General features: G+C 36.3%; 122 protein-coding genes, 5 tRNA genes, 2 rRNA genes and 1 pseudogene (2 of these 130 running past the window's edge). 80 read left to right on the top strand and 50 right to left on the bottom strand.

Annotation, left to right across the window (positions count from 1 at the left end; genetic code table 11):
• Positions 1–831, bottom strand: partial view of an ATP-dependent helicase gene (locus SUSAZ_06300; GenBank protein AHC51587.1) — the start only. The gene continues 1,974 nt to the left of window position 1, outside the view; the window shows 831 of its 2,805 coding nt (coding positions 1–831); it begins with the start codon at positions 829–831; the stop codon falls past the left edge of the window.
• A 70-nt stretch (positions 832–901) separates the two neighbouring features.
• Between SUSAZ_06300 and SUSAZ_06295 the strand changes: the two genes are divergently transcribed.
• The 14 genes from SUSAZ_06295 to SUSAZ_06230 all read left to right on the top strand — a co-directional run bounded on the left by SUSAZ_06295 (position 902) and on the right by SUSAZ_06230 (position 13,055).
• On the top strand, positions 902–1,141 hold the full coding sequence (locus SUSAZ_06295; GenBank protein AHC51586.1) for a hypothetical protein: 240 nt from the start codon (positions 902–904) through the stop codon (positions 1,139–1,141).
• A 107-nt stretch (positions 1,142–1,248) separates the two neighbouring features.
• A complete protein-coding gene (locus SUSAZ_06290) occupies positions 1,249–2,697 on the top strand; it encodes a tRNA-splicing ligase RtcB (GenBank protein AHC51585.1) in 1,449 nt (482 codons plus the stop codon).
• Positions 2,694–3,629 carry a deoxyhypusine synthase gene (locus SUSAZ_06285; GenBank protein AHC51584.1) on the top strand — a complete coding sequence of 312 codons (936 nt, stop codon included), beginning with the start codon at positions 2,694–2,696 and terminating at the stop codon, positions 3,627–3,629. Before SUSAZ_06290 ends, SUSAZ_06285 begins: the two co-directional genes overlap by 4 nt.
• Positions 3,630–3,664: 35 nt before the next feature.
• Positions 3,665–5,263: a DNA topoisomerase VI subunit B gene (locus SUSAZ_06280; GenBank protein AHC51583.1), complete on the top strand. Its 1,599-nt coding sequence runs from the start codon at positions 3,665–3,667 to the stop codon at positions 5,261–5,263.
• Positions 5,260–6,420 (top strand): DNA topoisomerase VI subunit A, encoded by a 1,161-nt coding sequence (locus SUSAZ_06275; GenBank protein AHC51582.1) that lies wholly within the window; start codon positions 5,260–5,262, stop codon positions 6,418–6,420. The genes SUSAZ_06280 and SUSAZ_06275 overlap by 4 nt, the downstream gene beginning before the upstream one ends.
• 213 nt (positions 6,421–6,633) lie before the next feature.
• Positions 6,634–6,738: a hypothetical protein gene (locus SUSAZ_06270; protein ID AHC52525.1), complete on the top strand. Its 105-nt coding sequence runs from the start codon at positions 6,634–6,636 to the stop codon at positions 6,736–6,738.
• Between the two features lie 11 nt (positions 6,739–6,749).
• Complete coding sequence (locus tag SUSAZ_06265; GenBank protein AHC51581.1) at positions 6,750–7,145, top strand: translation initiation factor IF-5A; 396 nt, start codon at positions 6,750–6,752, stop codon at positions 7,143–7,145.
• A gap of 1 nt (position 7,146) precedes the next feature.
• Positions 7,147–8,481 carry a signal recognition particle gene (locus tag SUSAZ_06260; GenBank protein AHC51580.1) on the top strand — a complete coding sequence of 445 codons (1,335 nt, stop codon included), beginning with the start codon at positions 7,147–7,149 and terminating at the stop codon, positions 8,479–8,481.
• Positions 8,462–9,526: a pseudouridylate synthase gene (locus SUSAZ_06255; protein ID AHC51579.1), complete on the top strand. Its 1,065-nt coding sequence runs from the start codon at positions 8,462–8,464 to the stop codon at positions 9,524–9,526. The genes SUSAZ_06260 and SUSAZ_06255 overlap by 20 nt, the downstream gene beginning before the upstream one ends.
• Positions 9,523–10,320 carry a 3-oxoacyl-ACP reductase gene (locus SUSAZ_06250; GenBank protein AHC51578.1) on the top strand — a complete coding sequence of 266 codons (798 nt, stop codon included), beginning with the start codon at positions 9,523–9,525 and terminating at the stop codon, positions 10,318–10,320. Before SUSAZ_06255 ends, SUSAZ_06250 begins: the two co-directional genes overlap by 4 nt.
• A gap of 108 nt (positions 10,321–10,428) precedes the next feature.
• Entirely contained in the window at positions 10,429–10,608 is a 180-nt protein-coding gene (locus tag SUSAZ_06245) for a chorismate-binding protein (GenBank protein ID AHC51577.1), read from the top strand.
• A 35-nt stretch (positions 10,609–10,643) separates the two neighbouring features.
• On the top strand, positions 10,644–11,327 hold the full coding sequence (locus tag SUSAZ_06240; GenBank protein ID AHC51576.1) for a uridylate kinase: 684 nt from the start codon (positions 10,644–10,646) through the stop codon (positions 11,325–11,327).
• 5 nt (positions 11,328–11,332) lie between these two features.
• Positions 11,333–11,608 (top strand): hypothetical protein, encoded by a 276-nt coding sequence (locus tag SUSAZ_06235; GenBank protein ID AHC51575.1) that lies wholly within the window; start codon positions 11,333–11,335, stop codon positions 11,606–11,608.
• 64 nt (positions 11,609–11,672) lie between these two features.
• On the top strand, positions 11,673–13,055 hold the full coding sequence (locus SUSAZ_06230) for a 2-isopropylmalate synthase (protein AHC51574.1): 1,383 nt from the start codon (positions 11,673–11,675) through the stop codon (positions 13,053–13,055).
• Between the two features lie 9 nt (positions 13,056–13,064).
• On the opposite strand, the gene SUSAZ_06225 is transcribed toward SUSAZ_06230, so the two are convergent.
• A tRNA-Leu gene (locus SUSAZ_06225) sits at positions 13,065–13,148 on the bottom strand.
• An 82-nt stretch (positions 13,149–13,230) separates the two neighbouring features.
• Between SUSAZ_06225 and SUSAZ_06220 the strand changes: the two genes are divergently transcribed.
• The 5 genes from SUSAZ_06220 (at position 13,231) to SUSAZ_06200 (ending at position 20,860) form a co-directional block, all read left to right on the top strand.
• Positions 13,231–14,532: a hypothetical protein gene (locus SUSAZ_06220; GenBank protein AHC52524.1), complete on the top strand. Its 1,302-nt coding sequence runs from the start codon at positions 13,231–13,233 to the stop codon at positions 14,530–14,532.
• 36 nt (positions 14,533–14,568) lie between these two features.
• The gene (locus SUSAZ_06215) at positions 14,569–15,231 is read left to right on the top strand and encodes a ribose 5-phosphate isomerase (protein AHC51573.1); all 663 of its coding nucleotides are present in this window, start codon (positions 14,569–14,571) and stop codon (positions 15,229–15,231) included.
• Positions 15,232–15,517: 286 nt separating this feature from the next.
• A 16S ribosomal RNA gene (locus SUSAZ_06210) occupies positions 15,518–17,020 on the top strand.
• A 202-nt stretch (positions 17,021–17,222) separates the two neighbouring features.
• Positions 17,223–20,196, top strand: a 23S ribosomal RNA gene (locus SUSAZ_06205).
• Together the 16S and 23S rRNA genes form the textbook arrangement of a ribosomal RNA operon.
• Before the next feature lie 121 nt (positions 20,197–20,317).
• The gene (locus SUSAZ_06200; protein ID AHC51572.1) at positions 20,318–20,860 is read left to right on the top strand and encodes a hypothetical protein; all 543 of its coding nucleotides are present in this window, start codon (positions 20,318–20,320) and stop codon (positions 20,858–20,860) included.
• Here SUSAZ_06200 and SUSAZ_06195 read toward each other — a convergent pair.
• Together SUSAZ_06195 and SUSAZ_06190 are read right to left on the bottom strand one after the other, a co-directional pair.
• A complete protein-coding gene (locus SUSAZ_06195) occupies positions 20,857–22,158 on the bottom strand; it encodes a hypothetical protein (protein AHC52523.1) in 1,302 nt (433 codons plus the stop codon). The genes SUSAZ_06200 and SUSAZ_06195 overlap by 4 nt on opposite strands.
• 114 nt (positions 22,159–22,272) lie before the next feature.
• Positions 22,273–22,980, bottom strand: coding sequence for a multidrug ABC transporter ATP-binding protein (locus SUSAZ_06190; protein ID AHC51571.1), 708 nt, complete (start codon positions 22,978–22,980; stop codon positions 22,273–22,275).
• Positions 22,981–23,232: 252 nt separating this feature from the next.
• Between SUSAZ_06190 and SUSAZ_06185 the strand changes: the two genes are divergently transcribed.
• The 4 genes and pseudogenes from SUSAZ_06185 to SUSAZ_06170 all read left to right on the top strand — a co-directional run bounded on the left by SUSAZ_06185 (position 23,233) and on the right by SUSAZ_06170 (position 27,452).
• Positions 23,233–23,634: a hypothetical protein gene (locus SUSAZ_06185; protein AHC52522.1), complete on the top strand. Its 402-nt coding sequence runs from the start codon at positions 23,233–23,235 to the stop codon at positions 23,632–23,634.
• A gap of 33 nt (positions 23,635–23,667) precedes the next feature.
• Positions 23,668–24,357: a TatD family hydrolase gene (locus SUSAZ_06180; protein ID AHC51570.1), complete on the top strand. Its 690-nt coding sequence runs from the start codon at positions 23,668–23,670 to the stop codon at positions 24,355–24,357.
• A 56-nt stretch (positions 24,358–24,413) separates the two neighbouring features.
• The gene (locus SUSAZ_06175; GenBank protein AHC51569.1) at positions 24,414–25,106 is read left to right on the top strand and encodes a 3-oxoacyl-ACP reductase; all 693 of its coding nucleotides are present in this window, start codon (positions 24,414–24,416) and stop codon (positions 25,104–25,106) included.
• 165 nt (positions 25,107–25,271) lie between these two features.
• Positions 25,272–27,452: pseudogene (locus SUSAZ_06170) on the top strand (galactose oxidase).
• Here SUSAZ_06170 and SUSAZ_06165 read toward each other — a convergent pair.
• Positions 27,404–27,500: transfer RNA gene (locus SUSAZ_06165), tRNA-Pro, on the bottom strand. The pseudogene SUSAZ_06170 and the gene SUSAZ_06165 overlap by 49 nt on opposite strands.
• 185 nt (positions 27,501–27,685) lie before the next feature.
• Here SUSAZ_06165 and SUSAZ_06160 point away from each other — a divergent pair.
• A complete protein-coding gene (locus SUSAZ_06160; protein ID AHC51568.1) occupies positions 27,686–27,895 on the top strand; it encodes a hypothetical protein in 210 nt (69 codons plus the stop codon).
• On the opposite strand, the gene SUSAZ_06155 is transcribed toward SUSAZ_06160, so the two are convergent.
• Genes SUSAZ_06155 through SUSAZ_06145 form a run of 3 tightly spaced genes read right to left on the bottom strand, consistent with a single transcriptional unit; the run spans position 27,879 to position 30,269 of the window.
• Complete coding sequence (locus SUSAZ_06155) at positions 27,879–28,487, bottom strand: serine/threonine protein kinase (GenBank protein AHC51567.1); 609 nt, start codon at positions 28,485–28,487, stop codon at positions 27,879–27,881. The two genes, SUSAZ_06160 and SUSAZ_06155, sit on opposite strands and share 17 nt — an antisense overlap.
• Positions 28,472–29,722 carry a tRNA CCA-pyrophosphorylase gene (locus tag SUSAZ_06150; GenBank protein ID AHC51566.1) on the bottom strand — a complete coding sequence of 417 codons (1,251 nt, stop codon included), beginning with the start codon at positions 29,720–29,722 and terminating at the stop codon, positions 28,472–28,474. Before SUSAZ_06150 ends, SUSAZ_06155 begins: the two co-directional genes overlap by 16 nt.
• Positions 29,682–30,269, bottom strand: coding sequence for a 2'-5' RNA ligase (locus SUSAZ_06145; protein AHC51565.1), 588 nt, complete (start codon positions 30,267–30,269; stop codon positions 29,682–29,684). The genes SUSAZ_06150 and SUSAZ_06145 overlap by 41 nt, the downstream gene beginning before the upstream one ends.
• 63 nt (positions 30,270–30,332) lie before the next feature.
• Here SUSAZ_06145 and SUSAZ_06140 point away from each other — a divergent pair, with 63 nt between their 5' ends.
• Entirely contained in the window at positions 30,333–30,836 is a 504-nt protein-coding gene (locus SUSAZ_06140; GenBank protein AHC51564.1) for a hypothetical protein, read from the top strand.
• On the top strand, positions 30,833–31,270 hold the full coding sequence (locus SUSAZ_06135; protein AHC51563.1) for a hypothetical protein: 438 nt from the start codon (positions 30,833–30,835) through the stop codon (positions 31,268–31,270). The genes SUSAZ_06140 and SUSAZ_06135 overlap by 4 nt, the downstream gene beginning before the upstream one ends.
• Here SUSAZ_06135 and SUSAZ_06130 read toward each other — a convergent pair.
• Genes SUSAZ_06130 through SUSAZ_06120 form a run of 3 tightly spaced genes read right to left on the bottom strand, consistent with a single transcriptional unit; the run spans position 31,251 to position 33,906 of the window.
• The gene (locus tag SUSAZ_06130; protein ID AHC51562.1) at positions 31,251–32,129 is read right to left on the bottom strand and encodes a ribonuclease Z; all 879 of its coding nucleotides are present in this window, start codon (positions 32,127–32,129) and stop codon (positions 31,251–31,253) included. The genes SUSAZ_06135 and SUSAZ_06130 overlap by 20 nt on opposite strands.
• Positions 32,129–33,034, bottom strand: coding sequence for an RNA methyltransferase (locus SUSAZ_06125; protein ID AHC51561.1), 906 nt, complete (start codon positions 33,032–33,034; stop codon positions 32,129–32,131). The genes SUSAZ_06130 and SUSAZ_06125 overlap by 1 nt, the downstream gene beginning before the upstream one ends.
• The gene (locus SUSAZ_06120; protein AHC51560.1) at positions 33,031–33,906 is read right to left on the bottom strand and encodes a ribose-phosphate pyrophosphokinase; all 876 of its coding nucleotides are present in this window, start codon (positions 33,904–33,906) and stop codon (positions 33,031–33,033) included. Before SUSAZ_06120 ends, SUSAZ_06125 begins: the two co-directional genes overlap by 4 nt.
• Positions 33,907–33,946: 40 nt before the next feature.
• On the opposite strand from SUSAZ_06120, the gene SUSAZ_06115 reads away from it, so the two are divergent.
• From SUSAZ_06115 to SUSAZ_06080, 8 genes are read left to right on the top strand one after another with little or no spacing between them, the layout of a single operon-like run.
• The gene (locus SUSAZ_06115) at positions 33,947–34,711 is read left to right on the top strand and encodes a GTPase (GenBank protein AHC51559.1); all 765 of its coding nucleotides are present in this window, start codon (positions 33,947–33,949) and stop codon (positions 34,709–34,711) included.
• 30 nt (positions 34,712–34,741) lie between these two features.
• Complete coding sequence (locus tag SUSAZ_06110; protein ID AHC51558.1) at positions 34,742–35,479, top strand: DNA polymerase; 738 nt, start codon at positions 34,742–34,744, stop codon at positions 35,477–35,479.
• Positions 35,445–36,413, top strand: a complete 969-nt coding sequence (locus tag SUSAZ_06105) for a DNA primase (protein ID AHC51557.1) — start codon at positions 35,445–35,447, stop codon at positions 36,411–36,413. Before SUSAZ_06110 ends, SUSAZ_06105 begins: the two co-directional genes overlap by 35 nt.
• The gene (locus tag SUSAZ_06100; protein AHC51556.1) at positions 36,403–36,864 is read left to right on the top strand and encodes a hypothetical protein; all 462 of its coding nucleotides are present in this window, start codon (positions 36,403–36,405) and stop codon (positions 36,862–36,864) included. Before SUSAZ_06105 ends, SUSAZ_06100 begins: the two co-directional genes overlap by 11 nt.
• Complete coding sequence (locus SUSAZ_06095) at positions 36,851–37,138, top strand: 50S ribosomal protein L44 (GenBank protein ID AHC51555.1); 288 nt, start codon at positions 36,851–36,853, stop codon at positions 37,136–37,138. Before SUSAZ_06100 ends, SUSAZ_06095 begins: the two co-directional genes overlap by 14 nt.
• Positions 37,135–37,335 carry a 30S ribosomal protein S27 gene (locus SUSAZ_06090; GenBank protein AHC51554.1) on the top strand — a complete coding sequence of 67 codons (201 nt, stop codon included), beginning with the start codon at positions 37,135–37,137 and terminating at the stop codon, positions 37,333–37,335. Before SUSAZ_06095 ends, SUSAZ_06090 begins: the two co-directional genes overlap by 4 nt.
• 1 nt (position 37,336) lies before the next feature.
• Positions 37,337–38,128: a translation initiation factor IF-2 subunit alpha gene (locus tag SUSAZ_06085; protein ID AHC51553.1), complete on the top strand. Its 792-nt coding sequence runs from the start codon at positions 37,337–37,339 to the stop codon at positions 38,126–38,128.
• Positions 38,125–38,295: a ribosome biogenesis protein Nop10 gene (locus tag SUSAZ_06080; GenBank protein ID AHC51552.1), complete on the top strand. Its 171-nt coding sequence runs from the start codon at positions 38,125–38,127 to the stop codon at positions 38,293–38,295. The genes SUSAZ_06085 and SUSAZ_06080 overlap by 4 nt, the downstream gene beginning before the upstream one ends.
• Here the strand turns inward: SUSAZ_06080 and SUSAZ_06075 are convergent.
• Positions 38,284–40,548 carry a peptide transporter gene (locus SUSAZ_06075; protein ID AHC51551.1) on the bottom strand — a complete coding sequence of 755 codons (2,265 nt, stop codon included), beginning with the start codon at positions 40,546–40,548 and terminating at the stop codon, positions 38,284–38,286. The genes SUSAZ_06080 and SUSAZ_06075 overlap by 12 nt on opposite strands.
• Before the next feature lie 83 nt (positions 40,549–40,631).
• Between SUSAZ_06075 and SUSAZ_06070 the strand changes: the two genes are divergently transcribed.
• Positions 40,632–40,705, top strand: a tRNA-Ala gene (locus SUSAZ_06070).
• Between the two features lie 574 nt (positions 40,706–41,279).
• Here SUSAZ_06070 and SUSAZ_06065 read toward each other — a convergent pair.
• On the bottom strand, positions 41,280–42,347 hold the full coding sequence (locus tag SUSAZ_06065; GenBank protein ID AHC51550.1) for a transporter: 1,068 nt from the start codon (positions 42,345–42,347) through the stop codon (positions 41,280–41,282).
• A gap of 240 nt (positions 42,348–42,587) precedes the next feature.
• On the opposite strand from SUSAZ_06065, the gene SUSAZ_06060 reads away from it, so the two are divergent.
• The 3 genes from SUSAZ_06060 (at position 42,588) to SUSAZ_06050 (ending at position 44,558) form a co-directional block, all read left to right on the top strand.
• Positions 42,588–43,211 carry a carbonic anhydrase gene (locus SUSAZ_06060; protein ID AHC51549.1) on the top strand — a complete coding sequence of 208 codons (624 nt, stop codon included), beginning with the start codon at positions 42,588–42,590 and terminating at the stop codon, positions 43,209–43,211.
• A gap of 217 nt (positions 43,212–43,428) precedes the next feature.
• Positions 43,429–43,502, top strand: a tRNA-Ile gene (locus SUSAZ_06055).
• Positions 43,503–43,517: 15 nt separating this feature from the next.
• Positions 43,518–44,558, top strand: a complete 1,041-nt coding sequence (locus tag SUSAZ_06050) for a hypothetical protein (protein AHC52521.1) — start codon at positions 43,518–43,520, stop codon at positions 44,556–44,558.
• Here the strand turns inward: SUSAZ_06050 and SUSAZ_06045 are convergent.
• The 4 genes from SUSAZ_06045 to SUSAZ_06030 all read right to left on the bottom strand — a co-directional run bounded on the left by SUSAZ_06045 (position 44,524) and on the right by SUSAZ_06030 (position 48,059).
• A complete protein-coding gene (locus SUSAZ_06045) occupies positions 44,524–45,294 on the bottom strand; it encodes a succinyl-CoA synthetase subunit alpha (GenBank protein ID AHC51548.1) in 771 nt (256 codons plus the stop codon). The genes SUSAZ_06050 and SUSAZ_06045 overlap by 35 nt on opposite strands.
• A 65-nt stretch (positions 45,295–45,359) precedes the next feature.
• On the bottom strand, positions 45,360–46,373 hold the full coding sequence (locus SUSAZ_06040; protein AHC51547.1) for a succinate--CoA ligase: 1,014 nt from the start codon (positions 46,371–46,373) through the stop codon (positions 45,360–45,362).
• Entirely contained in the window at positions 46,360–47,076 is a 717-nt protein-coding gene (locus SUSAZ_06035; protein ID AHC51546.1) for a DNA endonuclease III, read from the bottom strand. The genes SUSAZ_06040 and SUSAZ_06035 overlap by 14 nt, the downstream gene beginning before the upstream one ends.
• Positions 47,076–48,059: a polysaccharide biosynthesis protein gene (locus tag SUSAZ_06030; GenBank protein AHC51545.1), complete on the bottom strand. Its 984-nt coding sequence runs from the start codon at positions 48,057–48,059 to the stop codon at positions 47,076–47,078. Before SUSAZ_06030 ends, SUSAZ_06035 begins: the two co-directional genes overlap by 1 nt.
• Before the next feature lie 37 nt (positions 48,060–48,096).
• On the opposite strand from SUSAZ_06030, the gene thrS reads away from it, so the two are divergent.
• The 3 genes from thrS (at position 48,097) to SUSAZ_06015 (ending at position 51,161) form a co-directional block, all read left to right on the top strand.
• Positions 48,097–49,746, top strand: coding sequence for a threonyl-tRNA synthetase (thrS, locus tag SUSAZ_06025; protein AHC51544.1), 1,650 nt, complete (start codon positions 48,097–48,099; stop codon positions 49,744–49,746).
• Complete coding sequence (locus SUSAZ_06020; GenBank protein ID AHC51543.1) at positions 49,743–50,210, top strand: methylated-DNA--protein-cysteine methyltransferase; 468 nt, start codon at positions 49,743–49,745, stop codon at positions 50,208–50,210. Before thrS ends, SUSAZ_06020 begins: the two co-directional genes overlap by 4 nt.
• Positions 50,211–50,465: 255 nt before the next feature.
• Positions 50,466–51,161: a nucleotidyltransferase gene (locus SUSAZ_06015; protein ID AHC51542.1), complete on the top strand. Its 696-nt coding sequence runs from the start codon at positions 50,466–50,468 to the stop codon at positions 51,159–51,161.
• On the opposite strand, the gene SUSAZ_06010 is transcribed toward SUSAZ_06015, so the two are convergent.
• Positions 51,148–51,351 carry a hypothetical protein gene (locus tag SUSAZ_06010; GenBank protein AHC52520.1) on the bottom strand — a complete coding sequence of 68 codons (204 nt, stop codon included), beginning with the start codon at positions 51,349–51,351 and terminating at the stop codon, positions 51,148–51,150. The two genes, SUSAZ_06015 and SUSAZ_06010, sit on opposite strands and share 14 nt — an antisense overlap.
• A gap of 86 nt (positions 51,352–51,437) precedes the next feature.
• On the opposite strand from SUSAZ_06010, the gene SUSAZ_06005 reads away from it, so the two are divergent.
• Positions 51,438–51,512 (top strand) — tRNA-Thr (locus SUSAZ_06005).
• A gap of 260 nt (positions 51,513–51,772) precedes the next feature.
• Here the strand turns inward: SUSAZ_06005 and SUSAZ_06000 are convergent.
• Positions 51,773–52,171, bottom strand: a complete 399-nt coding sequence (locus tag SUSAZ_06000; GenBank protein ID AHC51541.1) for a thioesterase — start codon at positions 52,169–52,171, stop codon at positions 51,773–51,775.
• A gap of 223 nt (positions 52,172–52,394) precedes the next feature.
• Between SUSAZ_06000 and SUSAZ_05995 the strand changes: the two genes are divergently transcribed.
• Positions 52,395–53,582, top strand: a complete 1,188-nt coding sequence (locus tag SUSAZ_05995; GenBank protein AHC51540.1) for an MFS transporter — start codon at positions 52,395–52,397, stop codon at positions 53,580–53,582.
• 52 nt (positions 53,583–53,634) lie between these two features.
• On the opposite strand, the gene SUSAZ_05990 is transcribed toward SUSAZ_05995, so the two are convergent.
• The 4 genes from SUSAZ_05990 to SUSAZ_05975 form a co-directional block, all read right to left on the bottom strand.
• Positions 53,635–54,210: an NADPH-dependent FMN reductase gene (locus SUSAZ_05990; protein ID AHC51539.1), complete on the bottom strand. Its 576-nt coding sequence runs from the start codon at positions 54,208–54,210 to the stop codon at positions 53,635–53,637.
• A gap of 206 nt (positions 54,211–54,416) precedes the next feature.
• Positions 54,417–54,986, bottom strand: a complete 570-nt coding sequence (locus SUSAZ_05985) for a hypothetical protein (GenBank protein ID AHC52519.1) — start codon at positions 54,984–54,986, stop codon at positions 54,417–54,419.
• A 44-nt stretch (positions 54,987–55,030) separates the two neighbouring features.
• Positions 55,031–55,825, bottom strand: a complete 795-nt coding sequence (locus SUSAZ_05980) for a beta-lactamase (GenBank protein ID AHC51538.1) — start codon at positions 55,823–55,825, stop codon at positions 55,031–55,033.
• A 16-nt stretch (positions 55,826–55,841) separates the two neighbouring features.
• Positions 55,842–56,387, bottom strand: coding sequence for a hypothetical protein (locus tag SUSAZ_05975; protein AHC51537.1), 546 nt, complete (start codon positions 56,385–56,387; stop codon positions 55,842–55,844).
• 92 nt (positions 56,388–56,479) lie between these two features.
• Between SUSAZ_05975 and SUSAZ_05970 the strand changes: the two genes are divergently transcribed.
• On the top strand, positions 56,480–56,872 hold the full coding sequence (locus SUSAZ_05970) for a hypothetical protein (GenBank protein ID AHC51536.1): 393 nt from the start codon (positions 56,480–56,482) through the stop codon (positions 56,870–56,872).
• A gap of 21 nt (positions 56,873–56,893) precedes the next feature.
• Here the strand turns inward: SUSAZ_05970 and SUSAZ_05965 are convergent, their stop codons facing one another.
• Positions 56,894–58,624 carry a glycoside hydrolase gene (locus tag SUSAZ_05965; protein AHC51535.1) on the bottom strand — a complete coding sequence of 577 codons (1,731 nt, stop codon included), beginning with the start codon at positions 58,622–58,624 and terminating at the stop codon, positions 56,894–56,896.
• A 36-nt stretch (positions 58,625–58,660) separates the two neighbouring features.
• Between SUSAZ_05965 and SUSAZ_05960 the strand changes: the two genes are divergently transcribed.
• On the top strand, positions 58,661–59,995 hold the full coding sequence (locus tag SUSAZ_05960; protein AHC51534.1) for a glycosyl transferase: 1,335 nt from the start codon (positions 58,661–58,663) through the stop codon (positions 59,993–59,995).
• Here the strand turns inward: SUSAZ_05960 and SUSAZ_05955 are convergent.
• Positions 59,985–60,182: a hypothetical protein gene (locus SUSAZ_05955; GenBank protein ID AHC51533.1), complete on the bottom strand. Its 198-nt coding sequence runs from the start codon at positions 60,180–60,182 to the stop codon at positions 59,985–59,987. The genes SUSAZ_05960 and SUSAZ_05955 overlap by 11 nt on opposite strands.
• Positions 60,183–60,327: 145 nt before the next feature.
• On the opposite strand from SUSAZ_05955, the gene SUSAZ_05950 reads away from it, so the two are divergent.
• Both SUSAZ_05950 and SUSAZ_05945 read left to right on the top strand, forming a co-directional pair.
• Complete coding sequence (locus SUSAZ_05950) at positions 60,328–61,038, top strand: 5'-methylthioadenosine phosphorylase (protein AHC51532.1); 711 nt, start codon at positions 60,328–60,330, stop codon at positions 61,036–61,038.
• A gap of 14 nt (positions 61,039–61,052) precedes the next feature.
• A complete protein-coding gene (locus tag SUSAZ_05945; protein AHC51531.1) occupies positions 61,053–62,249 on the top strand; it encodes a phosphohydrolase in 1,197 nt (398 codons plus the stop codon).
• Here SUSAZ_05945 and SUSAZ_05940 read toward each other — a convergent pair.
• Both SUSAZ_05940 and SUSAZ_05935 read right to left on the bottom strand, forming a co-directional pair.
• Complete coding sequence (locus tag SUSAZ_05940; protein ID AHC51530.1) at positions 62,236–63,213, bottom strand: diphosphomevalonate decarboxylase; 978 nt, start codon at positions 63,211–63,213, stop codon at positions 62,236–62,238. The genes SUSAZ_05945 and SUSAZ_05940 overlap by 14 nt on opposite strands.
• Positions 63,203–63,901, bottom strand: coding sequence for a GHMP kinase (locus tag SUSAZ_05935; protein AHC51529.1), 699 nt, complete (start codon positions 63,899–63,901; stop codon positions 63,203–63,205). Before SUSAZ_05935 ends, SUSAZ_05940 begins: the two co-directional genes overlap by 11 nt.
• Before the next feature lie 283 nt (positions 63,902–64,184).
• On the opposite strand from SUSAZ_05935, the gene SUSAZ_05930 reads away from it, so the two are divergent.
• Positions 64,185–64,787: a hypothetical protein gene (locus SUSAZ_05930; protein ID AHC51528.1), complete on the top strand. Its 603-nt coding sequence runs from the start codon at positions 64,185–64,187 to the stop codon at positions 64,785–64,787.
• A gap of 3 nt (positions 64,788–64,790) precedes the next feature.
• Here the strand turns inward: SUSAZ_05930 and SUSAZ_05925 are convergent, their stop codons facing one another.
• Positions 64,791–65,138, bottom strand: a complete 348-nt coding sequence (locus tag SUSAZ_05925) for a TrmB family transcriptional regulator (GenBank protein ID AHC51527.1) — start codon at positions 65,136–65,138, stop codon at positions 64,791–64,793.
• 358 nt (positions 65,139–65,496) lie between these two features.
• Between SUSAZ_05925 and SUSAZ_05920 the strand changes: the two genes are divergently transcribed.
• Complete coding sequence (locus SUSAZ_05920; GenBank protein ID AHC51526.1) at positions 65,497–65,919, top strand: esterase; 423 nt, start codon at positions 65,497–65,499, stop codon at positions 65,917–65,919.
• Positions 65,920–65,923: 4 nt separating this feature from the next.
• Positions 65,924–67,207: a hypothetical protein gene (locus SUSAZ_05915; protein AHC51525.1), complete on the top strand. Its 1,284-nt coding sequence runs from the start codon at positions 65,924–65,926 to the stop codon at positions 67,205–67,207.
• On the opposite strand, the gene SUSAZ_05910 is transcribed toward SUSAZ_05915, so the two are convergent.
• Entirely contained in the window at positions 67,187–67,939 is a 753-nt protein-coding gene (locus SUSAZ_05910; GenBank protein ID AHC51524.1) for a hypothetical protein, read from the bottom strand. The genes SUSAZ_05915 and SUSAZ_05910 overlap by 21 nt on opposite strands.
• A gap of 165 nt (positions 67,940–68,104) precedes the next feature.
• Here SUSAZ_05910 and SUSAZ_05905 point away from each other — a divergent pair, with 165 nt between their 5' ends.
• Positions 68,105–68,728, top strand: a complete 624-nt coding sequence (locus tag SUSAZ_05905) for a membrane protein (protein ID AHC51523.1) — start codon at positions 68,105–68,107, stop codon at positions 68,726–68,728.
• A gap of 45 nt (positions 68,729–68,773) precedes the next feature.
• On the opposite strand, the gene SUSAZ_05900 is transcribed toward SUSAZ_05905, so the two are convergent.
• The 3 genes from SUSAZ_05900 to SUSAZ_05890 all read right to left on the bottom strand — a co-directional run bounded on the left by SUSAZ_05900 (position 68,774) and on the right by SUSAZ_05890 (position 70,558).
• Complete coding sequence (locus SUSAZ_05900) at positions 68,774–69,118, bottom strand: hypothetical protein (GenBank protein AHC51522.1); 345 nt, start codon at positions 69,116–69,118, stop codon at positions 68,774–68,776.
• A gap of 818 nt (positions 69,119–69,936) precedes the next feature.
• Positions 69,937–70,329, bottom strand: a complete 393-nt coding sequence (locus SUSAZ_05895; protein AHC51521.1) for a twitching motility protein PilT — start codon at positions 70,327–70,329, stop codon at positions 69,937–69,939.
• Positions 70,313–70,558: a VapB-type antitoxin gene (locus SUSAZ_05890; protein ID AHC51520.1), complete on the bottom strand. Its 246-nt coding sequence runs from the start codon at positions 70,556–70,558 to the stop codon at positions 70,313–70,315. Before SUSAZ_05890 ends, SUSAZ_05895 begins: the two co-directional genes overlap by 17 nt.
• Positions 70,559–71,520: 962 nt before the next feature.
• Here SUSAZ_05890 and SUSAZ_05885 point away from each other — a divergent pair.
• The 7 genes from SUSAZ_05885 (at position 71,521) to SUSAZ_05850 (ending at position 78,090) form a co-directional block, all read left to right on the top strand.
• Positions 71,521–71,931: a cupin gene (locus SUSAZ_05885; GenBank protein AHC51519.1), complete on the top strand. Its 411-nt coding sequence runs from the start codon at positions 71,521–71,523 to the stop codon at positions 71,929–71,931.
• A gap of 279 nt (positions 71,932–72,210) precedes the next feature.
• Entirely contained in the window at positions 72,211–72,375 is a 165-nt protein-coding gene (locus SUSAZ_05880; protein AHC52518.1) for a hypothetical protein, read from the top strand.
• A 334-nt stretch (positions 72,376–72,709) separates the two neighbouring features.
• Complete coding sequence (locus SUSAZ_05875; protein AHC51518.1) at positions 72,710–73,462, top strand: 3-ketoacyl-ACP reductase; 753 nt, start codon at positions 72,710–72,712, stop codon at positions 73,460–73,462.
• Between the two features lie 120 nt (positions 73,463–73,582).
• Entirely contained in the window at positions 73,583–75,247 is a 1,665-nt protein-coding gene (locus tag SUSAZ_05870) for a hypothetical protein (GenBank protein AHC52517.1), read from the top strand.
• 32 nt (positions 75,248–75,279) lie between these two features.
• On the top strand, positions 75,280–75,936 hold the full coding sequence (locus tag SUSAZ_05865; protein AHC51517.1) for a TenA family transcriptional regulator: 657 nt from the start codon (positions 75,280–75,282) through the stop codon (positions 75,934–75,936).
• A 291-nt stretch (positions 75,937–76,227) separates the two neighbouring features.
• Positions 76,228–76,731 (top strand): hypothetical protein, encoded by a 504-nt coding sequence (locus SUSAZ_05855; GenBank protein ID AHC51516.1) that lies wholly within the window; start codon positions 76,228–76,230, stop codon positions 76,729–76,731.
• Between the two features lie 6 nt (positions 76,732–76,737).
• On the top strand, positions 76,738–78,090 hold the full coding sequence (locus tag SUSAZ_05850) for an ATPase AAA (protein AHC51515.1): 1,353 nt from the start codon (positions 76,738–76,740) through the stop codon (positions 78,088–78,090).
• 31 nt (positions 78,091–78,121) lie between these two features.
• Here SUSAZ_05850 and SUSAZ_05845 read toward each other — a convergent pair whose 3' ends face one another.
• Positions 78,122–79,414 carry a deoxyribodipyrimidine photo-lyase gene (locus SUSAZ_05845; GenBank protein ID AHC51514.1) on the bottom strand — a complete coding sequence of 431 codons (1,293 nt, stop codon included), beginning with the start codon at positions 79,412–79,414 and terminating at the stop codon, positions 78,122–78,124.
• A 220-nt stretch (positions 79,415–79,634) separates the two neighbouring features.
• On the opposite strand from SUSAZ_05845, the gene SUSAZ_05840 reads away from it, so the two are divergent.
• Positions 79,635–80,165: a hypothetical protein gene (locus SUSAZ_05840; GenBank protein ID AHC52516.1), complete on the top strand. Its 531-nt coding sequence runs from the start codon at positions 79,635–79,637 to the stop codon at positions 80,163–80,165.
• Here the strand turns inward: SUSAZ_05840 and SUSAZ_05835 are convergent.
• Positions 80,146–80,475, bottom strand: coding sequence for a hypothetical protein (locus tag SUSAZ_05835; protein AHC51513.1), 330 nt, complete (start codon positions 80,473–80,475; stop codon positions 80,146–80,148). The two genes, SUSAZ_05840 and SUSAZ_05835, sit on opposite strands and share 20 nt — an antisense overlap.
• Before the next feature lie 127 nt (positions 80,476–80,602).
• Here SUSAZ_05835 and SUSAZ_05830 point away from each other — a divergent pair, with 127 nt between their 5' ends.
• A complete protein-coding gene (locus SUSAZ_05830) occupies positions 80,603–80,824 on the top strand; it encodes an snRNP Sm (protein AHC51512.1) in 222 nt (73 codons plus the stop codon).
• On the opposite strand, the gene SUSAZ_05825 is transcribed toward SUSAZ_05830, so the two are convergent.
• The 4 genes from SUSAZ_05825 to SUSAZ_05810 all read right to left on the bottom strand — a co-directional run bounded on the left by SUSAZ_05825 (position 80,821) and on the right by SUSAZ_05810 (position 84,343).
• Positions 80,821–81,192, bottom strand: a complete 372-nt coding sequence (locus SUSAZ_05825) for a TrmB family transcriptional regulator (protein AHC51511.1) — start codon at positions 81,190–81,192, stop codon at positions 80,821–80,823. The two genes, SUSAZ_05830 and SUSAZ_05825, sit on opposite strands and share 4 nt — an antisense overlap.
• A 286-nt stretch (positions 81,193–81,478) precedes the next feature.
• Entirely contained in the window at positions 81,479–82,138 is a 660-nt protein-coding gene (locus SUSAZ_05820) for an iron ABC transporter ATP-binding protein (GenBank protein ID AHC51510.1), read from the bottom strand.
• Positions 82,119–83,117: an ABC transporter permease gene (locus SUSAZ_05815; GenBank protein AHC51509.1), complete on the bottom strand. Its 999-nt coding sequence runs from the start codon at positions 83,115–83,117 to the stop codon at positions 82,119–82,121. The genes SUSAZ_05820 and SUSAZ_05815 overlap by 20 nt, the downstream gene beginning before the upstream one ends.
• A gap of 230 nt (positions 83,118–83,347) precedes the next feature.
• The gene (locus SUSAZ_05810) at positions 83,348–84,343 is read right to left on the bottom strand and encodes an XRE family transcriptional regulator (protein ID AHC51508.1); all 996 of its coding nucleotides are present in this window, start codon (positions 84,341–84,343) and stop codon (positions 83,348–83,350) included.
• A gap of 152 nt (positions 84,344–84,495) precedes the next feature.
• On the opposite strand from SUSAZ_05810, the gene SUSAZ_05805 reads away from it, so the two are divergent.
• Positions 84,496–84,879 carry a TrmB family transcriptional regulator gene (locus SUSAZ_05805; protein ID AHC51507.1) on the top strand — a complete coding sequence of 128 codons (384 nt, stop codon included), beginning with the start codon at positions 84,496–84,498 and terminating at the stop codon, positions 84,877–84,879.
• Between the two features lie 10 nt (positions 84,880–84,889).
• Here the strand turns inward: SUSAZ_05805 and SUSAZ_05800 are convergent, their stop codons facing one another.
• On the bottom strand, positions 84,890–85,267 hold the full coding sequence (locus tag SUSAZ_05800) for a hypothetical protein (protein AHC51506.1): 378 nt from the start codon (positions 85,265–85,267) through the stop codon (positions 84,890–84,892).
• 270 nt (positions 85,268–85,537) lie between these two features.
• On the opposite strand from SUSAZ_05800, the gene SUSAZ_05795 reads away from it, so the two are divergent.
• Positions 85,538–85,837, top strand: coding sequence for a hypothetical protein (locus SUSAZ_05795; GenBank protein AHC51505.1), 300 nt, complete (start codon positions 85,538–85,540; stop codon positions 85,835–85,837).
• A 23-nt stretch (positions 85,838–85,860) separates the two neighbouring features.
• Here the strand turns inward: SUSAZ_05795 and SUSAZ_05790 are convergent, their stop codons facing one another.
• Positions 85,861–86,334, bottom strand: coding sequence for a hypothetical protein (locus tag SUSAZ_05790; GenBank protein AHC51504.1), 474 nt, complete (start codon positions 86,332–86,334; stop codon positions 85,861–85,863).
• A gap of 137 nt (positions 86,335–86,471) precedes the next feature.
• On the opposite strand from SUSAZ_05790, the gene SUSAZ_05785 reads away from it, so the two are divergent.
• Genes SUSAZ_05785 through SUSAZ_05770 form a run of 4 tightly spaced genes read left to right on the top strand, consistent with a single transcriptional unit; the run spans position 86,472 to position 91,815 of the window.
• Positions 86,472–87,761 (top strand): hypothetical protein, encoded by a 1,290-nt coding sequence (locus tag SUSAZ_05785; GenBank protein AHC52515.1) that lies wholly within the window; start codon positions 86,472–86,474, stop codon positions 87,759–87,761.
• A gap of 51 nt (positions 87,762–87,812) precedes the next feature.
• Positions 87,813–90,359, top strand: a complete 2,547-nt coding sequence (locus SUSAZ_05780; GenBank protein ID AHC51503.1) for an aconitate hydratase — start codon at positions 87,813–87,815, stop codon at positions 90,357–90,359.
• Positions 90,343–91,599, top strand: coding sequence for an RNA-binding protein (locus SUSAZ_05775; protein AHC51502.1), 1,257 nt, complete (start codon positions 90,343–90,345; stop codon positions 91,597–91,599). The genes SUSAZ_05780 and SUSAZ_05775 overlap by 17 nt, the downstream gene beginning before the upstream one ends.
• Before the next feature lie 48 nt (positions 91,600–91,647).
• The gene (locus SUSAZ_05770; protein AHC51501.1) at positions 91,648–91,815 is read left to right on the top strand and encodes an AbrB family transcriptional regulator; all 168 of its coding nucleotides are present in this window, start codon (positions 91,648–91,650) and stop codon (positions 91,813–91,815) included.
• A gap of 13 nt (positions 91,816–91,828) precedes the next feature.
• Here the strand turns inward: SUSAZ_05770 and SUSAZ_05765 are convergent, their stop codons facing one another.
• Positions 91,829–92,971, bottom strand: coding sequence for a von Willebrand factor A (locus tag SUSAZ_05765; GenBank protein AHC51500.1), 1,143 nt, complete (start codon positions 92,969–92,971; stop codon positions 91,829–91,831).
• Between the two features lie 4 nt (positions 92,972–92,975).
• Positions 92,976–93,596 carry a signal peptide protein gene (locus SUSAZ_05760; GenBank protein AHC51499.1) on the bottom strand — a complete coding sequence of 207 codons (621 nt, stop codon included), beginning with the start codon at positions 93,594–93,596 and terminating at the stop codon, positions 92,976–92,978.
• Between the two features lie 59 nt (positions 93,597–93,655).
• On the opposite strand from SUSAZ_05760, the gene SUSAZ_05755 reads away from it, so the two are divergent.
• The 6 genes from SUSAZ_05755 (at position 93,656) to SUSAZ_05730 (ending at position 98,611) form a co-directional block, all read left to right on the top strand.
• Complete coding sequence (locus SUSAZ_05755; protein ID AHC51498.1) at positions 93,656–94,738, top strand: hypothetical protein; 1,083 nt, start codon at positions 93,656–93,658, stop codon at positions 94,736–94,738.
• Positions 94,739–94,776: 38 nt separating this feature from the next.
• Positions 94,777–95,448 (top strand): DSBA oxidoreductase, encoded by a 672-nt coding sequence (locus SUSAZ_05750; GenBank protein ID AHC51497.1) that lies wholly within the window; start codon positions 94,777–94,779, stop codon positions 95,446–95,448.
• Positions 95,449–95,458: 10 nt separating this feature from the next.
• A complete protein-coding gene (locus SUSAZ_05745) occupies positions 95,459–95,839 on the top strand; it encodes a histidine kinase (protein ID AHC51496.1) in 381 nt (126 codons plus the stop codon).
• Between the two features lie 438 nt (positions 95,840–96,277).
• Entirely contained in the window at positions 96,278–96,523 is a 246-nt protein-coding gene (locus tag SUSAZ_05740) for a methylase (GenBank protein ID AHC51495.1), read from the top strand.
• 58 nt (positions 96,524–96,581) lie between these two features.
• Complete coding sequence (locus tag SUSAZ_05735) at positions 96,582–96,899, top strand: hypothetical protein (GenBank protein AHC51494.1); 318 nt, start codon at positions 96,582–96,584, stop codon at positions 96,897–96,899.
• A gap of 92 nt (positions 96,900–96,991) precedes the next feature.
• On the top strand, positions 96,992–98,611 hold the full coding sequence (locus SUSAZ_05730) for a thermosome subunit (protein ID AHC51493.1): 1,620 nt from the start codon (positions 96,992–96,994) through the stop codon (positions 98,609–98,611).
• A gap of 4 nt (positions 98,612–98,615) precedes the next feature.
• On the opposite strand, the gene SUSAZ_05725 is transcribed toward SUSAZ_05730, so the two are convergent.
• From SUSAZ_05725 to SUSAZ_05715, 3 genes are read right to left on the bottom strand one after another with little or no spacing between them, the layout of a single operon-like run.
• On the bottom strand, positions 98,616–99,218 hold the full coding sequence (locus SUSAZ_05725) for an oxidoreductase (GenBank protein AHC51492.1): 603 nt from the start codon (positions 99,216–99,218) through the stop codon (positions 98,616–98,618).
• A gap of 36 nt (positions 99,219–99,254) precedes the next feature.
• Positions 99,255–100,955, bottom strand: coding sequence for a glycogen synthase (locus SUSAZ_05720; GenBank protein ID AHC51491.1), 1,701 nt, complete (start codon positions 100,953–100,955; stop codon positions 99,255–99,257).
• On the bottom strand, positions 100,952–102,286 hold the full coding sequence (locus SUSAZ_05715; protein ID AHC51490.1) for an alpha-amylase: 1,335 nt from the start codon (positions 102,284–102,286) through the stop codon (positions 100,952–100,954). Before SUSAZ_05715 ends, SUSAZ_05720 begins: the two co-directional genes overlap by 4 nt.
• 40 nt (positions 102,287–102,326) lie before the next feature.
• Between SUSAZ_05715 and SUSAZ_05710 the strand changes: the two genes are divergently transcribed.
• The 5 genes from SUSAZ_05710 to SUSAZ_05690 all read left to right on the top strand — a co-directional run bounded on the left by SUSAZ_05710 (position 102,327) and on the right by SUSAZ_05690 (position 108,696).
• A complete protein-coding gene (locus SUSAZ_05710) occupies positions 102,327–103,580 on the top strand; it encodes a nucleotidyltransferase (protein ID AHC51489.1) in 1,254 nt (417 codons plus the stop codon).
• Positions 103,577–105,430 carry a glucan 1,3-alpha-glucosidase gene (locus SUSAZ_05705; GenBank protein AHC51488.1) on the top strand — a complete coding sequence of 618 codons (1,854 nt, stop codon included), beginning with the start codon at positions 103,577–103,579 and terminating at the stop codon, positions 105,428–105,430. Before SUSAZ_05710 ends, SUSAZ_05705 begins: the two co-directional genes overlap by 4 nt.
• A gap of 173 nt (positions 105,431–105,603) precedes the next feature.
• Positions 105,604–107,436, top strand: a complete 1,833-nt coding sequence (locus SUSAZ_05700; GenBank protein ID AHC51487.1) for a glycogen debranching protein — start codon at positions 105,604–105,606, stop codon at positions 107,434–107,436.
• Positions 107,437–107,459: 23 nt separating this feature from the next.
• Positions 107,460–108,278 (top strand): histidine kinase, encoded by an 819-nt coding sequence (locus tag SUSAZ_05695; GenBank protein ID AHC51486.1) that lies wholly within the window; start codon positions 107,460–107,462, stop codon positions 108,276–108,278.
• A 37-nt stretch (positions 108,279–108,315) separates the two neighbouring features.
• Entirely contained in the window at positions 108,316–108,696 is a 381-nt protein-coding gene (locus SUSAZ_05690; protein ID AHC51485.1) for an endoribonuclease, read from the top strand.
• A gap of 1 nt (position 108,697) precedes the next feature.
• Here the strand turns inward: SUSAZ_05690 and SUSAZ_05685 are convergent, their stop codons facing one another.
• The gene (locus tag SUSAZ_05685) at positions 108,698–108,874 is read right to left on the bottom strand and encodes a hypothetical protein (protein ID AHC51484.1); all 177 of its coding nucleotides are present in this window, start codon (positions 108,872–108,874) and stop codon (positions 108,698–108,700) included.
• A gap of 183 nt (positions 108,875–109,057) precedes the next feature.
• On the opposite strand from SUSAZ_05685, the gene SUSAZ_05680 reads away from it, so the two are divergent.
• A complete protein-coding gene (locus SUSAZ_05680; protein ID AHC51483.1) occupies positions 109,058–111,049 on the top strand; it encodes a serine/threonine protein kinase in 1,992 nt (663 codons plus the stop codon).
• Here SUSAZ_05680 and SUSAZ_05675 read toward each other — a convergent pair.
• Genes SUSAZ_05675 through SUSAZ_05665 form a run of 3 tightly spaced genes read right to left on the bottom strand, consistent with a single transcriptional unit; the run spans position 111,046 to position 112,926 of the window.
• Positions 111,046–111,390: a molybdenum transporter gene (locus SUSAZ_05675; GenBank protein AHC51482.1), complete on the bottom strand. Its 345-nt coding sequence runs from the start codon at positions 111,388–111,390 to the stop codon at positions 111,046–111,048. The two genes, SUSAZ_05680 and SUSAZ_05675, sit on opposite strands and share 4 nt — an antisense overlap.
• Positions 111,387–112,481 (bottom strand): phosphoribosylaminoimidazole carboxylase, encoded by a 1,095-nt coding sequence (locus SUSAZ_05670; protein ID AHC51481.1) that lies wholly within the window; start codon positions 112,479–112,481, stop codon positions 111,387–111,389. Before SUSAZ_05670 ends, SUSAZ_05675 begins: the two co-directional genes overlap by 4 nt.
• Positions 112,453–112,926, bottom strand: coding sequence for a N5-carboxyaminoimidazole ribonucleotide mutase (locus SUSAZ_05665; GenBank protein ID AHC51480.1), 474 nt, complete (start codon positions 112,924–112,926; stop codon positions 112,453–112,455). The genes SUSAZ_05670 and SUSAZ_05665 overlap by 29 nt, the downstream gene beginning before the upstream one ends.
• A 91-nt stretch (positions 112,927–113,017) precedes the next feature.
• Between SUSAZ_05665 and SUSAZ_05660 the strand changes: the two genes are divergently transcribed.
• Positions 113,018–113,878 (top strand): hypothetical protein, encoded by an 861-nt coding sequence (locus SUSAZ_05660; protein AHC51479.1) that lies wholly within the window; start codon positions 113,018–113,020, stop codon positions 113,876–113,878.
• Here the strand turns inward: SUSAZ_05660 and SUSAZ_05655 are convergent.
• Positions 113,875–115,236, bottom strand: a complete 1,362-nt coding sequence (locus SUSAZ_05655) for an alkyldihydroxyacetonephosphate synthase (GenBank protein ID AHC51478.1) — start codon at positions 115,234–115,236, stop codon at positions 113,875–113,877. The two genes, SUSAZ_05660 and SUSAZ_05655, sit on opposite strands and share 4 nt — an antisense overlap.
• Before the next feature lie 101 nt (positions 115,237–115,337).
• Between SUSAZ_05655 and SUSAZ_05650 the strand changes: the two genes are divergently transcribed.
• A protein-coding gene (locus SUSAZ_05650; protein ID AHC51477.1) for a nucleoside hydrolase crosses the window boundary here: on the top strand, positions 115,338–115,343 show its start. It continues 930 nt past the right edge of the window; the window shows 6 of its 936 coding nt (coding positions 1–6); its start codon is at positions 115,338–115,340; its stop codon lies beyond the right edge, outside the window.

Here is a 115,343-nt window from a genome sequence, read left to right as displayed (position 1 = left end):
ATGGACAAAAACAGAAGGTATGTTATATTTTTCTAATTCTTCAAATAGTCGCTCTGTGCTAAAACGTGAATTTGTAAATAATAAGGTAGGTTTTTCTATCTTATTAATAACCGTTTTTGCTATTGTGGTCCAAGTTTCTCCTTGATGTTCTAATTTATGTATTTTTAACTCAAAATTTTTGTTTGAAGATACTTTTATTATGTTGAAGTCTCTCTGAGAAGATCCAAAAAGTAATTGAGCAACTTTCTTCTCATTACTTATAGTAGCTGATAAGCCTATTCTTTGAAAATCATTACCAGAATACTCCTTTAGTCTTTCCAATAGAACTGATAACTGTGCTCCTCTTTTAGAGTGGATGAGCTCATGTACTTCATCGATTACTACCCATTTAATATTTTTATAATTCTCCCTAAACTTAGTTGCCCAATCTAAATCTACTTCCAACCCCTCTGGGGTTGTGACAAGAATGTGGGGAACCCTTTTTAACCTTATACTCTTCTCTTTTTGGGGAACTTCCCCGTGTTTTCTACTAACTATAAAACCTAACTTGGAAGCCCACCAATCAATTCTGTGAGTTAAATCATTAATAAGTGCCTTTAATGGGGTTATGTAAAGTAAAGCTACGGGAGAGAGTGTTGTATCATTTAACATTGAGTTAAATATAGGTAATAATGCTGCTTCGGTTTTACCATAGCCCGTGGGGGCTATGATTAAAACATTTTTACCCAATAGAATGGGTGAGAGTGTTTTCTTTTGTATTGATGTTAGGTCATCCCATCCTTTTTCACGTATTAGTGATAGTAGCTTGTAGCTAAGATCATTTTTATCCACATATACCACCGGATATGTTCAATGCACATTAAACGGATATTTTTTAAAATTTAAATTCTACTATCGTCGTATGAAAAGAAGAAACGAGTGCATCGTGTGTGGTAGAATATTTTATGAAGGTCAAGGAATCAAAATAACAGTAAAAGGCAGAGATTATTTATTTCATAGTAAAGCGTGTGCGTATAAGTTCCTTAAAGAAGCTATATATGATATGGATGCAGACCAAGTCGTTGAAGCTTTTAAGACAACTGAGAAAAAATACAGTGAAATACTAGAAAAATTCAGAGAGAAAAAGAAGAAAGTAATATGAAGAGTTATCAGTACGCTCAGCGTCATCATGTTCAGTGTCCGCTATAATCATCATTAATGTAAAGTAATTTTATTAGAATATAAAGTATGATGTAAGTAGGAAACCTTATGCAGACTCAGATTAAGAGAATTGGCAATTATGAGTGGCGTATTGAAAAGGGAGCCCAGGAATGTATGAAAGTGCCAGTTACAGTTTTCGCGGATGATGTGCTTATCGATAAAATGAAACAGGACTTAACATTAAGGCAAGCTACTAATGTAGCCTGCTTACAGGGAGTGCAAGAGGCAGTATATGTACTCCCTGATGGTCATCAGGGGTATGGTTTTCCAATAGGAGGAATAGCAGCTAGTGCAATTGACGAAGAAGGTGTAGTGAGCCCAGGAGGAATAGGATATGATATAAACTGTGGTGTAAGACTACTGAGAACTAATCTGGATTATAAGGATGTTAAAGATAAGCTTAAGGATTTAGTCGAGGAAATATACAGAAACGTACCAAGTGGAGTGGGAAGTGAAGGAAGAGTAAAATTATCGTATCAACAACTTGACAATGTATTAAGCGAGGGGGTAAAATGGGCTGTTGATAATGGATATGGATGGAATAGAGACATGGGGCATATAGAGCAGAGTGGCAGTTGGAATTTAGCAGATCCATCTAAGGTAAGTCCTATAGCAAAACAGAGGGGTCATACACAATTAGGTACATTAGGAGCGGGTAATCATTTCCTTGAAATTCAGGTTGTTGATAAGATATATGATGAAAAGGTAGCTAAAGCTATAGGCATAACCCATGAAGGACAGGTAACAGTAATGGTTCATACGGGCTCCAGAGGATTAGGTCATCAAGTAGCCAGTGATTATTTACAAGTTATGGAAAGAGCAATGAAGAAATACAACATAAAGGTTCCTGATAGGGAACTTGCGGCTATACCATTTAACACTAGAGAGGCTCAAGATTATATACACGCAATGTCGTCTGCAGCAAACTTCGCATGGACTAATAGGCAAATGATAACACATTGGGCTAGAGAAAGTTTTGGTAGAGTGTATAGAATGGATCCTGAAAAATTAGATCTTAATATAGTATATGATGTAGCCCATAATATAGCAAAAATAGAGGAATACGATATAGATGGTAAGAGAAAGAAAGTTTTAGTACACAGAAAGGGAGCGACGAGAGCTTTTCCACCAGGAAGTACTGAGATTCCTGCAGATCATAGGAACGTAGGTCAAATAGTCCTCATACCAGGAAGCATGGGGACAGCAAGTTATATAATGGCAGGAATTCCGGAGGGTAGAAGAACATGGTTTACTGCACCACATGGTGCAGGAAGATGGATGTCGAGAGAAGCTGCGGTCAGAAGTTATCCAGTTAATTCAGTAGTTCAAAACCTAGAGGAGAAGGGTATTATTGTGAGGGCGGCTACTAAAAGAGTGGTAGCGGAGGAGGCACCAGGTGCATATAAAGATGTTGATAGAGTAGCGAAAGTTGCTCATGAAGTTAAGATAGCTAAATTGGTTGCAAGATTAAAACCCATAGGTGTGACTAAGGGTTGAAGAGAGAGGATTTATTAACAAACGTAGTAGACGATTTAAGCTTGGAGGATTTAAGAGATTTAAAAAATTTAGAGATAATTTTTGATAAAGTTCATGGATTTTCTGCTGAGAACGTTGTAAAGGCTGTAGAAATTTTAAGGGATTTAGTTAAGGAGGCTGATTTAAGGTTTCTTTCATTTACAGCAAATTTAGTTTCCACAGGGCTTAGAGGTCTTTTAGCAGATCTTATTAGAAGGGAATACTTTAATGTTGTGATAACTACAGGTGGTACGATAGATCATGATATTGCAAGAAGCTTTGGTGGTAGATATTACAAAGGTTCCTTTGAATTTGATGATACTATGCTCAAAGAACTAGAAATACATAGACTGGGGAACATTTTCATACCATTTGAAAATTATGGAAAAGTAATAGAAGAAGTTGTAAGGAAATATATACCTGAAATAGTCTCAGTGAGAAAAGAATGGAGCGTATACGAGTTATTATGGGAATTTGGAAAAAGGATAAATGATCAGCATTCAATTCTTAAGGCTTGCTATGAGAAAAAAGTTCCATTAATAGTTCCAGGTGTAGTAGATGGTTCGTTTGGCACGAACCTATTCATAGTTTCGCAATTTAATGGACTGAAAATTGATCTTTTCCAAGATATGCAACTCATAAAAGATCTAATATTTTCATCCAAGAAATCAGGCGCATTAATTATAGGAGGTGGAATAAGTAAGCACCATACAATATGGTGGAATCAATTCAAGGATGGCTTAGATTATGCTATATACATTACCACAGCCCAGGAATATGATGGTAGCTTAAGTGGTGCGAGACCTAGAGAAGCGATATCATGGAATAAGGTTAGACCTTCAGCACGGAGTGTAACGATTTATGCTGATGCTACCATAATACTACCTATTTTGTCAGCATCCTTATTAAGATAAAATGGTGTAAATAATAGAATCAGGAGTGATTTGCTATGCCACAAGAAGAGAAATATAGTAGCATTTCTCCCGCAGAATTCTTTAAAAGAAATCCAGAGTTAGCTGGTTTTAGTAATCCTGCTAGAGCTCTTTATCAAACTGTGAGAGAATTAATAGAAAATGCTTTGGACGCAACAGATGTTCACAATCTATTACCTTCACTTAAAATTAGCATTGAGCTCGTGGACCAACAAAAACAAATATATAAGGTAAACGTCGAAGACGATGGCATCGGTATACCGCCGCATGTTGTTCCAAACGCATTCGGAAAAGTTCTATATAGTTCCAAATATGTATTACGACAAACTAGAGGAATGTATGGACTAGGCGTTAAGGCAGCCGTATTGTACAGCCAGATGTATCAAGATAAACCACTTGAAATTTACACTTCTCCACTCAATTCTAAACGCATTTACTTCTTTAGATTAAAAATAGACGTTACTAAGAATGAGCCCGTAATAATGGAGAGGTATTCAATAAGTAACGATAAAGGGTGGCATGGAACGTCAGTAAGTATTTACCTTTTAGCTGATTGGCAACGTTCAAAGGCTAAGGTGTATGAATATGTTAAAAGAACATATATAATAGCACCATATTCTGAGATCGTTTTTAAAGACCCTGAAGGTAACGTGCTATATTTTCAGAGGCTTACCACAAAATTGCCAAAACCACCTGAGGAGGTTAAGCCTCATCCATATGGTGTAGATATTGAGCTGATAAAGTTTATGATAGCTAAAATCGATAAACCATTAGATATTAGAGACTTTTTAGTAAAAGAGTTTCAAAGTGTAGGCGATGTTACAGCTGATAAGATATTAGAACTATCTAAAATCTCTAAAAATAAAAAGATAACAAATCTGTCTGATGAAGAAATATCTAGACTAGTAGAAGTTATGAAGACTTTTGACGATTTTAGACCTCCATCTGCTGAAGCATTATCTGTGATAGGTTCTGATTTGGTAGAATTAAGCTTACAAAAGGTCTTCAACCCAGAATTTGTATCAGCTATTACCAGAAGACCAAAGGCATACCAAGGACACCCCTTCATAGTAGAAGCCGGTGTTGCTTATGGGGGAGGTATACCAGCTGCAACAGAACCTTTAGTTTTACGTTATGCAAATAAGATTCCTTTAATATATGATGAAAAATCTGATGTCATTTGGAAGGTGATAAGTGAAGAAATAGACTGGAAAAGATATGGAGTTGAAACTGACCAATATCAATTAGTTGTTATGGTTCATCTTTGTAGTACAAAAGTCCCATATAAGAGTGCAGGTAAGGAAAGTATAGCAGATGTTGAGGAAATAGAGAAGGAGATAAAGTTAGCAATAATGGATGTGGCAAGAAATCTAAAGAAATATTTGACAGAAAAGAGAAAAGAGCAAGAAGCTAAGAAAAAGCTGATAACATATTTAAAATACATACCTGAGGTTAGTAGAAGTTTAAGTATGTTCGTTGCAGGGAGTAAGGAAAAAATACCTGACACAGATAAGGTTCTCCGATCAAGATTACTTGACCTGATCATAAGAAGGTTAGAAATTGAAGATAAGAATTTAGAGGAAGAGATAAAGAAGTATAAGGTGGAAGAAGTATGACAGAGCTAGAATCTAAAGTAGATAAGGAGATAAGAAAGAAGGCTGGGAATGTTTTGAGAGAGACATTCCTAAAATTAGTTGAAATGGTTAATAATAATGAACCACCAATAATGGAAATACCAAAAAGGACCCTATCTAACACAGTCTATGATGAAAAGAGAGGATTATTAATTTTGGGGAAAGAAAAGTTAAAGAGAAACTTTCTGGACCTAAATGAGGCTAAAAGATTTATGCAGACCACGTTGATGGCAAGTATTATATACGACGCGTTGGTTAATGATGAATATCCAACTATACGCGATCTATATTATAGGGGAAAGCACTCAATAATTTTGAAAGATCCTAATGGTAGGGCTTATGAAGAAAATACATGGGATGAACAGAAAGAATCTGACAGTGTGATAGTGGATATAGAGGTATTTACGTCTCTGCTTAGGGAGGATATGTTAATACTCAGCAAGGAGAAAGGTAAGGTAGTAGGGGACATGAGGATCAGAAGCGGAAATGATGTTATAGATCTAAGCAAAATGGGTCATGGTGCGTACTCAATTGAGCCAACACCTGACTTAATAGACTTCATGGATATTAATGCAGAGTTTGTACTAGTTGTGGAGAAGGACGCAGTGTTTCAGCAGCTTCATAGGGCTGGTTTTTGGAAACAGTATAAAGCAATTTTAGTTACAAGTGCGGGTCAACCTGATAGGGCTACAAGGCGTTTCGTGAGAAGACTAAATGAAGAACTTAAACTGCCGGTTTACATATTAACAGATGCAGATCCTTATGGATGGTACATATATAGTGTGTTTAAAATAGGTTCAATTTCTCTTTCCTACGAAAGTGAGAGACTTGCAACACCTAATGCTAGATTTTTAGGTGTATCAATGACTGATATATTTGGAGACAAGGGTAAGAAGCCTTATCTTTCAGATCAAGAAAGGAGGAATTATATAATTAAAGCCAAAGATGCAGATGTAAAGAGAGCTATGGAAATAAAGAATTATGAATGGTTCAAAACTAAAGGTTGGCAGCACGAGATTTCAGTATTCTTGGACAAAAAGTCTAAGCTTGAAATAGAGGCTATGGCAAGTAAGGGTTTAAGATTTCTCGCATTTCAATACATTCCTGAAAAGATCAAGAATAGTGATTTCATAAACTGATCAGCCGAGACAGGTTATATCATCGTTCAATATTTTGGGTCTCGTCATCCTTTTCAAAATATTCCAAAATATCATTAAAAGTGTTTCTCTTACACGTTTTACAATATTGGTAAATAGCTGGCTGTTTGCTTATGTCGAAACTTATATTTATCACCCATTCAGTACCGCAACTTCTACATCTTACTCTCCAAGGCATAGTTTATAAGTCAACTTATGAATAAAATATATTGCTGTGAAGACGCTAGACTTAGACTGACTCATGATGAAGGGCCAAAGCTCAGAGCAAAAGAGTTTAAAACTCATATTAAAAGGAATTAATGGGAATTCAAATGAGCATACAGTACACTACGGTTGGAGATCTTAAAGTAGGTAGTTACGTGATGATAGATGGAGAACCATGTAGAGTAGTTGAAATAACCAAGGCGAAAACAGGAAAACACGGAAGTGCAAAAGCTAATGTTGTCGCAATTGGTTTATTCACAGGTCAAAAAAGATCTCTTATGGCACCTGTTGATCAGCAAGTTGAAGTTCCTATCATAGAGAAGCACGTAGGTCAGATATTGGCTGATAAGGGAGATAATCTGACAATTATGGATTTGGAAAGTTACGAAACATTTGATTTAGAAAAGCCTACTGAAAACGAGATTGTTTCAAAAATTAGACCTGGAGCAGAAATAGAGTACTGGAGTGTGATGGGGAGAAGAAAAATTGTAAGGGTAAAGTAAATTGTTAGATGGTCTAAGGGATGCAGTAAGAAAATTTTTAGGTTCCTCAGATTATGAAAAAGCAGTTAATGAATTTATAAAAGAACTTCAAATAATTCTCATTAAAGCAGATGTAAATGTCAGATTAGTAAAGGATTTGACAGACAGGATAAAGAAAAGAATAACAGAAGAAAAACCCCCATCTGCAATAGAAAAAAGAGAATGGTTTATATCAATAGTTTATGATGAATTATCTAGGCTCTTTGGTGGAGACAAGGAGCCCGAAGTCATGCCAAAGAAACTACCTTACATTATAATGCTTGTGGGCGTACAGGGAAGTGGTAAGACTACTACTTCTGGCAAACTTGCGCTTTTCTACAAGAAAAAGGGATATAAAGTAGGTTTAGTTGCTGCTGACATATATCGTCCTGCTGCATATGAGCAATTAATCCAAATAGGACAGCAGATAAATATTCCGGTTTATGGTGAACCGGGAAACAAAAATCCCATAGATATAGCAACAAATGGCGTAGAGAAATTTCTCAAAGAGAAAATGAATATTGTAATAATTGACACAGCTGGAAGGCATGGCTACGGGGAAGAAGCTAGTCTTTTAGAAGAAATGAAATCGATGTATGATAAAATACATCCAGACGATGTAATTTTAGTTATAGACGCATCAATTGGTCAAAAAGCATATGACTTAGCCTCTAGATTTCATCAAGCAAGTCCAATTGGTTCATTAATAGTGTCAAAGATGGACGGAACAGCTAAAGGAGGAGGAGCTCTATCAGCGGTAATAGCTACTGGGGCTCAGATAAAGTTTATAGGTACAGGAGAAAAATTGGACGAATTAGAAGTATTTAATCCTAGAAGATTCGTATCACGCTTATTAGGTTTAGGAGATATTGAGAGCATAATAGAGAAAATAAAGAGCGTAGAGGACTACGAGAATTTAGAAAAAAGAATGGAAGACGTAATGTCAGGTAAAACAAAATTAACTCTTAGGGACATATATAAGCAACTTATAGCTTTAAGGAAAATGGGTCCGTTAGGTAAAATATTTCAAATGTTGCCTGGTGCTGGAATATTATCACAAGTTCCAGAAGAACAATTAAAATTAGGTGAAGAGAAAATAAGGACATTTATGGCAATAATGAATTCAATGACATACAAAGAATTAGATAACCCATCCATAATAGATAAAGCCAGGATGAGGAGAATAGCAAAAGGAGCCGGTGTTACAGTCGAAGAGGTAAAGGAACTTCTTAAGCAGTATCAAATGACTAATAACTTACTTAAAATGGTGAAGAGGAGAAAAGGTCTTGCAAAACTATTTGGCGGAAGTAATCAATAAGGCTTTTGAATTATTATCAAAGTACCCTCTTTGTGACAGTTGTTTAGGAAGATGTTTTGCTAGACTTAGTTATGGACATACAAATGAGGAAAGAGGAAAGGCAATAAAACTTACTTTACTCCTCAGTTTGGATTATTCCCTTAAAGAACATAAAATTCAGGATTCCAGTCAAGTGAAGGAGATAATGTTTAATATGGGACAAATATCTTATGGTATTTTCTCTCTTTACTTCGGAGACGATTTTCAGAGTAGGTCATGTTACATTTGCAACAACAGGATAGAAGAAATTAAGAGAAAATTTTACCAAAAAGCTCTCAGTGTTTTAAGAGAGAAGGGATATAAGACTTTTGTACTTGGAGTTAGTTTGCCCAGACATATGAGGGATATTGAACAGAACTTCATAGTAGAGAACGGTTTGATATATTATGAAAGTATAAAAAACGAGATAAAGAGAGAGGTTGGAAAACTACTCACTGGGGAGGAATCAAAGCCAGATATTGATAATCCTGAAGTAGAGATAATATATGATGTAGAGTATGATACAGTTTTAGAAAGGAAGAGAACGAAGTATTATCTATTCTTTTATAACAGGTTAGTTAGAGGTATACCTTTATCAAGTTGGTATGCCAAAGGGGGACTGTCTCTAGAGAAGTTATTGAACACTCAAATTAATTCGCCATATTCAGAACCTTCTGATGTAAGAATTATAGACGACTATCCACTAATTACTGAAGTGGATCTTAACTTAAATCAAATTAATGGATTTTACTTAAAGAAATCAGAAAGGATATCTGGTACAGAACTAGACGTTATATATAATGTAAAACCTTCCATCAGAGTTTATAGAGTTACTGTGAATGCAAAAGAGGAACTGAGGGATTGTGTGAAGGTCTTTGATACTATTTGTGATATTTTTATTGAGGCTAGGGACTTCAATGAACTAAAACAGAAACTGGCTGAATTAAGAGGGGAGATTTTAGGCATAGATCTAATTTCTACCACAGGAAAAAGTAATCTACTTGCAAACAATTATATTAGACCATGAACTTGAACGTTTCAGGTAAGAGGGTTCTCATAACAGCATCCACAGAAGGGATAGGTTTAGGAATAGCGAGAACACTATCTCGTGAAGGTTGCAAAATTCTGATTACTTCAAGAAACGAATCTAAAGTGAAAAATGCGGTGAACCAATTATCCAGGTACAATCCTGAAGTATATGGTCTTCCCTCAGACTTGACTAATTTAGACGAATTAGATAAACTAATCTCTTTTGCTCTAGATAAATTAGGAGGTATAGATGCTCTAATTTTTAACACCGGAAATCCACCAAATGAGCCTTCTACCTTTGAAGTAACAAATATGTCAGACTGGGACTATTCAGTAAAACTATATCTATTAAGTGCAGTAAAGCTTACTAAGTTAGTTCTTCCAGAAATGATAAAGAATAAATGGGGTAGAATTATTTACTTATCATCATGGACAATTAAAGAACCACAAAGTATTTTTGTTTTAGCTGACGTTTCAAGGTCTTCTTTAGTTCAACTCTCAAAAATTATTTCAAAAGATTATGCCAGATATAACATAACATCAAACGTTATTCTTATGGGTAGCTTTGAAACGGAGGGTGCAAAGAAGAGCTTAAGGAAACTAGCTGAGATAAAGAGGATTCCTTTTGAAGAGCTATGGTATAGAGAAGTTCTTCAAAGATCTCCTCTAGGTAGGACTGGGGATATAGATAAGGAGTTAGGTCCGCTGATAGTATATCTTATCTCCGAATATTCGTCATATATTACAGGCTCTGTTGTTCAAATTGATGGAGGAACAACAAACGCAATCTAAATTAAAGGAGTCCTTCAACATTATCTTTACAATACTATTGGTATTATCCATTAACTAAACTATGAAAAGGTTTTTAAAGTTGTCTAATAGACTATATTAATGATAGCTATGTCAGAGAAAAAAAGAGTAAGAGTGAGAACTCCTGGAGGAAAAGAGTTAGAATTAACGCCAGAGAAAACTTGGGTGTTAGCACCTAAAGGAAGAAAAGGTGTAAAAATAGGTTTATTCAAAGATCCAGAAAGTGGCAAATATTTCAGGCATAAATTACCTGATGACTATCCAGTGTAAACTTATTATAAAATCCACCATATATTTTTTGTGAGATGAAACTAACGTTAAAAGTAAGTGGCAAGTTTTTTGATGAAGAAAACTCCGAAAATCTAAGTCTTTTGAGAGATGTGATTATTGACCTTGTGAATAACGGTCATAGGGTTGCTGTTGTCACAGGAGGCGGAGGTACTGCAAGGCGCTATATCAGTATGGGTAGGAAACTTAACCTAAATGAATCTCACCTTGATATTTTAGGAATTTTGGTATCCAGACTGAATGCCCAATTATTACTTTTCTCACTTGATAACATTGCCTATCCTAAAGTTCCGGAGAGTATTGAGGATTTTAATGAAAGATGGGCTAGTGGAAAAGTAGTAATAACAGGTGGATTTCAGCCTGGTCAATCTACAGCAGGTGTAGCTGCACTGGTAAGTGAGATAATTAATGCCGATTACTTAGTTTTAGCTACAAATGTAAATGGTGTGTATACTAAGGATCCACAAAAATTTGTGGATGCGAAACTGTTGCCTAAATTAACAGTTTCTGAACTAAAGAATATATTAGAGGGTTCTCAATCTGTAAACGCGGGAAAATATGAATTATTAGATCCATTAGCTATAAAAATTGTAGAAAGATCTAAAATAAAAGTTTTAGTAATTAATTTTAAGGACTTGAATAAGTTGTCAAACATCCTTAAAGGAAATGAGATTATAGGGAGTGTTGTAGTACCGGAGTGATAAATATGTCAATTTTGGATCAGGAGGAATTTCAGGAACTAAATAAGTATAAGGGTAAATTAGATGTGGATGTTGTAAGGAATATATTGGAAATGATAGAAGATGATTACAGAAAAAGCAACAATATTCTTTCCTCTACTATCTATGCTTATTCTGAGAACATACAATTTGTTAAGCAGAATAAAGCATTTTTTGATTTGTTGTTAAAAATATTGCAAAAATATGCGAATAAAATAGGTCTTGAGAACGTTTCAACATTAATAATAACTGTTCTATCTTAGTTTGTTTTTCGAACTTCTCTTTACAGTTTTATTTATAAATATGTTACCTAAAAAGAAACTACACATGAAAGTTGGTATATTAGATTCAACACTAAGAGAAGGAGAACAAACACCCGGAGTTGTATTTACTACCGATCAAAGAGTAGAGATAGCCAAAGCTCTTTCTGACATAGGAGTACAAATGATTGAAGCTGGACATCCTGCAGTATCGCCAGATATCTATGAAGGAATTAGAAGAATAATAAAACTGAAAAGGGAAGGGGTAATAAAATCTGAGATAGTCGCACATAGCAGAGCAGTAAAAAGAGATATAGAAGTAGGTGCCGAAATAGAAGCAGATAGAATAGCCATCTTTTACGGTATAAGTGATACTCATTTAAAAGCAAAACATCACACAACCAGAGATGAGGCATTAAGATCTATTGCAGAAACAGTAAGTTATGCGAAGAGCCATGGTGTAAAAGTGAGATTTACAGCAGAGGACGCTACCAGAGCAGATTATCAATATTTATTAGAGGTTATAAAAACAGTTAGGGATGCTGGGGCCGATAGGGTAAGCATAGCAGACACTGTAGGCGTCTTGTATCCTTCAAGAACGAGAGAACTATTCAAGGATTTAACATCTAGATTTCCTGATATCGAATTTGATATTCATGCTCATAATGACCTGGGAATGGCTGTAGCTAATGTATTGGCAGCAGCAGAAGGAGGAGCTACCATAATTCATACTACCTTGAACGGTTTAGGGGAAAGAGTTGGTATAGCTCCCTTACAAGTCGTAGCTGCTGCATTGAAGTATCACTTCGGAATTGAAGTTGTAGATCTAAAGAAACTTTCTGAGGTGGCAAGCTTAGTAGAGAAATATAGTGGAATCGCCTTACCTCCTAACTTCCCTATAACTGGAGATTATGCCTTTGTTCATAAGGCTGGAGTTCACGTAGCAGGTGTGTTAAATGATCCGAGAACTTATGAATTTTTACCACCTGAGACTTTCGGAAGAAGTAGAGATTATGTAATTGACAAATATACAGGGAAACACGCTGTTAAAGATAGGTTTGACAGACTAGGAGTAAAATTAACAGACAGCGAAATAGATCAAGTATTGGCAAAGATTAAATCTAATCCGAATGTGAGGTTCTACAGGGACGTTGATTTACTTGAATTGGCTGAGTCAGTTACTGGAAGGATTTTGAAGCCTAGACCACCAGAAAATATAATGGCATTAATTTCTGTGAAGTGTGACTCAAACGTTTATACCACATCAGTGACTAGAAGAATCGTATTAATTGAAGGTGTTAGGGAGGTGATGGAGATTTCAGGAGACTATGATATATTAGTTAAAGTAGAAGCCAAGGACTCCACAGAGTTAAATCAGATAATAGAGAGTATAAGGGCAGTAAAGGGAGTAAAATCTACTCTCACTTCGTTAATTTTGAAGAAAATGTGAACAAGGGGATGCGGGGGACGGGATTTGAACCCGCGTAGGCCTTCGCCAGCGGATCTTGAGTCCGCCCCCTTTGACCAGCTCGGGCACCCCCGCAACTAAAAAATAATAGTTGTTTAGTCTTAAAAAGCGTTACTTTCGCTCATCACCATCTACTTATTAAAACAAAGATTCAAACATGAAAAGAAGGAAGAAAGGAATATCAACAATACTTGGAGCTTTAATATTCTTACAAATTTTAGTTATATCAATTTCCATCCTCATAATAGCTCAGAATAAGATGGCTAATGCTACTCAACTGATTTCAAACAAACTCGACTTTTACGCCCAAAGTTCTCCTTTAACAATAGTTCAAAACAACGGAGGATATTTCTTGTTTAGCACAACGCCAGGTGAGAAGATCACATACGTTATTTATCCTAATGGTAACATAAAAGAAGTCAATATCCAATTACCCGTAGAACTATCTAGAATTTTAAACGGAAGTGAATGGGCAGTGGTAATTACAAATATGGGAACATGGTTTAACGTAACTAATATAAATTCTCTAGATGGAGGAAATTCATCTTCATCTTCTTTGATTTCTCCTTTTTACAGTGATTTGGGATTAGTAGTTGGTTACAATCCGTTACCAGAAACATATTTCACCCCATCAGTGATTAAATCAATAAACATAACAACTCCTTGGAATCAAAGATATGAATACGGTCTTACTGGAACTATTAACACCTTTTATGCATGGGGTATATATGGATTTTATTCACCATACTCTGGTTACACTCTAGATAGAAACGCGACCTTAATATTCCCTATAAAGGGTAATTGGTTAAATATAACATTGTATCACAATCCATTAGCTTATGATAAGTATCATTACCCAGGATATACAGCCTGGTATAACTTATATACCAATTATTCAGACCCAATAACCCTATATCTGCCCTTTTATGTTAACGGAACTCCTGAATATGTTAAGATTCCATGGAAGACTTACACAGTTGTTACCACACAATATGATACCAATCCCCTGTTCATAGTTCCATACTTCTACTCACCAGGTGCAGATATTAGGATAAGCGTATACCCATCTCCACTAGTATCACTTTCCAACAGCTCTATCAAAAACATCTCAATAATGTGGGGAAACTCACCATTAGCAAGTTGGTATTACTCATACTGGTGGTGGTATGGTCAATCATCAAATACACAAACAATTCAACTATTTCCAAATATCCCATGGAATTTCACTAAAATTGCAATAAACCCATCACGTGATATAATGCTCCAGTATATTTGGTGGAACAATAGCTGGTTACTAGTATCTAACTGGACTTTAGCTACAGGTAATTGGATTTTGCATAGCAATGGTTACACACTACCATCAATAACCTCATTATATAACATGAATTGGGTCCCCGGTTATCCAGGTTATATCGTGGTAACTGGTGCAGACTATATTATTGACGTCTCAACAGGTTAAGACATTATTTTTATTCTTATTTTTCACTTACCCGTTATGGATCCAAAAGAAATATTATCTCAATACGTCTCCAAAAGACTAAAAGGTTATAGTGTAATAGGTTTAGGTACAGGTAGAACAGTAAGGAAATTAATAGAACACTTAGATCGAGAAGGCATTCTTAACCAGTTTAAGTACATAGCCAGTTCAATAGATACTGAATTGGAGATAGCCCAGAGGGGAGGTCTAATTTTATCATTATACTCAGGTATTCAACCGGATATATACATAGATAGTTTTGACGTAGTTACGAAGGATAAAGTCATGGTTAAAGGCGGAGGTGCAGCATTATTGAGAGAGAAACTTTTATCTACTTTTTCTAAATCATCACTCTTTATTGGCGAATATAAAAAACTATTGAAGACAGAACAACACACAGTGAAGGTGCCTATAGAAATAGTTCCAGTATCTGTTATGTATATTTTGAAGAAAATTAGTCAAATAGGCTTTAAAACCAATATCAGAGAGGGAACAGGAAAAATAGGAGGAATAATAAGTGATAATGGAAATATGATAATAGATGTAGAGGTGGTAACAAATCAGCTTTGTGAATTTGACAGAACCATAAAAAGCATACCTGGAATAATAGAAACAGGCGTTTTTTGTAATAAATATGATGTGGTACTTGCAGACGAAGATGGAAGGATAGAAATACTCTAAGGTATTTACATGATTAAGTAAATGTAGCGTAAGTTAAATTTAGGCTTTTTTTAAATGGACGGTAAATTCACGATATATATAGTATCGGAAAACACACCATAATATATTGACGTAAGTTTTATATATTGTAGTTGTACAAGATATATTTCGCGGACAACCCCCCGCGGGGCACAAAAACCGCGCGGGGGGATGAAGCTTATTCATGGAGGGATGAGAAAGCTGAGGGGTCTAACCTCAGAAGTCTCATTCCTGACAGGGGAAGATTACGGGTGGTGAAAAGCCCTCCCGCCCCGATTCCGGTTGATCCTGCCGGACCCGACCGCTATCGGGATAGGGATAAGCCATGGGAGTCTTACACTCCCGGGTAAGGGAGTGTGGCGGACGGCTGAGTAACACGTGGCTAACCTACCCTCGGGACGGGGATAACCCCGGGAAACTGGGGATAATCCCCGATAGGGAAGGAGTCCTGGAACGGTTCCTTCCCTAAAGGGCTATAGGCTATTTCCCGTTTGTAGCCGCCCGAGGATGGGGCTGCGGCCCATCAGGCTGTCGGTGGGGTAAAGGCCCACCGAACCTATAACGGGTAGGGGCCGTGGAAGCGGGAGCCTCCAGTTGGGCACTGAGACAAGGGCCCAGGCCCTACGGGGCGCACCAGGCGCGAAACGTCCCCAATGCGCGAAAGCGTGAGGGCGCTACCCCGAGTGCCTCCGCAAGGAGGCTTTTCCCCGCTCTAAAAAGGCGGGGGAATAAGCGGGGGGCAAGTCTGGTGTCAGCCGCCGCGGTAATACCAGCTCCGCGAGTGGTCGGGGTGATTACTGGGCCTAAAGCGCCTGTAGCCGGCCCACCAAGTCGCCCCTTAAAGTCCCCGGCTCAACCGGGGAACTGGGGGCGATACTGGTGGGCTAGGGGGCGGGAGAGGCGGGGGGTACTCCCGGAGTAGGGGCGAAATCCTTAGATACCGGGAGGACCACCAGTGGCGGAAGCGCCCCGCTAGAACGCGCCCGACGGTGAGAGGCGAAAGCCGGGGCAGCAAACGGGATTAGATACCCCGGTAGTCCCGGCTGTAAACGATGCGGGCTAGGTGTCGAGTAGGCTTAGAGCCTACTCGGTGCCGCAGGGAAGCCGTTAAGCCCGCCGCCTGGGGAGTACGGTCGCAAGACTGAAACTTAAAGGAATTGGCGGGGGAGCACCACAAGGGGTGGAACCTGCGGCTCAATTGGAGTCAACGCCTGGAATCTTACCGGGGGAGACCGCAGTATGACGGCCAGGCTAACGACCTTGCCTGACTCGCGGAGAGGAGGTGCATGGCCGTCGCCAGCTCGTGTTGTGAAATGTCCGGTTAAGTCCGGCAACGAGCGAGACCCCCACCCCTAGTTGGTATTCTGGACTCCGGTTCAGAACCACACTAGGGGGACTGCCGGCGTAAGCCGGAGGAAGGAGGGGGCCACGGCAGGTCAGCATGCCCCGAAACTCCCGGGCCGCACGCGGGTTACAATGGTAGGGACAACGGGATGCTACCTCGAAAGGGGGAGCCAATCCTTAAACCCTGCCGCAGTTGGGATCGAGGGCTGAAACCCGCCCTCGTGAACGAGGAATCCCTAGTAACCGCGGGTCAACAACCCGCGGTGAATACGTCCCTGCTCCTTGCACACACCGCCCGTCGCTCCACCCGAGCGAGAAAGGGGTGAGGTCCCTTGCGATGAGTGGGGGATCGAACTCCTTTCCCGCGAGGGGGGAGAAGTCGTAACAAGGTAGCCGTAGGGGAACCTGCGGCTGGATCACCTCATATATTTACTCCCCCGCTAATTGGGCGGGAGGGCTTCACTAAAACTCGTAATCTTCCCTTTTACAGATGCAGTTCTCCTCTGGGGCCAGAGGGGAATGAAGTGCCTAGGGCCCATTTGGCAGGGGCATATTTGTATGTCTCTGCTAAATTAGGGCTCAATGAGGCTAGTACTAGGTAGCCACATTATAGCCGTCTAGGAGTTCTACCCAGGGGCTGAAGCCTCCCGGTGGATGGCTCGGCTCGGGCACCGAAGAAGGGCGCGGCAAGCAGCGAAATGCTCGGGTGAGGCGCAAGCAGCCGTTGACCCCGAGGTCCCCTAATGGGATATCCTGCCGGGTTTCCGGCGCTCCCGGTTTATAACTGGGAGTGGGAACCCCCCGAACGGAAACATCTTAGTAGGGGGAGGAAAAGAAATCGATTGAGATCCCCTGAGTAGGGGCGACCGAAAGGGGGACAGCCCAAACCAAACCTGCCGATGATAAGTCGGTGGGGATGTGGTGTTATGACCTCTAGCCTGAGGTTCGACCTCGGCTTTCCTAGCCTATCTAGCCGAACTCCCCTGGAATGGGGGGCCATAGAGGGTGAAAGCCCCGTAGGCTAAGGATAGGTGGAAAGTGGCTGGAGGTAGAGTACCATCCCCTGGTTTGGGGGTGGGAAGTTAGGGGACACGTGCCTCTAAGGCTAAATATGTCCCGAGACCGATAGCAAACTAAGTACCGTGAGGGAAAGCTGAAAAGAACCCCGGAAGGGGGAGTGCAAAGAGCCTGAAACCGGGTGGTTATACAGGGTGTGGCTCGAAAGAAGTGAATCCTTCCGAAGGAAAGGGGCGCAAGCTCTTAGTACGAGGAAGGGTGATCGGGGTCACGCCTTTCGTCTTGAAACACGGGCCGGGGAGTTCACATCAGTGGCGAGCTTAAGGAGATTATCTCCGAAGGCGTAGGGAAACCAAGTGCTCGCAGCCTAGTTTCTAGGCGAGGGGCAGGGTCTGTCAGGGCCTGTAGCCACTGATGTGAGGCTAGAAACCGGGCGATCTAGTCCGGGGCAGGCTGAAGGTGGGGGAAACCCCACTGGAGGGCCGAATAGGGGTTCTGACGTGCAATTCGTTCCCTTGACCTCGGACTAGGGGCAAAAGACCAATCTAGCCCGGTGATAGCTAGTTCCCCCCGAAATGCGTCCTAGCGCAGCCTCCCTAAAGGTAGCTCGCGGGGTAGAGTGACAGATCGGGGGTTCCAGGCGAAAGCCTGGGGCTTTCGGTCTAACTCCGAACCCACGAGCGCCGAAGAAGGGGGGAGTGGGTCACTCGGCGTAAGGTTGGGTGGCAAAAGGGGAACAACCCAGACCTGGGTTAAGGCCCCAAAGTCCCGGCTAAGTGCCAATGAAAAGGCGTCTCCAGCCTTAGACAGCGGGAAGGTGGGCCCAGCAGCAGCCAGCCTCTAAGGAGTGCGTAACAGCTCACCCGCCGAGGCTGGAGGCCCTAAAGATTGGTCGGGGCTCAAGCCGGGCGCCGAGACCCAGGAGGGGGTCTCTACTGGAGACCCTCTGGTAGGGGGGCGCTGTGATGGGGTAGAAGGTGGGTCGTGAGATCCACTGGACCCGTCACAGGTGCAGATCCCGGCGGTAGTAACAGCGAAGGGGGGTGAGGATCCCCCTCGCCGGAAGGGCAAGGGTTTCCCGGCAATGTTTGTCAGCCGGGAGTTAGCCGGTCCTAAGGTAGGGCCTAATAGGTACCTACCGAAAGGGAAAGGGGTTAATATTCCCCTGCCTCCCGGGTAGGTGTGGTAACGCAAGCCAGACTCCTGACGGATTGGGGTAGGGAGAGTAGGATCACCGTCCTACCCAAGCACTCAAGCCCTTGGAGAGCCGTAACGGTGAGAAGAGGGCGAAGGTGTGATGGGCCTTCCGTTAGGAGGGTTCTCCTGATCCCTAGTCCCCATGAAAAGGGAGTCTGGAGCGATCCCGGGAGACCGTACCTAGAACCGACACTGGTGCCCCTGGGTGAGAAGCCCAAGGCGTCTGAGGGGTAACCCAGGCTAGGGAACTCGGCAAATTAGCCCCGTAACTTCGGGAGAAGGGGTGCCTATCGTGGTTTAACAAAGCCACGATAGGTCGCAGTGACCAGAGGGACCTGACTGTTTAATAAAAACATAGGTCCCCGCTAGCCCGAAAGGGTGTGTACGGGGGCTAAATCCTGGCCACTGGTGGTTGGTTAAATCCGGGTTCAACCGGGCGAAGCCCCACCGAAGGCCGGGGGTAACTCTGACCCTCTTAAGGTAGCCAAATGCCTTGCCGGGTAAGTTCCGGCGCGCATGAATGGATCAACGCGGTCCCTACTGTCCCAGCCTGGGGCCTCGTGAACGCCCTGAGCCGGTGCACAGTCCGGCATCTCCCTACACCGAGAGAAGACCCCGTGGAGCTTCACCGCAGCCTGGCGTTGTCCCTCGGGCGTTTATGCGTAGAGTAGGTGGGAGGGGTCGAACCTGTCCTTTCGGGGGCAGGGGACCTGAAAGTGAAACACCACCCATGAACGCTCGAGGGACTAACCTCTCGAAAGAGAGGAACAACGTCAGGTGGGCGGTTCGGCTGGGGCGGCACTCCCGCGAAAAGATAACACGGGAGCCCAAAGGTCGGCTCAGGCGGTACAGAACGCCGCCGTAGAGCGCAAGGGCAAAAGCCGGCCTGACGTGACCCTTCCAAGTACGGGGTCACGACGCGAAAGCGGGGCCTAGCGAACGCTCGTGCCCCCACACGTGGGGGCCGGGCATGACAGAAAAGTTACCCCGGGGATAACAGGGTCGTCGCGGGCGAGAGCTCACATCGACCCCGCGGTTTGCTACATCGATGTCGGCTCTTCCCACCCTGGAGGTGCAGCTGCCTCCAAGGGTAGGGCTGCCCGCCCGTTAAAGGGGAGCGTGAGCTGGGTTTAGACCGTCGCGAGACAGGTCGGACTCTAAGGGTAGGGAGTGCGGACCGCTTGAGGGGAAGGAACCCCTAGTACGAGAGGAACAGGGTTCCGGGGCCTCCAGTTTACCGGTTGTCCGGTAGGGCAATGCCGGGCAGCCGCGCCCTGAGGGGTAACCGCTGAAAGCATCTAAGCGGGAACCCCTCCCCTAAAAGAGGCGGTCAGGCGTTAGCCGGGGCCTTCCCCTAGAAGAGGGGGTTGATGGGGTGGGGATGTAAGCTCCAAGGTCGTAAGACCGAGGAGTTTAGTCCGCCACTCCCAATCAGGCTCCTCCCTGGTGGGATTCCTAGGCGGCTATGTGAAAGTTACCTAGTACTAGCTGAGGGCTCGTGTTTCTAGTTATGTTTCAAATAGGTTTCGCAGCACATAGTGGTGAATATCCCGTAGAGCTTAAGGAGAAAGTAGATAGGTTAATAAACCTACTCAGGAAGTACTGTTTTCAGAGGAGCTTGTCTATTCTTGTAGGAGGATATTGGGGACTGATGAAGGATATTGTGGATGTTGCTATTAACAAATCTTTTAACGTTGTTGTATTTCTACCTGTAGAAAGGGAGTTGGAAGAGTTGCCAGATAAGGTTGTTAAGATATATACTGGTGCAGAATTTAGGGTTAGGTCGGTAATGCTGGTTCGTTCATCAGATGTTCTAGTTGCACTTGGAGGAGGGGTAGGAACTGAGATTGAAATTTTGATTGCATATGCAATTGGAAAGCCTATATATGTTTTAACTGGGACAGGTCTCTATACCGATAAGCTCAAACACACATTTCCGGACTTTTTTGATGAAAGGAAAATTGTGAGAGTGGTCTATTCGGATTCGGTTGAGGAAATTGCAAAGGGTGTATGTGAATCAGTAGGTGTCTCATCTAGAACGAATTATGGTTAAGAGGAATAGATTATATTTTTCTCAATAGTCTTTTTCCAATAACCTTGGGATATAATTATGGGCAATGCAAGAATGGTTGAGTAGATTACTGAGGCTACTATGAAGGTGCTCAGTGAAGATGGTATTATGTATATGGTCATTAAAAACACAATTGGTAGGAGCATTACTATAGATACTAAAAGTGAACCTAAGTTCAATGTTGGTATTTGTTGCTGTCTTTGTGGGTAAAATCTTGCATTTATAGCCATCGAGAAAATTGTGAAAGACGGTATGTTTAATAAGACCATAAGGATAGTTCTAGGGTCTGGAAACACAGAGATAAAGGGGATTAAAAGTATAATCACAGTAAGTGCTTTGGAAAATAGGAGATATCGAGCTAATCTTAATGGCGAAAATATTGTTGCATAAAGCCATATTGGTTCCATAATAAATATTGAGCTAGTTAAAAGCGAGGCTATTGATAACACTGATAAAACCAAGAAGATACGAGTTAAAAACAGGTCTGGTATTATATGGTATTTTGAGAGTATAGCTAATGTTAAAGCAATTAGTATTGTGAGTGGTAGTATTTTCCAAATTTCAATCCTTTTTGTAAGGAATGTAGGTACGCCAAATGCAGTGTATGCTCTTCCACCCAACTCCAGTATTATTAAATTCTTTTTTAGGAAGGCTAAGAACGGGTGCAGGTTTTTGAATGAAATGCTATTTTTGATTATTGTACTTTCCTTAGGTCCCTCATACATATTTATGAATTGGGATAGGTTAAACCTATATATAGATAAGATGGCTACTGCTACTGTAAAGACAGCTAGTATAATAAGTGATTCTTGCTGTCTACTGTAAAGTGCTAGTAACGGGCTAATCGGTAGCCCAAATATCCCAGAGTTAAACCACAGCAAGAGGATTACTATAAGTAGTGCTCTCTCTATCCTCGTAAATTTATACACTAGGATAGGTAAAGATCTTGTCAGAAGAGATAGTAGTACGATAATTTCTATTGATGCTAATAAGTCCCCGTAGTTTGCGTATATGGGTAGAAGGATGTAAAATAGTAATAGGTTAATTAAGGTGGAGCTTATTGTTAGTGATATGGTTATTTGTTTCTGTGATACAGGAAGCTGAAGCAAGAAGTCTATGTCACTCTTGGTTAATAGTCCAAATCGTGGGTTGAGTAATGGTAATACAAGTATTATGGACGTGTAGATTATTGTAAAGGAATTGTAGAATGCTTGAGAAGGATCATAGACAAAAGATGTGTGAAAATTTTCCTGGACGTAAAAGCTGGGTGTTGATAACATTGAGGAATATATGCTGGTTAAGGTCGAAAATAATCCTAGTAATATATACAGTGTTAGCACTGTCTTCGGTATTCTTGTGAACAGGAAGAATTTTACAAGTTTTGGAATCAATTACTACACTCCCATTAGTTTTGCTACCACACTTTCTATTGGTTCATCTTCTCTACCTAGGGATTTTAACTGTTGAATTGACCCTACCCACACTACCGAACCATGGGAGATAACTATCACATGATCTGTTAGCCTTGTGGCAATTGACATTATATGAGTGGAGATTAGGAACGTAGCATTAACTAATGTTTTGAGGTATTTTATCACTCTTTCTTGTGTTGGTATATCAAGGTAGTTTAAAGGTTCGTCAAGTAGTATTATCTCGGGATTATGCAGTAAAATTAAAGCTAACGCTAATTTTTGTTGATTACCCCTTGATAATTTTCCAGCTTGCATCCTTTCATAAGGTCTTAAATCTAGTATATCTATTAAATTTTCAATTCTATTTTGCCCATCTCTTAAGCCTCTCAATGAGGCTATATATTCTAGGTTTTCTCTGACAGAAAGTATTCTATAGGGTGTAGGATCTTCAGGTAAATATCCTAGGATCCTTTTTACTTCTATTGATGTTGGTTTCATACCCTTGATATATACTTCTCCACTATCGGGAGAAAGTAATCCAGCTATAATTTTCATGGATGTCGATTTTCCCGCTCCGTTGGGACCTAATAACGCATATTTACCGCCACATGGTACAGAGAAGGAGATGTTATTTAATGCAAGAAGAGTGTCAAAACGTTTTATTACGTTATTTACTGTTATGCATTCCATATAATTTGATACTATAGAGCGATACTATTTTGTTTTTTGGTTAGTCAATAATTAGTTCTAAAACACACAACTAAATAGTACCAGATGTAACCAGTGTAGCTAGTGTCTGTAGATCAAGGTCCTTTCACATAACTTATTCGTTCTGAAGGCTGACTTCCTCTCAGCCTTAGAGGGCGAGGCTTTCCTCTGTAATAAGGATATTACTTGATATTTCGTTTTATAAATTGTTTGTAATCAAGCTTTCCAAGAGATATGATAGGTAAACTGTTATTGTTTATGATAATAGTGATAGTCGGGATCCTAGCATTTGAGTATCTACCAAGGGCTATACAGATTAATAATGTGTTAGTTACAACAAATGTTACTACATACACTTCTGTTAGTGAGATTAATAACTTCACAGTTACAATTGAATCTAATACTACAGTATCTATGTATACAAAGTCATTTTCATTAAGCAAACCAGTGAATTTGACGGTAATCTTATCTTCAAACAAGCCACTAAACATAACTATACTGAATGACGGTAAAGTAGTTCTTTCTGAATATTTAATGAAATTGAATAAATCTTTCTCCAATATTAGTGGTGTTCTCACCCTTAACTTATATAATTTTAATTCCACTGTGAGATTAAGCGTGATTTTATCAAGCTAAGTTTTTTACCTGAAAACTTTGATTCTTTTTTATATGTACTACGATGCTCATTGTCATTACATCTCTTTACGAGATAAGAAGTATGATGAATTTGTTATAGCAGCTGTTTCTATGGATTACGACTCATCGTTAAGTACAATAAGCCTAAAAAACGAGAAGATTTTGGTTGGAGTTGGTATACATCCGTGGAATGTTCACAACGAGAATTTGGATAGAGTTTTGAAATTAACTGAGAAAGCTGACTTTATAGGAGAGGTGGGTCTTGATTACAGGTTTGCAAAGGCTGATAAGCAGTCGCAAATAAAGTATTTTCAGGCATTTGTGGATAGAGCAGTAAATCAAGATAAGTTAATCAATGTTCATGCTCTCGATGCATGGAGGGATTCCTTTAATATATTAACCAGGAGTGGAGTTAAAAGAGCTATATTCCATTGGTATACCGGACCAGACGATTTATTGAAAGATATTGAAGGTGCTGGTTATTATATAACGATAAACCCCTCTGTATCTTTTCAACAAAAACATTTAAGGGTATTAGAGAAGGCTCCTTTGGAGATTATTCTAACTGAAAGTGATGGAGGGTATGAGTATAGAGGTAAAATGCTAGAACCTACAGATATCCCCGTAGCTCTAAAGGTAATCTCTAAGGTCAAAGTTGTTGACGAGGAGGAATTAAAACGTATAATAGAAAGGAATTTTAAAAATGCATTTGGTGGTGATTAGAAATATCAAGTGGTGTAGCAGTTGTTACTGGGGCTTCAAAAGGAATAGGTAAGTCTGTGTCAAAAGCACTTAAGGGTGAGGGTTATATAGTTGTGTCGTTATCTAGGTCGAGGTCTGAAATAGGAGACTTAATTTATGAAGTAGATGTAACTAATAAGGAGGAAGATTTTAGAATAATAAATGAGGTAGTGAGTAAGTTCGGTAAGATAGACGTCTTAGTTAATAATGCAGGTTTTGGAATCTATGGGTCCTTTCTCGAAACGCCTTTAGATGAGGAGGAGTATATGGTGAAAACGTTGTTCTTGGCTCCAATTTACTTTACTAAAGCTGTATTACCGCATATGGTTAAGAGAAGGAGCGGAAGTATTGTAAATATAGTTTCTGAAGCTGCATATGTTACTACTCCTAAGTTATTAGTTTATTCTGCTGCTAAGTCTGCTTTAGCTAGCTTTACTAATGGATTATGGGCTGAAATGAGAAAGTATAATGTTAAAGTGAGTGGAATTTACCCAGGACCTGTCAAAACTAACTTTACCTCGCATCCATCGTTTAGCAAAAATACAGCATCAATCTTTGATAAATATGCTGTAGAACCGGAGGAGGTAGCTAATGCAGTTATTAAGGGGATAAAAACCGGCAAAAGGGAGATATACGTTCCATCTAAGCTAAAGATTGACCCTTATATTCTTAAACTTTCTATGGCTTCCCAGAGTTTCACATATGGAATAGTTTCGAGATATTTTGATTAAAATATGAGCAAGATATTTCTATATGTTCAAAAGTTATAGTATATTTTAAGATTATATAATATCTGTTATAAAATCTTCATTTTATTACAATTATTCATTAGAGAATAATGAAGATTAAAGTAAAGACCCTTCAGTTTTATTAATTTTGTTATAAAGGAATTAAGTATGCGTGTATTATGCTCTATTAGGACTCTACTATTGCTAGTATTGATTGGATTAAGTTTTGTAACTTTAACATCAGGAGGTCTAATATTTCCAACTTCTACCCTACCAAATTTGCCAATATCATTAAGCCAATCAACTGCAGTATATTATAATGGGAGTATTTATGTTATAGGTGGCTTGACTTCAGGTGCACTCTTTGTCAGTTCAGTATATATTTTTCAAAATGGGAAATGGATTGTTGGTCCTCCTTTACCTTTCGATTTAGCTGAAGCTGGTGGTGTAGTTTTAAATAATAACATCTATGTTGTAGGTGGGCTAAACGAGAGCGGAATTTTTAGCGGTATACTTGTGTTTAATGGAAATAATTGGCATACTATTTCTACCTCAATGCCAGTTCCTGTTTATGGTGCAGTTGTTTTTGCGTATAATAACCAAATATATGTGATCGGTGGTATGAACACAACAGGTTTTACTTTAAGCCCACCATTACGTTTGATTCAGGTATACTCATTAAATACTAACTCGTGGAGGATAATAGGTTATGCACCAGAACCGATGGGATATTCTGGCTACTATTTTAATGGTAATGCGCTATATGTTGTAGGAGGTTATGTCGGTTATGCTAGTGGATCAAATCAGGTGTATATGTATTTTCCTTCCAATAACACTTGGGTTTCATTACCCCCACTGAGAACTAATGTGTATGCTAATGCTGTAGGATATTACGGTGGAATTCTCTATAGTGTAGGTGGTTATTATTACAATAGTTTAGGTCAATTCATACCAGGTGCTATATACTATATGAACACTTCATGGAAGCTATCTGACTTTAACGAGAATATACCTACTGTATATAGTGCATATGTTCAAGTAGGAAATAAGTTATATATTATTGGAGGTCTAGATGCAAGTAAGGGTTTTGTAGCTACTTCAGCTTTTCAGGAAGTATCACTAATTCTTCCACCACCAAAGCCTGTAATTAAATTCGCTCAGGCTGGTAATAGTAGTATAAGTTTATCTTGGTATGATACCAACACAAGTGGTTACTATATACAGTGGTGGAGTTCTGTAAATTATAATAAGTCTACCATAAATGTAGGCAATGTTTCTTCTTATCTTTTCATCAATTTGACTAATGGCGTGACGTATTATTTTAGAATTATACCGTACAATCAAGCCGGTAATGGTACAAGTTCAGATATTGTTTCTTTAATACCTGGAGCTGTGCCTGATTCGCCGTCAGTGAAGGTGATTGTTGGGGATAGGAACGCTACAGTAATATGGTCTAAACCATATAATGGAGGTTTTCCAATTCTAGGTTATTATCTTACAGTAAAAACAGAAAACTCTTCACGTACAATAAATGTTGGCAATGTGAGCAATTATACTCTTATAAATCTCATGCCTGAAGTTCTATATGAGGTTATGGTTACAGCCTACAATAAGCTTGGTAATAGTAGTCCTGGTATAGCTAATTTTGTCGCATTAACTACAGCATCTATATCAGTGAGTATCTACAAAAATGCCAATGGTGTTTTGATTTCATGGAACAGAACCAAAAATACAACTTACAATTTACTTATATTTAATAAGAGTGGAAAGATTGTAGTAAACATTACCACTACAAATACTTCGTACTTTGCGCGCATTCCGTATGGAATATATAACGTCACCATAAGGGCAACTAATCAAGTAGGAACTAATTCCACATCATTTCGTATAATATTTTATGTACCACCATTGATTCCTTTAGTAAAATTCTCTATAATTAATGATTCCACTGTGGATTTAAAATGGAATAATGTTACTGGTGCTACTTTTTACTTAGTTTATGTTAATTCGACCTTAATAGCTAATGTTACTTCGGATTCATATTCTCTAAATCTAACTCCGGGCTTCCATATAATAAGAGTAGTAGCAGCCAATCCAATTTATAATTCTTCTCCCGCTAGTTTGGGTATATTAGTTCAACAGCATAGTATAATTTCTAGCATCACCACGATTGATACGGTCATAGATACTGTAACTACTGTGATGTCAGGAATTAACATTAAGACTGCTATTATTATAATCGCTATTGTTATAGTGGTTTTAGCCATTATAGCTTTCCTTCTAAGAAGAGGAGGTGGTTATGGGGCCGCCGGGATTTGAACCCGGGACCACCAGCGTACTGGTGGTTAGGGAAATATCCCCAGGCTGGCATCCTAGTCCAAGCTAGACTACGGCCCCACTCTAAGTTAAAAGTCATTTAAGGTTTAAAAATTAATGCTTTTATAATACTATTACTTTCAGCATACTCTCTAACATCCTTTCATTTTCCTTAAATTCTTGTCTTATACATAAGGTTAAAGTGGTAATACATGGTGTTCAGAATATATAAATAAACTGAGAAGATTTACAAAGGGATTGAGCTGATGCCGGTAAAATATGTTTGCAGAAACTGTGGATATACACTCTATAACTTTGATAAAGTGGGGCAAGACTTTTATGGCGTTAGAACACCCTCAGAGATACGATCAATATTTGGTGGTAAATGCCCGAGATGTGGTAAGCCTTTAAACGCTCCTGCGATTGAGGATGTCAGGATCATTATGAAAAAGAAGATAACTATAACAATAGAATAATTTTTTCTAAAGGATAACCAAGTGAATACATTTTTGCAAGATCATATCTTTTAAACCAGGATAAGATAGAAGTTACATTTTTAGGATTTGGTTTAATAGTTGCTGAATCATAATCAATTATATACACATCTTTTTCATTCGCTAATACATTCTTGTAGGGTCTCGATAATTCTTTATGTTCTATTCCTTTTAGCTCTAACATTCTCGCCTTGATAAGTATTTTTCTAATAGTTTCTACATTCTCTTGCCTAGTTAAATGTCTTCCCATAATGTATTCCATTAATATAAAGTTTTCTCCATAGAGATAGACTTTTGGTGAAACTGGGTAGGCAAGTTGCTGAATTTTTGCCTCAATCTCTAATGTTTCTTTTGGCGAATCAGTCCTCCGAATTTTAATTACCTTATTCTCGTCAAATAAGGCTACTATTCCAGTTTTTCCCTTTCCTATCACATTTATATCTGGTCTCAGCTTAACACATCCAAAGGAATAGAGTGAGTTTATACCATTTGCCCGTAGTTCTTCTTCAATTTCTGCAGAATATGAAGGGTAAATAAAATATTTAATGTCAATACTTTTCATGTCTGCATCCATGTAGGTCTCTTCCTTAGAAATTTATGTAATTCTTTGTCATCCTGATTTATGTCAGAAAGCCACGTCATCTGTACAGAGAAATTCTCCTTAAAACTTAAGCTATTCAGTACAATTTTCTCTAGGTTTGTTTCTCTCCTTTCCTTAAGCGAGTATAATCTTCCGTCTTCTCCTACCCAAACATAATTATTCTTTTTCATGAAATTATCTACACCATTCACGTAAAAGTAAGGTCCTTGATTTAAATAATATCTGGAGATATTCTTGTCTTCGATTTGGACAGCGATTTTAACTGTTTGAGAGTTTCCCCATGCTCCTATATCAATGAGCGAAAAACCTGCTGTCTTTATGGCATTCTTTAACTTTTCTACGTTCTTCCATACTTGTCCCCAAATTATATCCTCTACACTTTTTTCCTTAAATTCGATCTTAATTAATAATACATCTCCTATAATTTCCTCCGCCTTGATCTCAGTGGGAAAGAAAAACTCTATCGATGGTTTTTCAATGAAAATTTTTGATGCTAATGAAAAGACAGCAATGTTTCTTAATGATACAGCTGAGGCAGTGTTTCTTTTAGGATCTACAGGATCTGGTATTTGTAATGGTTCATCAAAGTCTCTTTTTGGTTCAACTAGATTTAGTTTTATGGGTGGCTTCCAGGTCTTTGCACTTTCTAACACTTTTCTGAAATTGCCATAATAAATAGTTAGTAATTCTGCCACATATCCAGAAAAGCCTTTTACCTTTATTTCAGCTCCATAAACTCCTATTCCCTTCATAAATTGTTTTAATAGTCTCACTTCATCTTTTCCCTTTTCATCTAAATGAGTAGTTACAAACTTAGTATGAAATGGAGTTCTATCTGCTGCAGTTATTGCATCCTCTCCGCTATCTATCTTTAATGCAGGTACAACGTCTACTTCTACGTTGTTTATTTTCAGGATAAGGTATGGATGTTCTGCAAATGCAATTTCATAATTTAGATCTTTAAATACCTGAATAAGTTCTTTAAGAGATTTTTTCTTTAGATATTCTTTTCCTACTTCTTTTGGATAAAAGACAAAAATATCAATATCAGTGTCTCCCTTAAGCCAAGTACCCTTTCTAAAGGAGCCTTGTATTTGTGCATCAAATCCCTTTAACCTAGATAAGACTTCCTCAGCCACTTTCTCTAATCGTTCTCTATCTCTATCGTCAGGTCTTATTAGTTCTAAAACTTTCTCCTCCACCGACATTTGACTCCACTTCCAGTAACGGTTCGTATATGGGACCTTTTTGTGTTAATGTACTCTTATATAAAGTAAATTTCTCCACTGTAAATTCTCCGAAGTCTGTGCCTTGGTACTCATTTATGACTTGGATTAGATTTTGCATATTTCTAGGTCCTCTAACTCTTCCTATTGTTAAGTGGGGCGAAAATTCTTTCTCTTCATCTGGTCTAATTCCTCTATTAACTAACTCTTTATAAATCGAGCCACGTATCATTCTTAACTCAATTGCACCTTCATCTATTCCTACCCAAACTACTCTAGGTTTTCCAAGACTCGGAAAAGCTCCTGTACCATGAAGCCTGACCTTAAATTTGTTGAAGGAAATTCTCTTTAATCCGTCTTTTATTAATTCCAATTTATTTTCATGTACCTCTCCAATAAATACAAGTGTAATATGGATATTCCAAGGTTCTACTAATTTAATATCAGCCCCAGTTCTATTTATAGCCTGCATTAACTCATTTATTTTTTCATAGTTTGGCACATTAACACCTGTGAAAAGTCTTAGCAATTTTAAATTCCCCTATTCTGACATTTTTTGTGGTCACTAATTAAAATAATTGCAATTACCGGTATGCCTGGTTCTGGTAAGGGGCAGTTAAGTGACTTATTTCGGAAAAGAGGAATAAAAGTCATTGTAATGAGTGATGCACTCAAAGAGAAATATTATAGAGATGCTAAACCAGGTGAAAAACTAATGGATTTCGCAAAGAGGATGAGAGAAATATTTGGCAAAGGCGTTGTAGCAAAGCTCTGCATAGAGAAATTAAATGGGACAGAAGATGTAGTTGTGATAGACGGAGTAAGAAACTGGGAGGAAATTGAGGAATTCGAAAAAGTTGGAAAAGTTATAATCATAGCTGTTCATGCATCACGTTCTATCAGATATAGTAGATTGATGAATAGGGGAAGAGAGGATGATTCTACGAGTCTACATGATTTAATGAAGAGAGATTTTGATGAGTTACAGATGGGTATAGGTACTGTTATCGCTCTGGCAGATTATGTTATTACTAATGACTCGAGCATAGAGGAATTTAATAAGAGAGCGGAAGATTTAATCAATAGATTACTATGACTAGGGTAATAGTGGAGGCTGTAGTTAAACCCTCAGAAGATAAGGACAAAGTTATTAATGCGATACGAAATTTCTTTGATTTTGATAAGATCAGAGAAGAAGAACATGGCATGGAAAAGCTACTTATAGCTGAGTCAAACAGTCTTACATCGTTACTAAAACTTCATAGATTATTGAGAGAACAGAGGATACTTGATGCCGCAAGAAAGTACTTAATGAAGAGTATTGTTGGGTCTAGAATAACTTTCATGTTGAATAAACAAGTTGCAGCTATAGGCAAATTATCATTTATAGATAAAGAACATGAATCGCCTTTAGGTCCCATAAAAGTCACTATCGATTATAAGGATCCAGTGATAGTTGTAGATTGGTTGACGCCCAAAACCGCAAAGGGTGTTCCGTTATGGGAAAACACTATTCCTCCTGAAGAATAAAATATGATAACGGTTCAGGTAAAAATGTTCTTTCAAATATCTTCTTTGCTTCTTTAAGCAAAGGTTCAGTGGTTTCATATCTTCCACTTATATGGTATAGCGCTAACCTCTTTACATCAGCCTTCGAAGCTATTTCAGCTGCATCAGTGCAATTTGAATGCCCGAAATCATGGGCTTCCGGTTCATTAAGGAATGTGGAATCGTGAATCAGTAAGTCAACTCCCTTTATTGCGCTCAATACGCTATTGCATGGTGCAGTGTCCCCAGTATATACTATGCTTAATCCTTTCTTCACATACAAATAGTCTTCAGGAAGAAAGACTTTTGTATCTATTTCTACTCTTTTCCCCTCTTTCAATTTTCTTATAATTCTCCAGTCTGTTACTCCCTCTTTCTTTAATCTTTCCGCATCTACTTTTATTTTATCCTTCTCCTTTATTAAGAAGCCATAAGACTCTATTGTATGACATGTCCTAAATGTTGTTATAGTTAAATTTTGATCCTCATAACTTTGTATAAATTCAGTCTCAAATCCTGGTTTAAAGTAAGTATGTTTGTAGCTTGATTTTAAGTAATCCTGTAAAGTTGTAGGTCCCATCATAAGAAGCTTTTGTTGTCTAGAATACATAGCCATAGTTTGGATGATTCCTGGTAATCCTAATACATGGTCACCATGAAGATGAGAGATGCCTATTAACTTAAGTTTCATGAAGCTTATCGAGTGTTCAATCATTTTATTTTGTGTTCCTTCACCACAATCTAATAGTATTTCAAAGCCCTCTCTCCTTATTAATATTCCTGGAAGCCCACGTTTGTTGGGTGCTCCTCCACCAACACCTACGAATATTATCTCAAACATTACTTTCTTACAACATATATAGCCCTGCTTAAACTTTTATGCTCAAATACAGTGTGAATTTTTATCTGTTTAAATCCGTAACTCTTTAGAGTATCTCTCCAATCAAACCTAGAATCTGTGGTAAAAATTAAATTCTTTGTAATATTTGATGCCTCTGCAAAGAAATTCTGATAAAGTTCTGATAATCCTTTGGGAGTAAAAGATCTACCGTAAGGTGGATCTGTAACTATAGCTTCACTTCTTGTTATGGGTAAGGTATTAGTATCTGCATGTATTAATTCACATTCATAATGGAAATAATCCAGATTGATTTTAGTATTTTTAATCATTTGTTCATCTATATCTATGCCAATACATTTAAGTCCTAACCAATTAGCTTCAATCAGTATAGTACCAGTTCCTACAAAGGGATCTAGCACATTAGATCTAGATCTAGAAAGATTTAACATAAGCCTTGCCAGTTCAACATTAAGTGATCCAGATCTGGTGTAGGGGCGTTTTGAATGTCTAGCAATACTCTCTGTGTCTTTTTCAGCATATCTTTCACCAACAACTATTTGTCCTTCAGAAACTATTACATCTAATTTATTACATCTTTTTGAGAGACTTATAGACTTAATTAATTCCTCATAGACATTTTTTGCATATTCTTTATCTTCTCTAGAAGGAACGTGAAGATCAACGGAGTAACAGTTACCCTTTATATCGCCCTTTATCTTTTCAATATCATTACTTACACTAATCAATTTACCTGACACTTTAATAAGAGCGGATCTTCTTGCTATATACGGATCTCCTTCATATAATGATATCCCATAAAAATATGAAATGTCTTTACCGTTTAATGCTCTTAATTCGTCTAACGCTAAAAATATATTACTTAGATTTAAGATAGCGTAGTTCATATTTTTCTCGCTATCGATTCTGATACGTCTACTATCGTTACCTTACTCGTATCTTGAGGTATAGTATTGGTTGTTATAATTTCCTTTATTCCTGCGTTAATCAATCTATCATAAGCATTCTCGACAAATAGGGAGTGGACTGCAGTGGCTATTACTTTTTTTGCTCCTTTTGAGTAAGCTATTTGCGAGGCTTGAACCATGGTACCTCCTGTACTTATTATGTCGTCAACAAGAATGACCTCCTTCCCATCTAGTCTTAAATCTGGCAAGTTTGTGACTCTAACTTCTCCTGTGGTTAAGTCTCGCTGTTTTTCTAGGTAACTATAGTCACACCCAAGTTCTTGAGAAAGTCTTTTTGCTCTGTTTAATGCCCCCTTATCTGGGGCAAGAACAAAAGGATTAGTCACTTTCCCATTTATTACCCTTGCAATATCCGGTATAGGATCTGCGATTTTTACCTCCCCATCAAAGTACTGTAATTCTTCATAACGATGAGGCTCTACTACCATTAATGAGGTTGCGCCTGTCTTTTTGATTAGATTAAGGACAGTTTTTATGCTAACGGCTTCTCCTTCCTTAAATCTTCTATTTTGCCTGGAGTAAGCTAGATAAGGTATAATTACTGTTATCTTATTAGCTTTCATATCGTTTAACGTTTCCAGAATAAAGAATAGCTCTATTAGATGTTTATCCTGGGGCGGGTATAATGACTGTACTACTAGAACGTCCTCTCCCAGTAACCTCTCAGGAATTCTAATGTAAGATTCTCCATCAGGAAAGACTTTATGTTCTATTTTTACTAGTCTTGATACTAGCAATTTAGATAATCTTTCATCTATCCAGTTTGTTGCGGTTCCACCTATGATAATCATTAAAGTATTTAATTCTAACTAGCTTTTAAGATTAAAAGAAATGTACTTTATATTTGTACTAGGAACTGCAGGTTCAGGTAAGACCACTTTAGTTAAGGCTTTACAAGATTACCTGTTAAACAACGAGTTAGACACAGCAATAATTAACCTAGATCCAGCAGTGGAAGTATTGCCTTACAAACCAGATATTGATGCCAGAGAGTACGTTGATGTATATGATGTGATGAATAAGTATGAATTAGGTCCTAATTCCTCATTAGTGATTTCCGTAGATTTACTCTTAACTAAAGCTAAAGAGCTCAAAGAAGATCTAAATCAGCTTCAAGCCAATTACGTTTTAGTTGATACTCCTGGTCAAATAGAACTTTTTGCATATAGGGACACAGGTAAAATATTATCATCGTTTATAAGCGAAGGAAGTAAATCAGTATCAGTTTTCCTATTCGACTCATATTTAAGCAAAGACCCTAAGAGCTTTCTATCTTTGTTTCTATTATCTAGTTCCATAAAGTTCAGAATTGATATGCCGCAGATATCAGTATTATCTAAGGTAGACCTCCTTAGTAGTGATGAATTAGAAAGGATGAGGAGTTGGATTGAAGATGGCTCTATAATAGATGAATTAGGTTCCATTGACGAGTATTCTTTTGAGCTTGTGAAGACTATCGTGGAGAACTTAGAGAGTTTTCCTATTCCTGTATCTTCAACTAATTTCAGTGGCTTAGACCAATTATATGCTGAAGTTCAAAAGATCTTAGCAGGGGGAGAGGATTTTGAAACAGAGGAACCGAACCCTAGGCTTTAAAATTTTAACATAAATTATATTTTACTTGACATGAAAGTTAAAGTAGTAGACGCCTTAGGGTTTTCTTACATTTTTAAGACCTTATCGCAGTATGTGAGTGAGGCAACTCTTTTGTTTGGAAGTGACGGGTTCAAAGTTAAGGGAATGGATCCTTCTAAGGTTGTTTATATCGACATATTCGTGCCTAAAGATTACTTTGAGGAATATAATCTGGAAAACGAGATGAAAATTGGTGTGAGCTTGAAGGATGTTAATGAAGTAATAAAAAACGTATCTAAGGAGGACATATTATATTTAGAACTTGAAAAAGATAAGATTATGTTTACATTAGATGGTGAGTACCTAAGAACGTTTTCTTTACCTGTCTTATCTCCCGATGAGGTTGAAACTCCAAGTATAAATCTTGAATTTCCATTTAGAGCTAATATACTGACTTCCACCTTCGGTGATCTGTTGGACGAATTTGATCAAATAGGGGGTGACTCAATTAAGTTTAAAGCACAGAACGGAGAACTTTATCTTTCTGTGATGGGCGATATGGGAGAATCTATCGTGGAGCTTAGTTTAGAAAATGGTGGCTTGTTGGAAAGTACAGGAACTGATGCAGAGAGTTTGTATGGTCTTGAGCATGTTTCAAACACTACTAAGATGAGAAGACCTTCAGATACGTTAGAAATTGCATTTGGTTCACAATTACCATTAAAATTAAGATACAATCTTCCAAAAGGGGGTTATGCAGATTTCTATATCGCTCCAAGGTCAGAGTAAGATTATTTATCAGATTTTTAGAAGTTATTACGAGAATGCTGTATTGGAGTTACCACAAGATATAGAGCTTAGGGAATTCGCATATCAACCCTTCAATTCTGACACATATGTCAGGCATTTAACCTTTTCAAGTGTGGACGAGTTAAAAAGTTTCATTTTATCTAATGTTCCACTTCATTTGTATTTTTCAGCGGCAAGATACCAGATTCCGTCTGCCAAAGAAATGGAGCAGAAAGGCTGGTTAGGATCCGATCTACTATTTGATCTTGATGCTGATGATATATGCGAGATTAATGTAAGAAGATTTTGTGACGGAATGGAAATTTTATCTGAAACCTGTGATGGTGAGATTAGGGAGATAAGTGAAATTACAGTTGATTGTATCAATAGAGTTTTTGAAAACGCTCTAGTTTTAAAGGACATTTTGGTACAAGACTTTGGGCTTAAACCTAGGATCTTCTTCTCTGGAAACAGGGGGTTCCACGTTAGAGTAGATTGTTATAATGAATGGGCGAATCTGGAGTCAGAGGATAGAAGGGAGATAGCTGAATATATAATGTCTCCTTCTCCGCCTTATGAGTCAAATTCTGAATCAAGCCCTGGATGGTTAGGCAGATTTGCTAGAGGTATAAATGGAGTTAAGATAGACGAACAAGTCACTATAGATCCTAAAAGATTAGTGAGAATACCTGGCTCCCTGAACGGTAAAGCAGGTCTTAAAGTTGTTGAAATTATAAATGATAAGTTTGAATATGGCGAGTATCTATCTCCTTTTGATGGAATTGTGGCGTTTCAATCTAACCTTTCGGGAAAATTTAATGTATTAGGACATCAAATTGAATTGAGGAGAGGAGAAGTAATCAAACTATCAGCAAAAACTGGAGTGTATTTAGCACTTAAGGGCTATGGGGTGATAAAAGCATATGTTAGATGAGATGGTAATGAATGAACTTAGGAAAGAGGAGGAGATCTCTGAAATACGCACAGAGGACTTAGAAAAATACATTCATAACCTGAGAAAACTCAGAGTAAAATTTACCGATGATATTCATAAAGCTGAAGTCTCTGTTTATGAAGAATTAGCAGAATCACTTTTTGAATTAAGAATTTCTAAGGCTATTGAGTCTATTCAGCCTAAGGGGTTTGATAAAGAATTATTAAGTTTAATATTCATAATGAAGAATATTTACAAGAATTATCTGTCTGGTAATTACTATACTAAAGACGGAAAAATATTATGTAAAGTTGCTAATCAACTTAGTTATAACAATATCATACTGAATTCTGGTGATTTTATTCTTCTACCTCTACATCTTGTCCTATTACTATCGACCGCTGGATTTATTACTCCTTTAGAAGTAGTGAATAGAGATGAAAGTTCCTAAAGTTATTAAGACCTATTGCCCTAAGTGTAAGACCCATACTGAGCACTCAGTCTCACTATACAAAGGTGGTAAAAGAAGGAGTTTAGCTGAAGGTCAGAGAAGATATGAGAGAAAGAATGTAGGTTACGGTAGCAAGAGAAAACCAGAGCAAAAAAGATTTGCAAAGACGACTAAGAAACAAACATTAGTCCTAAAATGCCAGAAATGTAGTTATACTATTGTAAAGGAAGGTATGAGGTTAAAGAAGTTAGAGCTAGTAGAGGTGGTCAAATGAAGGCAAAGTTTAAAATTCTTATACCGGAGCCAAAGAGCAAATTTATCAGAGTTAAATGTAGGCAATGCAACAATGAACAGGTGATATTCTCTAACGCCACATTTCCAGTAAGATGTTTATCATGTGGAGCTCAAATTGTAATTCCCAAGGGTGGTAAAGCAAAAATAGAGGGAGATACAGTAAGAATACTAGGTTAAAATGATATACAACAGAAACAAGTTCCCATCAGACGGAGAAGTTTTAGTTGCAACGGTAAAACAGATTTTTGATTATGGAAGTTATGTTTATTTAGATGAGTATTCTAATCTTCAAGCTTTTCTACCTTGGAGTGAGATAAGCAGTAGATGGGTAAAAAATATACGAGATGTATTAAAAGAAGATAGGAAAATAGTTGTAAAAGTAATAAGAATAGATAGGAAAAAAGGAACAGTGGACGTTTCTCTTAAAAAAGTTACAGAAGATGAAAAGAAGAAAAAGATGATGTTATGGAAGAAGACACAAAGGGTTGACAAGATATTGGAAATAGTTTCACAAAAATTAGGTAAAAAAGAAGACGAAGCATGGAGAGACATAGCCTTTAAATTAGAGGAGAAATACGGAAACGCTTTTGACAGTCTCCTGAAAGCGTATAAGGAAGGAGATAAGATACTTAAAGATGCAGGAGTTCCAGACATATGGATAAAACCACTGATGGAAGAGATAGGTAAACATATTGAAGAGAAAAAAGTGAAAGCCAGTGATGTAATATCGTTAAGGACTATTGATCCTGGTGGTGTTGAAAAAATTAAAAAAGTAATTGACACCGCAGTTGAAAAAATAGATGACCTTGATGTAGAAGTTAAAATATATACAATAGGTGCTCCCAGGTATAGGATTGATGTAATAGGTACAGATCAGAAGTTAGTATCAAATGCTTTACAGGAACTAATCAACTTGATTAAGGAGATAAGCCAGCATGAAAATGTAACGTTCTCGGTGGTTAAGAAGTGAAATCCAAAATAAGAAGATGTAATAAAGACTATACTTATACAATGAGAGAAAGATGTCCTACTTGCGGTGAAAAGACTCTTATACCAATACCTCCTCGTTTTTCTCCAGTAGATAAATATGTAAAATATAGAATCGAATTAAAAAAGGGTGTAAAGTTAAGCTGTTGAAATTGTAGATGGAATTATAACGTTTGGCATAACGAATTGATATATATAGACCATAATGTATACTACAGCCTCTCCTCCTAACGCGTTAGTTGCAGATAAGGGGAATAATGCTATATACACTGGTTTGAAGTACATTAGATTCACTCTAGGTAAGAGAGCATTAGGATTGTATAACGATGTAGAAGAAGATTGAAGTAATTGAGATAAACTAATGGAGAATGGTGCTTGTACAGGTCCTTGATTTAAGGACTGGATAGCCTCAATGAACATACTACCTATCAAGGAATTATAAGTCTTTGGTGTCCATGCCATGGGTAATGAGTTGGCTATGATTGAAGCCAATTGAGAATTGTACTGTGCTGCATAACTTGCTGTCTCATTTATGTACGTGGTATTTACATAACTGTTCGTATTATATCCTGCTATTGTAGTCATTGCCCCAATAGCTTTTGCTATATCACCTAGGCTAGTTGTATATCCGATAAAAGTACCTGGAAAGTTAGTGGGGTACCCTATAAACCATACAGGGTATTGATTGTTAACTATATACTCTGTAACAGCATCATACGCTACTATGTAAACTGGTCTAGTGTAATTTGGATTTCCATAAGGATATAAATGAAAATCATTCTCTAGCACGTTAACTGCAAAGCTCTCGTTGTTAAGGAACATCTGTGCCATTAATTTTATCTGGGTATCGTTCAGCGTGTTATTTTCGTCTATAACTGTTCTATTTCCTATAACGTGTATCCAATACCCATAGTCCCACCAACTTAATATAAATGCGTTATTTGGAGTGTTTTGATTTATCCAATCAAGGGCAGAAATCCAAGCATAGTTAGTTGTCAAGTACGATGTTGAGGAATTAATTAATTCTTGAGGTGCATATGATGCCTCTACAGCTATACCTGCATCAGCTAATAGGGCAACTCCAATTAAGGTCAGCATTAGTATTGGCGCTATCCTTATTTTTCTTTCCATAAATCTGGAAAAAAGTTCAGCAACGGCTACACCTGCCAATCCTGCTACTATGTATATCGTATAATTAAATAGATATGGCTGCTCTGAAGTTCCATATATGCTTGCAGCTCCAAGAACCACTAACCATATTCCAGCTATATCTTGTTTTCTTGTAAGTAAAAAGTAAATTCCAATAATTGAAAGGAAAAGACCTATACCAAAATCTTGAATCATAGCTGCGATAGATTGTGGAATGTATTCCGCTACTGTCTTATCTATTGGAACTGTAAATTGGAAGAATGGATTTATTATAGCGTAATATCTACCTGGTATAAGTGATACTTTAAATGCAACTGATCCTAAGACTACAAGGGATACTAAAAGTATTATAGCTGCTCCTATTACTATGTTTTTAGAATCTACGATATCCTTGGGAAGCACCCTTCTTAAATATAGATCCAGATACAAGAATAGCGGAATTATAAGTAACGCCAGACCGTGAGCTACTTCAGACATGAATCCTATAGAGTTAGGAGAGAAAGATGTTAGAAAAGCGGCTGTTATTCCTGAGACAGTTAATGTTTTTGCAGATATTTCATCATTTTTATTAAATAGTACTAGTAGAAATGCAGCTATAGCTAAGCTTATATCTATATATGTATATCCTCCCCAAGTTATGTTTGCTAAGAAAATCATTATACCTGAAGGTATTCCGTACAATGGTTTCTTCTTTTTGATTGCTAAACTAAGGAAATATATTGTGAAAAGCACAAAGACGCCTCCCCATGACGTCTTAGGTAGGCTTCCGAGAATATTCTTATAGGTTAATGATGGAGTGAATGCTATAATTGCAGCAGCTATATATCCACCTACTCTACTATTCGTAATAGATTCTACTGCTAAAAACGCTGCTACTACACCTATTCCGTCAAGTACTATTGGAGATACAAGAGTTAGCGTATAAACAATGTTTTGACCAAATATTGAATAGAAAGGTACTGAAAATAAAGCAACTAAGAATGGTAGCCCTATAGTATTTCCGAGCTCGACAAAGTAACCCCAAGGGAACCATGCATGTACATCTGGAGGCACAGCATACCAATTACCTCCTGCTTTAACAATCAATAATGCGTTATAAAAGAGATACCATGAGTCGAATCCATTTACGGTTTGAGGGAATGCAGTAATACTAATAATTCGTATAAGTATGGAGAATACTGCTAAAGATCCAATTATTATAGCATCAAGAAATTTAAACTTATCAATCCTAGCCAGTATACTAGTACTTTGCATCAAATAAGTAGTTTATTTAATATTTATAAGCTTAATCCAGTGGACAAAATTTTTATTTTAGACAACTTAACATAGATAACAATGGGCCGGTAGCTCAGCCTGGAAGAGTGTTCGGCTTGCAACCGAGAGGTCCCGGGTTCAAATCCCGGCCGGTCCACTATGGGGGACACCCCCACTCCCCCGATGCTAACATAAGTTTTAACTATCTTATCTAAGGGACCAATGTAAGTTTCCCTTATCTTATTTCCTTTAACCTTCTCTATCGAATAGACATAATACCGCCTATGTCTTTCACGTATTTTTATATTGCTGAGCTGAGAAAACTCTATAACCCATATTTAAGGTGTGCCCTTTTCAAATAATTAAAACTTAAAAGAAAGGGCAATTGGCTTAATTAAATCTAAAGTTGAAAGAAAGAGGCAAAAATTCCTCGTTAGTAATACTATTTCTAGGCTATTGCTAATATGGGTGAATAAGTGGCAATAAGTCCCAAGCTAGTAGGAAAAATTGGAATTGGTCTACTTTTTAACATGGGAGTAAAATTACGTACGATATTTCAGAAGGGCTCGAATAGTCTACGCGGTATAATGCAGTATTCCATCTTAGCAATCCTTTCTAACTTATTTAGCCTTACTAACCCTTTCTTATACAAGTTCATGACCTCTGACTTCCTCCTCACCCTGAATGGTGAGGCTTTCCTCGTTTTGTAAGGTGCTGATGATCCTAAAATTCTATATTAAAATTGCTATTAAAGAGCATATTGATAAGAAGTACTCTGGTGTCTCTGGATTAAATGCAAAGAGCACTGGGATTACCATACCACTAGCTGAGCCCATGTTCTGTGCTACACCAAGGTTCTCAGCCTTTTCGCCTTTACTGACAAGATATCGTGGTATTACAGCTGTTAGGCTTAGTGAAAGTGGGGCAAATATTGAAACTGTGTAAGGAAATATTGTAAATGTAAGTACTCCAGTTATCAGTGTTGAGACCGATATTAGTACAGTTGTTAATTTATAACCAATGCTAGCTCCTACCAAAGGTAACAGTAGGTAGGCAAATATGGAAAGGACATATGATGGGAGTAGGAGGTCTACTAACCCTTCTTTTTCCAGTAGGGAAGGAATAACTTGTAATAGGAAACCGGGGGTCATTGCTGAAAAGTAGAGTAGTACTGTGGTTAAGCTTGTTGGGTTCCTCTTCTTTCTACTACTCTCTTCCTTTCCTTTGTCTCTATCTCTATGTCTAATACGTAATTCTTTTATCCCAAGTAGAGAAGTGGCTGTGATTATTATTCCGCTTACTATGTTTATCTCATTCCAATTATGTATTAATGAGTATGATATGTAGGATAATAGCCATCCTATACTCCTTCCTGCTGTCGTTATTCCTGTCATGAGGTTTGATTTAGAGGCTTTATCTAGAGCGTAGGTTATGGTGAGTCCAAATATTATCCCTATGAGAACCCTTACAATAAAAAGTAGGCTTATCTCGTCTTGTAAAATTGTTAATATTCCAAGTATAATGAAGGGTATTGAAAATGATTTTATGTGGGTGTAGAGGAAACCACCGATTATTCTTGACAGATATGGTAGAGAGATTATGAGGAATACCTCCCAGTAAGGCATGTAATTGCTTAGGTTATTAACGAAAAAGCTTGGGTAAGTCAATACGTATGTGGGAAGAGAATAGGCTAAGATGGGCAAAAAAGAAAAAGAGACTGTTTTATCACTTTTTCTCTGAACATAACGATTTAACGCCTCTTGCCTAAGAAATTTAGGTAATTTGTAAAGTTTTCTCATCGGTATAGGTGTTTTTAAAAATGTGGGATAGTTAGCAGAAAGAGATTTTTTAGAAAAAAACTTAAAAAACTGAGAAAGAAGAGTAGAGTTTATCGTGTATGAAATTACAAACTATAACTGAATAAATTCTATTATACAATGTAATTTTCGTAGATGATAAGAAGATTTTATGAATAAGATTAAATAAAATTAAAATTATAATTTTGGAAAAACTTATAACATCTAAGTAATAATACTATCTTGATGAAACTAGTTATATCTTGTATGGATAGGAGATTAAATAGATATTTAGCAGAAAATTTCAATGATTCCATTGTCATTAGGAATGCTGGAGCTAATGTAAATTCTCTAAGGACAACTCTGGTCACGTACAAAAATCTCATTGACGAAGTCGTGCTTTTACCTCATACGGATTGTGGAGCAATGAAAGTAGTATACTCAAATATAGTCGAAGGTAAAAAAGCTCCTTCCACAGCAGTAGAAGATAAATTAATTAAACAGTTTACCAAAATGAAATTTTCTAGCCTTAGTGAACTTGAAAGGTTAAATCTAAAACTTCAGGAAGAGAATCTTAGAAAAATATTTTCAGTACCAGTTAGAGCAGAGTTGATTGACGTCAATAAAATATCCTTTGAACAGTCAAAGGAACCTTTCTCAGTATATGTCACTTCCCCGGGTAAACCTATAGATTTAAGTTCAGGCGTTTACATCATTTCCTCGGATGAGAGTGAAGTTTGGGACAGTCTAGATATTGCTATATACGTGATGAGAATTAACAAAATAAAGAGCGAGAATCAAAATCTCTTAGACCAAGTAAGAAATAGATATCCATCTGTAACTGTAGAAAAGCTAAATAACAGATAATATAGTACGTAGTAAAAGTAGATAGGATATTTAATTTTGATCTATTAGTAATTACATGTATATTTATGATGAGCGATGGGCGGCTTGAGTTGTGAAGACATATTCACCTAAAAGCTGAAATATTGTGATTTGAAAGATCTATACAGACAACTAAAGTTATTTTTACGTCTACGGAATGACCATAAGTCTTTTAAAACTAAGTTTCTATGATATAAATGGGCCCGTAGCTTAGCCTGGTAGAGCGTCCGGCTGATAACCGGAAGGCCGTGGGTTCAAATCCCACCGGGCCCATGAGAGGGTCATCCAATGCAGTTCCTCCCCATACTTTTCGTTCTATTAGCATCAGGAAGTTTCTTATCTTACACATTAAGTTCTTATGCTATAGGAAACGGTGCAGCGAATATCTATCATTATGTACTTAATGCGACATCCACAGGGACTGAATATAACGTAAGTGTATTTCTAAACTGGAGTTATTCCAATCTCTATGAGTACGTAAATAAATATAATTACTCAACGTTTTATAAAAATTTTCAGACACCAGATCTATATTACATTTTTTATAATAGTAATCCATCCACCTTAGCATACATCCTCCTTTTCAATAATGTCACGTTAACTACTTATAATCTAGGAGGTAACCAGATTCCTGCCATAAAATTCTACATTGGTGGTAATTATCTAACTGTTTCAGCTCAATATGGTATAATGCTTCAAGGATTTGCTAAGAACTATGCAGGTTCTTCAGCTGGTTCCTTAAATGTATCTATATCACTAAATAGCTACAAGAACTTACCAAGTTTCGTAAGTAATGCAAACATGTACACATTAAACGTAAGTTTTATGCCTAACCCCTCTGCTTTAAGTTATACATTATATCTAGTCTCCCCTGAGGCTAAGATATCAGGCTCAAATATGTATGTTGGCAAGGAGGTATCTATAGCATATCTGAATATCTTATCAAAAGGGTTTACCACTCTAATTATACCTTCAGCTTACAGCATTGTGAGACCAATTGGAGAAGTTATAATTAATCAGACCAACTATTATTACTTTTATCTAAACGGCACTTTAACTTATTATGGAACTTACTTTATACCCAAATATTATAATTCTACCACTCCTTTCACAATAGATACGATTGGGAAATATATTGTTATGTTTTTCCCTACTGGTGGTAATATAACAGTATTTCTGAATAACGGAGATAACCCTCTATACGGAGTAAAAGTTACAGGAGAAACAGGAAATAAAAATACGCCCTTAAGCTTATATCTTATTATCATAGGAGTAGTTATAGTATTGGTTGTTACTATAATAGTTCTAAGATTTCGTAAGGTGTTTTAGCAACTGGTATTCCAGCACTCTTGAAGGCATTTATTTTACTATCAAATGTACCCATACCCATATAAACTACTGCTCCTGCATGTCCCATTCTTTTCTCTCTTGGCGCGGTCATTCCTGCAATATAGGCAATCATTTTCTTCTTAATTTTCCCTTCTTTCTTGAGCTTGGCAACTCTTTCCTCCATAGTACCTCCTATTTCTCCTATTACAATAATCTCTTCAGTTTCAGGATCTTGGTCAAACATCTGAACTACTTCGTCCATAGTTGTTCCTATTATTGGATCTCCCCCTATTCCTATGACCGTTGACTGTCCGATATGCTTTATGGTCTCAGATATCTCGTAGGTCAATGTACCGGATCTAGAAACTATTCCAATCTTTCCTTTCCTAAAGGGTCTAGGCGGTAATATCCCCAGTAAAGCTTCATCTGGAACTATTAAACCAGGACAGTTTGGTCCGATAATTCTGGCACCCTTTAATTTAGCATACTTAGATATTCTTAACATGTCAAGGACTGGTATATGCTCAGTTATCACTACTACGAGCTTTATACCGTTATCTATGGCTTCATATACTGCATCAGTTGCAAATTTTGCAGGGACAAATATTATACTTGCATCGGTATCATGTTCTTTAACCGCGTCAGCGACTGTATCATAGACGGGAACGTTATTAACTTTTGTCCCTCCCTTTCCTGGAGTAACTCCAGCGACAATTTTTGTTCCGTATTTTAGCATTCTCTCTGTATGAAAAGACCCTTCTCTTCCAGTTATTCCTTGAACTAGAACTTTTGTATTCTTATTTATGAGCGTAGAGCATCACCTATACAACTTCTTGCATCTTCATATACGGGTATCCCATTCTCCCTTAAAATTCTTCTCCCTTCTTCCTCATTTGTCCCAACTAATCTAACGTAAATGGGGATTTTTACGATTTTTAAAGCTTCAACTATTCCCATAGCTACTTCGTCACATCTTGTTATACCAGAGTATATGTTCATAACAATTTTCTTCACTTTCTTGTTAGACGCAATGTTTATAATAGCTTCCTTAACTCTCTCTCTTCCTGCTCCACCTCCTATGTCAAAGAAGTCTGCAGGATTCCCACCCATAATTTTGACCATGTCCATTGTAGCCATAGTTAATCCTGCTCCATTACCAATTATTCCAACATCACCATCTAGCTCCACATAGTTTGATTCTGCAGGTTTTCTTCCTAATTTCTGGATTAAGTCTTCATGTCTAAATAGCGCGTTATCCTCAAGAATGACCTTCGAGTCCAATGCTATTATTTTACCATCATTCGTTACTGCCAATGGATTAATCTCGGCAAGTTCTGCGTCGAATTCGGTGATAAGCCTATAAAGTCCTTTTAAGATGGGTTCTATCCCTTTTACACCTAAGTATTTTTCTATACTATAGACGTCATAACTTCTTATGCCTCTCTCCATGGGTATATGAAATATTTTAACATTGCTATTGCTCTCTATATCGATCCCTCCTTCTGTAGAAGCAGCGATAATTGGCTCAGCGGTATCCCTGTCAATAAGAGCTGATATATATAACTCTCTAGTGTGCGGAATAAATTCTTCTACTAGAAACTTTTGAACGCCCAATTTTTTCATTTCTGCAATAGTCTGTTCTACGTTATCAGTAACTTTAACAAGACCCCTTTTTCCTCTAGCTCCTTCCAGTAGTTGCGCCTTAACTACAGCTTTACTATCCCACTTTATAGGAGAATCCGTTACAACTCCTTTAGGTATTGGAATACCTACAGCCTTAAATAGCTCCTTTCCCTCATACTCATACAATTTCAAGTTGTTTCACGGAATTATATTTACAGATCTCCTTAAATATACAACTGTTGCATTTTGGGTTTTGATTACTGCAAAAAGACTTTCCCACGGAAACTATTCCTGCGTGAAATAATTTTATTTTGTATAAATCATGACCACAAATATATTCTCCCAAGAGTCTGGCATCATTTTTGCTCAATCTAATACCAGTGAGTCTACTTAAAACTCGTTTAGAGTATTCCGATCTTGGAAAAAGTGGTATATTCCCTGCGAACAGTAGTATGGCTTCCTTTGTCTCGTCACCAATTCCCTCTATATTGGATAATAATTCCGGGGAAATAACTAGGCGATGAATTCCTATTTCTTTCACTAGCATGGCGATATTTTTTAGTCTTTTAGCCTTTGCCCTCCTAAAGTTAACTTTCTTAATTAATTCTTCTATTTCAATTTCTTCCAAGGAGGCGAGGTCTTCAATTCTTCTTATACCTAGCTCTTTTAATTTTTTAAGAACTTCCCTCACTGTTTCCCATCTAGTCAATTGAACTAAGATAGAGGAGACTAGTATATCATCTATGGTCTCTAATCCGTCCCACCATCGTGGAGAGGAAGGATCACTTACTATCCATCCCGCATTTGAAAGTAAATCCTTATTTTTTTCTAGTATAAGAAATATTTCTTCAGTTCGCAGTGACCTCTTCACTCTCTCTGTTAGCGCTCGTCTCATCACTCTCTAAGAAATTCTGCTAATTCACTTAAAATTATATCTATTAGTTTGGGTGTACCTATTTCGAATTGTTTAGGTTTTCTAACATTTTGGATATTATCTTCTAGTACTTTAATACTGTCCCAGGTTGAGGGATCATCTAGAAATGTGGCTCCTAGTATTTTAGCATAAAGGATTGTGTCCTGTTTAGTTGTTGCACTTTTCCAGTCTTTGTTATAAACTATTATTGTAGGCTTACCGTACATTACAACTGATTCCATTGCAGTTTTACCCTGATGTGTTATAACTAACTCAGCATTTGCAATATATCTTTCAATGTCTTTGTCAAAAGAGAATAATGACCAATCAGGCTTCTTTTCTATGTAAGGGGTTGGATCAACTTTACCTGTCTGTATCACAAACTTATAATTCCCCCTTAAATTAAGTAGGGAATCGAATAGTTTTTTAAATCCCATACTTCCTGTGGTAACAAGTATGTAACCCTTATTTTCCGATTTATACTTAGGCTTTTCTACTATAGGTCCCACTACTACTCCATTATCGTATAACCCTTTTTGTTCATTCCAATGTAAGAAAACACGACGGGAAAATTTAGAGAGTACAGATACTGTTTTACCTCTTGTAATAATTCTGTCTTGGCTCTCTGTTACATAAAGTGTACTTCCCTTTATTTTCTGAAGCATAGCAGGAATAAGAGAATGATTTGAGCCTGTTGCTATGGTGGCTAAATATTTCGGTATCTTACCACTTTCAATAATGATTTTCAGAAAGTTTCTCATTAACGTTATATTTCCTTGTCCAGGATCCTTTCCCTTTTTTACATAGTATAATTTTCTAGCGTAATCGAGTAGCATATCTTTGCTAAATTGGTCATCTTCAGGTATTACAAAATCTGGTTTAAAAGGAAGATATTCAGCAATAGCTCTAGCGAAGCCAGTATGCCCTCCTCCACTGGCGATAATCAGTAATGGGTTGTCGATCATTAAAGTATATTATTCACTTTTAGATAAAATGCCTAACATGGAAAGTTATAAAGAGGTATGGTTAAAAGCAGGTTTGATATATGCGTTAAATTTGCTTTCATCTGGTAATTTAAAGCCTGTTGAAATAGGACTAGGTGAAAGATACTTTTATGTGGATATTGATTCTCCTGATATACTAACTCTAGATGAAGCAAAGGATTTCGCTAAGTATAATCAATATGATTACCAGTTAGTAGAGGATAATCAGGGCTCAATTACTGTAGTTTACAATGGGCATCAAATAAGGCTAAATGGAGGTAAACCAAATCAAAATGTCCACCCTAAGTACTTTCAGATATTGAGTATATCTGTCCATCATCCCTCACCCGAGAAACAGTATGTTCGAGTTTTAGGTGTTGGATTTGAAAAGGAGGAACAATTAAAGGATTATCTCAATTGGTTAGAGAAAGTATCAGAATACGATCATAGAATTATAGGTGATAGACTAGACCTATTTAGTTTTCCTGAAGAGGCACCACCAGGAGTTGTTCTGTTTCATCCAAATGGACAAATTATAAGGAAGGAAATGATGAGATTCATGGAAGAGATAAATGATAGTATGGGGTATAAGGAGGTTTATACTTCTCACGTTTACAGGTCTTTATTATGGAAGATCAGCGGTCACTATGACTATTATAAGGATAAGATGTTACTTTTTGAAATTGATAATGATGAGGAGCTTGGAATTAAACCCATGAATTGCCCAGCTCATATATTAATTTACAAGAGTAAGGTCAGAAGTTATAAGGATTTACCTATTAGATTTTCTGAATTTGGTCATGTGTATAGGTGGGAGAAGAAAGGTGAATTGTATGGTCTACTTAGGGTAAGGGGATTCACTCAGGACGATGGGCATATCTTTCTTAGAGAAGATCAAATTAAGGACGAAATAAAATTACTAATGAAGAAGACATTAGACGTGCTAGCCATATTTGGTTTCAAGGGAGATGATGTCAGAGTAAATCTAAGCACAAGACCTGATGAAAGTATAGGAACTGATGAGCAATGGAATAAAGCTACTGATGCATTGATAAGTGCATTGAATGAGCTTAACATTAGGTATGAAGTCAAAGAAAAAGAGGGGGCATTTTATGGTCCTAAAATAGATTTCGACATCAGAGATAGTTTATCCAGGTGGTGGCAATTATCCACTATTCAGGTTGACTTTAACTTACCTGAAAGATTTAAACTAGAGTATGTGGATAAGGACGGAAGTAAAAAAAGACCTGTAATGGTTCACAGGGCAATATACGGATCTATAGATAGGTTTATGGCAATTTTATTGGAGCATTTTAGGGGTAAGTTACCAACTTGGCTTTCTCCGATACAGGTGAGAGTACTTCCTATTACTGACGAGATAGAGGATTACGGTAATTCCCTAATGTCTAGGCTTAGAGAAAGTAAAATAAGAGTTGATATGGATAGCGGGGAGGAGACTTTGTCAAAAAGAATTAAGAAAGCATATGATGATGGAGTTCCTTACCTAATTATAGTGGGAAGAAAGGAGAAAGATGAAGGTAAGGTTACTGTTAGAGCAAGAGGAAATATAGAGATAAGGGGCATAAATGTGGAAAAATTTGTCCAAGCTTTAGTTGAAGAGATAAGGAATAAAGATTTGAATCAGAGTGCTGTAAGTAAATTGAAATGATAGTATATGGCGTTTATAATAGTCCTTTAGGGATAATTACAGTGGCTAGAAATGAACGTGGAATAATTATGTTGGATTTCTGTGATTGTGCAGAGAGAAATCTTGTGGATAATTCTACTTTCACAGACCTTTTTGACAAGTTTGATAATTATTTCGAAGGGAAACCAGTTGAGTTTAATGAAACTGTAGATCTATTTGTGAATAATTTCAGAAGGAGAGTCTTTAATGAAGTGAGGAGAATAGGATGGGGAAAGGTAAAAACGTATAAAGAAGTTGCTGAAACATTGAAAACATCACCTAGAGCTGTTGGTATGGCTTTATCAAAGAATCCTGTTCTTTTAATTATCCCTTGCCATAGAATCATAGCAGAGAGCGGTTTAGGTGGATTCTCAAGAGGCACTGAGCTCAAAAAGAAACTCTTAGAGCTAGAAGGAGTTAACATTGAAGCGCTTGTAAGAGGTTAAGTAAGGTATATTGTAATAATTTCTGTAATGTTATATTTTACTTTTAAGCTAGTTTCCCAGTTAAAATTACCTAATATAGAGGTTTTCAGATATTTTTATTATCCTCTTGTTTATCATTATTTAGAGAATTCAGCATACGGTTTAATTCAGTATATACTAAATTTCAATCTTTATCTGACACAATGTATCTCCTTATTAAGTTCTCTTATAGTGAATAATTTTTTATATTTATGTCTTAAATTGACAGAGAATTATATGAAAGCTGTTATTTTAGCTGGTGGCTACGGAAAAAGACTTAGACCTTTAACTGATGAGAAGCCCAAACCTTTGGTTGAGATCGGTGGCAAACCTATTTTAGAATGGCAGATCCTCCTTCTGAAGAGGTATAAAATATCATCAGTTTACATTTTAGCTGGATATAAGAAAGAGGTGTTGCTTGACTGGGTATCAAGGAACCAAGAAAGATTAGAGGTAAAATTGGCAATTCTTTCGGAGTCCGAGCCCCTTGGAACTGGCGGTGCTATAAAGAGATTAGAGGATTTCATAAAGGAGCCCTTTTACGTTTTAAATGGTGATATTATTACGAATTTAGATCTAGATAAACTGAAGATTAAAGAAGATACGGATGATGTGGCATCAATTGCATTGGTACCACTTAAAAGTCCTTATGGAATAATTAGAGTGAAGGATAATGAAAAGATAATTGAGTTCGTTGAGAAACCTATAATAAAAGATTACTGGATTAATGCTGGTATATATTACATGAAGCCTAAAATCTTTGAATTCTTACCAGTAAAAGGCGATGTGGAAAAAACTACATTTCCCTTGTTAGCCGAAAAGGGTATTTTATCTGGTAAAACTTATGATAATGTGTACTGGCGATCTATTGACACTTTAAAGGACTACGAAGAGGCTGGTCAGGAGGTTTCTGAAGTCTTCAAGAACTTATAATTTCCACGTCTTCCTCGTCATTAAAGTCTTTTGACCATTTTTCAAATGCTTTCTCTGTACCTAAATCTCTGATGTCCTTTAAGAATTTCTTTTCTATTTTATCTAGAAGTTCCTCACAATCCGTAGGTAAATTATCTTTTACAATCATTAGTACTCTTTTCACAACCTTTGTCATTTCCTCTTCTTGCATATCCTTTGTTCTAAAAATATTAGAGTCTCGGAGGACTGAAAATAAGGTGAAAAACTTAAAAAGAATGTATAATTTATTTCATATATGCCGCGGTAGCTCAGCCTGGCTAGAGCGTTGCCCTGGTAAGGCAAAGGTCCCGGGTTCAAATCCCGGCCGCGGCTTACTTTTACACAAATGGAAAGTTAATCTCTTGGTATAGATTTGACTTGAGTAATGTTGTGTGAAATTTAGTAAAAGTTTACGCAATAAAACCTCAAGTTAGGACTTAATCTACTTCAGGCATTAATTAACTATTTGTAATAGGTTACTTCTATATCTTTGTATAATTTAATTGAATGCAACTCATTTATTATGATTTGCATCATTAATTTAGTTTTAAGAATTGAAACAATGTTATCCTAGATATTTTTAGGTTATTCTACTAAACTAATTTACTTAATATTTCATTCGGGATGTCGACGGCTTTCCAAATTTTTGGATTTATTGCTACTTGAGTTAGATTGCCTTCTGTAGTAAGTTCCCCTTTCCTAATGATTTTAAGATCGAATTTTATAACTTTACTAGATAGGATTTTTGGGGTCAATAGTATTGTAAGTCTATCTCCAAGTCTAACCGGTTTGTGATACGTAGCGTGTGACTCCACCATAACAAACCATAATTCATCATTCACAATAGGATATGGTATTCCTACTTTTTCATGAATAAACTTTTCAATAGTGTTCGTAAAAAATCTATAATAAGATGCATAATGTGCTATTCCTTGTGCATCAGTATCATAAATCCTAACAACTTCCTCAAAAACATACTCAACAGATTGCATAATCACAATTAATATGGCTGACAAAAATATTTGATTATATAAAAAATCTTCCGCGGTAAAAATCTATGTTATAAAATTTTAATCTTCTTCATGATTGTCTTATTTTATAAGGAGAGATATTTCTAGCATATTACTATTAGTAACCTCATAACATGTATCTCACATTATATTTACGCTCAAGGAACAGGTAGGTTTTTTAATAATTACTATGTTGTAAAATTTTATGAAGTACAAGATACTTACACTGACTTCAATATCTCATTTTATAAATGATGGAAATTCGTGGTTTCTACCAGTATCCTTTACTTTTCTCATAGAGTATCTTGATATTTCAAAGTTTTTAATAGGTGTATTGAGCGGTATATTTTTTGGAGTTTCAGCAGTAACCTCACCATTAGTTACTAGACTTGTTGATAGGTCTAATACTCATGCTAGAATAATGGGTCTAGGAATATTATTGTGGGGTTTTGGCTTAATATTATTTGGTAGTTCAATCTCTATTAATTCTCTTCCACTCATGATTCTCTCTGTGGCAATAGCAGGCTTCTCTTCGGCTTTTTATCACCCTTTAGGTGCAGCTATACTTTCCATAACATACAAGGGAAATGCAGGTACTGCATTGGGGATCAATGGATCCATGGGTAGTTTAGGTAGGGCTATATATCCTACATTAATGTTGGCAATATTTGGATTTTTCTACAGGAATATGTTTCTAACGTCATTAATACTGGGCATAATCTCCATTTTAGCATCGTTACCTTCCTTTTTTGCTAATATCCAACTTGACATTAAAAAAGATGAATCACCAAATATGAAATCAAACACGAGTAATAGTAGTTTTTCGATAGTGGCAATAATTCTTCTTACAATTTCTGCCCTTTTGCGAAGTGTATTTACACAAGGTATATCTCAGTTCCTTCCTACATTATTAGTGGGAAGTTTCAACTATTCCTACTCTGTTAATTTAGGAGAGGCATTGAGTATATCGTTATCCGCAGCTGTGGTTGGGCAACCTATTTTAGGCCTCTTATCTGACAGGGTAGGGAGAAGATCAATATATGGTATTTCATCAATTGGTGCTGTAATCTCATTGTTGTTGTTTTTACGAATTCCTGATATAGTATTTTTATGTATCTTTGGATTTTTTACTTTTAGTGCATTTCCGCTAATGTTGTCTTTAGTGGGAGATTTTGTTCCGAGGAATTCAACGAGTTTTGCAAACTCAATAGTTTGGGGATTAGGAGTTACAGGAGGAGGTGTTATAGGACCTATATTAATGGGGTCTTTGTCACAGGTTTCAAATCTAATATTCGCCAGTGAAATACTAAGTATAGTTGGAGTTATATCTGCCTTAGTTGTTCCATTTATTCCAAAACCACCTAAGAAAAGCAAGGTCCCGTTATTTGGATAATTAAGTTATGGAAGAAAAATAGAAGATTGGACCCTTTTCCATAAAATATAACTTATAAACTTACTACCTGTTTACTTTTTACCATCTTTACATAATCCACAAGGTTATTCAGTAATTGAGATATGAATTTCTTAGAATTTTCATCTATAAGATTTCCCTTTTCGTCAAATTTTTGTTGTGCAAAACTTACGAATACTTCCGGTCCAGTTACTACATTTACATTCAGGAATGATAGGATCTGTCTTAGGTGATATTGTGCTAGAGCTCCTCCAAGCATTCCCATCGAGGCACTCATTATCGCAGCGACTTTTCCGTTAAAGGAGTTATCCGTATAAGGTCTTGAAGCCCAATCTATTGCATTCTTTAATACTCCAGGTATTGACCTATTATATTCTGGCGTAGCAAATAAGATAGCGTCGCTCTCTCTGATTTTTCTTTTTAGATCTTTTACAACTTGTGGAGGATTGTTTTCCTCATCTTGATTAAATAGAGGAATTTGGCTTATGTCTTCAAATATTTCCATTTCAACTCCTTGTGGTAAAAGATTTAAGGTGGCTTTTAGTAGTAGTTTGTTATACGAGTTCTTTCTTATACTTCCTGGTATACCAAGTATCTTTATGTTTGACATAGGAATTTACATGACGAAGTAAATTATAAAGCTATTGTTTGTGGAAGAATTTATGTAATTAATTAAATAACTTTAAGGCGTTATCAATTTATATGTAAAGATAATCATTTTTGGTCATAGAAGGGGAAGGAGAACTTTAACATTTCAATGAGTTACTAGTTATATCTAAAAACAAGGAAGATAATTTACTTTTCAAATCATAAAATCTACTCCATTATAGTACTATAATTATTACCCTTCTCGAATAAGTATTTTTTCATAAATATTTTAAGGTCTTGTAACTTAAACTCTTCTATCTGTTTATCCAGTTCATTTATTTTATTTAAATCATAATCTGATAAGTTTTGAATTATATTTTCTCTTTCTTCTTTTCCTCTTCTCGTCAATTTTAACTGGAATTTATGACATGTTAAAAAGCTGTTTTTTTCTAGTGAGGAAAGATGTGCATCAATTCTTGGACTGTAAATAAAGTACAGTTTTCCCCATCTGAAAATGAAAATGGGATCTTGAACCGTATATTTTGTGCTCAAATAATCATAAACTAAGAAGGTTTTTACGAAAAATTTATACTTCTTTTCCTCTAAAGTCTCATTAAAGGATAGGAGAATTAAATTATCTAATGGTATATCATAATCTGGAAAGCTTTGTACATGATCATTAATTTGAGAAAGTATATACTTTAACATATAATACGCACTTTGACATGATCCATACTTTTCCATCTCCTCCACGGCTTCTTTCATTAACTGAAAAATTCTTTTTTCTATTATCGTCACGATTTCAAAATGAGTATCCTACAGTTTTATTTTTGCCCTAATATTTAATGGACTTTCTTCCTAAATACTAGACCTTTAGGTGTTACTTTATATTCAATATTCTCTAGTCCTAATAACATGGATTTTATAGTAATACTGTTTAAAAGAACTCCTGTAGCTGAAATATCAGGCTTTAGCCTTATTGCAATTTCTTCTGACGTCATTTCGTTGGTGGAGATTAATTCTTTTACTCTTTCAACCAACTTATTATTATATTCAATATTATAATCGATTAGTTTTATCATTTTATTGAGACTAAATATTGGTCCATGGCTTATAACAATATTCTCCATACTCTTACTTATTTCCTTTATTTTTTGTATGCTATCTAAGGCAGACCAGAAATCTATGTAAAAAGGCACTGAAAAGTTCTGTAGGACTCTTTCACCAAAAAATGCATCACCTGCATATAGTACATTATCAACTATGTACCCTGTATGCCCTGGTGTATGTCCAGGGAGTTTAATACTCTCTATCTCAGAATCCTTATAATCTGTTGCTAGATCAACTAGATTCTCCTTTACGTAATCATAGCTAAATATCTCTGAACCTAGAGAGGTACACCCATAAGTAAGCATTCTCCTGCCTTGCAACGTTATTGACCAATATTCCTCCTTTGGGAGATATTTTACTTTTGCATTGGAGAGTAAGCCTGAAATATGGTCTGCATGCCCATGCGTAGCCAATTGAACTTCTCCTTGAATTTCTGGGTTATTTCGATCTATAACTATGCGTCCATCATAAATTAATGTATTTGGACCTCCGGGAATAATGTTAATTTTCTTCGTTATTTTAACCATAAAATAAGTTTAGTGTTTAGTTCATATATAAACTATTATCAAAAACTTCTTTGAATACAGAATAAGCTTGATCGCCATAGACCACTACCAATATCCTTTTTAGGAATTTAGGCTTATACTCTTTCATCACCTTACTCATTATTCTAGCGCATATTTCATATGGGTAGCCATAAATTCCTGTAGATATTGCAGGTAATGCTATGCTAGAGAGTTTAAGCTCATCAGCTTTCTCTAAACTTCTCCTTATTGCTGACTCCAACTTATCATCGCCCTCTATGCCATATCTAGGTCCTACTGCATGGATAACATATTTTGCTTTCAATTTACCTGCTGTAGTAACAGCAACTTCTCCAACAGGAACTGGTCCATTTCTTCTAACATACTCATCACTTTCCTCCTGGATTATATAACCCCCACTTCTTACAATTGCAAGAGCTACTCCCCCACCATGACTAAGATAAGAGTTCGCCGCATTCACAATTGCGTCTGCTTCTACTTTTGTTATATCCCCATTTTCCAGGATAACCTCTAAACCATTTGGCAACTTATAGGCTACTGCCATTAATTATTTTTTATATTAGACAGCAAAAAAGTTTTGAATGAGCTTTTTTGAATAGTCACAATTTTTTAGGTTTCCTTAAGACTAATAGGAATATGAGACAATTTTATACTTACTATCTCATAGGCTCAGGTCTATCATTACTCATTGGAGGTTATTTGCTATATAAAATAGTGCCAGTATTTTTGTCAATAGCGACATTTACCCTGGTAGTGGTTCTATTCATTATGTCATATCTTGTGAGGGTAAGTAGGTTTGCGATAAACGTTGGGTTCGTTATAGCAATTTTAGGTATCCTAGTGTCATCTTTTTCGCCAGCTCATGATAGAGCCTTGATACAGCTTTTTGATGGTTCTATGTATCTCGTATCCGTCGATATCTTAATGATCCTGGGATTTTATTTATTTCCAATACTCTACATCATCAACTGGATATTCGATTTTGTCAGCTCGAGAAAAGGAGTTGAGAGACGATTCAATAATAAGTGAAAATATATGTTCCCTTTCTATTTATCTTACTTCATCAAACTCCAGTATACTTAACACCATTCCAGAATGAGGGAACAAATGAGGATAATTGCCTCTTGCCTCACAAGTTTCAGGATCCACATGTTCTCCTATAAGTCCTAAGTCCTGATTACACATTATCAGAGTTTCAAGTAACCATCTAGCTCTGTCAAATTCTTTTAATCTGATATAAACCCTAGCCATCCATGTTGTAACTAACGTGAATGGATTCTTTGCCAATCCCATGAAATCTTTTTTATACCTCAAATATAATCCATCAGCGACCCTAAGTTCTTCTTCTATCTTCTTCAAAGTGTTCATGAAGAGACTATCTGTTGCTGGTATGAAATCATATAATGGTAAAGTCAACAACGCAGCGTCTATTTCATCTCCTCCGTAATATCTCACGAAATGATGACTGTCCTTAACCCCGTTACTCAGTATGTCTATTTTTATCTCATTAGCTCTGGATTTCCATTCCTCAGATAACTTATTATAACCTAAATCTTTTGCCAATTTTGATGCTCTGTCTAAAGCAACCCAGGACATTAATTTTGTGTGAGTGTAATGCCTACTGATTCCTCTCTCTTCCCATATATCTGTACTTTCCCCTCTCCATGAAGAAGAAACCCAGTCTGATATTGCCTCAACAGCCCAGAAAATAGATGAAACATAATCCTTATCTAGTGTCCTTTTATAGTATTCGTATAATGCGTTCATGTAAGCTCCCTCAATATCCATCTGGATCTGAAGATAAGCAGCATTTCCAATTCTAACCGGTTTACTATTCATGAACCCGCTTAACCAGTCCAAATTCTCTTCTGCAGGTGGCGGTGTTCCATCAACAGAGTAAAAAGGATGGTCGAAGCTTTTCGAGGATGGATCAAGTAGATTTGTTAAAAAGTCTAAAGCTCGTCTGGCATGTGTTATTAGATTGGCTTTGACTAGAGCTTCTATTGCATAGGAAGAGTCTCTAACCCAAACGTATCTGTAATCCCAATTTCGTTCATCACCAACTATTTCAGGAATAGATGTAGTGGGCGAAGCAATTATTCCTCCCGAGGGCTTATATATTAACCCTAAAATCACTGATAATGATCGATAGAAAGCATTTTCGTATATAGTAGGTCTTCTAGCTCTTTCTAGCTCTTTCCTAGAATAGTAAAGTAATTTTGAGTATGCCTCATACGGTTCAGAGTATACGAAGCCTTTCTGGCTAAATAGACCATATCTGAGATCTCTAGAATATAGTAGGTATAGGTATCCCTTTCCACTATTTACTGTAATGCGGTAAGGTGAATTTATTTTATAATCTCCGTTTATTAATAGTTCTAATCCTTCTTTAGACTCCGGATTTTTATAAATGATTCCGTCTTTTCTTGTTTCTGTGCCAGCATTTACTAGACCATAATTGAATAATGGCTTAACTTCAACATTAAATGGTACTTTAGCCTCATATACTCTTATAATTGCAGGTAAGGATAGGGGCAGAAAATCTATCAGTATAAGATTGCCGTCATCGAATTCAGTTCTGAGTATCAATGAGTATTCTACATAGTGCTGTTTAACTCTGTTGAATTTCTCAGGAGTTACGAGGAAATATCCTCCTTTATCTTCATCTAATATCTTTGTAAAAACAGATGGAGAATCGAATTTAGGAACTGGAAACCACTCTATACTTCCTTCCTTCTCTAGTGCAGTTGTTATGCCGTTTGAGAGTAAGGCATAATTCATTAAAAGAATATAATTACTGAAAGAGTAAATTAGTTTATGTTCTCAGTATCTATCAGCACACAGACACCTCCAGTTAGATTCAGGTATACTTATAGGGATTTGATAGATAAATATGGATTCTTTGAACTACCGATAGAGTTGAGTCAATTGGACTCTTCTGATTACTACTTTTCTGTAGGCGGAGTGCCAAAGATGATGTTATCCCTCATTAGCAAATTTAATAAGGTTAGATGGGTCTCTTTAGGTCCTGGTTATCCACCTCAGGTTAAATATGGTGATCAGAGACTTTTTGATTTTATAGATCTGGATCCTGAGAATCTTAAAAATTATACTAGGTATAAAGAGGGAATATATAATGAAAGCCATGGAATAGAGAAATATGAGATTAAACCTTTAGAATATATAAGTTATGCGGATTATAACTGGATCTCAGCTAAAAAATTACTTGAATTTCATAATGACACTGATGTATATTTCATAAATGATTTTCAGCTATTGCTAGTGGGAGGTATAATTGGTCCATCAGCACCTGCAATACTTTGGTATCATATACCATTTGTGCCTGAAAATTTATCACCACGGATTAGAGACTTTATTGTAAGATCATTTGAGGGATATGATTATGTTATACTGAGTACTAAGAGAGACTTAGAAGGTCTTCTAAGGATTGGTGCCAAAATAAATGCTAGGCAAGTTTACCCTTTCATTGATACTAGCACTTTAAGAAGGAGTAGTAAGGGTGAAGTGGATAAAGTAAAATCCAAATATAATATAGGTAAAGACGAAAAAGTGATAACGGTAGTGGCTAGAATGGATCCCATGAAAAGCCAAGATATAGCAATCATGGCTTTGAAGAAAATTAAGGAGGGTAATGCTAAACTTTTACTCGTAGGGAATGGTAGTTTCACAAGTGGTGCATTGGGTACAAACAAGGCTGGTAATTGGGTAAGAAAACTTCAGTCACTAGCCAGTAATTTAGGAGTTGATAAGAAGGTTGTATTTACAGGTCACGTGTCAGATGAAGAGTTGAATGTAATATACGAGGCTTCAGATGTGGTTGTCCTTCCCTCAAGGATAGAAGGTTTTGGTCTCGTTGTATGTGAAGGTTGGTTCTTTGAAAAGCCTGCTATAGTGAGCAGTGGTGCCGGGGTAAGTGAGCTAGTAATAGATGGTTCTAACGGTTTTGTATTCAAAAGTGGCAATTATGAGGAGTTAGCTGAAAAAATAGATATTGTCTTGAAAGAGCCGGATAAGTATAGTAGGCTAAGTAGGGATACTGTAAATAAATGTAATGTTGAGTATGCCTTTAATCAACTCAAAGACATATTTACACAGGCGATGAAAGATTATGGTAAAAATGTTAACCTTTAGTAGGTCTAATTGTTATAGTGCCGGATTCTTCATCTACTTGTAGCATGTATTTCGTACCGTGTTTTTCAACCATTGATTTTGGTATGTATAAGTTTAGTGGTAACGTGTAATATTCATATTCGTAAGTCTTTCCCCTGACAGTCTTCTTTCCTACTAATCTTTTAGCTTCAACAACCCTTTCTTTCATAAGATAAGGTATTGAATATGACTTTTTAAATATTATCCTAATTTATTCTAATACTTATATAAGCCTATATGAACTCTGTTTACAGATGATGAACACTGGCTGTATTGACCAAATGATATAAAAACCTTCTAATGTCTGATATCTCATGAATCCCGTACATATTCTTGCAAAGAAAGGAGATGTGGCAGAAAGAGTAATAATAGCAGGTGATCCGGGCAGAGTAAGGTATATAGCTAAATTCTTAGACGATGTAAGGACAGTAAACGAGAACAGGGGATTTCTTGTATATACAGGCAAGTATAAGGGTATTGATATCTCAGTTGCAACTCATGGTATAGGTGGTCCTTCCATAGCTATAGTATTAGAGGAATTAATCATGTTAGGAGGAAAGACATTTGTGAGGTTTGGAACTACCGGAGCACTAGCATCAGATATAGAAATAGGCGACTACATCCTAGTTTCTGGTGCTTCCTATAATCCCAGTAGTATAGTATATCAATATTTCAAGGAAAACGTCTGCATTTCAGCAACCCCAGACTTTGAATTAAGTTCAGCACTTTACAACTCCTTCAAGAACAGAAAGTTAAAGTTTCATGTGGGTAACGTTTTCAGTAGTGATGCATTTTATGCTGAGGATGCCGAATTTGCGAAAAGATGGTATGAGAGGGGTAATATCGCAGTAGAGATGGAATGCTCTACACTGTTTATACTGAGCAGATCGAGAAAAGTGAGAAGTGGGGCAGTGTTAGTTGTTTCAGACAATTTAGTTAAAGGGGGATGGATATCAAAAGAGGAGTTAGAAAACAAAGTTAAGGAAGGAGTATATGCTGTACTAGACGCATTAATATTAGTTTAACAAAATAATATATCGTGAAATTAATAAGAGATCCAATACATGGTTACATAGAAATAGATGACGAAATACTAAAGATAGTTTCCTCTAGAGTATTTCAGAGGCTAAGATTAATCTCTCAGAATGCTATGGCACATTTAGTCTATCCTGGTATGAGACACTCCAGATTTGAACATAGTCTTGGTGTAATGCAGTTAGCTGGAGAGTTTGCACGTTTTGTTAAACCCCCTTTTTTCACCCCTGGTTATGAAAGATTGGTTAAAATAGCAGGGTTACTTCATGATATAGGTCATTTAGCCTTTTCCCACACCTTTGAATCTGCTTTACAAGTTGCCAACGAGATATATGGCGTTAAAGACGTATTATATGAAGGCAAAAAGACTCACGTTAAAATAGGAGTTAAAATAATCCAGGAGAATCTATCTTCTATATTAGAAGCCATAAAAGATTCCACTATTTCCGACCCAATAAAATTTCTAACAAACGTGCTTGAGGAGAATGTAAGAAGTGAAGAGGAACGCTTTGCGTTACAAATAATCTCAAACTTCATTGACGCTGACAGAGGAGATTATTTATTGAGAGATTCGTACTATGCAGGTGTTGGATATGGCTCCTATGACATTGAAAGACTTAAGAGAGTTTTAGTTTATGTGGATGGTAGAATAGCAGTTCTGAGGAAGGCTATACCTATTGTTGAACAATTTCTATTAGCAAGGATGTATATGTTCGAGAACGTATACTTCCATAGCGTTGTAGGAATGTATAATTCTATCCTATCTCATGCAATTGCTAAGATGATACAAACTGGGTTATTAGATTTATCAAGACTCTTGGAAATAACGGATATAAATGTGTTATCAAAGCTCGATAAGTTAGATGAAAGATATAAACGAGCCCTTCTTTACAGGGAAGGATATAGGAGGATAAAAAAAGAGGTTATAAACGAATGCCTAAATCGAGTGGATAGAGATGAACTAATAAATCTGAGCAGGGAAACTGACGGAAAGATCATTTATCATGAGTTCTTTGATGTTCCGTATAAAGAAGAAAAGGAAGCTGTCTACATATTTGATGGAAGTAAGCTCCAAGAGTTATCTAAAGTATCTAACTTGATAACTGCCGTCAAGGATTTAAAAAAAGCTGTAATAGTTTACCATGTGAGCGAGGAGGACAGAATTAAGAAGTATAAAGAGATCCTGTCTAACTGCGAATAACTCTAGGTCCCCTTCCAACTTTCGTTATTATATAATCCTTTATTCCTATACTATTTAGATACTGAGTAATTTCATCAAGGTGCTTTTTTGTCGTGAATATATGTGGATTTGGTCCAGCGTCAAAAGTGTAAGCAGCATTTCCAAATTCTTGTATCCATTCCATTATCTTGAAAGATGTGTCATTTAGATAAAAGAACGATGGCCATGAATCAAGGATAACAGCATGCATACTATTACTATGCCTCATGGTCCAATAATAGAACTCTTTTTCGTCCTTCTTCTTAATACTATCTATGACTAAAGGTAACGTATCTTCAATAAACTTAAGTCTACACTCCATCAGTGAAGAAGATAAGGCTGTATTCTTCATCCCCTTCCTCGAGGAAACCTTCTTCTCTTTCAGCTGAATTAGCGGAATAATATCTATTAGGTCTTCCCAGTGATCCTCAGGAAAAATTTGATAACAATATGAATCTTCCCCATCTTCCTGACTACCCTTTTCCCATATTACAAATCCACCAATTGTGCTTCTACAAGCACTACCTGATCCAATTCTGGCTATTTTGGATAATTCCCTTTGGCTTAAACCCAAACCCAGTGCATCATTTAACGCATAAACTAATGCAGCTATACCTGCTGCAGACGAGGCTAAACCGACTGATTTAGGGAAATTCATGTACGACTCAACTTTTACGTAGAATTTTTTACCGTAGAGATCTCTGAAAATATTAATAACTCTCCCTCCGTATTCTTCAAATTCTTCCTCTCTTAACCTCTGTTGATTTACGTATATTTCATCCTTTTGTAAATCGGCTGAAACAGTTACCCTAGTCCTCACTTCTAATTTCTCCAAGCTTATGGACAATGAGGAATTCAAAGGGAGATTTAATTTATCGTCTCTTTTACCCCAATATTTTACTATTGCTATATTGGAAGGAGCAATAGCCTCTCCTTCAAGTTTCAACCTTAAGCCCCTCGTCTTCCTTCAAATTAATAACATATATTCCTTTAATTTTCTTCCATTCCTCTACAACCCTTGAAAGATCATAACCTATTGCGAAGACTGACTCGCCTCCAGCTCCGGGGGACATAGCTATTAGTGCATCATACTTTTCAGCTATTCTCCTTAACTCTATGGTTTTTTCGTTCTCTATTTTTACACCTATCACATTTTCAGCTAATTGCTCTAACATGACTCTGGATAATTTTAAGTGCTCTACAGCCTGTTCCAGTTTGTTATCTTTCAATAACTTTATGGCAAATGAGTTCTCAGCATCAATGTATTTCATCATTTGCTTAAACTGTTCCAAATCTCTTTTTTCAACGAATTTCGCCACGGAGTTCACAGTATCATAGCTTTCCCCAATGAATGCCAGTGCCATTTGGTATCTGTCCCCTAATCTAAGAGGCTCGATGTAAGTGTCTAAACTTTGTATATCGGTGAATCTCTTGTAAACTATTGAGCCATAAACTGCGGTAGCTATGTCAAATCCACTACCTATACCTCTTTGTCTTTGATAGTTTGCTACTTGCGATATTTTGTGTATCTCGTTTAAGTTTACATTTTCGTTTATTAGAGCATACAAACATGCAGTTAAGGCAACTGTGGATGCGGAAGAGCTTCCTAGACCTGTTTTTCTACCCTCAAGCAAGAAGTCTTTGTCGTTTATTAGCTTAACATGAACTTTTGGTAAATTAGGGAACTGTGATATGACACTTTCGATTAGGGAATTTCCTTTACCCTTAAAGACTCCGTAACTAGTCTCAAATAAAGAATCATCTGAAGGAGAGTACTCACATTCGGCTCTTACTCTTTTATTGATTGCTATTGAATGAGATATTCCTCCAAAGACAACGGAGTAACTACCTATCCATAAAACTTTTCCTGGGGCACTAGCTACTACTTTTTTTATCTTTTTTCACCATAATCAGTGTATGGAGTTTGAGCAAAAAAGAGATAGGCTAGTCTTAACTACGATAGCTCAGGCGGGTCCTTCCGGCTTAGATTCTAGAACTCTATTCTCTAATTTGTCATTATTCGTAACGGCTGAGTCGATACAGAGAAGTATTGAAAACTTGTTCATAAAGGGAGATGTGGTTATAGTTAATACAGGTGGAGAAGTAAGGTATATAGCATCCAAGACCGTTAGAGATTCATTACTCACGTTAGAAATCCAGAAAGTTAGACTGGTCGAGTACTTAAAAGAGCTGAGTAAAAAGAAAGATGAAATACTGAAGATTGAGGATAAGTCAAAACAGGCTGAGGAGTTAAGAAAACTCATAGGTAGGGGTTTCGTGTTAATAGCCACAGGTTTGTTAAGTTTATATGAGAAAAGACCTGAAACAACAATACCTGAATATATAGAGGCACTTCAACCTTTAGTAGACGTTTTAGAGAAATTAGCTAAAATGGTTGAGATTCCATACTCTAAAGAGGAACTAGATAACATACTTAAGCTTATAGAGAAGTATAGAGGAGAAAAAGATTATCAGATAATGAAGGATCTAATAGAACATGAGACAGCCAAGAATCAATGAGTTCTATATCCTAGCCATATCCTCACTTATGACTTGGTCAATGAGTTTAGAACAATTCAGTAAATCATTTCGCATTTTATCCTCAAAGTTAATAATCAGAGTGTAGTAATACTTTGGTCTTCCTATCCTTTTATCTGTCTTCTTTTCCCTTGTGATTAAACCTATATCCATCAATTTTTTGAGACTATTCTCTATTGTTGTTTTACTAACCTTCATCATGTCAGATAGCTCTTCAGACGTTATAGACTTCCTCAGTTCTATCAATTTTAATAAACAGTCAACATCAGTGTCCGAAATCTTATAACAACATCGTATTACTTCTTTATTTAAGCCCATTTTTTCTTGGCTCACATAATATATTCAATTTTTAACCTAATAAAAATTTCTCTAGTTTATACTATGTTATATTCAATTACATAACTAATTGCGATATTGCAATTTTTTGCCAATCATAGCATAATATAAAACTTTTGGTATGTGCAACTTTATGAATCTTTAAAAATAAAGGTTATTTTTGATTAAGCAAACGGATTAAAACATATTAGATGCCAAGAAATTTTACTGTCAATATACTAAGTATTTTTAAGAGCAACATAAGGATTACTTAGTCGTAATAAAATAGTAATTCGTCATATGACTAGGACACAGTGTGTTGTAATCAAATATCTTAAAAGAAAGAGTTTTTTATGAGATATTTATAGTAATGTTTATGACCGATGAAAGTAGCGGATTTTTTGATCAGGAAAAAATAACATATATGTTAAATCTAGAGAAACTTGCCTCATACATAGGTCTCAAAGTTGTTAAGGTAAGTAAAGGATATGCAGAGACCACTTTTGACTACTCTGAAAACGTCACAAGATTAGGCGGTATTCTCCATGGCGGAGTTATAATGACAGTATTAGATTACACAGGTGGAATTGCCACTATGACAGTTAATGAAGGGTTCAACCAAGTTACACAGGAATTAAAGGTTAACTTTCTGGAAGCTATGAAAGATGGTCCCTTCAAGTGTATAGGTAAGGTAATAAGAGCAGGTAAAACTACAGTCGTAGTTGACTTAAGCCTATATGACGCAAATAATGTCCTAGGGGCAAAAGCTCTAGGAACTTGGCATATCTTAAGAAAGTGATATAATGTCAACGAAAAGAATAGTTGTTGTAGGCGGAGGTCATAACGGATTAATACTTTCTGCATTACTCGCTGAACAGGGTGCTAAGGTAACACTCTTAGAGGCTAACAATAAGTTAGGGGGAATGGCAGATACTATCGAAATAAAGGGTGTGAAGTTAAGTAGAGCATCATATGTATTGGGTCTCATGCCAGGTTTTCTTATCAATAAATTTAAAATTCCATTACTTTACAATGATGTCTTTCAGGTCTTCTACGTCAACAATAAGGTAATACCATTCTACAGAGATTCAAGGAAGAGAATAGAAGAAATGATAAAGGCTGGTGAGACTAGATATCCTGAATTTGAAGATAAATTGTTGAAGTTTAAGAAGATGCTCTATGACAAATTTACCTTTGTAGAGAAACCACCAACAAAGGATTCAATCCTTGAAGAAGCCAAGAAATACGGTTTAGAGGAATTCATTGAGGAACCAGCTAAGAAAGTACTGTCAGAGTACATATCTGAGGAGTACCATGAGTTCTTTATATATCCAGGAATGGAGAGGACTTCAGCGTATGTTATTGCCTACTTCTTTTCCCCTGAATGGTCTTTGGTAGAGGGTGGGATGGGTACAGTAAGTCAGAAAATTGCAGAGTATGCTATCGATAGGGGAGTGGAAGTAAGAGTGAACAGCAAGGTAGAAGAGTTCATAGTAAGAGACGATAAGGTGGTTGGTGTAAGGTTGGGTAACACTGTGGTTGACGGTGATGTATTTGTGATAGCCACTAGTCCGTTACAATTTCCTGAGCTCGTTCCCAATGTCCCTAAGAGAGGGTATTACCCCGGATGGAAGAAATACAATGTTATTTTATCGGACTACCCTAGGTTTCCTGAGAAGCTTAAGGGTCTTGAGAATTCCCTTCTTGACACTGAATTTGGTGAGTTGTTATTCCCATCTATCTTAGATAAAAGTAGAAACGGTGTAGTGATGGAAACCATGGCTGACCTGGAAGATCTCTACGAAATGTTCCCAGATCTTAAAAGTAAAGTCAAGTATGTCGATGAATTGGATGCATTTAACGCAGAAAAGATCTATAACTTGCCTTACGGCGATTTGAACCATCTACCAATGAGGGAGGAATTTATCCTTGAAAAGAGGCTTGGATATGAAACAAAATATGATAATGTTTACTTATGTAGTGCAGGGACTTATCCAGGTGGTCAAGTTACAGGCATTCCTGCAGTGAATGTAGCCAATTTAATACTAAGGAAGTACTTTACTAGGTCAACTTTTGTTGTCAGTTAGTTCCTTAACTTTTTCTATGTCTTTTTCTGCTTCTTGATCCATTCCTAGCTTCATGTAAACTTTAGCTCTCCTGTAATAAGCCTTAACTAGTTCAGGCTTATACTTTATCGCCTTACTGTAATAGTTTACGGCTTCATTCAATTTACCTCTCTGTTCCAATATTATGCCTTTACTAAAGTATAACTCAGCATAATATGGGTTTAGGTTGATCGCCATATCTATGTCATCCTCATATTCTAACCCCAGCTCTGCTTTCACTAGAGCTCTGTAATAGTATAGCTCAGCATCCATAGGGTATTCTCTTAAGGCTATTGTTATAGATCTCAGTGCCCCATAATAATTTGCAGTATGGTAATCCACTATTCCCTTTACCTTGTGGAACAGAGGAGAGTTGGAGTTTATATTAGCTATCTCTTCTTTTGCCTTATCAAAATTCTCCATTTTAATGTAAATTAATGCTCTCAATATCTTTGATTCATCAGTTGTTTCGTCCTTTATTTCATTTAATGCGTCTTGATACAAACCCTTTTGAATATAAATTCTAGCTACTTCGAGCCTATTATTAGCCTGTCTAAAGGCTTCAAGTGCCTCTTCATCCTTACCTAACTCCAATAATATCTTTCCTAATAAGTTATATATGTCGGGGGATGGACTACTCTTAATAATTTCATTAATCTTTCTTAGTGCATAGTTTAAATTACCCTCTTGGTAAGCTCTTACAACTTCCTCCATATATTAAAAATATGATTACTCAACTTATAACTCCTTTTTTTATTTAATATCAAAAAACCTTTATCATCATCTAAAATCCGTAAGAAAACATATTCCTAGCTCTGAAAGGACAAAGTAATAAGGGGAAGAGAGACTTTTTAAATCAAAACTCAATTCATCACACACGTGATTGTCTCGTCATCAATAGTATTTGATATATTTAATTACATAGGTATAGTTGCCTTTGCAATCTCAGGGGCAATAAAAGCAGTAAAGAGGGGCATGGATCTTTTAGGAGTTCTAGTATTAGGTTTCTCAACAGCCTTAGGAGGAGGTATTATATCGAATTTATTGCTAGGTAAAACTCCCCCCACAAATTTAATCTATTATCCTTATCCTATTATCGCATTTCTCGCTAGTTTAGCTACCTTCATTTTCTATAGGATATTCACCAATATGGGAAAACCTCTACTGTACGCTGATGCAATTGGGTTAGGCGCTTTTGCATCTTCAGGTGCTTCATTAGCCTACTCAGTCTCCAACAATGTAATCCTAGTTGTAATAGTGGGAGCTATAACAGCAGTAGGAGGTGGAGTTATTAGGGACATACTATCAAATGAAGTGCCTTTAATCCTCACTAGAGAGTTTTATGCTACCACAGCTGTAATAGGTTCTTTTGTGTATTTCATAGCCTCTGATCTCTCTGTGCCTGAAGATGTAGCTTTAATTGTCTCATTTCTAATAACTTTGATTTTACGGATTTTAGCAATGGAACTAAAATGGGAACTACCGAGAAAAAAGATAGAATAATGTAACAGTGATAATACTGATGGGAATTTGGGATTGCCTTCCAACTTATCTCCTTAAACTATATCTCGCCTTCCTCTTCTCTGTAGCTCTATCTACCTCTTTAGCTTTCTTATTTTCAGATAAGACCCAGTAATCTCTTATTCTAGCAAGAGCCTCTCGGTAATCTTTTACACCCTTCAACATTTCCGCTAAGGTGTTATTTCCAATATATCTTAACCATGCTACTATATGACCTTGCTCTAAATGCCAATTAACACATAGAGGATCAGCTGAACCAATTCTCATAATCTCTCTTTCAAGTTCTTTTTCGTTATGGGCTACTCCTACTACTTTATCATATGATTTAAAATAGAAGGGCTCATTCATTTCACCTATTACTTTTTCCTTCACAACATTAATAAAGGAGAGGGCTAATTATCAGTTATAAATACTAAAAACTTAATGATTTTAAATTATAATACAAAAAAAGTGTTTTATTAATTAACCAATTTTATCAATTTTAAAGTCTAAATAAAATATTTATCATTAAAGCCATTTTACCTACTAAAATAAAAATTTTTGATTACAATAAATATTACTATTGAGAAAACACATTATTAGTATAGCTCTGTGAAACAAAGTTATTGAGTATTACGCTAATCAAGTAATACCACTATGTCAAGATATTAGAGATAATTTTATTGGCTTAATTTCTTTAAAAAAACATAGAACAAATAGAAATTTATTCCAGTTTAGTTAGTTCTATACCGCTAATTTTTATTAAATGAATTCATTTGATATCTATTTTTTGAATGCATACTGAGTTATACTTTCCTTCCAAATATAAATACAATAAGGAAATTACATCCAAGGTATATCTCCTTGGTGATTGCTTTGAGTTGTAATATCCATGTTCGTAATATCCTTCTCTCTGGGTTTAGATCTAGTTTTAATCTCCTGTTATTTACTGGTCTAGATGAAGAGACCTAACTAATGAAAATGAGTGGAAATAATAAAAATAGTCGTTAAAAACAACTATTTCCTTACCTGTAGTAAGTCTATGTTAAAACCCTTCAAGAAATAGTGATTATCCAAAAGAGATAATCAATAACAGGAATACAAATTTATATTTCATCACCTTTTCCTTCTCTCCTCACAGCACTGTCCTTCTCTACCAATTTTAGAAATTATGACAAAACACTAATTCCAATCATATTAACTATTCTACGTTATAGCTCATCCGCGAAGACAACGTTTGATATGCTTTTATCTATCTCTTTCTCTTTTTTGAATATAGCGTTGATTTTCAGTTCTTGAGCAGCTCCTATATTAAACGCATCCACTATAGAAAGACTGTGGGCACATTTTATTTCAGCAGCCTTCCTAGCAAACCTCATACTATCAACTATTCCGAAAAATCCGCTTTTTAGTAGTTTTTGAATAACTTCGCTTGACCTCTTATTCCCATATTTTCTACATGTAACATATTGTAGCTCTGTCAAGGTAAGGTCTGTTATTAGGGGCTCAATTTGGTTTTGGATAATTAATCTTGTTATCTTTTCTCCTATATCTGAGCCCTCAAGAATTTCAACTAGAACGCCGGTATCAATAATTGCTTTCATCTTCTTCCCTAGCCTTCTCTAATTCTTCCCTAATCCCTTTCATTGAACCGAGTAGTGAGAGCAATAATTGAGGATCTTTTTTTACCTCTTTACTCTTGTCATAAAAGTCTATGAGGAATTTTATTGTATCGTTGATACTTACTTTTTCTCCCTTATTTTGTTGCAGTTCTGACGATATTCTGATAAGGCTTCTTTTTACTTCATCATCTACTCTGACAAGTGTACTCATATGTTATAGTTAGTTAAGGATATAAATAAAGTTTACTTTGTTAACAACCTTCCCAAACAAATTGATTAAGCTTTTCACAACCTTTGTCTCGAAACTAGGTTTTGAAGTCAACCTCATGTTATAGCTATACAGATTATATTGATACCAGTTACTAATATGTGAAGCAAGGTGCAATACAATTTATCTTAATCTTTTTAAAATAATTTTAATTTCTTTTAACTAAATAAAGTATCTTTCATAACAACTATCTATATCCTATCTCTAGAGTCTACATACGTTAATTTTAGGGATTAAATTTTATGTTGTCAATAATTATTCATTAATTCTCAGTTCTAGGAGAATTTAACATTAATCTTCTTTCTCTATAGTTTTATTGATTTATACTATCATTTTCCGCGAAAAATTGTTGGTGGAGTGGAAACTTGGCAATCTTTAAACTTTATCTTGTTTCAACGTTTTATCCTTATTTTTGTTGCTACTAAGGTGGTTGAAAACTGGGTGTAAAGTTATCAAGTTAAGTTGAAGTTAACTTAACACTGTATTATGTTGTCTTGATTTAGAGAAAGCAGAAAACCTAAAATGGAGAGGAAACAGAGGATTTTTTAATCATAACATAAATTGAAAGTAATACGGTACTTACGTATTACACATAAGGAAAACTCCACTGACATAGCTTATTTCTTTATCTAAATTTCAAAAGTCAGGTGTTGCGGTAGCATATGCTATTTTTTTGTTGAAAGGCTCAAATTAGAAGCTTTTTCTGTGAAATACAGTGATAGTTAATAGAAATTATAACTTATTAATTTTCCCTTATTTCTCCATGTTTTCTGACTCATAGTCCTAAAATTACAAATTAATGAAAGCCTCGCCCTTTATGGCGGGGAGGAAGCCAGATGATGAGAGTTAAAATAACAAAATGGGAGAGTAATCGATTTTTATTGAGACTTCACAATACGATATATATGGATACAAAAGTTGTAATTAGAAGAGATCAGTGGAAACCAGGATCGGCGATGGAAATAAGACGTGGCGTTAAGGATTGGAAAGTAATATATCCAGAGACTGGTTTTCCTGTTAAATCCTTAGTTTTAGGTGTAGTTGAGGTAGAGCCAAATAACTCAACTCCTCTTCATAGACATAACTGCGAAGAAGTATATTATATTCTAGACGGAGAAGGTGTAGTTGAAATTAATGGAGTAAAATACGAGATTAAGGCTAGCGATTCAGTTTATATTAAGGAGAATACTCCACACAGGGTCTTTAATACAGGTAAGACTACGCTTAGGTATGTTGCAGTAGCTGGAATTATGTTTGTTCCTTTGTTACCTAATTGGCCAACTGAGAGTCCATATGAATTTGTTGGAGAGCAATAATCAAATTGATCCTATTTTCTCGCTGAAAGACTCTTAGATGGATTAAGGGAGAATAAAAACGCTACAGCATAACATTTAATCCTGACATTTAATCATGTTCTCGTATCCTAGCGCTGAAGCAGTCAAGTTTATCTCACCTACAGTCATGAAGTTATTTTATAGTCAGAAACTAGTGACCACGCATGGCAGCTATCAAAGCATATACAATAGGGCATTCAAACAGGACCATTAGCGAGTTCTTAAATCTTCTTTTAGCCTGTAAAATAGAGGTTTTAATTGATGTTAGGAGATGGCCTAGGAATAAGAGTTTCCCTCATTTTAACTAAGGAGAATTTATCCATAACTCTTGAGGATAACGGTATTCAATATATCTGGTTTGAGAGTTTAGGAGGGTATAGGAGTTGGCAAAGACATCAAAGACGAGGGTATTGGAAGATGTTTTAAGGACGATACCTTTAGAGCCTTTGCCACGTATATCCTCAAGTCAGTTGATGCTAAAAAAGCACTGGAAGACCTTTTGCACTTATGTTCAACTAGCACGGTAGCTATAATGTGTGCTGAAAGCCTTCCGTGGAACTGCCATAGGAAGATAATATCTGATTGGCTCTACTACAAATCAGTGGAAGTTATTCACTTACTCGGAAAGAATAAGACTATTAGTCATAGGCTTACAGAGTGCGCTAGGATAGAAAACGGAAAACTAAAATACTTATAAGACGAGCGTCTAGTATAGTTTATTATCTATCAAAATGCATAGTAGTCTATGTCATATCAGAGTTTGAAAAATAAAGTTGTAATTGTAACTGGTGCAGGAAGTGGAATAGGTAAAGCTATAGCTAAGAAATTTGCTCTTAACGATTCTATCGTTGTAGCAGTTGAGCTGTTAGAGGATAGGTTAAATCAGATTGTTCAGGAGTTAAGGGGCATGGGCAAAGAAGTACTTGGGGTAAAGGCTGACGTTTCAAAGAAAAAAGACGTAGAGGAATTTGTGAGAAAGACTTTTGAAACATATTCTAGGATTGATGTACTTTGTAACAACGCAGGAATAATGGACGGAGCTACTCCTGTAGCTGAGGTTAGTGATGAGTTATGGGAGAGGGTTTTAGCTGTAAACCTATATTCAGCATTTTACTCTTCGAGGGCTGTAATCCCTATAATGCTCAAGCAGGGTAAAGGTGTTATTATAAATACTGCATCAATTGCTGGTATAAGGGGAGGCTTTGCTGGTGCTCCATACACAGTCGCAAAACACGGTTTGATAGGTTTGACCAGAAGTATTGCTGCGCATTATGGTGATCAGGGAATAAGGGCTGTAGCTGTTCTTCCTGGTACAGTTAAGACAAATATAGGGCTTGGTAGTTCTAAGCCTAGTGAATTAGGTATGAGGACTCTTACAAAACTTATGAGTCTTTCTTCAAGATTGGCTGAGCCAGAAGATATAGCTAATGTAATAGTCTTTTTAGCATCAGATGAGGCATACTTTGTAAACGGAGATGCTGTGGTTGTAGATGGTGGTTTAACTGTACTGTAATGTTTTATCTTTTCTTTTTTTGTTAGAGTTTCTTTATAAAAGGGATTTTTAACGAAAGATCATGCTTAATCTATTCTCTATTTCCAAAAAATTTATTTTGAGTCACGGATACCAAAGTCCGTGGCACTAAGGTACAAAGAGTCTCTGAATGCTAACATCTCCCAGTTTCTCCTGTTCCTTGCGACCAGTATAATGGGCGCAAACGCTTATCTTAACACATGGACAGTTGTTGCTGATCTCGTAATAGTGACATTGGCTGGAATTGTTTTGTTCTTAGATTTCAAAGAGGTAAATGAGCGTATACTTACATATATAATTTACACCGAACTGGCACTAATTCCAATCTTTTACATCATACTTACTCAGAATATATGGTTATTTCTGTTCACGTATGTGATTTTGGGTCTAGGTATATATTTCAGAAAATTGAAAGTCTTTAGCCTAATATTTTTCTTAGCTTCAATGATCTATTTTTTACAAATAAGAGTGTTTTTCGGTACGGATTCTTCAATGATATCTTACTACTCTGCGTACCTTTTTTTGCATGGTCTTAACCCTTATAATCCTATAAATACTGCTAATGTCTACCAGTTTTACCATCAAAATATTTACCTCTCTTATCCAACTCCCATACTTACTGGCGGTTTTGTGACTAACCTGAATTATCCTTCATTATCATTTCTCGTTCTTATACCTGCAGTCCTGCTAAAGATTTCTCCAAACTACGTTTATCTGACATTTGATCTATTGATAGGTATCATTACATTCTTTTACCTGTCTGAAAAGGAATATGCTTTATTTATAAGTGCCTACCTAATACCCTCATACATATTTTATTCAACAGGAGGAGTTACTGATATCGTATGGGTGTTCTTTCTATTATTATCTTTGCTAGTAAAAGACGTAAAATGGAAGGGTGTATTTTATGGTCTATCAATAGCATATAAGCAGACTCCCCTTGTAATTTTGCCATTTTACTTAATATCATATAGAAAGGATCTAAAGAAATTTCTTATCCCAGCAGTGTTGATATTTTTCCTCTTTAATGGTTATTTCATTCTGATTAATCCTAGTTACTATATTCAAGGTGTAGTAACGCCTATGGATAGCTCCCTGTTACAGATAGGTTATGGTTATAATTTGTTATCGTTTACCAATATCTTTTATCTTTACCCACTGTTCTTCACTGTAGCCCCAATTCTGATAGTCATAATGGGTCTGATTCTCTTTAGAAATAAATGGTATGGGATAGCATATTTCGCCTTTCTATTTTTGTACAGGGTACTGTGGAATTATCTAATATATTGGCCAATGTTCTGCTATACAAACACTCTAAATAATAACGATAACAGTAGTATTTCACTGGGCAGAGGGAGTAAGACAGTAATAATTTCCATGTTTCTTCTAGCTATACTAGGCTTCGCATTCTTTTTCCATTACAATTTTCTCTCATATTCCAATTCAATTCATATCGACGTACTAAAGGTAGATTATGACAGTCAGGGTTACATAATGAGTATGCTCCTGAATGTGAGCTATAATGGTCCTAGTCCAATCACTCCGTTGTTCAGAATACTTGTTGATTCAGCAGGTCCACCTAATGGATTTGTCTGGATATCGAATTCCACCAACCTCAAAAGTGGAGAATGGGAAATAGTTAATATATCTGCACCTCTGCCTCAACTCTACATTAGCCCAGACACTAAAATATTGATGATAAATGCATATTACTCAGTTTACCAAGGCTTTCAAGATATAAACTTACGATATGAACACGGTACGTAAATTTATATAACTGTTTTATTAAACTTTATAACGTGCTTTCTGAACGTCTATGGGAGTCAATATCTGATGTTTATTCTGCAATATTATCACATCCTTTTATTACAGGATTAGTGAGTGGAAAATTAGAAGAAGAAAGGTTTAAATATTATATAATTCAGGACTATCATTACTTAAAAGATTTCAGTAAAGCACTAGCCGTTTTGTCGGCTAAAGCAGACTCTCAAGAGCAATCAGTTCTATTTGCTACACATGTTTCAGATGTTATAAAAGTGGAAAGGGATCTTCATAATTATTTCTTCACTAACTGGAAGATAAATCCTGAAGATTTTGAACAATCTCCGTCTAACCTTATGTATACTTCTTATTTATTATCTACTGTATATTCAAGACCCTTCTATGAAGGTGTGGCTGTTGTTCTTCCTTGCTATTGGATTTATATGGAAGTAGGCAGGGAGTTAACAAAGAAAGGCTCTCCAAATCCATTATACAAAAGATGGATAGATACTTATGGAGGAGAAGAGTACGAAGTTGGAGTTAAGAACGTATTAAATATAATAAATTCTTTTAAATTGACTGATAGCCAAGAGAAAATGATGTTTAAGCACTTTAGACTAGCATCAATTTTCGAGTATATGTTCTGGGATATGGCTTATAGATTAGAAAGGTTTCCTTTTAAGATTAAAGCATGATCTATTTTCACCGACTTTTACCTTAGACTGTGATTTAAAGGATACATCTCTTTTTTGTTTGTTTTAGTTGTATTACTGATTAAGTTAATACCACTATGGAGATTTATTTTTCTATTGAGTTAACCAGTGTTCCTACTTCTGTTTTAATGTGAATAAAATCTAAAAACGTGAGTTTCTTATAGTAACTAGTGAGCGAATTGGTCTTTACTGAACAATGATGACTGCACGTCAGAGCGATTGGTATTATGTAGCATTTTGGTTTAAAATTCTTCTGGTCAAACTTTTAGAATCATGATTAATAAGGACGTGGTTATTTCAGTTCTTCAGGAACTTTATGATGGAAAACCGATAGCTTTTTCAAAAATAAAAAGAAGAATTAAGGAGGATCCTGAGGACATAGAGAAAGTATTAACTGAATTGGAGAGTGAGGGTTTAGTAAAGAAGTATGACGTTAACGGTGGAAAATCATATGAGCTCGTTAAAGTTGATTCTAATGCTATTGTAATAGGTTTATTAAGAGAAATAAAGGACGAGATAAAGAAACTTGAGGAAATAGTTGGTGAGAAGTGGAAACTTAACGTTGGTTCTTTTGACGAGATCTATGATAAGGTTAAAGACAACCTGGGATATGCGTCATTAGAAAATATCAGGGTTGAACTTGGGCTGACAAAAGAGGAATTTTATTCTAAATTTAGGTCTTATGTGGAATCTAATTATGATTTAATTGCAGGAGGAAATGAGGGATACGTAAGGAAAGGAGCTGTATATGGAATAGTGAAAAGAAAGAAGAGGTGAAAAAGTATGATATGTAATATACCCAAGGTTACAGTTACAACTTGGTCTGCTAAGAATGTTATTTTAGCTGGACCCACATATAAGCAATATTTGAGTAAATCGTTAGAAGTCATAAAGAACAAGGATATTGCGTCCATTATAGGGCAACCTGGTATGGGGAAGACAACCATTCTCAAGAAGGTTGAGGAGGTTGTCAGTAAAGAAAAGTTCACATTATTCCTAGACCTTTCAAGCAAGGGAGATATAGAGAGTGAATTCTGGGACAAGATTGATACATTCATGGTGAAGAACATTGTAATAGGCAAAATGGATAGGAAAAAGTACAAGTACGGCTTCCTGAAGAAGCTAACTGGAGTAAGTTTTGAAAATCACCTTTACTCCATGTGCGGTAAACTGGATGATTTCTTACTGAGGTTATATTGTTTAGACTACGGTAGGGACTTTGACGGTATACTGAAGTTTGTAAATGATTTGAAAAACGTCATGGATGTCATAATTTTAGTTGATGAGATTAGGGACGGTCATCTATCTAAAATACATAGACTGATAAATTCTGGTCTAAATGTGCCTATTTTAATGGCAATTCCAACTGATGCTTACAATAAAGTTACCGATTTAGCCATAAGGAGAAGACTAGATGAGAGCAGGATAAGTTTAGACAGTGCTCTCACATCTGATGATATTAAAGAGATAGTGGAAGCTTATTGCAAGCCAATATCTGACGTGTTATTTCCGATAATTTTGGCAATGTGGAATGGTAGAGAATTAACCACCGTAAGCTCTATCCTACAGTTCATAAAATCAGAGGTAGAAAGGATTGAAACTGATTGTGAAGGAAATGTGGAGTGTATAAAGGACAGTATTCAATCCTCATATACGTTAAAGAACGTAGAGGAGAATTCCACGACACTAGAGAAAATGCTTAGAGAGACAATCTCGTCACTATCTAAAGAGTTTAGAGTATCTTATGTACATCAGAGGGGAAAGAGAGTCGAGGTCAAGGGTAAGAACATAACTGTAGGTATATTCTTCGCTAAGGACGATTACGGGTATCTAGGTATTGTTAAGTTATCTAATGGAAATGAGATATCAGGGGACGAGATTTCGTTGCTACCTTATGTGGAGCAGGTTGAAAATGACAAGAAAATCTACAAGATAAGGAAGAAGTTCATAATAACTAATACCAAGATTAATGTCCAAGGTGTTGATGTGGTGGAGATACCTACATTAGAGGTTATACGAATTATAAGAGGTGATTCATTAATACTTGAGGAGAGGACACGAAGCATTCTAAAAGAGTTAGTGTCTGATGACCAGACTAGTAACGTGCAAAATAATTTTAATGCAGTGGCAACGTAGTAATTTTTTCTTTATACTTTTTCTTCTGTGGTCATGCCTTTGTGCTAAAGTATGTTTGTTTGACCATTTCCACTCTTTCTCGCCAATTCAGAATCGGTGACGGGTAACCTGTTATTTTATGTAAGTATACTTTATGAATTACTGATGGTGGATAGTCTCTTAACTCCTTTACATAATCCTTTATGAACTTAGCTTCTGGGTCATATTTTTCCTGTTGTTTCCAAGGGTCAAATACTCTGAAAATGTAATCTGTGCCTGTTGATGCTACCCATTGCCAGTTCCCATTATTTACAGCTGGGTCATAATCCACTAATTTTGTCGCAAAATACCTCTCTCCCAGTCTCCAGTCAACAAAAAGTACTTTTGTAAGGAAGAACGCAACCAACATTCTCACTCTTCCATTTATGAAACCTGTGGTATTTAGTGCTCTCATTCCTGCATCTATTATTGGATAACCCGTCATCCCATTCTTCCACGCATTAAAGTATTGTTCACTATTTTCCCACTTTATCTTGTCATACTCTGTTTTGAATGAATGACCAAATACGTAAGGATTTTGATATGCTAATAATGTGTAAAAGTCTCTCCAGTAAAGTTGTCTAGTGAAGGCTTGGTCAGATATTTTTTTGTGGTATACTTCTCTGGGAGATACTGTACCAAATTTTAAATGAGGTGATAACATAGAGTAGTTCTTCTCAGCTGGGTAATCCTTTCTGGAGTAGTCTATCTCCCTATCTAATAGCATCAAACCTTCAGGTCTTCCTCCCTTAAGTAAGGGTGACTCAACTTTTTTGAAAGTCAATAGAAAATCTGTTGATAAACTATTGCTTATTCGTTCCACATTTATACTTTTGTCCACAGATTGTGGTTTGGGCACTTCTAGTTCTCTTACCTTAGTGTAAAATGGTGTAAAGCTCCTACCTATTTTAATTTTCTTTTCTTCAGCTGAAAGTAAGACATCTGGATACGAGAAGAATTTAATTCCTTTATCCAAGGCATTTTCCTTCATTTTCTCGTCTCGTTGAATGGCGAATGGTGTGTAGTCCTCGTTGATGAAAACCGCATTTACCATATCTAGTTTTGAGACTATATTCTCAGGATACCCGTAATATACGTTTAAGTTTCCATTTACTTCTTTATCCAATTCAACTAAGGAATTTATGAGGAAAGTAGCTGCGAATTCTGATTTATAAGGATTGTTTATCATTTGTCTAGGATCAACAATGAAAATGGGATAGATTTTATTACAGTGATAGACAGCGTTTACAAGTGCTGTATTATCGAATAATCTCAAATCCCTTCTAAATATTACTGCACAATCCACACTAATGATTATACTACAACTAAATAATCTTTTGTTCTAAAACATCATACATTCAGACCGGTGGTCTCTCTTCACTTATCAGCATCCCAGCGTTTACTGATTATTTGAATCTCCATTTAAATAACTTTTTACATCCTCTCATTTTATTCCTATTTTTATATTCTAATCTCTTTTGTAAGGATAAAGAAATGTTATAAATTCCTAATCAGAGTTAGATTATATGAATTGTGATAAGGAAGCACTTAGGATAATTGACATCATTTTCAATAGTAACCTAATATATGGAAAGGTAGTTTACGAGGACGAGCTAAAACGTTTAATAGGAAACGAGAAGAAACTACTGTGTAGTGAAAGGGAGCTCATACAAGCTGTAAAGGTCTATTTGAGGTCCTTAGGCATAGTCGTTATAAAAGGAGGTAACTACTCTGGTAAGAAATTAAAGGTTTTTGATGACGGGACTTTTCTGTCTGAGGAGATATACGGTGTAGAATATGACATAATCGATGAGAGAGGTTACATTAACGATAGAATTGTCTTATATAATGATAGAACCGTAGTAAAAGTTGGAGAAAATGAAATGGAGTATAAGATAAATAAAAATGAGGTTATAAAAACGTTAATTAGTCTAGCTACACAGTCATCAACTAGGGACGAGTTTATAACTAAACTTCTGAAATTTCTTAACGATAATAATGACGTGAGGACTATTCAGTGGTTAAAGGACTTCATTGTCAGTAATAAACACGTTTAGTGAAGTAAATTCTCTGGAATAACTGGACAGCTTTAAGTATTACAGCATCATCAATTTGTTTCTCCTTTATCATAGGTAGCTTTATCTTTACTCTGTTTCGATAAAAGAAAAGGTAACCTGTAAATCCATCTATCTTATTATCTGTGGGTCTGGATAGCCATACCTTAAATCGGAACACCTTCTTTTCAATATCTTCTGATAGTTTTATAATGTAAAAGTCATTTATCACTGAATTATTATCCGCAAAATACTCTTCAAGAAGGATTTCCACAAATTTACTATCGATTGTTCTCAGATCTATTTCATCCATGTTTATTTCAGCATTTTTAAATGTCTTACTGTAGCCTGAAACTAAAACTCTCGATACTCTGTTAATGAGGTTTGGCATATCATTAAAGTTAAATATCCTTAGATCATGTATGATAATGGGTGTAATAGTGTCAGAAACAGCTCATAAGGTTTTAGCTGAATCTTTGGGTTCGACTGTTCTAGTTAAACTGAAAGGAGAAAAAATAGTAAGAGGTACTCTAAAAAGTTATGATATGCATATGAACCTAGTCTTAGAGAATTCTGAAGAGATAATGAATGACGGAAGTACAAGAAAAGTAGGTACTATAGTAATAAGAGGAGATAATGTTATCTTAGTGTCTCCTGTTTAAGATTTAAAAATATACTCTTTTAACTTCGCTATTGAAGCTTGTACTAGTTCTTCAAGATCTCTGTTTATTCTCTTAAATAGTTGTTCCCTATCAACATAGTAAACATATATTGGTCTTCCTTTTCTTCCCTCATTAGATACTTTTTCTCTCTCTATAAGACCTTTATTAGCTAATTCACTTAGGGATTTACTTATCAGCGCCTTACTTACCTTAAATTCCTCAGCTAATTCCTCTATATTTAGTTTTGTATCAGAGTATAGTAATCTGAATATTAGTTGTACTTCCTTTTCATTGAGTCCATATATGAACTCAAGTAGTTTTTCAATTTGTGTTTTCTTTTGATATGGAATTTGAAGTACTGTCTCCATTTTGTATCACTCCAAATATTACTTGTTTTTGCTAACTAAAAAAAGTGATATATTAAAAAATATGCAAATGTGTACATTTGTACATAAAGAACCACTAACATATAAAATTATATAAGAAGAAATAGGATCTCCCTAATAACACTTACCTACTATATTATCGCGGATTGACCGCTTACCCTATATTATACTATGTCAAAAACAAAATATATACTATTTGCTCCGTAAAGAATGGTATTTCTGACATAGAGACAAGAGCTTAAATTACCAATTATTATTTAACTAGCCTTTACTCATGGAAAAAGAATCTCCTTCCAGCTATAACTAAAGATCTTATTCTCACATCATAAACTTCAGAGAGAATCAAGTCGCTAATATTCTCCTTACTTCCTAAATATACTACTTTTCCTTTTTTTATCAAGATTATTTCATCTGCGTAATTTACAACTTCTAGCTCATGTGATGTAATAATAAAATTCTTCTCACTCTTCAATTTCAATAAGGCATCTAATACAATTATCCTGTTTTTCATATCTAAGTTGGCAAAGGGTTCATCCATTATTACCACGTCTCCTTCGCCTAAAGCCTTTACTATTAGGATCAGTCTCTTTTGACCAGAGCTTAAATTTTGAAAGTCATTTTCCATAAGATCCGCTATGTTAAATAGTTCAATGTATTTTTGGTATTCCCCTTTCTTTCGTCCAGCCAGGATAACATCAATCGTTTTCATATTTACCGTATAGAATTCTGCGGGAGAATATGACAAATTCTCGTTAACTATTACTTTGCCTTCAGTTGGTTCAATCATACCGATTATTGTCTTTAACAGAGTAGTTTTGCCAGACCCGTTGGGTCCTAATATTGCAGTAATACCTGGTTTTAGCTCAATATTTACGTTATCGAGAACAATTTTCTTACCTAACTTAACTTTAAGCCCCTTCACTATCATTTTTTCTCACCAGGAAAAGTATGAGAAAGGGTGATGCGATTACTGCGAGAATAGGGGTTAAAGGGATTATAGTTCCTAACATTCCATTAGCAATTATGTTGCTTAATAACATAACAGTTATTCCTACTCCACTTGAGTATACGAGTAATGTTTTCATATCGCCTCCAACACTTAATCTAACCAAATGTGGAACCAAAATTCCAATGAACCCTATGACTCCAGCTATGGGTATAGTGAAGGAAACAACAAAGCTAATCAAACCTAGCCAAAATATTCTAAATCTATTTGGTCTTATACTATGTGTGTAACTTATTTCGTCGCTTATCGATACTAGATCTAAGGCTCTTGACATTTTATAAGCTAAAATTAAAAGGACTAGGGTAAGTGTAGTAAGGGCTGGAATTAGTGACCAGCCTACAACTGTAATCTGCCCCATCAACCAAAAAATGATTGGAGGTATCTGTGGGTATTTTTCCTGAAGTAATACTAGTAATATAGAATAGGCAGATGAGAAGATATATGATACTACTACACCTGCAATTATGAGCCCGTATACTCCTCTACTTTTTCCCATTAGAACAGTTATTATTGTGGCTAGAAATGAGAAGAAGAATGCTACTAGTGGTTGGAAATATATCATTACTGATAAAGGTAAATTAAATCCCAAAAGGAAATAACTTAATATTGCCCCGAATGCTCCTCCAGACGATGTCCCCGCTATATAAGGATCTATCAAGGGATTTCGTAAAAGATGTTGCATTATACTTCCAGATACTGATAAGATTATTCCTATAAGGACTGCCGTTATTATAGTGGGTAATCTAATATCATAAAGTATTACCCCGTAAATCTTTGAGGGATGTAGAATTTCATGAGGAGGAATATATACGTCTCCATATATCAGTGACAATAGAAGGGATGTAAAAGGAAGTATGAGTAATAATAAGATCTTTAAATACGTTGATTTAGTAGATTTCACAATAATGTGGATAGCTTATCCATATAATAAAATTTTCTCATTTTATTAAGTTCAGCGGTTTTCTCTTGAGGCTAATAAACCATGTAATGTAAGTTTTCAACATATTATGCGAAATAGTACTTGAGCACTACGTAAGTCAAGTTAATACTGATTTTTTATGTAGATGGCTCATTCATAAGAGAGAGGTGGGACGTGTGAAAAAATATTATAATTTTTATTAAGTTTTTCGTTTAATTTTGGTCAAAAATTGGCAACGTTATATTTAATTTAATCATAAACCAGTTGGTGTTAATGTAGTGTGGTACAGGTACACCAGTTATTATATCATGAAATAAGGGAATAGCATAAACAGATAAGATGGATGGCTCGTCAATAACATCAGTAGCCAGACCGGTTATGACGTATACTTGATTATTTTTGACAGCATATGTGTCGTTAAAATATTTGTGTATTAAGTAAATGGTATAGGAATAATTGTAAATTTCCTGTGCGACTATTACATGTGGATTAGCAAGTAAAACTTGAGATGGTGTAACTGTAATATATCCTGTAAAGTTAAAAAATGAGTTGAATCCACCGGCTCTGTTTATTAAATCATTAATAAACACGTTATTACCTATGCTGTAAGCCGTTCCATCGCTATCTATCCAGTCAAAATATGCAACAGACACATTTGTTTGTGGGTAGCTCACTATGTTTTCGTTCATCCACTTAATTAACTGATTTGCTTGAGTTGTAACATTGAAGAAAGTTGCTATTTGAGAAATGGTATTCATTACGTTTTCCAAGTTCGAGGCATAGTCACTGTTTGTCACAAGTACTTTCAAACCTGCATTCTCCAGTTGAGGGATATAGCTTCCACTTAATCCGTACTCTAAAACAACGACAGTAGGCTGTAATGCTATAATTCCTGTTATATTTAGGTTAATAACAGAGGATATCACGGTTACATTAGAGGGGATCATTGAAGTCATATTCAAGGTCTGGAGTAACTGATAAGAATATATGTCCATTCCTACTATATCCTTTCCTAAACCTAGTGAGACTAGTATCTGAGTATCTGATGGTGCTAAACTAACTATTCGCGGCTTTTCAATGTTAGTTGTTGTGTTAGTACTGCCTGATTTTTGTGTTTGGTTTGTGTTGTTAATATGTATTAGTGTTAAAGAAATCCCAACCAAAATAACTATAATTAAAAGGATTGAGACTAAACTTGATGTTTTCATGTGTAGTAGGATAGGCTATCCATATTATTTAAAGTTTTTCTCTTCGTTTCAATTATCTCTATTATTAACGTAAGCCGATTTAATTAATTGACGTATAGTTTTATAAAAATCGAAGGTAAAGTTTTTTTATTTTTAATAACTTTATATTGCTTATGAGCAAAGAGATGAAAGTGTCTTTCCCAGGTGGAAAAGAAGTAACCATGGGTGACCTAATATCATTTATCTACGGTTTGCCTAAAAGTGATATTGATGTATTACAGGTTCTTATCTCACAAAAGAGAAGGATGAGTAGTGATGAAATTGCAGATGTATTGAAGGTCAGTAAGGCATCTATAAATAAATCACTTAATAACCTGTATGATAAAGGGTTAATTTTAAGAGAGAAAGAGGAAGCAGGAGAAGAGAAAAAGAAGGGAAGACCAAGTTATATATATTGGGTAGATGGAGAGAGACTTTACGAGAAACTGGAGAGAGATCTAGAGACGTTAGCCTCTCAGATAAAGAAAGAGTTAGAGGAAAGAATGCAAAGTATCTAAACTAAAGTATCTAACTTTTACTTTCTTCTTGCTTTTCCTCCTTCTTCTGTCCCTTCTTTTCTTCCTTACTTTCCTCCTTTTTCTTCTTCTTTATTTTCTGTGTCTGTACTTCAATCTTCATACTAACTTTTTCTTTACCTTTGCATTCAGCTCTCATAATACCTTGTTCTTCTTCAACCTCGCCACAGGTGATGAACTCATTAAGGGGTAAGTCTGTGCTTTTAACCTTATTCTGCTTAGCATACTCACTCAGTGCTCCCTTTAAATTAGAATCAGCATTCTTAAGAAATTCAAATATATTCTTTCTATGTCTAAAAGATCTTTTTATCTCTATTTCTTTTCCATCATAATCAATTTTTGCTGTTAGCACATATTTTACAACTTTCATATGATTTAATTATGGGTTAATCATATAAAGCTGACTTCTTGTTTCATAATTTTTAGTAATATTCAAGTTAACAGATAGTTTAAGCTCTAATTAATAGTATTTTATTAGGAGTATATTTCATTCTTTATTTTGTAAGTATAATCCGTAACGACATAAGAAAATAAACCATATATTTCTATTTTTTAAGAAAAATGTGGTACCTAAAAATTTTCTATTGAATTTTCTTATTACGGTTAATCATATAAACTTCTCCTTTATTATATTCTATTAATGGCAATAGCAGGTATTCCTTATACTGAAATAGTAACGGCTATAGTAGCATTTGTGCTGGGTTTTCTAGTAGGCTATCTGATAAAAAATGTAATAAAGATCGGCATAATAGTGCTAGCTATAATAGTTATACTAATAGCCATCGGAGTAGTTTCACCCCATACAGTAGTTTCTGGTCTTCAAAGTATGGGTGTGTATGCAACGCAGGCTGAGCAATATGTATCAAGAATAATAAATTATCTGCCATATAATTCTATATTGTTCATAATAGGATTTGTTATAGGCTTAGTAAAAGGCTAACAAAAATAGATTAAGATTTTTTGTTAACCAGAAGATAATAGTTGTTCAATTTTCTTAATTTTTTCCTTATATGTTTGGAGTTCTTTTTCGAGATCTTTGATTTTTTCATTCAATTGCTTTAACTGGTTACCACATTCCTCTTGAGAGAGATATCTAATTACCCTAATGTTATCGAATTCAAGTTTGTTGTCCTTTTCGTTATATTCAGCATCAACTAGTATTCTTATCACAGATAGCTTGTTAAGTTTCATTTCCTTTGCTATCATGTCATAAAGTTTCTTGTTAAGTTCAGCTACATCCCTTACAATTACCTCTTTAGGGGCAACTCTACTGAATGCTACGAGAGCGACCCTCCTTAACTTATCTGCATACCTTGCTGCTATTATAAGACCCGTGCTTAATTCTATCTTATTTTTTCCTATTACAGTAGCTCTTGCGGTAATATGTTCATACTCCTCAGCTCTCTCTAAATCTCTTTTTTCCTCTTCAGTTGACATAATATAATTATAGAGTTTAAAGGTAAAAAAGTTAATGATGAAAAAATTCATAGTCTCTCCTTATTGCTATTTTTTTAGAGTGTTTCTACCTCACTATTATCATAAAAGTTAATAACGAGAAGTAAGATATTAAACAGATGAAGATATTACTAATTTCAATATGGACAAATTTGAATAATAGAGAAAATAAATACGAGATAATTAATGAGAGAGGAGAGGAGACAGAACGTGAAGTTGTTGAGAGCAAACCATCACTAGCTGAGCTCAAATTCCTAAGGGAATCAGAGGAACAAGTAGACATGTTAGTTTTACTTCCCTCATTTTTATCTGCATATCTGAAAACTCAAGACTTACCGGATACATATGTAGATCTTAAGAAGCGTATACAAGAGGAGGTTCTAAAGAGATTTCAGGGGATTGATGTTGAGGTAATCCCTTCATCTGGAACTATTGACGCTGATGGTTTTATGCATATTCATGATAACAGTTTAGGTAATTTCAATTTCTCAGTATACTATTCGGTTTATAATGCATTGACTAGATACAATCCCGACACTGTGATGCTGGATTTAAGTGAAACAACATCTTACCTCACTTATTACACGTCAGACGCGGCTAAACTAGCTATTCAAGATTATTATATAACAAAAAGAAAAGCTGATATTCCTCTAATTGAGTTCTCTACTGACTTCGCTAATAAAATAATTACTCTAAAGAAATCAACGATAAGGAATATCGATATATCTGACTATTTGACATTACAGGAGATAAAGTTAGCTAAGGGAATGCCAACTTTAAGCAAATCGGAGTTATTCGCTATAGGGAGAGCTTTACAGTTGGGGTTTCCATTGGCATTATTGTATCTTTTGAACGGTGTAGAAGAATTGACTAAACCTGAGGACTTTATGCAAAAAATAGAAGAGAGTATTACTGTTTCCAAGAAGGAGCAGGAAAAGGAATATCTTGTCAGTTCTGGGGTCAGAGCATACAATACAGCTCCCTATTACTTTATGGGATATCACTTTATCGAAGCTTACAAGGTTAAATCGGAGACCGGTGAGTACACTTTAGACGATTTACTAAAGCTAATAGATGTATATAATGAGCCAGCTAGGTCTCTGATTAAAAGGGAATTAGAAATATTGAAGAGATTAGCTGGGCTTAAGGATGACGGTGAGTATATTCTTGATTACTTAATAAGATTGGGAAACAGCAGGGTACTAGATTGGTTAGAAAATGTACCTATTGGGGAAAGTAAAATAGATTGTGAGATCTCAGAATATGAGATGATATCCCATGCCGGTATGGGTAGATACTTCACTATAGTCAATAGGGATAAGGACGGTAAGATTAAGATAAGTTATGCACAGGAGTGTTTAAAAGACATCACGAATTGGATAAAGAGTCTGGGTAAAGAGAGTGAGTAATACTCTGTATATGGTAAAATTCTTATTCTCAGCGCTTACAATATATATTCGATGAGTCAAATCCTAGAGTCTAATATAAGGTATTATCCAATAAAGCAGTTGAAAGATAGAGGGTATGACGTAGACTCCTTGCCATATTCTCTAAAAATCCTGGTGGAGAACACATTTAGGAACCTTGATAACGTAAAAATAACTGAGGAGGACTTAGACGCAATAGCTTCATGGAAAACAGGTAAGGAATTTTCTTTCCTGCCTACTAGAGTTGTTTTACAGGACTATACTGGTATTCCCCTTCTTGTGGATTTAGCTGCAATGAGAGATGAGATGTCTAAGAGGGGAGAGGATCCCCTAAAGATAAACCCTATAGTTCAGTCTGATTTAATTATAGATCACTCAGTACAAGTTGACTACTATGGGACTGCTTCTTCATTACTCCTGAATAAGGAGAAGGAATTTGAAAGGAATGTTGAGAGGTATAAGTTCCTTAAATGGGCTCAGAGAAGCTTTAAGAATTTGAGGATATTTCCCCCAGGAAAGGGTATAATCCATCAGATAAACCTAGAGTATCTGAGCAAAGTAGTAGATGTTAAGGAATTTAGAGGTCAGTTAACAGCTTACCCAGAGATTGTGATAGGTACAGACTCTCACACGCCAATGACCAACGGTTTAGGTGTGCTTTCATGGGGAGTTGGTGGACTTGAAGCTGAAGCTGTAATGCTTGGAGAACCTTATACCATGGCAGTTCCTGAAGTAGTGGGAGTGAGGCTTGTAGGAGAGATAAGAGAAGGGGTAACACCAACAGATATAGTACTATATATAACGGAGAAGCTAAGAAAGAAAGGAGTTGTTGGAAAGTTTGTTGAGTTCTTTGGTCCATCTCTTGGAAATCTAACAGTACCTGATAGGGCTACGATAGCAAATATGGCTCCAGAGTATGGGGCTACTGCAAGTTACTTCCCAATTGACTATCAGACCTTAAACTATTTGGCTGCAACTGCTAGGGAGTACAAGTTGGTCGAAAAGTATGCTAAAGCGCAGGGATTATTCTATGAGAGTCAGCCAAAATATTCTGAAGTAGTTACAATAGATCTGTCTGAAGTGGAACCTGCAATAGCTGGTCCTAAAAATCCAGATGAGAGAGTTCCCCTGAAGGACCTGAAAAAACTATTTCAGGAGAGGAAGGATAAGAAAAAGGGAAGTCTAGTTAAAGACCTCGATGTAGTACTTACTGCCATAACCAGCTGTACTAACACATCAAATCCAACAGTTATGATAGGAGCTGGAATTTTAGCTAAGAAGGCTATTCAGCACGGCATAAGAAGCAAATCCTATGTAAAAACCAGTATGGCTCCTGGTTCTCCTGTTGTTGTTGAGTACCTTAAAGAGTCTGGCTTGCTACCTTATCTGGAAGCTCTAGGTTTCCACGTTGTTGGTTTTGGATGTACAACATGTATAGGTAATGCTGGTCCTCTACCCAAAAAGATAGAGGAGGACGTTAAATCAAACAAGTTAGAGGTTTATGGTGTAATTAGCGGAAATAGGAATTATGAGGGCAGAATAAATCCCTATCTCAGTGGAGTATTTCTGGCTTCACCAGTTCTAGTGGTTGCATTTTCACTCGCAGGGAGAATAGATATTGATTTCTTCAATGAGCCAATTGATTATGATCCTAATGGTAATCCTGTATATCTCAGGGACATATGGCCTACTACTAAGGAAATTTCAGAATACATTAAGCTGGGAATGAATCCTGAGTTCTACAAGGCTGTCTATTCGCATATTTTAGAGGGAGATGAAAACTGGAATAAATTACAGGTCAAAGAAAGCGAATTATATAGCTGGGATGAAAAGTCCACGTATATAAGGATGCCTCCATGGATATCTCTAGATCTTAAACTTGATGACGTGAAGAATGCTAGGATCTTACTACTCTTAGGGGATAAAATTACAACAGATCATATATCACCAGCCGGCCCAATCGACAAGGATTCTGTTGCAGGAAAATATCTTTCAGAATTAGGTGAACAGGATCTTAACACATACGGAGCTAGAAGAGGAGACCATGAGGTTATGCTTAGAGGGGGATTTGCAAACTCTAAGTTGAAGAATTTACTAGTAGATGTTCAAGGTGGTTTTACTAAACATTTCCCTGATGGTAAAGTAATGAGTGTGTACGAAGCCTCACAACAGTATAAGAAGGAAGGTGTTCCTTTAGTCATAGTTGCAGGTAAACAATATGGATCTGGAAGTTCAAGAGATTGGGCTGCCAAGGTCACTGCACTACTAGGGGTTAAGGCTGTATTGGCTGAGAGTTTTGAGAGAATCCACAGAAGTAACCTAGTGGCTATGGGTGTTGTACCAATAGAAATACCAGACTGGAAGAGTTTAGGTATTAAGGGAGATGAGATAGTAAATGTATATCTGAAGGATTTGAAGCCGAAGTCTAAGGTTAAGGTGGAGTTCATAAAACAGGATGGTAGTAAAGTTGAAGTACAAGGATTAGCTAGAGTTGATACCAACGTAGAGCTAGAGTACACTAAACAGGGTGGAATTTTAAAGTATGTATTTAATAAATTAATACATGAGAGTCAGAATTAGAGGCATTTATGCTACTGCTCTTACTTACCTCTTTTTAAAGAATGGCTTCGAGATAGTTCAACAAACTCCGCAAATAGCGGAGCGTTTTTTTATGGATATTGTTAGGTCACCTGCAGATGTTACTGTAAAAGATGGTATAGACAAGGGGGAGATAGTAAGCGTAGGTGAAGATATATACAACTTTATGAGGTCTATTTTTAAATATTCTCCCATATGGAGGTCTCCAATTAAGTTATATTCAGTAATAAGCACTGAAGATTGTAAATTCATGAATTTTGTCGTAGAGCCTTGCCTATCTGAAGGTCTAGTGATAAAACCTCCAGTTGAAGGGAAGATAATACTCTCCTCTCCCCGAGCAGTAGGAAAATTTGCTATGGTTTGGAAAGGAGATGGGAGAACATTTTTCTCAGAGCATATTGATGAGAGAGATAGCCAACGGCTTTTGTCTATTAGTATTCCATTTAATAAGAAAGGGTATAATGTAAAATGGAGAAGTAACGCACCAATGGCGACTACTGCAGAGCTTAAGGAGGAATTGGAAAATTTAACAATGAGATATAGTTATAATGACTTTAGAGAACAGGGAGAGTACTTCCTGAAAGTTACCTTATCATTAGAGGATAAACTATTCTTAGATGACATTAGGAGTTTGGTAATTAACACCATTAAGTTTCATCATATGCTCAAAATGACCTATTCAAACGAAGTAGATATTGAAGAAGGTAAAGTAAATCCTTCTCCTGAGAAATTGTTGACATCATTAATTGGAGATAATATGATTGAAGCCATTGAACATGTAAAGCCAAATGGTAAACGTATACTCTTGAAGGGTGGTACAATTGTTCAGAAGGAGATCGGTAGAGATTATTATTGGCTTAAAATAAGGAGGGAATTCAAGAGTGGAGGAATTTATGATGGTTTAAATCTGAAGATTGAAGATGGTGATTATGATTTAGTCGAACTAGACTCCCGAAACTGGTATCAAATTCACAGGTATCATGACAGAAACAATAATCTAAAGGGTTTATATGTAAATATTTCCACTCCTCCTGAATTACTTAAAAATAGAATAAGATACTTAGACTTGGAGGTTGACGTGGTAAAAGTAAATAATACGGTCAACATTATTGACCTGGAAGAGCTGGAGACAAATAAGCCTATACTAGGTGAATTTTTGTACAAGAAAGCTCTGGAGATTGCTCAAAATATTAAAGACAAATTGAATGAGGATAAAATTTGAATAAAAAAAGAAACAAAAACTTTATATTTTCAGTTTTTAATTTATTATTTGATGGTAGAAGATATTGTTAAGGTCTCTAGGAATTTTCAGATAACCATACCGGTTAGAATAAGAAGGAAATTTCCGATTAAAGAAGGAGATTTAGTGAAAGTAATATATGATGAGATGGATAACACAGTTAGAATAGTTAAGATATCTGAGGAAGAACTAAGGTAAATTTGATCTTTGTTTAAGATCTCAATTTCTTAGTAACTTCACTAGTTATTTCCTTAGATATCTTTCTAGTTTGCTCTACTGTACCTATTCTTCTAGTTGTCTCTATACTTTCACTTATTCTTCTAGTTGTCTCTATTAACTCCATTCTTCTAGTCTGCTGTGCTATCATCTGCATTTGTTCTACCGTTCTGGTTGCATCTGATAAATTGTTGGAGTTCAATTGATTAGCTAACTTGCTCATTAACTCATAATAACGATATTCATTAACCAAATCATTATTTATACCATCTAGGAAACGCTTTACATCATTTGCTCTTGTTATATCAAAGTTGACCTCTAATCTATTAATCCTACTTGACAAGGGATCCTCATAAGATATTTTAACTGTTGCAAGCCTTCCAGAGAAATTAGGTGGAATTATTATCTCACCATATACTCTTACCACTGATTCCACTGCACCTAGCTTTACTGGTGGTCCAGGGTAATTTAACAGTTTTACCTGAGTCTCTGAAACTATATCTATACTAGCATTCTTAGCTCCTATTTCTGTAACCGCTGACTGTGGCAACATTTCAGCTATTTCCTTAGCGTCCTCTACGTGATACAGTACTCCTGCAGTCTTATCCGTTATTACCTTAAGTAATCTTTCGTTGTAGTCGTCACCTATACCAAAAGCTATTACCTTATAAGCCTCAGGGTAATTCAGTTTTTCATAAGCTTCTATCTCAGGCACATCTGTAGGCTGTCCATCTGTTAATAATATTATGTATCCCGGTAAATCGTGTTTTTTGGCTATTTCAATTGCTCTCTCTAAAGCTCTAAATAGGACTGTCTGTCCACCTGACCTTATCTGTTTAATTTGTTGAACTAATGATGGTGCATCCGCGTACTCGCTTAATATATTAACATTATTTGAGAACGTCAAGAAGGATATCTTATTCCCTTCAGGTATCCTGCTCAATAGTTCCATTGCTCCCTGTTTTGCTGTCTCTATTTTCACACCATACATGGAGCCTGATGTATCTAGGAGTATTATGTAATGAAACCCACGTGCAGTCGAAACTTTTTCCGGAACTATAATTAATCTAAACACTCCTTTCAGGGGGGAGGTAAAAGAGTACTTGTGACTTAATTCGGCTTTAACTGATATGGTCATAAACTCACTCCTTTAATACTCGTACTATTGTCTGATTACCAAGTTTAATAATTGAGTTAGGCTCTATCTTCTGTTTCCCCTTAATTGGAGTAAACTGCTTTCCATCGTAAACATAAGTCCCATTCGTACTATTCAGATCTTCAATGTAAAGCTCACTATTATCAAGATATATAACGGCATGTTTTCTAGATACTTCCGAATCAGGAACTATGACAATGTTTTCAGGACTCCTACCCATTGATACACTAGGAAATAGATCGAAATTAAGTAGGACTTTTTTGTTTACTAAATTCTCATTTGGTGTTTGTATAAAGTAAATGTAATATCTGTTTGTAGGTTGTGATGCCTGTTGAGGTGCTGGAGTCGATGAGACCGGCTGAGGTTGAGCAGGTTCTGGTTGTGGTAAAACGGGCTGTTGAACGGGCTGTTGAGGTGTTGTTACTGGTGCCTGTACAGGAGGGTTTGTAACTACCTGTTGCTGTGTTACTACTCCTTGTGCCTGTGGTTCACTTGGTTGTTGCTGTGGTAATTGTTGTGCTTCTGAACTCTTTTGAGCTCCACATTTAATGCAAAATAATGCATCATCATCGTTTTCATAACCGCATAAATTACATTTCCACGTCATACACGTAATATTCTGTATTAAAGTATATATAGTTTTACCCCTATAATATATTATTACAAATGACAGTTAGCGTTTCTTTAAAATCTTCAACTAATTTGGCGTTTACAGGGAAGCCCACACAGGTCAGTTTGATAGTTAGGGTAAGCCCTACTTCATTTGCCTCCCTCTCAGGTATACATTATGTTGTTATGATAGACAATAGCCCATCCATGAAGAAGGAGAATAAAATAAATTTGGCGCTAGCTGCAGCAAGTAGATTAGTTCAAGATATAATCCCTGGAAATTTCATATCAATATACTTATTTTCCAATAATATAGAAACACTATATGAGGGTGAATCTGGCAAAGAAATAGATTTAAAGAGTATTAATATGGGTTATACTACTAATTTACATAAGGCAATTACTAAAGTTCTTGAAAAATTTAGGAGTTCTGAGATACCAGTTAAAATAATCCTGTTATCTGATGGAAAGCCTACCGATAAACGATATTCCAGAGACTATGAGTCCTTACAAATCCCTAAGAATGTACAACTTATTACTATAGGGTTAGGCGAGGACTATAATGAGGCGATTATGAAGATACTCGCAGATAAGGGTTCAGGAGTGTTTTATCATATTAATGACCCTTCACAACTACCAACCACTCTTGTGGAGCAGAAATCTGATAAGGTAGCTGCTTATAATCTTACTCTGAATTTCTCAGAAGGTCTTGAAGTAATAAACTATGAGATGCCTGTGAATATTCCAGTCGTAGACAGGGATGTGAATGTCTACGCTGTTGGAAATATCCCTCCAGGAGAGACTGATTATATCTTGAAAGTCACGGGGAATTATGTAGACAGTGTTAACAATAAAAACGTACAAATTGATGAAAGTCTAGCTGTAAAGAGAGCTCCAGACGATGAAGTTAGAAGTAATTTTGATCGTACAGTAATTAATGAGGTAAGTTATTACATGTTGCTCAGGTATTATGGTAACCTTATATCGGAAGGAAAGTCTGAAGAAGCTACCAGAGTTGTGCCAGAACTATTGACAGCCGCAGAGAGAACTAAAAGGGTTGAATTAATAGAAAGAACTAAGAAATTGGTAAATGACCCTAAAGTTGATTTATCTGAAGTTACAAAAACAATGAGGACATGAGTTGATTTTAAAAATATTTGCAACAGATATTCACCACAATGATTAAGATAACATTCTTTCATGATGTAATATGCCCGTTCTGCTATGTTACGTCAAAGCGTCTAAGGAGAGTTATAACTGAATTTAAGGATCAAGTAGTTGTGAAACATAAGGCTTTTGCTATAATATCATCGTTAGAAGATCTAAAAGAAGTTGCATTTACACCGGAAGAGGCTAAGAAATTATTCTTCAACGAATTCCAAATAGTGAAGAAATATTTTCCAGATTATGATCTAGATAAGATAATTGAGAAAAGTAAATTCACTTATGTATGGTCTATTCCACCTTTAGTTGCATGTAAAGCTGCAGAGTTTCAGAAGGGAGATGAAGGGCATTGGGAGTTCTACGACAAAGCTCAAGATAGATTCTTTCTTCAGGGCGAAGATATAACTGATGAACAGGTTTTGATAAGCATTGCGAAAGAGTTAAATCTAGATTTAAACAAATTTAGAGAGGATATAAAGTCTAAGAAGACTAGATTATCTGTGATTCAAGACGAAGAGGAGGCTAAAGCTATGGGAATCAAGGGCGTACCAGCGATATTAATTAATGACGAGTGGCTGGTTAGGGGAGTTCAATCAGAGGAGTATTATAGGGACGTTATTATAGATTTGCTTCAAAATAAACAGCCCACTAAAGTGAAATTAAAAGCTTATTGGGAAAAAGATTAAGTTTTATATTATGAAAAGTGTAAAAACTTACATGTCTACACCTATATTTCAAGTAGAGTTAAATACATCAATACAAGAAACCTGTAAATTAATGCTTGAGAAGGGTGTAGGGTCTGTAATAATAACAGAAAATGGGGCTCCAAAGGGAATTTTTACCGATAGAGACGCTGTAAAGGCTTTCTCTAGTGGTCTTAATCCTAATGATGAGGTGAGATTAGCAGCTACTATGGGCAATTTAATAATAATTGAGGAAGACACAGATCCATTTACTGCCATAGACCTCATGACTAAGAATAAAATAAGACATCTGCCAGTTAAAGACAAGAAGGGTAACATAATTGGTATGTTTGCGATAACTGATATTTCAAAGGTACTTCATGATATCTATTAATGATATTAAATATGATGAATAAGGACTGAAATATCTACATATAAAAATATTAATGCCTATAAATATTACCTCATATAAATGATACTATTACGCCTACTACCTGAGAAGTCCAGTAACTTGAAAGAAGTGTTAAATGCCGAGCTTAAAAACTGTACAGAGTCAAAGAGCATTAATCTTTCATACGGAAAAATACTACCACTTACTGAACATACATATGACTTCATAATATCCCCAAACCTTTTGGACGGAGAACTGTGCCTGTTATCTGCTTTTGAAGGCTTCATTATAGTCAATTCACATTTCTTCTCACCTAAAATTTACGAGAACAACCTTAATCTAAGATTAAAAGGGAGGACACTACAAATAGGATCACCATTAATAAAAGACGCAATTACCGTAACTGGGATCACATACAAGCTCGACAGTAAGGATGAAATGATAAGAGCGATAATTCCGTTGCCTTTCAAGGACTCTGTTTTTGATAATGTTCTAATCTCTGAAGTCATGGATTATGATGTTGTTAGGGAGGCACATAGAGTAACTAAAAGGGGAGGAAAGGGAATGATAATTGTTCCACAAAATAACGCCGTTGACGCGTTGAAGGTACTTTCTATAAAATTCAGAATAATTTCAGCTAGCGAAGTAAATAAGTATTGGATAATAGAGGGAGTAAAGGTAAGATGATTTGCGTAGATAACATGGGTAAGTAAATCTTATTAAAACGCTAAGCGAATCGTTAAATATGGTTAAGGTATACAAGTATAATGATTATTACTTTGCCGGAGTAAGTCATGTAATTCCCGGATACCTGCAAGATGTGTTATTTATTTATAAAAACGGTAATACATGGGTCACAGTTAGTGCAGAGAGATTCAATTCTCAGAATGGCTCTTTAATTCAGATAAAGGAGAGAATAAAGTATGCGACGCATGAAGATGACATTGATAAAGCAGTAAATGAGCTAAGGAGGATGGGCATAAGTATAGAGGAAGTGAAGAATCCTCCATTTAACATTAAGTTACTAGAAGGTAAAAAGAAGATTCAGGCTGAGTTCGATTAAGCAATTCTCAGACCCTGTTTCTCTCATCAAAACGTCAGTTCCGCAGAGTCACATCATGTAGTTTTAAATATTATGGTGTTCTTTTTAAATGCATGTACTCGCTATATAAAGAGGGAACGAAAGAGCAAAGTGGTGTCACAGTAATAAAGAACAACATATTAGCAGTAAGAACTTTGGCTGAAATGTTGAAGAGTAGTTTAGGACCAAAGGGAATGGATAAGATGTTGATTTCAGGAACGTCAGATGTTACAATAACAAACGATGGTGTAACAATAGTAAAGGAAATGGATATACAGCATCCCGCAGCAAAATTAGTTGTGGAAGCTGCTAAAGCTCAAGACGCTCAGGTAGGAGACGGTACTACTTCAGCAGTAGTATTAAGTGGATTCTTGGCAGATGAAGCTGATAAACTAATTGATCAAAAAATACATCCAATCGTTATTATTGAAGGATATAAGAAAGCGCTTCAAATCGCTTTAGAAACTGGTAAATCAGTAGGTTTAAGTGTGAACCCACAGGATAGGAAATCGCTAAAGAATGTCGCCTTTACCGCATTATCAAGTAAATTCTTTGCAAATTCAGAAACCTTAAACAGAATAATAGATGTCTCTATAGATGCAATATTATCCGTTGTGGAAAAAGTGGACAATGCTTATAAGGTGGATTTATCTAATATTAAATTCATAAAGAAGAAGGGAGAAAGCGTAGACGAGACAACTTTAGTCAGAGGATATATTTTGGACAAGGAAGTTGCACATGAGAATATGCCAAGAAGAGTTGAGAAAGCTAAAATAGCAATACTAGACTTCCCCCTGGAAGTGGAGAAACCTGAGATTTCTGCTAAGATGAGCTTTAATGATCCTTCTCAGATCAAGTTAGCATTAGAGGAACAGGCAAAGTACATAAGATCTATGATTGATACCCTTGAAAAAATTGGTGCAAAGGTTGTTATAACTCAAAAAGGAATGGACGACATAGCGTTACACTTCTTGGCTAAGAAAGGAATAATGGGGATAAAGAATGTCAGTAGGAGCGATGTGGAGAAAGTTGCTAAGGCTACAGGTGCTAAGATAATATCCTCACTAAAAGACGTTTCTTCAGAAGATCTTGGTCAAGCAGAATTAGTGGAGGAGAGAAAAATTGGTAACTCAAAGGTTATCCTCATAGAAGATTCCAAAGACACTAAAGCTGTAACGGTTCTGATTAGGGGTTCAAGTGAAATCATAATGGATGAGCTAGAGAGGAGTTTTCAAGATTCATTGAACGCAATTAAGAACGTTATAGAGAGCCCATACATAGTTGGTGGTGGCGGATCTTATGAAGTTGAGTTAGCAATGAAGATCAGAGAAGAGTCAAAGAAGGTTGGTGGAAAAGAACAATTGGCGATAGAGGCTTTCGCAAATGCTCTAGAGGAGATTACCTCAACCTTAGCAGGAACTGCAGGTATGGATGAGATAGATACTGTTGTGAAGTTGAGGAATCTACATGCGAGTGGAATGAAATTTGCTGGAATTAATGTACTAAAGGGTAAGGTTGAAGAAGACGTAACCAAGGAGAACATCATTGATCCATTGATAGTTAAGGAGAGTGTACTAAAGAGTGCCACAGAAGCTGTCACAGCATTACTAAAAATAGATGACTATATTGCAGCTTCACCAACACAGCAGAGAGGTGCTGGAGAACAACAAATGCCTCAATATCCTATGGGATAAAAAGTTAAAGTATAGGATTTCTTTTCTTCCCTTCATGACTTACTCCTTGTCCCTTAAACCTTTCTTCATCCCAAACATTTCCTCTTTCATGATAACCTCTTTCCTCCCAGAATCCGTCAATATATTCTCTCGAGAACTGTATTGCTGTTAACCATTTGGCACTTTTCCAGCCATATAGGTGAGGGATAAACGGTCTAGCGGGAAATCCTGACTTAATATCTAGGGGTTTACCATTCATCATAAGGGCTATTATGGAATCCTCATTCAAGGCATCTTCTAATGGCACTACGGCAGTGTAACCATCTAATGAGTAGAAAATAACCCATTTTGCTCCTGGCTTTACTTTTGCCTTCTCAGCTATTGTCTTCATCTTTATTCCCTCCCATTCAACGTTTTCTACACTCCAGCCTGTGACACAATGAAAATCTTTAGTATATTTTACGTCGATCATTTTCAGCATTTCTTCATAAGTAATCTCTATTTTATTCTGTACCTCTCCAAAAATTTTGAGCCTATACTCATTTAAGTTTACTTTGGGTACACCTAAAGCTGCATAATAAATGAATCGTTTTACATATTTTTGTCCTGGTGGAACTTCTTTCTGCATTGTTTATAACTTGTATAGTAAGTATTTAAAATAGCGTTAAAATGATGCTAACAGTCTATATTTTGCCATAGTTTGAGCCTTAGAATAGCACTCCTGTAACTGCTTAGCACCTGCTGACCATCTGAAATTCTCATTAACTCTCCTTACACAATTTTGCCTTATTTTGTCCCATAACTTCACATCATTCGTTTTAACTTCAGAGTATTTTAGAAAATCTCCATTGTTTGTTTCTGAAGCGATGGACAATGACAAGGCAGAGATTAACGCTTTCGATAGTTCCCAGACGTTTTCCGGTTCTACCAATAGTCCTGTTCCCTGTTCTTGGTCAACCCTGATGTCTAATACGCTCTCTCTTAGTCCTCCTACTGAGTATGCAACTACAGGTGTTCCTACAGCCATTGACTCTACTGCAACTAACCCAAATGGTTCCCATCTTGACGGTATCACAAATACTGAGGCACTATAGTAGAAGAGCCTGTACAATTCCTTACTCATTTTGCCTAGGATTATCCTAATGTTACTACCGTGTCTAGATATATTAGATACCACATTTTGTAGTAATCCATAGTCTGAGGAGGGTAATCCTAATATTATTAGACGGGCATTGTTAATGGTCTTAAGTACTTCATCAAATGCTATAAGTAATGAATCTATTCCCTTCTGATAAACCATTCTTCCTGCAAATAGAATTAGAGGACCGTTTTCTAGTCTACTATATGTCCAGTCATCCTTTATACCTATATTGAATCTGTTATTCCAAAGTATGTTACGTGTAGTGTAATCCTCAGGGGTTATTTTTAGGACCTCTAGTTCGTCAAATAATCTTTTTCTTATTTCAGCCTTATCCTCAGTCCCAAACTTGCTGTAAGCGTACTTTTTAGTCTCCTCTATTTCCCAATCAGTACCGTTATAATGAATACAACTCTTATTCTCTATCCAGTTTCCTATGAAGTTAAATATATCATATGTAAGGTAGCTTTTACTAACTGATGTTATTAGATCAGCCTCATAAGAGCCAAACTTTTCTATGGAACCAGAAGAGAAGAAATCCCAGACTTCTCTAGTTGTGTACAAGTCATGTTTTATTATTCTCCAAATGTAATGAGGATAATTTATCAGTCCACTCCAATCCTCTGATGCGTAATGCCAAGGTGCACTAACCTTGTTTAACAGGTGAATTGTAAATACTAGAGGAACTATTACTCTCCTAGCCTCAAATGTAAATTTAGCAATTACACCTGCAATTACAGAGTGCCAATCATGTACGTGTATTATGGACGGTATGTCATTAGGTATTGAGAACTTTGCATACTTCTCGACAGCCCTAGCTAGGAGTGAAGATTTCTCCATGGCGTTATCGTAAATGTTCCAGGAATCAATTATCCTTCCTGTGTTGTAATCCAGTCCTTTAATTAAAACCACGTTAATTCCATCCAAATTTCCATGTTCAAACCCTAGCTTGTAGTGGTAAGATTTACCATCAATACCTATTCTATCTCCTTCTGCAACTAAAGATATTTCGTTCAATTTAAGAAGTGACCTATAATAGTCATTAAGATGACGACCGTGGCTTGGCATGATTACAGTTACTTTTATGCCCTGCTTAACTAATTCTTTACTAAGATTATATACTACTGGCCCCAATCCCCCTAGACTAGCTACTTTCTCTAGCTCAGCGCTTATCATCCAGGCGTGCTTTAGTTCGTCCTCAAACCATAGGCTTTCATATCTCTTCATTGCTTAATCCACTCTTGAATATACTTTTCGAAGTCTTTATATTCTGGCTTTTGTTTTATTAGCTCCTTATACTGGTCTATCGTCCAAACTTCCTTACCTCTCTTCAAACCCTTGTAAAATATAAACGGTTCATTTTCTATCTTTAACTTCTTTCTCATTTCCTCTTGAAACATTGAGATAGCGTAAATCTCGTTTATGAAAGCATCAATGGGTGAGTTAAAGGAGCTAAAATATGAGTGGACCTCTGCTGGGCTACTACTACCTAAAAACAGGTAATAATAATGATCACTAGTTGTGAAATACTTCCAGGCTTTAAGATACTCTTTACCCAACTCTTTTGCCAACATTTCGGTTCTTCTGACCATTTCATCATAAGCCCATTGCATTATATTTCCTAACCAACTTGATTCATCCTTGTTTATATCAGCCCAAGATGATGTTTGAGTTATTTCTATCTCTTGAACAGCCCTATCATATACCTCTTTAGGCAATCTCATTTTTATTTCCCTTCTTGAAAGTTCTCTTGGTAACCACCTCAAGAAGTCTAGGATTCCACTTTCAGGCCAATGATGCTCCCCAAATGTTTCATAATCAACGAAGATTAATCCAACATCACCCTCTGACCACAGTAACCAGTCAGAGAGTTTTTGTGCAGTTAGTGGGTATTGGTCCCAATTCCTGTTCGAAAACCTGAAGGCAATATCATCACTTAGCCTATAGTTTCTCAGTAAGCCTACTAATTTACTGTTCTTTATTCTGTAGACATAATTTGGTGATCTACCGTTCAGTACGCTCTCTTTTCCTTCCATTATAATTGATTTGAAACCTAAGTTCTCAACTTCCTTTAATATTCTGGGAGTAACTAGTAGTTCAGTGTTCTCAAAAGTTGTCGGTGTTTGATTAAAGTATTCCTTTATTAACTCTGAGTGCTGTTTAACTTGTTCTTTCCATTCATCTAAGTCATCCCACAAACCTGTTATCGAGTGGTAATAGGTTTGAGATAAAAACTCCACCTTCTTTGTATATGAGAGTTGTTGAAGTAAGTCTATTACTTCTCTTCCCCACTTTTCTGCCTGCTCCATGAAGGTTCCTGATATCGAATAGAATACCTTGACGTCGTATCCTTCATTTTCTCCTCTCTCAATTTCATCTAGAATTATTTTAGTTGCAGGTATATAGCATTTTTGCTTAGCTCTAAGAAATACATCCCTATTTAACTGGTTATCAAAATATTTTTCGATCGGATTATCTCTAAATTGTGGGTTCCAAAAGTAGCTTCCTTTTATTCTAAAGGGTTGGTGAACTTCGAACCCTAAGATGACATTTCTCATATGGGAATATTTATAGTCTCATAAGTAAAAACTATTACTGATGACTAGAATAGAAGATATAAAAGTGATTATACCAATTGGCGGTGAGGCTACTAGGCTAAGACCATTAACTATTGAAACATCGAAAGCTACAGTGAGGCTTCTGAATAGACCACTGATTGAATATACCTTGATTGAGTTAGCCAGACAGGGTATTAAAGAAATAATCTTTGGAGTGAGAGGGTACGTAAACTATAGATCTTTATTTGACATTTATCAGGAAGGCATAGGTTTCTCAGCTAGGTATCATATAAAACCTAGAGTACACTTCAAATACCAACCAAGAGTAGATAGTATAGGGAATGCTGACTCTGTAAGGATAAACATGGAATACTATAATATCAATGATCCTGTGCTTGTTGTACAGGGCGATAATCTCTTCAAATTGGACGTTAAGAAATTATTAGAATATCATGAAGAAAAGAGAGCAATGATGACAATAGTGATCAAACCTATGGAAAATGTTGAGGAGTTTGGTGTTGCGGAATTGGAGAGTGATAACAAGATAAGGAGATTCGTTGAGAAGCCAAGGAGAGAGGAGGCTCCATCAAATCTGGTTAACACAGGAATATATGTATTGAGCGCAGAAATCAGGAAAATATTCGAGAGCGAGGAGGTCAGAGAGATGTATGAAATGGGTAAGATGGACTTTGGCAAGGATATCATACCTTATTTAATAAGAAAAGGTTATCCTGTATACGCGTATAAGATGGATGGTTTATGGTTTGACGTTGGAACACCTGGTAGATACCTAGATGCAGTTTATACTTTACTTAGGGAATTGGATGAAAGGGATGTCCATGGGGTAAGAATCGTAAGCAATAGGAGAATATTTGTACAAGGTACTAGTTACGACTCGAGAAAAAGGAGAGCCAAAATTAAAAGGATGTATAGGAACGGGGAATTGAAACTTGAGGGAAATATCTTAATTGGCAGGCACTGTCAGATAGGTAAGGATACTTATATAGAGGAATCATCAATAGATAATTTTACAATAATCGGTAGAAGGGTTAAGGTAATAAAGAGTGCTGTTATGGACAGAGTATATATTGGAGATAACGCAATTGTTGAAAGATCAATAGTGGGTAGACATGTAGAGATTAGATCTTCACCTAAAAAGCCAACAGTGGTAGTAAATAGTGTAATAGCTGATGGTGCAGTAGTGGATGAAGGAACAGAAATAGTGAACTCAAAGATTTATCCACATAAGGTTATTAATGCGGATAGTAAGCTATATGATACGATACTCACATGAGATACGTCAGTATTGGTAACGAACGGACATTGATTAATTTGGATCAGCTAGGGAGAATAATAGATATTTACTACCCACATGCTGGAATGGAAAACCACACTAATGGGAAACCAGTTAGACAATACATTTTCACGCAGGGAAAATTAATTCCTGATGAGGAGTGGCGAGTATCACTAAATTACTTCCACAATACGAACATTGCAGAAATAAATGCATCTATAAATTCAGATATACGATTATTAGCATATGATTTTTCAGATATTTATGCGCCATTGTACTATAGGATATTAAAAGTTTATAACACAACTGACTCACCATTAAAAATTAAGTTGATATTTAATTTCGATCTAGATCTTTACTCAACTCCCTTTGGCGATACAGCATTCATAGAACCTGAGACGAACTCCATTGTTCATTACAAGTCTAGACGATACATCGGTATTGAACTATTTAGTATTCTGAAAGACATGCAAGAATACTCAGTAGGCAAGGAGGAGATCGCGGACGAGATAAGACGTGGTTATCTTAGCAATCGACCAATAGAAAATGGGGATGTACAGTCGGCCTTAGCATTAGAGCTTGAAATCAACCCTTCCAACAGTGAGAAGGCATATTTAGCCTTAGCCTTTGGTAGAAGTCTATCAGAGATAAAAACCTTATTGAGAAGGGCAAATTCCACTGAGATAGAATCCTCATTCGTTGCCAATCATTCATTTTGGTCCAACTGGTTGTTGAAGTCAGAAAGGAAATTTAGCTTACAAAAGATGAATGATCTATATAAAATTAGCCTGCTGACTATAAGAGACCACATGAATGAAAACGGATCTATAATTGCATCCTCAGACTATTCCTTCATGGGAATTTATGGTGACGCTTACACCTACTGTTGGCCAAGGGACTCGGCTATCTCAGCCTACGCTTTAGATATTGCAGGTTATGGAGAACTTGCCTTAAAACACTATAAATTCATATCTAAACTTATCAGTGAAGAGGGTTTTCTTTACCACAAATATAATCCTGATTCAACACTAGCTAGCTCTTGGCATCCTTGGATTTACAAAGGAAAAAGAATACTCCCAATTCAGGAAGATGAGACCGCACTAGAGGTGTGGGCTATAGCAAATCATTACAGGATTTATAAAGACATTGATGAGCTAGTAGAAATATACAGAAGTTTCATCAAGCCAGCCTTAAAGTTTCTGATGAAATTCATAGAAGACGGTCTGCCTAAACCTAGTTTTGACCTCTGGGAGGAACGTTACGGCATTCATATATATACAGTGTCAACTGTGTATGGCGCGTTAACTGAGGCGTCTAAACTAGTTTATGACATGGGAGATGAGGTAATGGCAAGTGACATGGTTTCGATCGCAGAGTACATGAAAAGTATGATCTTGAGGAAGATGACATATAATGGGAGATTTATTAGACGATTGGATGAGAACGGAAATGTGGATACTACGATTGATGCCAGTATGTATTCTCCATTTTTCTTCAGCGTTATTGATCCTAAAGACCCAATAATGGTATCAACTATCAATGCAATTGAGTCTGCGTTAAAGGTCAATGGCGGTATTATAAGATATGAAGGTGATACATATAGGAGAAATAAGAGTAGACCAAATCCATGGTTAATAACTACTCTTTGGGTAGCAGAGTATTATTTAAGAGTGGGCAATGTTCAGAAAGCTAATGAGTACATAAGTTGGGTTTTAGATAGAGCCGTTCCTACTGGTCTACTTCCTGAACAAGTTGATCCTGATAATCTTCAAAGCACGTCTGTCTTACCATTGGTCTGGTCTCATTCCGAATTGGTCATTGCATCTCATCAGATGAAAGAAGCAATTTGATAAGACTAACTAAGAGTCCATGTAATGATCTTAAGCCTCATCCCGTAAACAAATCATTACCATCTCAACAGTTTAACATTTCACTGAATAAGTACGTTTTTATACACTGTGTATAGAATCACAGAAATCTAAGTAAATAGTTTTAATTACTACTCATTCTAATCTCGATATGAATGCATACACCCGAAGAATGCGAGAGAAAAGAGTGGTTGCTGACTTTTGGCACTGGCGGGTATTCTTCTTCGACGATATGTGGTATTAACTCAAGAACCTACCATGGTTATCTAGTAGTCCCTCTTAATCCTCCACATAAGAGATATTTAATTCTCTCAAAATTTGAGGACTTTCTAGTTTTAAATAGAGAGGACTTTCCGCTCTCAACAAATCATTATTCTAATGCCTATTATCCTGATGGTTATAAATATCTTAAGCACTTCCATTGGGGGAGAAATTACGTAAAGTGGATTTACGATGTTAACGGAATTATTGTTGAAAAGCTACTCATCGCAAGCCAAGGTACCAATGGTGTAACAATAAAATATAAGGCTACAGATGGTTCAATAAAGGTCTATCCGCTGATGACATTTAGGAGTCATCACCTAGTCTCTCAGCCTGAGAACCTTATATTCACGCAAAAAGTAAAGGATAATTTGGTCAGCCTTTACAGATACGATGGGTCGTTAGCTCTAAATTTCGTCGTGGAAAATAAGTTTAAACTTACCAACACTGGTTACTCATACTATGACTTCTTTTACGTAATAGACTATGAATTAGGGAATAATAGCAAGGAGAACCTATACAATCCATTTTTCTTAACAAGTGAAAAGAATGAACTGACAATCCATGCATACCATAATTCTTTCGATAAGTCTGAGATCAAGGAGACTCCTTCAGACATTATTAAATTGCTCGGGGAGTCATCATTAAACTTTCTTGTAAAGGGTCATGAGGGCTATTCCATAGTAACAGGATACCATTGGTTTGATGAATGGGGTAGAGATACATTCATATCTCTTGAGGGAATACTACTATTACAGGGACTATACGATCAAGCAAAGGAAATAATTAATAGATACCTACAATACAATAATAAGGGTCTCTTGCCTAATCATATTACCCCATCCGGAGAACCGATTTACCTCGGGGTTGACGTGAGCTTATGGGCGATCAATGCGATATATAAACTGTACAGTTATTCCCGTGATACTCAGTTTATAAGAAAGATTTACCCGATACTTCAGGATATCGTTGAGTCCTATATGAAGGGGAACGGAATTGTATATACAATGGGGGAAATTCTATTTCACAGGGGTGCGCCAAGAACGTGGATGGATGCCAGCTATAATGGTAGAATTGTAACCCCCAGAGAGGGAGCAGCTGTTGAGATCAATGCCTTGTGGTACAATGCATTGATGATACTTGATTATTTCTCTAAGATCTTGGGGGACTCAAGCTCACTGTATAGGGAAGTTGCCGAAAAGGTCAAAAGGTCCTTCATGGAGAGGTTTGTCACAAATTGGGGTCTTTATGATTACCTTACTCCCTCATTTACACCGGATAACACAATAAGACCTAACCAGATTTTCGCCATATCCCTTCCATTTAATATATTGCCTATTGAAAAGGGAAAGAGTGTAATGGTAACCATAGAAAAGGAGCTTTTAAGATCATACGGGTTAAGTACACTATCGTCTAAAGACCCTAAATATAAACCAGTTTATAGAGGAGAAAGAGCAAAAAGGGATGAAGCTTATCATAATGGTCTAGTGTGGCCATGGTTAATAGGAGCTTATGTCGATGCTAAGCTGAGGTATGAGACTGATATAGTGAGATCTAAACTTCTATTGGATACTTTCAAACCTTTGTTGGAATATGCGAAGCTGCACAATGGTTTTATCCCTGAGTTATTTGAGGACGTTCCACCTTATTCCAACGGAGGAGCTATTGCTCAAGCTTGGAGTGTAGCTGAGGTATACAGAGCCATGAATAAACTCATATCTTTATAAAAGGTGAATCATAATTTATTATAATGCAAATAAAAACAATAATGTTACAAGATCCTCCAGTGTTAAGCTTATATGATAAACTATATGATGCCTTTAAACGAATTAATACAAGGGGGATCGGAAGAGTCATAATTGTCGATAAGAGTCTTGAGGGTATAGTTTCAACTCGTGATTTAATTTCATGTATTGTGGACGCATGTGAGAAAACTTGTAACCAGGCTCAATTATATGAATTATTGAATAAGGAAATCAGTAAAGTGATGTCACCAAAGCCTGCTTATGTTTATGAGGATGATGATGTGATAGACGCATTAACCATAATGGTTGCCAGAAATCTAGGCTCCTTACCTGTGATTGATGTGGAGAAAAAGGTGAAAGGGATAGTGACGGAAAGGGAGATGATGCTAATTTTTCAGGATCTAGATCACGTTTATCCGGTTAGTAAGTTTATGACAAAAAGGGTCACAACTATTTATGAGGATATGCCTGTTGTAGAGGGAGCAAAATTAATGGTTAAGAGAGGGTTTAGGAGACTACCAGTAGTCGATACTGAAGGTAAACTAGTAGGTGTAATTACCGCCGCAGATATACTTAAGAACTTCTTGAAACATCTCTCAAAAAACAACTTAGATACATTTTACTATGAAAAAATAAAGGATATTAAAACTCCTCATGTACATACTATAGATCCTAATAAGTCTATAAATGAGGCAGCGGCAAAGATGTTGTTAGAGAGAATAGGTTCATTGATAGTTGTTGATAACGATAATGTACCTACTGCTATTGTAACTGAAAGAGACCTGATTATAGCCCTTCACTACCAGCTACATCTAGCTCGTTGAAAGTGAAAACTATATTATTCCTCTCTATCGAGTATAAATTATGGATGTAATATATACAGAAAAGGCTCCAAGACCCATAGGTCCATATTCTCAAGCTATTAAGGTAGGAAATTTCCTATTCGTTTCAGGTCAAATACCAATAGACCCAAAGACAGGCGAACTTGTAAAGGGTGGAATAAAAGAACAGACTAAAGCTGTGATGGAGAATCTAAAGGCGATAATTGAATCAGCCGGATTCACTCTACAAGATGTGGTAATGTCTAACGTTTACCTAAAAGATTTGAATATGTTCAATGACTTTAATGAAGTATACTCAACATATTTTCTAAACAAACCTCCCGCTCGAGTCACTGTGCAGGTAGCCAAATTACCCAGAGATTCATTAATAGAAATAAGTGTAATTTGTTCGAAAGGTTAAGTTAATAAAAAATCTTTTTTAAAAGGCTTTCTATATGGGGACAATTTAGATCTCTATGTGTTCCATGTTCAACGCAAGTCGCTGACACAGGCTTACCCTCGAAAAGTAATATTTCAGCCATATCGTCCTGAACTATTTTGTAGAACGCCCCTTCGAAAACAACTCTGTACTGTTGCATTTTATATCACCTATTTGTCGACTTTTTTCATATACATACGCATCACTTCCATATAAGCTTTATCCCTATTAATACAAGTCAAGCCAAATCTGTTAAACCCATAATTTCAGAGACGAAGTGATTTGATATGTATTATTTACAGTTTTATTAAATACAGTTTTAGGATAATACCCAACAATTAGGATGGATTTAGCATTCGTTAAGGACGGAGTTTATTACCTTTACATGAATGGTTCGTTGATAAGAACTAGCGAATTCAAGGTGAAGGATAATGTTATTGGCTATGTACTGAAAGAGTATAGGGAAGGAAAACCTAAACTTTCCTCGATACCAGTCCATGAGTCATCTAAAGTTAAGGAAATAATTGAGGCTAAACTAGTTGAAGAGATAAAGAACCTAAACGCATGTGTCTTTGACGCCAAAGATTTTCTGATAATCCATTTCGGCTCGATAGATGAGGTAAAGAAGGATAACACTTACGTTTTCGTAAACGGAAAGCCTATTTTGAAAACTAACTTACCCCAGTTATTCGATTTAATGAAAGGTAATTATGAGTTGGTGAAATACTTACTCAAGGAGTTTCCTAAGTATGGAGAGGTAGTGAGGAGGTCAATAATATCCCTTGTAGGCATGAATAAATGTGATGAGGCAATCACATTATACAATTCGCTTGAGAAAAAGTATCCTGAGGAATCATTAGCTGTGGCTGAATGCTATGAGAGAAGAGAGGAATATCTAGAGGCACTTAAAATATACTCATTCTTCTCTGAGCAGAAGTACAGAGAACTAGAGAAAAGATTAAGGGATAAAGTGAATTTGTTGATTGATGAGTTTGAGAGGACATACAATGTCAAGTCTTTATTCGAGGCTCTGTCCATACTGCCTACTTATGATGCACCTGCAATAAAGTTAGGCTGGTATTTCATGAGGAAGAAAAATCATAAGGAAGCTGTTAAATACTTTGAGGAGGCTGTAAGGAGAAGAAGAGACTTCACAAACATTTTATCTCTGGCTAACGCTTACATACAGAACCAACTGTTCAAGGAGGCTCTAGATACAATACAAGAAGCTGAAAAGATTAGGAGAAACTCTTCTACGGCTTACCTTAAGGGAATTGCTCTGGAGTACCTGAATGCCCCCATGGAGGCGCAGAAGGAATTCTTTTTCGCTTGTAGGGAGGGTTTAGTTGATGCGTGTGGGAAGATCAAGGTTTATGAGTTATATACACCTCAAAATGAGTTTGACCCTAATTCATGGATTGGTTATGTACTCTATGGGTATAAGGTGGAAAAAGTAATAGGAAGTGGAGGAATGGGTTATGTCTTGTTGGTAGAGAAGGGCATGAGAAAGTTCGCTATGAAGATAGTGAAGAAAGAGTTTAGGTACGACGAGATGTTATACGAAATTGCAAAATTACAGGAGATATCTAAGGGTTCCAAGTACATAGTGAGGATATTTGCAAGTTTTGTGGACGAGAATTTCACCGATTATTATTCTTCTCCCCCAGCAATTGTGATGGAATATATGGAGGGAGGAGATCTTAGACAAATTATAACCAATAATGAATATTCGACGTTGAGACATTCCTCTAGATGGCCAGAGATAGTGTCAATAATGTTTTCCAAAATAGCTGATGCAATTATCCACGTTAATAAAAACGGATATGTGCATTGTGACATAAAGCCCTCCAATATATTGCTTAATGGAAAATTACCGAAGTATGGTGAACAAGCTGTACAAGCACTTCTTGAGGAGAAAATTACTCCAAAGATTTCCGACCTAGGTTCCTCAGTGAAAGTGGGAACTCCCGTGATACATTATACTCCATATTATGCGCACCCTCTACAAAGATTCGGTGGAAGAGCTGAGTACAATTTCGATGTTTATTCGCTTACCATATCCCTTTACGTTGCATTAACGAATAATTTCCCATTCCCAGAATGGTTAGAAAGGGAAATTGAGGAGGCTGTTATAGATCCATCCAAGAGGGAAAATGTGATAAAAGATTTCTACAATATGGATCCGAGATTAGATTATGTCCCTTCAGAGTTTCATGACCTAATACTTAGAGGTCTTAGAGGTGAGATTACGATAGAGGGAATAAGCAGAGAACTTAAGCAGATAACTAGGACAGAGTATGGGTATAATTTACCTCTAAACTACTCAGAGATTTAATCTGACTTCTCTAAAATCTCGTTAAGTCTCTTTTCGTACTTGTCAAGTACATTTTGGACTTCCTTTTGGGCTTCTTCATACAAATTTACTATATCCACAAGTTTCTCTGACAGTATTGTTCCGCCAGCTCCTTTACCACCTTTCTTCATGTCAATCCCACCTAAAATTTCATTTACTTTCTTTAAGTACTCCCAAGCGAACTTGTAAGATACATTCATTGATTTCGCAGATTTAGAAATAGATCCAGTAAGTGTAATTTCCTTCAAAAGATTTATACCACCCTTTCCTAATACTGGTCTTCCATCATCTGTCTCTAGCCATAGCTTGAATCTGATTTTCATAAATCTAAACCTTGTTTATATATTAGTTTCATAATAATATCAATTTTTTGTTTTACTTCCTCTAAATCTTTTCCTATTACATTTACGTGACCCATCTTTCTCCTCTTTTTAACTTCTGATTTTCCATACCAGTAAACTTTACCGTACCTTAGTACCTCTGGAGGGACATCGTCTGTCCCCAGTATATTAACCATTCCTCCAAAAGTAAGTAATTCAGTACTACCTAGTTCTATCCCTGTAATTGCTCTAATGTGTTGTTCGAACTGAGAAATGTAAGCTGAGTCTAGTGTATAATGACCTGTGTTATGAACTCTGGGGGCAAATTCATTTATTAAAATTTCACCATCCCTAACAAAGAATTCTATGCCCATGGTACCTACATAGTTCAAAGAGTCTGCAAGTCTTTTAGCAATCTCCTCGAACCTATTATCGTATAACGGTCCATAATTATAGACCAAGATTCCTTTTTCGTTATAGTTAAAGGTGGGTGGATATGCCTTAAAATTACCGTTCTTATCTCTCATAGCAACTATTGAGGCTTCATAGTCAAAGTTTACGAACTCTTCAACTACAAATTTAACTTTCTTACTCTTTAAATTCTCATATTTATTAACGTCACCTTTAATGAAATATTGTCCTTTCCCATCATATCCACCTAAGCTTTCCTTAAGTACACCAATACCGTTAAACTCCTCTTTAAGTATTTTCAATGCTTCTTCCCCGTCTTCCGCGACAAGAAACCTAGGTGTAGGTAAATTATGTTCTTTATAGTACAATTTCTCCTTGTATCTTTCTCTTTTCAACTCCACGCTATTAATTTCAGGGAATAGTTTCTCCTTACCTTGTGCATATTCTAAGGCTTTATCTGACACATGCTCAAATTCGAAAGTAACCACGTCAACTTCATCTATCATTTCTTTGTACTTTTCTGGTGGAAAACACTTATCTGCTATTCTACATGCAGGCGCATTTGGTTCATCTAAAACATAGAAACTGAAGGGATATTTTCTTCCCTCTAATATCATCATCCATCCTAATTGTCCTCCACCTAATATCCCAATTCTAAGGGAGTTTTGTGTTAAGGACTTCATTCTTCATGTCCTCCATAAACTTTTTAATTTTCTCGCTGATCTCAGGATACTTAATTCCTAATATTCTTAATGCTAGCAATGCTGCGTTTTTACTATTTCCTATAGCAACTGTAGCTACTGGAACCCCATAAGGCATCTGAACTATAGATAACAGTGAGTCAAGTCCATTTAGGTTCTTAGAAGGCACAGGAACACCTATAACAGGTAGGTGAGTTAAGGAAGCTGTCATTCCTGGTAAATGGGCTGCTCCTCCTGCTCCAGCAATTATTACTTCAATACCCTTTTGGGATGCAGTTTTCGCAAACTCCATCATAAACTCTGGGGTTCTGTGGGCTGAAACAACCCTTACCTCAACCTCCACTCCAAACTCTTTCAGAATGTCCACTGCATCTTTCATATATTCCCAATCGTTCTTACTTCCCATAATTACCGCAACTTTGGGCATAGGTTAATTGAGACAAGATAAAATAAAAACATTAAGACTTTCTGATGTAGAGATATGGTATTTAAACTTTTTATAAACATATAATTTTCAAATGGATATTCACAGTGAAGAAGAATTATTTAGAATTATACGGTCAGCATACCTTGACAATAAGAAGATCCAGGTCTTAGGCTATGGTAGACATGGTAGGATATCTAAAGTTGATGAATATGTCTACACTAAAAACATGAATTGGTATGAGATTAAGGATGGAAAAGTTCAAGCATTAGCTGGTGCTGATGTAACAAAGATTAGGAAGGAAGCTAGCGAGAATGGGCTACTACTTCCAACACTTTATGATGGTACAATAGGCGGGCTATTAGCTATTAATCCGATATCTCCACTGACCACATCTTATGGGAGACCATCAGATTTCACACTATGGACTAGGTTTCTAACACCTTATGGTGGGATGAAATGGAAAGTCTTTGTTGGTTCCATGGGTCTTTTGGGGGCTATTTCGCGTGCTGAATTAAAATTATTTGAAAAGCCCAGAAGAATATTGACATATGACAAAAACGATGCAACTGAAGAGGAAATTATGAAAGTTTCCTCATTTAGACCATTAGTATTACTGGTAGAATATGACGGGAGATTTAATGTCCATGCATCTTTTTCCGAAGAAGTGCTATTACAGGGATTCAGCGTAGACGAGGGTGTCCCTATGGTGGAGGTTGACAGGGAAAGAGATGAAATAATTGTTGAAGGAGACGACACTTTTGAAAGTTTTAAGAAGATAATAGAGCTCTCAAATCCTAGCTATGCCTATTGGATATATAATTCTAAAGTCTTTGTAATATTTGATGCTGACGTGGAGAAGTTAAGCCAGTTTAAGTATTATTCAAGGGATAGACCAAAAGAAATCTACCTAAAGTTAAAGAAATTATTGGACGTTAAAAATATCTTTAATTAATCTACTAACTTACCGGGGTTCATAATCCCCTTACTATCTAGTAATAGCTTAAACATTTTATATAGTCTCACTTCATCCTCCTTTTCTCTCAAAATCCATGGTTTTTTCAGGAACCCTACACCATGGTGATGAGATGTAGTTCCTCCCCACTTTATGACCACCTTAGCTGCAGTCTCCCAGACTTTCAAAAGTACTTCAGGGTCCTGTCTCAAAATAACCATAACGTATAAACATGTGCCATTTGTATATAGATGAGTAAATCTTGAAAGCACACTTTTAACTCCATTAATCGAGTACAAATTCTCCCTTAACTCCTTGTAAATTTTCGGAATTATACTCCAACTTCCAGCTAAGTCAAGAGTATCGGTGAAATATCCAGACTGAACCAGACTCAAAAAATTCGCCTCATAGTTCCTTGCAAAGACGTCCCTCCATTTCCTTACAGTTTCTTTCTCTCCCTCTTTGCCACCATACTTTAACGCAATATTTTTTATGAGTCTCTCTTCTACATCGACGAGCTCTTGGTCATAGCCCCTGACTCTAACCAGGGAGATGAAATACGGAAGACCTAACATGTAATTAGCGCTTTCACTGTCATGAACTACAACTCTATATGGTGGTGGTAATCTTACTGTATATTCTTTTGCAAATTTTATGGCGTCGTCTATTGAATTGAAGTAAAATGCTAAATCCTTGTGATAATTTGCTAAGGGTTTAATTTTCAGCTTTGCTTTGGTGATAACTCCCAATGTACCTTCAGAACCTATAAAAAGACTTAGCATTCCTGGTCCCATAGAGTTCCTGACTGATTTATCTGGACCTATTCTGACAATTTCTCCGTTGGGTAAAACTACCTCAATCCACAACAATAACTCTTCTATATTGCTACTACTATGGGAGCCAGACCCTTTATGGGCTATAGCTCCTCCTATAGTTGCCAGGAAAAACGATTGTGGGTGATAGTCTAATGTATAACCCTTGGAATTTAACTTGTCCTCTAGATCCTTAATTTTGATTCCGGCTTCAACTGTTACTGTTAGATCGTCCTCATTAAGTTCTAATACCTTATTTAATTCAGATAGATCTAAAATCGTGCAAGAGTTATGATAAGCACCTCCTACAACACTAGATCCTCCAGCATAAGGAACAACACATGCGTTGTAATTATTAGCTAGTTTTATTACTTTAGCGATCTCCTCCACAGATTTAGGTTTAATAACCGCACTCGGCTTTCCAATTGTTTGTCCTAAAAATTCCCTCAAGGCTAATAACGGCGTCCAATCCCTTTTAAAACCTTCAGAATCATTTAGAACTAATATACCTTGATCACTAACTTTCTCTAGGAATTCGTTTAACATATCAAAACAATCTGTGTTTTTATTAAAAATAAAAATTTCTAAGTGAAATTATGAAGTACGTTAGAGACAACAAATATAAGATCATTACTTAAATTACTATTATGGTA

It is taken from the genome of Sulfolobus acidocaldarius SUSAZ (assembly GCA_000508305.1).
Classification (GTDB): domain Archaea; phylum Thermoproteota; class Thermoprotei_A; order Sulfolobales; family Sulfolobaceae; genus Sulfolobus; species Sulfolobus acidocaldarius_A.
The sequence above is the reverse complement of the archived record's forward strand: the minus strand, read 5'-3'. Positions and strand labels throughout refer to the sequence as shown.

Bases quoted from the DNA above. Each gene is read 5' to 3' on its own strand.
- SUSAZ_06160 (AHC51568.1), top strand. From the start codon at position 27,686: ATGCCGGTAAAATATGTTTGCAGAAACTGTGGATATACACTCTATAAC.
- SUSAZ_05960 (AHC51534.1), top strand. From the start codon at position 58,661: ATGTTCTCAGTATCTATCAGCACACAGACACCTCCAGTTAGATTCAGG.
- SUSAZ_05825 (AHC51511.1), bottom strand. From the start codon at position 81,192: ATGGAGACAGTACTTCAAATTCCATATCAAAAGAAAACACAAATTGAA.
- SUSAZ_05885 (AHC51519.1), top strand. From the start codon at position 71,521: ATGGATACAAAAGTTGTAATTAGAAGAGATCAGTGGAAACCAGGATCG.
- SUSAZ_06190 (AHC51571.1), bottom strand. From the start codon at position 22,980: ATGGAATGCATAACAGTAAATAACGTAATAAAACGTTTTGACACTCTT.
- SUSAZ_05850 (AHC51515.1), top strand. From the start codon at position 76,738: ATGATATGTAATATACCCAAGGTTACAGTTACAACTTGGTCTGCTAAG.
- SUSAZ_06045 (AHC51548.1), bottom strand. From the start codon at position 45,294: ATGCTAAAATACGGAACAAAAATTGTCGCTGGAGTTACTCCAGGAAAG.
- SUSAZ_05705 (AHC51488.1), top strand. From the start codon at position 103,577: ATGAGATACGTCAGTATTGGTAACGAACGGACATTGATTAATTTGGAT.
- SUSAZ_05695 (AHC51486.1), top strand. From the start codon at position 107,460: ATGCAAATAAAAACAATAATGTTACAAGATCCTCCAGTGTTAAGCTTA.
- SUSAZ_06000 (AHC51541.1), bottom strand. From the start codon at position 52,171: ATGCAATCTGTTGAGTATGTTTTTGAGGAAGTTGTTAGGATTTATGAT.
- SUSAZ_05765 (AHC51500.1), bottom strand. From the start codon at position 92,971: ATGACCATATCAGTTAAAGCCGAATTAAGTCACAAGTACTCTTTTACC.
- SUSAZ_05810 (AHC51508.1), bottom strand. From the start codon at position 84,343: ATGAAAACATCAAGTTTAGTCTCAATCCTTTTAATTATAGTTATTTTG.
- SUSAZ_05910 (AHC51524.1), bottom strand. From the start codon at position 67,939: ATGGAGGAAGTTGTAAGAGCTTACCAAGAGGGTAATTTAAACTATGCA.
- SUSAZ_06180 (AHC51570.1), top strand. From the start codon at position 23,668: ATGTACTACGATGCTCATTGTCATTACATCTCTTTACGAGATAAGAAG.
- SUSAZ_05915 (AHC51525.1), top strand. From the start codon at position 65,924: ATGTCAACGAAAAGAATAGTTGTTGTAGGCGGAGGTCATAACGGATTA.
- SUSAZ_06015 (AHC51542.1), top strand. From the start codon at position 50,466: ATGAAAGCTGTTATTTTAGCTGGTGGCTACGGAAAAAGACTTAGACCT.
- SUSAZ_06140 (AHC51564.1), top strand. From the start codon at position 30,333: ATGCCTGGTTCTGGTAAGGGGCAGTTAAGTGACTTATTTCGGAAAAGA.
- SUSAZ_05680 (AHC51483.1), top strand. From the start codon at position 109,058: ATGGATTTAGCATTCGTTAAGGACGGAGTTTATTACCTTTACATGAAT.
- SUSAZ_05955 (AHC51533.1), bottom strand. From the start codon at position 60,182: ATGAAAGAAAGGGTTGTTGAAGCTAAAAGATTAGTAGGAAAGAAGACT.
- SUSAZ_06120 (AHC51560.1), bottom strand. From the start codon at position 33,906: ATGATTATCATAGGTGGAACCGCAACAAACTGGATAGATGAAAGATTA.
- SUSAZ_05710 (AHC51489.1), top strand. From the start codon at position 102,327: ATGACTAGAATAGAAGATATAAAAGTGATTATACCAATTGGCGGTGAG.
- SUSAZ_05965 (AHC51535.1), bottom strand. From the start codon at position 58,624: ATGAATTATGCCTTACTCTCAAACGGCATAACAACTGCACTAGAGAAG.
- SUSAZ_06065 (AHC51550.1), bottom strand. From the start codon at position 42,347: ATGAGAAAACTTTACAAATTACCTAAATTTCTTAGGCAAGAGGCGTTA.
- SUSAZ_05990 (AHC51539.1), bottom strand. From the start codon at position 54,210: ATGTCAAACATAAAGATACTTGGTATACCAGGAAGTATAAGAAAGAAC.
- SUSAZ_05930 (AHC51528.1), top strand. From the start codon at position 64,185: ATGGAGTTTGAGCAAAAAAGAGATAGGCTAGTCTTAACTACGATAGCT.
- SUSAZ_06280 (AHC51583.1), top strand. From the start codon at position 3,665: ATGCCACAAGAAGAGAAATATAGTAGCATTTCTCCCGCAGAATTCTTT.
- SUSAZ_05675 (AHC51482.1), bottom strand. From the start codon at position 111,390: ATGAAAATCAGATTCAAGCTATGGCTAGAGACAGATGATGGAAGACCA.
- SUSAZ_05780 (AHC51503.1), top strand. From the start codon at position 87,813: ATGAGTCAAATCCTAGAGTCTAATATAAGGTATTATCCAATAAAGCAG.
- SUSAZ_05760 (AHC51499.1), bottom strand. From the start codon at position 93,596: ATGACGTGGAAATGTAATTTATGCGGTTATGAAAACGATGATGATGCA.
- SUSAZ_06095 (AHC51555.1), top strand. From the start codon at position 36,851: ATGAAAGTTCCTAAAGTTATTAAGACCTATTGCCCTAAGTGTAAGACC.
- SUSAZ_05655 (AHC51478.1), bottom strand. From the start codon at position 115,236: ATGTTAAACGAATTCCTAGAGAAAGTTAGTGATCAAGGTATATTAGTT.
- SUSAZ_06115 (AHC51559.1), top strand. From the start codon at position 33,947: ATGTACTTTATATTTGTACTAGGAACTGCAGGTTCAGGTAAGACCACT.
- SUSAZ_05730 (AHC51493.1), top strand. From the start codon at position 96,992: ATGTACTCGCTATATAAAGAGGGAACGAAAGAGCAAAGTGGTGTCACA.
- SUSAZ_05880 (AHC52518.1), top strand. From the start codon at position 72,211: ATGTTAGGAGATGGCCTAGGAATAAGAGTTTCCCTCATTTTAACTAAG.
- SUSAZ_06240 (AHC51576.1), top strand. From the start codon at position 10,644: ATGAAACTAACGTTAAAAGTAAGTGGCAAGTTTTTTGATGAAGAAAAC.
- SUSAZ_06245 (AHC51577.1), top strand. From the start codon at position 10,429: ATGTCAGAGAAAAAAAGAGTAAGAGTGAGAACTCCTGGAGGAAAAGAG.
- SUSAZ_06275 (AHC51582.1), top strand. From the start codon at position 5,260: ATGACAGAGCTAGAATCTAAAGTAGATAAGGAGATAAGAAAGAAGGCT.
- SUSAZ_05890 (AHC51520.1), bottom strand. From the start codon at position 70,558: ATGAGTACACTTGTCAGAGTAGATGATGAAGTAAAAAGAAGCCTTATC.
- SUSAZ_05835 (AHC51513.1), bottom strand. From the start codon at position 80,475: ATGGATGAAATAGATCTGAGAACAATCGATAGTAAATTTGTGGAAATC.
- SUSAZ_06075 (AHC51551.1), bottom strand. From the start codon at position 40,548: ATGCAAAGTACTAGTATACTGGCTAGGATTGATAAGTTTAAATTTCTT.
- SUSAZ_05755 (AHC51498.1), top strand. From the start codon at position 93,656: ATGACAGTTAGCGTTTCTTTAAAATCTTCAACTAATTTGGCGTTTACA.
- SUSAZ_05685 (AHC51484.1), bottom strand. From the start codon at position 108,874: ATGCAACAGTACAGAGTTGTTTTCGAAGGGGCGTTCTACAAAATAGTT.
- SUSAZ_05735 (AHC51494.1), top strand. From the start codon at position 96,582: ATGGTTAAGGTATACAAGTATAATGATTATTACTTTGCCGGAGTAAGT.
- SUSAZ_06085 (AHC51553.1), top strand. From the start codon at position 37,337: ATGATATACAACAGAAACAAGTTCCCATCAGACGGAGAAGTTTTAGTT.
- SUSAZ_05950 (AHC51532.1), top strand. From the start codon at position 60,328: ATGAATCCCGTACATATTCTTGCAAAGAAAGGAGATGTGGCAGAAAGA.
- SUSAZ_06215 (AHC51573.1), top strand. From the start codon at position 14,569: ATGGATCCAAAAGAAATATTATCTCAATACGTCTCCAAAAGACTAAAA.
- SUSAZ_06110 (AHC51558.1), top strand. From the start codon at position 34,742: ATGAAAGTTAAAGTAGTAGACGCCTTAGGGTTTTCTTACATTTTTAAG.
- SUSAZ_06020 (AHC51543.1), top strand. From the start codon at position 49,743: ATGATAGTATATGGCGTTTATAATAGTCCTTTAGGGATAATTACAGTG.
- SUSAZ_05660 (AHC51479.1), top strand. From the start codon at position 113,018: ATGGATATTCACAGTGAAGAAGAATTATTTAGAATTATACGGTCAGCA.
- thrS (AHC51544.1), top strand. From the start codon at position 48,097: ATGGAAAGTTATAAAGAGGTATGGTTAAAAGCAGGTTTGATATATGCG.
- SUSAZ_05855 (AHC51516.1), top strand. From the start codon at position 76,228: ATGATTAATAAGGACGTGGTTATTTCAGTTCTTCAGGAACTTTATGAT.
- SUSAZ_06250 (AHC51578.1), top strand. From the start codon at position 9,523: ATGAACTTGAACGTTTCAGGTAAGAGGGTTCTCATAACAGCATCCACA.
- SUSAZ_06135 (AHC51563.1), top strand. From the start codon at position 30,833: ATGACTAGGGTAATAGTGGAGGCTGTAGTTAAACCCTCAGAAGATAAG.
- SUSAZ_05720 (AHC51491.1), bottom strand. From the start codon at position 100,955: ATGAAGAGATATGAAAGCCTATGGTTTGAGGACGAACTAAAGCACGCC.
- SUSAZ_05970 (AHC51536.1), top strand. From the start codon at position 56,480: ATGAGACAATTTTATACTTACTATCTCATAGGCTCAGGTCTATCATTA.
- SUSAZ_06265 (AHC51581.1), top strand. From the start codon at position 6,750: ATGAGCATACAGTACACTACGGTTGGAGATCTTAAAGTAGGTAGTTAC.
- SUSAZ_06105 (AHC51557.1), top strand. From the start codon at position 35,445: ATGCAGATTTCTATATCGCTCCAAGGTCAGAGTAAGATTATTTATCAG.
- SUSAZ_05700 (AHC51487.1), top strand. From the start codon at position 105,604: ATGCATACACCCGAAGAATGCGAGAGAAAAGAGTGGTTGCTGACTTTT.
- SUSAZ_05785 (AHC52515.1), top strand. From the start codon at position 86,472: ATGAAGATATTACTAATTTCAATATGGACAAATTTGAATAATAGAGAA.
- SUSAZ_06090 (AHC51554.1), top strand. From the start codon at position 37,135: ATGAAGGCAAAGTTTAAAATTCTTATACCGGAGCCAAAGAGCAAATTT.
- SUSAZ_05980 (AHC51538.1), bottom strand. From the start codon at position 55,825: ATGGTTAAAATAACGAAGAAAATTAACATTATTCCCGGAGGTCCAAAT.
- SUSAZ_06195 (AHC52523.1), bottom strand. From the start codon at position 22,158: ATGTTATCAACACCCAGCTTTTACGTCCAGGAAAATTTTCACACATCT.
- SUSAZ_06220 (AHC52524.1), top strand. From the start codon at position 13,231: ATGAAAAGAAGGAAGAAAGGAATATCAACAATACTTGGAGCTTTAATA.
- SUSAZ_06010 (AHC52520.1), bottom strand. From the start codon at position 51,351: ATGCAAGAAGAGGAAATGACAAAGGTTGTGAAAAGAGTACTAATGATT.
- SUSAZ_06125 (AHC51561.1), bottom strand. From the start codon at position 33,034: ATGAACTACGCTATCTTAAATCTAAGTAATATATTTTTAGCGTTAGAC.
- SUSAZ_06235 (AHC51575.1), top strand. From the start codon at position 11,333: ATGTCAATTTTGGATCAGGAGGAATTTCAGGAACTAAATAAGTATAAG.
- SUSAZ_05725 (AHC51492.1), bottom strand. From the start codon at position 99,218: ATGCAGAAAGAAGTTCCACCAGGACAAAAATATGTAAAACGATTCATT.
- SUSAZ_06130 (AHC51562.1), bottom strand. From the start codon at position 32,129: ATGTTTGAGATAATATTCGTAGGTGTTGGTGGAGGAGCACCCAACAAA.
- SUSAZ_05820 (AHC51510.1), bottom strand. From the start codon at position 82,138: ATGATAGTGAAGGGGCTTAAAGTTAAGTTAGGTAAGAAAATTGTTCTC.
- SUSAZ_06035 (AHC51546.1), bottom strand. From the start codon at position 47,076: ATGAGACGAGCGCTAACAGAGAGAGTGAAGAGGTCACTGCGAACTGAA.
- SUSAZ_06290 (AHC51585.1), top strand. From the start codon at position 1,249: ATGCAGACTCAGATTAAGAGAATTGGCAATTATGAGTGGCGTATTGAA.
- SUSAZ_06030 (AHC51545.1), bottom strand. From the start codon at position 48,059: ATGATCGACAACCCATTACTGATTATCGCCAGTGGAGGAGGGCATACT.
- SUSAZ_05795 (AHC51505.1), top strand. From the start codon at position 85,538: ATGGCAATAGCAGGTATTCCTTATACTGAAATAGTAACGGCTATAGTA.
- SUSAZ_05670 (AHC51481.1), bottom strand. From the start codon at position 112,481: ATGAAGTCCTTAACACAAAACTCCCTTAGAATTGGGATATTAGGTGGA.
- SUSAZ_05715 (AHC51490.1), bottom strand. From the start codon at position 102,286: ATGAGAAATGTCATCTTAGGGTTCGAAGTTCACCAACCCTTTAGAATA.
- SUSAZ_06050 (AHC52521.1), top strand. From the start codon at position 43,518: ATGCAGTTCCTCCCCATACTTTTCGTTCTATTAGCATCAGGAAGTTTC.
- SUSAZ_06155 (AHC51567.1), bottom strand. From the start codon at position 28,487: ATGGATGCAGACATGAAAAGTATTGACATTAAATATTTTATTTACCCT.
- SUSAZ_06295 (AHC51586.1), top strand. From the start codon at position 902: ATGAAAAGAAGAAACGAGTGCATCGTGTGTGGTAGAATATTTTATGAA.
- SUSAZ_05745 (AHC51496.1), top strand. From the start codon at position 95,459: ATGAAAAGTGTAAAAACTTACATGTCTACACCTATATTTCAAGTAGAG.
- SUSAZ_05920 (AHC51526.1), top strand. From the start codon at position 65,497: ATGACCGATGAAAGTAGCGGATTTTTTGATCAGGAAAAAATAACATAT.
- SUSAZ_06150 (AHC51566.1), bottom strand. From the start codon at position 29,722: ATGTCGGTGGAGGAGAAAGTTTTAGAACTAATAAGACCTGACGATAGA.
- SUSAZ_06200 (AHC51572.1), top strand. From the start codon at position 20,318: ATGTTTCAAATAGGTTTCGCAGCACATAGTGGTGAATATCCCGTAGAG.
- SUSAZ_06185 (AHC52522.1), top strand. From the start codon at position 23,233: ATGATAGGTAAACTGTTATTGTTTATGATAATAGTGATAGTCGGGATC.
- SUSAZ_05665 (AHC51480.1), bottom strand. From the start codon at position 112,926: ATGCCCAAAGTTGCGGTAATTATGGGAAGTAAGAACGATTGGGAATAT.
- SUSAZ_05840 (AHC52516.1), top strand. From the start codon at position 79,635: ATGAATTGTGATAAGGAAGCACTTAGGATAATTGACATCATTTTCAAT.
- SUSAZ_05775 (AHC51502.1), top strand. From the start codon at position 90,343: ATGAGAGTCAGAATTAGAGGCATTTATGCTACTGCTCTTACTTACCTC.
- SUSAZ_05800 (AHC51506.1), bottom strand. From the start codon at position 85,267: ATGAAAGTTGTAAAATATGTGCTAACAGCAAAAATTGATTATGATGGA.
- SUSAZ_05995 (AHC51540.1), top strand. From the start codon at position 52,395: ATGAAGTACAAGATACTTACACTGACTTCAATATCTCATTTTATAAAT.
- SUSAZ_06230 (AHC51574.1), top strand. From the start codon at position 11,673: ATGAAAGTTGGTATATTAGATTCAACACTAAGAGAAGGAGAACAAACA.
- SUSAZ_05790 (AHC51504.1), bottom strand. From the start codon at position 86,334: ATGTCAACTGAAGAGGAAAAAAGAGATTTAGAGAGAGCTGAGGAGTAT.
- SUSAZ_06270 (AHC52525.1), top strand. From the start codon at position 6,634: ATGAATAAAATATATTGCTGTGAAGACGCTAGACTTAGACTGACTCAT.
- SUSAZ_06100 (AHC51556.1), top strand. From the start codon at position 36,403: ATGTTAGATGAGATGGTAATGAATGAACTTAGGAAAGAGGAGGAGATC.
- SUSAZ_05750 (AHC51497.1), top strand. From the start codon at position 94,777: ATGATTAAGATAACATTCTTTCATGATGTAATATGCCCGTTCTGCTAT.
- SUSAZ_05895 (AHC51521.1), bottom strand. From the start codon at position 70,329: ATGAAAGCAATTATTGATACCGGCGTTCTAGTTGAAATTCTTGAGGGC.
- SUSAZ_05975 (AHC51537.1), bottom strand. From the start codon at position 56,387: ATGGCAGTAGCCTATAAGTTGCCAAATGGTTTAGAGGTTATCCTGGAA.
- SUSAZ_05805 (AHC51507.1), top strand. From the start codon at position 84,496: ATGAGCAAAGAGATGAAAGTGTCTTTCCCAGGTGGAAAAGAAGTAACC.